Genomic DNA, 114,987 nt, shown 5'->3' on the forward strand with positions numbered 1-114,987 from the left:
TGGCTGGGAAGTCGCCCCCTGCAGGGGGGGCGTGGATTGAAACCTGGGGGCCGCGACCCAGTGGCGGTACATGCCCAGTCGCCCCCTGCACGGGGGCGTGGATTGAAACGTCCTGTCCATCTCTGCACTACCGCCTGAGCGCGCCGTCGCCCCCTGCACGGGGCGGAGGGCTCAGACATCTGAGGGTTCGATTACGACCAATGCCTACCGCGGTACCTGAGGTGATCAGAGTTCCGGAAAATGGAGACCGATCATGCGCGACATGACTCACGAGGAGAGCCGGCGGTTCTGGGCCGAGAGGTAGAGATGTGGCAGCCAAGCCGGGTGTCGCGTGGAGAGTTCAGCTGGCGTGGCGAGCATGTCGGGGGCGACGTTCATCCGGCGGGCTGAACGGCTCTCCGAAGTGAGTTAGCCGTGCCAGACGCCCTAGTGGTCCGGGCCTTTGTCCTGCAGATTGCCGAGCGGCCTCCGGCGGTCCACCTCTACTCTCGGACCCGCCGGGGCAAAGAGCCGCGCCAGCACCTGTGCGACTTCCACAGCCCCCTGCATTTCCCCGGCTTCAGCGGCGGCGACACCCTCTGCCACGATGCCGCATCCTGGAAGTTTCGGGGAGGGCACACGCAGTGGGCGAGGTATTCGGCGTCCACGAGGCGACGAAGGCGCCACGGCCCGCCGAAGCCCTGCAGCGGATCGCCGATCTTTACAGCGTCGAGCAGGAGCCCTCTGGCAGGCCGCCCGACGGGCGACACTCGGTCAGGCGGTGCCGCTTCTTTCCGAGCTCAAGGTTTGGTTTCGACGGACAGATCGGCCACCTGCCGCCGAGCTGGCGAAGGCCATGGCCTACGCCCGGAAGCGCTGCGACGGCCTGTCCCGCTATGTCTAGGACGGCTGCCTATCCGTCGACAGCAGTCCTCGTGAGCCCGTCTTGCGCACCCCGGTTCGGGCGCCGCAACTGGTTGTTCGCCGGCTCCGCGAAGCACGGCGAGCGCGCCACCATCATCTACAGCGTCGCGGAGATCTGCCGCCTGAACGGCATCGACCCGTTGCCCTGACTCCGGAACGTGCTGTGGGAGTGACCGAACATCCGAGTAGCGTCCCGCTGAGGATATGCAGATTTGCTATCTGTAGTTATAGCGTGGAACACGAGAGTTGCGGCGCGAACTGTCGGTTTGCCTGTCGTCCTGGCGAGATGCCAGTAAAACCTTGGTCACGCGGCATCCCTGGAATTGGAAGAATTGCATATTGCCCGGAGCAGGGGAATCAATCTATGAGGAAGGTTAGGCTGACAACGTTGTACGGGGCATGGGCATGGCGACGCGTGGGCAAACTGGAGTGCTAGGGCGGAGGTTCGAAAAGAGCGGAAGAGAGGGCGTCGACTTCTCCGACCTGTTTCCCGCCGCTCCTCACGGGTCGGTGTCGGGCTTACCGGCGGATGATTTACGGCAGCTGGTGCTGGAAAGCTCGTCGGGCCAGGCGATCAAGGACATCCGAATCAAGAAGGCTGTATTTAACGGCAATGTTCACCTGGAACATGTTTCATTCGGCGGCTATCTCCGGTTCGAAGATTGCCGCTTCAAGGGCAAGATTGACCTCAGGCACGCGCGTTTGCGCCGATTGAAATTTGTTAATTGTGTGTTTGAAGGCGTGGTGGAGGCTGACGTCGCTGTGATCGAAGGCGATGTCGATTTTGAGAGATGCGACGCTTTGAAAGGAATTGCCTTTCCTTCAGCGGCGGTGGAAGGGCGCTTTGTATTCTCAGACACAACAATCCGTACCATCGCCGACACCACGGGTGCAGCACCCGAGCAAACCGCATTTGATGGCGGAATGCTCAGCGTGAAAAAAGGTTTGTTTTTCAGAAAAAGCAATTCAAGCGAAAGCTCCTTGAATCTTGAGGGCACCGTTGATCTTCGTCTCTCTACCATAGGCGGTGATCTTGATTTTGATGGAGCTGTCGTCTCTTCACATCCGCGTCATCCTGCCATAGACGGATCCAATTGTTCTGTTAGCGGGCTATTCAGTATCAGGGGACAATGCCAGTTCTCTGGCCGCGTCGACCTATACGGAGCATGCTTGAACATCTTTCAAATTAAGAAAAGCACGGTCACGGTCGGGGAAGAAGAACAGGAATCTGCGATTTATGCCCATTGTTCGAGATTAACGGGTTCTTTCACCCTTGGTGACGACGCGATTCTTGATGGTGTTGACCTTACGCATTCCCGTGTCGGGGGAGCATTTCAGTTCGGCAGCACAGACGATGAGCCGTATTCGGAGGAGCAAGTCCCGCAGGGGGGCAAGGCCCGGAAGTCAGGCGCCAACTTGATCTGAGGCACTCGGTTATCGGCAAGATAATTTTAGTGACCGAGAAGTGGAAAGAAAAGAAATATTCCGGAATGGAGGTTTTCGTTGATGGGTGTGAGTATGGCGACATTTTAGGGCACAAGTGCAGAAATGGGGCCGATGAGGATCCGGATATCAATTATGTCGGACACTGGCTGCTGAGAATAAGCGATGCGGCATTGAAGTCGAAAGAACCAAGATTCTGGTCTGCCTTCAAGAAGGAGGGGCAATATTTAGTATCGGTAGACGATAAGAAAAAGTATTGCCCGCAAATATTTTCGCATCTTGAAAACGTATTGATCCAAAAAGGTAGGCATCGCGAGGCCAGGGAGGTAGGGTCAATCGGTGCGCGCATAAGAGTAGAAAAAAAATACGGGAATGACCCGTGCATTGTAGAAAAAATCCAGAGGTGCGGATTAAAGGCTTTTTCTCATCTCACCTCTCATTCTTATAGTATAAAGTGGGTGATTTTTGTATCTCTGTTAATAATTTATGGCGGATCTTTTTTTTACAAGTGGGCTTACCACAACGACATGATGGCATTTTCTAGCGATATCATTGGACTGGAGGAGAGTAGGGTACTGCCGCTTGGCGGCAATAGCGAGGTGCGGGATGACGAGTGGGGGTGCTTTGTTTTTTCTGTATTCGGGTTTCATGACTACAAGACATGTCGCAGTTGCATCAACGCTTATTCTGAAGGCGTCAACAAAAAATACGGAAGCTGGCCACCATACAATTATGTTGAATTCAATCCGTTTCTATATTCACTGGACGTCTTCCTGCCCATAGTCGATATTGGGCAGGAACGGTTTTGGGGGCCCACTACGTCTGGACCGTGGACTACTATCTGGTTTTTGCGGGTCTTTCAGATTTTGACCGGGTGGGTCTTCTCCGGCTTGGTCGTCGCCTATTTCTCAGGCGTGATGCGAAAGAGCTACTAGTTCCTAGAAGCCCCGCATCGGCAACCCACTCCCCCGTCGCAGCCAGTTGTCGGCGGGGTAGTGGCAGCGGGCGTCGATCGCATGGAGGACGTAGGACTGGCGCGTGCGGGACGACACGTTGGTGTCGCTGACGTGCGGCAGCAGGCCGTGCATCACCACCAGGCTGTTGCGCCGCACCCGCACCGGCACGAAGTCCTCGCGCGTCCAGTTCGTTTCGATGAGGGTTTCCACGCCATGATTGCCGCCGATGTCGTCGCGGCGAAAGCGCGCGGCCAATGGCCCCTTGTGGGCGCCGGGCAGGACGTGGAGACAGGCGTTGGTTTCGTTGGCATCCTCGAGGGCGAACCACAGTGCGATCACGCTCGGCGGCTCGGTCACCATGAAGGTGGCGTCCTGGTGCATGGGGAAGGCCAGCCCGATGCCCGGCTGCTTGAAGATGTACTGCGACTGCAGCAGCAGGGGCTCCGCCACGCCCAGGGCGTTCACCAGCGCGGCCAGTTCCGGCGTGCGGGAGAAGGCGTCGAACACCGGGTCCAGGTCGTGCAACGCCCGCCCGATCTTGCCGATCGCCTGGTGCTTCGGGCGCGTCAGGCGGCCATCGTCGCTGACCGCCTGCGGCTCGAGAAAGAAGCGGATGTCGTCGCCGGCGTCGAGCATGTAGGCCTCGTATTCCGGGCTCTGGAGCTGCACGGCCGTGCCCACCGGCTCGAACGCCTCGACGAGTTCCCATGCCCGCCGGCGCAAGCTTTCCGCGGCGTCTTCCGTGATGAAGTCCGGGAAGACCAGGTACCCGTCGCGGTCCCAGCGGTCCAGGTCCACGCCGGTCATGCCGGCGCCTCCGCCAGCACCCAGGGGCTGACCGACCTGCCGAGCGGGTCCCGTGCGCAGGAGCCGAAGACGCGCGTGTTCACGAGCCCCACTTCGCCGCACAATCGCGCCAGAAGACCCGCATCGGCAACCGCCAGGGGGTGTTCCTCCCACGCCAGTTCGCCGAGCGCCTTGCCCGCGTAGACATAGCGGGCGAGGGCAGTGTCGGCGCCGGTCGCGGTGAACTGGAACAGGAACACGATGTCGTCGGCCGCCCCGTCGGGTCCGTCCTCGCGATCCTCGAGCACCCGCCCATCCATGTTGGGCGCGTGCGCGGTCTGGATCAGCAGGCGTCCGCCGGGCTTCAAGGCACGGCGGAAGCGGCGCAGGATGTCGCGCGCGGCGGCTGCGTCGGCAGCGTAGTTGATGACCCACGACAGGGCGCAGATCCCGTCGTACGCGTCTTCCGCCGCCAAGCTTTCCATGGCTTCCTGTCGCACGCGCTGGTCGCCGACCTTGGCGGCCGCCTCGCGCACCATTCCGGTGGCGACGTCGGTCCCGTAGGCGTCGAAGCCCTGCGCCAGGGCCTTCTCGAGAAAGACGCCGGTGCCACACCCCACGTCCAGGATCCGGGGGCCGGCCCGACCTAACTCCTCAAGGACGAAGCGGTGGTCGGTTCCGTAGTGGTGCGCGGGGGTGTGCAGGTCGTACCGGTGCGCAAGGTCGTCGAAGAGGCGGAACCGTCGCGGCGTCATCGGGCGAAGCTCGCATGTAAGAAGGCATGGCGAACGACTTCTCCCAAGGCGTGCGCTGCACCGCCGGCAACCTCGCACGGGGCTCCTAGCGGCGTATTCGGCTTGGCGGCCTGAAGGCAGGCGACCACGCGGCTGCGGGTCATCGCCTGCCGGTTGCGATGGGTCTGCATGCCGTCGATTGCCTTCAACAGGTCACCCACGGTCCCCGTCCTCACCCACTCCACGAGAGGCTTGTCGTTCAGCGTCATCAGGCGGAAGGCTATACCGTGTCCGGTCCCGTCGCAGCTGGGGCAGGGAACGGGCTGACGTTCCTTACGCACCTTCTCTGCCCAGTCCTTCCGTTTGCTGCGCGGAAGCTCGCCCCACAAGTGCGAGAACAGGCCGTTCCACCTTAGCCACGAGGCGACCTCCTCGGGTTTTTCTTTGGCGCTCTTGAGGAACGCTCCATGCCCGGGGCGGCGCCAGAAACCGAACAGCAGATCCTGGGGGAGACGCTCGTGGTCGGCCAGCCCTTCTTCCTCCAGCCGCCGGAAGAAGGGCCGGGCCTCGCTGCGCCAAAGCCCCTTGAAAAGCTCGGCGGCTTCAGGAGTCAGGACGTCTTCGATCTCCTTGGCCGATTGGCCGAGCGGCCTGAGCAGCAGGGACTCGCGGGTTCCGTCGACGGCGCCCGATCCGCCGCAGGCATCGCAACGACCCTCGGCACGCAGCCGGGAAAAATGAGGCAGCGATAGGCTTTGTGGTCCCACCAGACCGCGTTGGAGGTCGAGCGGTGTGACGGCGAGCCGTGCCACGACCTTGTCGTCGGCGGTCCGCAGCTCTGCCATGCCGCCGCCGATGGCCAAAGCGTGGTTCAGCATGGCTGCCCGCTCTTCCGCCTCCCTGCCGACCGGCGGCAGCACGATCCGCAGGGAAGCCGGGCGGAGACACACGTCCTGCACGGCATCAGTGCGGAGGCCCGAAAGGCCCATGTGCGGAAGGCGCTCGATGAGGGCTTTGGCTGCGCTGCGCGGCAAGGTCGGACCCCAGATCCGCATGTCCGGAATGGCCGGATTTATGGCGAGCATGAGGTCCGGCTTCTCGATCCAGCTCTTCAGGAAGACGCCGCGTTCCTCGTCGACGCGGCGGGCGTGCTCGTCCAGCAGCAACTTGCCTACTTCCAGGTTGAGGTCGCCGATTTCCCAGATGCGCCTGCCTTTGAGCATCCGCCGGACAGGATCCTGGTTCGCTTCCTTCGACGCGTCCTCGCGATCCAGGTCTCCTTCAATGATCGCGGTGATGTTCAGCGGAGCATCCGGGCTCGCTGTGTCCAATCGCAGAACCTCGGCATTTGCGGGGTTCCCATCGCGGGAGAGGGCGGAGCCCGTGGGCGTTTCACGCTCGGCAACCTGTGCGGGCGTACCTTCGGCGATGACACGGCCACCGGCGGGGCCGGCGCCGGGACCGAATTCCACCAGCCAATCGACCGCGCGCACCACATGCATGTTATGCTCGATGACGACGACGGTGTTGCGGCCGCCATCGACCATCCGTCGCAGCACGTCCATCAGGCGGTGCGCATCGTCGCGATGCAACCCGGCTGCGGGTTCATCCAGGATGAAGAGCTGGCCGCCACGGTCGTCGCGCCCTGCCAGCGACCGTGCGACCCGCAGGCGCTGCATCTCGCCGCCGCTCAGGCTGTCGACGCGCCGCCCCAGCGCGATATGTCCGAGGCCGAGCTCCTCCATGGTCTCGAACAAAGGCGCAAGGTCTGAAGCCAGGGCCGCGGCGCCGTGAAACAGCCACGTCTCCCGCAGGGCGCGGACCGGGCGGGCCAGGGTTTCCGCGATCGAGAGGCCGGCGACCCGCGGCGCCAACGCTGCTTCCCTGTACCGGCGCCCGCCGCAGGCGGGGCAGGGCGTGTCCGCCTCGTCGTTCGCAGTGCCCGTTCCTTTGCAAGTTGGGCAGCGGGCGGACCCGGCATTTATACTGAAATCCTTGGTGCCGAAACCCGCCTTGCGCGCCTCGTCAGTGTCGGCAAAGCGTTCGGCGATGGTCTCGAAAACGCCCGTCGCCGTCGCAACGAGGCTGCGCCGGTTTCTCTGGGGCATCCTCTGATGCAGCACATGCACCTTGCGCACCGCATCCAGACCCTCGGCGTTGCGCCAATGCCCCTTCAGGAGGTCGTCGGAACTGGGCGCGTCGCCTTCGATGGCGCACTCGTTCAGGAGCGCGGGAATCAGGACGCCGCGAACGAAGCTGGACTTGCCCGACCCTGACACGCCGACGATGGCGGTCACCCCGCCCAGCGGCAGGCGGACATCCTGGTTTCGGACCGTGTGCACCGACGCGCCATAGATGCCGAGCCACCCGTCCCGGCCAACGCCCTCCGGCTTGTTCGGCGCGTTGTGCCGCCGGATCGAGGCTGTCTCGAACGGGACGATCGCCCCTCCCTCGGGGCCGGCGCCCGGCCCCAGGGCCACAACGTGGTCGGCGGCAGCAATCACCGGTGCGCGGTGCTCGTTCAACAGCACGCAATGCCGCTCCGCCAACTTGCGGAGCACGCCGATCATGGGATGGAGGTCAGTTTCGTGGAGCCCGCGCGCAGGTTCGTCCAGCAAGAGCAGGAGGTCTTGGCCCCTGGCGGCCAACGTGGCGCCGATCTGCAGGCGCCGCGACTCCCCGTCGCTCACGGTGTCCATTCCGCGCGCAGCGGACAGGTGGCCGAGCCCCAGTCGGTTCAACATCTCGGCGCGATCCGCGATCCGCTGCAGCGCCTCCCTGCCGCCTTGCTTCCGTGCTCTGGACGCGGCGTGACGTGCTTCCACTGTGAGCACCGTCATGGGCATGTCCAGCCATTCCGCCAGCCGGACTCCAGCGGCCGTCAGGGCGCGGGCCTGCCAGGACCACCGGCTGCCGCCGCACGCCGGGCACGGGCCTTCGTGGATGAAGTCCTCCAAGGCAGCGGGCGGTGTCTTGCTTCCCAGTTTCGCGAGGATGGCGTGGCGAAAGCCCGGAAACGGGCGGGGCGAGCCCTGTTTCTTGCCGCTTTTGGGATCAATCCCCTGGATCTTTTCATTTTCCAGGCCGGACAAGATGAGGGCTTGCGCCTGTTGCGGAAGATCTTGCCATGGCCGATCCGGATCAAAGCCCTCACGGCCGCGCAGCCCCTCGATGATCTCATGCTGGATGTTGACGTGCTTGTAGTTCTTCGGCGTCCAAAGGGCGAACGCACCCCCGTGCATGCTTTTTTGGGGGGCGGTGACCAATGCCTCCAGAACCACGTCGACCGCGCGTCCCAGTCCCTTGCACGTGGGGCAGGCCCCGGTGTCTTCATGCTCCGGAGCATTGAACGACAACAGGTGTCTGTCCGGCGCCCGGAACACCGCGCGGGTTGCTGGATCGACATAGTGGCGGGCGCCGTCGAGCATCTGTCCGCGCGGCGTCGGGCTCAGGTCGTCTGGCGCATCGTGGAGTTCGACGATGACGTCGGCACCGCTTAGGTCCCATGCCTCGTTCAGCACGTCCAGCAACTGCTCCCGCACCGCCGGTCCCGTCACATCAAGTGACCCGACCTCAGCCTCCAGGTTGTAGGCTCGGTCCGGAGTCAGCGGCGTCCATTTCCGCGGATCGACCAGACGCCCGGCTTCGTGCAGCTTCGCGTCATCCGTCGTGCTGCGAAGTATCGCGCTGGTGAAGCCGGCGCGCGCCAGCTTCTGCGCAGCAGTCACACCATCCGTCTTCAACCAGCGAAGGGGAATGGTCCAGATGGTGGCGGCGCCCCTGTAGTGGTTGATCAGCCAGTCGGCATAGGTGTCCGGTGAGGGCCTAGGGACGATGCGCCCCGCATCGCTTTCGGGGTCCCCTTCTGCTAGAAATAGGGACCGCAGATCTCCCAGAAGGCCGGTCGCAGTTCCGACGGTCGTGCGGGAGGAGGCGCGGAATGCCCTCTGGCCGACGAAGAGCGCGAGAGGTGACGCTCCGACGTAGGCGCCAACCGTGTTATCGCCACTGACCTGCTTGTGCAGCCCGTGAAACAGCGTGTTGCGCCTGAGAACTTCCGCCGCAATGGTGTCCTGAAGCAGAGAACTCTTGCCCGAGCCGCTGACACCCACAACGGCGGACAGTCCGCGACGTGGAAATGCGCAGTCGATGTCCCGCAGGTTGTTCGCGTCCGCACCTACGACATCCAGTTCTTCGGCTTTACGCATGCGGTCTCTCGTCGGTGACGTGCAGGACGTTGATCTGTCGCGCTTCGAATACCAGCGGGTATCGGACGAAGCGGACGGAACATTCGCTTCGGTAATGCAAGGTCCTGTGGTTGGAGAACAGCAGGACGTCCCCTGTGCCGAGGCTGATCGGGCAGGAGGCGGCGACGCAAGCGTCCCCTATCGTGTACAGGATGTCGTCCGGAGGCTTTGTGCCGCGTCGACGGCAGGCGGCTCGGATAGTCTCCGGGTGAAAGCGAACGATGCCGCCGTCCACGATCTTGCTCTTCCAGATCGTCGGCGAGCGTTCATTGGCCATCTCGACTTCAGCGTCCGTCAAGAAGCGTACGGCCTCCGAGGCACCCCGCCTGGTCAGTTCGGCCAAAAGGTCAGGTAGGCGCACGACCCGGTTGTAGCCGAACCGAGGGGCGCCGGGGTCAGGGTGAACGCACTGGATGCCGGTCAATGCCGGCGGTGACGGGCTGGCGTTCAGGTCGGTGTGGAAGAAACCCTCGGCTCCAGCGTGGGCAAGGTCGCGCGACCATGGGCTCATTGAAAAGACCTTAACGACCTTGCCGTCGCCGTAGGTCATGAACCTTCGGCCGAGTGTATGAGCCAGCGCCATGAGGACGCGTCCTCCGGGAAGGTGCGTAACGCCACGGACGCGAACATGGTCGTGCCGTGCAAAGACCGATCGCATCTCCTCGACAAGGTCGGTCCACACGCTTAGGCCGTCGAGCGGTAGAGAAAGGCCGTTCGGAGCGTCGGCCTCCATCTGATCGGCCGGAATGGGCGAAAGCGTCTCCGCGATGATCTTGGCGAGCGCCGGTGGGACAGTGACGGTGATGGCGCTTTCCGATGACATCACGAGGCCTCGAAGCGGAACAGAAGCTTATGTCTGTAGTGGTGGTCGCACAGGGCGGCGACGTTTGGCACCGGAAAGCGGGCCTGCAATGGCGCGTGGATGATCCAGCCGTCGCGGCGTAGCGGCCTCACGGCGGGCCTTAGTCCAGCTGCCTCACCCATCCGCATGATTTCCAGCGGCGCTCGGTCGTGAGCCACCACGCCCATCCCCCTGAGAATGGCACTCCACTCCGGCCACAGGGGATTGTCCGTGTGTGACCCGAGGGTGAAGTAGGCACGGCGCCGCGGCCGCAGGACGCGTGCGACATGGGCAAAAAAGGCCTCCAGATCTTCGATCAGGTAGAGAACCTCCTGGCCGACGACGAGATCCGCCGCATTCCGCGGGATGAGATTCCAAGACTCCGGCGGGAGCAGCATGGCCCCGATCCCCGCCATTTCAAGGCGGCGCTCCGCTATGGTGCGGGCGGCTTCAAGTGGCTCAATTCCGAAGACGTGGTCGCACTGCCAGTGCGCGGCGGCTCTGTACAGAAAGCCGCCGCGATGACAGCCGACGTCGACCATCGTGCCGATCGGCGTTCCGGCGTAGTCGCTATCGATGTGGTCGACGAGTGCCTGCCAGAAGACGGTGTTGATGTCTTCCAGGGCCGCATCCTCGGCCTCCGACGGGAAGAAGGTGCGACGGCCGGACATCCGGCGGCCCGTCAGGGGCAGTTCTGGGAGCGGCAGGATCGCGCCATGGTGTCCCCGCGCGTCGGGTCGATGCCGAAGTGGCTGACGAACAGGGCGACCGACTCCTCGAACGTGCGCTCCAGGTCCTGCTTGTCCTGCTCCCCCCGCATGCCGAAGTACGGGAAGTGGTGCAGCAGGCGCCCGAACAGCGCCATGCAGTCACGCTCGTAGGCCCGCGTGTCCAGGATGTGGTAGTGCCACATCACGTCGATCGGCCCCGTCGGGCAGATCTTGCGGTCCGGATAGCGCATGTTCAGCGCGAGGAACTTGCGGTACAGATCGTCGATCTCGTCGCATTCCTCGGCAGTCATGTTTTCGTCGCGGCAGACCTTGGTCTTGAGCATGGTGAAGTCGAGCTCGGCAACCTTCGCCAGCGCCGCCTTCAGCGCATCGTCCTGCTCGACCAGAGCCATCGCCTGCGACATCGGGATCACGCGATCCGCAACATTTTCTCCAACAGCGCCCATCGGAACCCTCTAGGATATCGGTTGTAATTTCCGGCCGCAGCATCGCACCGCGAGACCGAACCGTCAACATTCACAGGGCTGCATTTTCGTGATCACTGTGTCGTCGTTGGAGGCCTAGGGGGAAGGTCACTCTGGCTCGCACCGGTGGGAGGACTTCTCGGCCGCTTCCTTCGGGATCTCTGTCCATGGCGTCGTCGGGCGCCGGCGCACGATCGACACCGACATGGACTTCGATCCCCACGAACAGCAGGAGTTCGACGCGCTGATCGCCGCCTGGCTGCCGAAGCCCGATTTCTACCCCTTCGTCCTGTCGCCGACCGTCCTCGGCAAGCTCCGGTTCGTTCACGGGCTGATTCACCCCGAAGGAAACGTCAGGTGACGGAGGCCGGTGGCTGCGGATGTCGCCGCGATCCCTGAGCATCCCACATGGCAGGGCCGAGCACGACCCTCAGACAGTGGGCGCTGCCATCGAGGGGGACGCTCAGGCCGGCCGTCACGTCCACCTCGTCGCCATCCAGCACGGCGGCGGCGATGCCGCTGCCGATGCCGCTGCCGGCGCGGTCTGGGTTCTCCACCGTGATCTCGTAGCGGGTCGTCCCCTGGCGCAGGGTGGCCTTGAAGCCCGGCCACGCGGCGGGAATGCAGGGGGCGACATGCAGGACCGCCCCCTGCTGCCGCAGCCCGAGAATGCTCTCGATGCCGGCACGGTACATCCACCCCGCGGAGCCCGTGTACCACGTCCAGCCGCCGCGCCCGGTCAGCGGCGCGACGGAATAGACGTCGGCCGCCACCACGTATGGCTCCACCTTGTAGCGGGCCGCCCGCTCGGGCGACCGGGCATGGTTGATGGGGTTGAGCAGCGAGAACACGCGCGCCGCCGTGTCGCCCCTGCCGAGCCTGGCGAAGGCCATGATCGCCCACATGGCGGCATGGCTGTACTGGCCGCCGTTCTCGCGGCCGCCCGGCGGATAGCCCTTGATGTAGCCGGGGTCGTGCGAGGTCTTGTCGAAGGGCGGCGCGAACAGCAGCAGCAGGCCGGGATCGGGCACCAGCAGGTGCTCTTCCACCGCCGCCATGGCACGGGCCGCGCGGTCTGGATCGGCGGCGCCCGACAGCACCGCCCACGATTGAGCGATGGAGTCGATGCGGCATTCCTCGCTTTCGGTCGAGCCGAGCGGCGTGCCGTCGTCGAAGGTGCCGCGGCGGTACCAGTCGCCGTCCCAGCCTTCCGCCTCGATGGCCGCGCGCACCGCCTCGGCGTGCGCCTCCCAGCGGCGGGCGCGGGCGGGGTCGCGGTCGGCGGCGAAGGGTGCGAAGAGGGCGATGGTGCGTATCAGCAGCCAGCCGAGCCAGACGCTGGTGCCGCGGCCGTCCTCGCCAACCCGGTTCATGCCGTCGTTCCAGTCGCCGGTGCCGATCAGCGGCATGCCGTTGGTCCCGGTCAGCTCGATGCACTGGTCGATGCCGCGGGCGCAATGCTCGAACAGGGTGGCGGACTCGTCGGAGACCTCGGGCAGGAAGAAGGCGTCATGGGCGCCCGGCGGCACCTCGGGCCCGTCGAGGAAGGGCACGATCTCGTCGAGGATGGCGGCATCGCCGCTCGTGTCGATGTAGGTCGCGACCCCGAAGGCGAGCCACACCCGGTCGTCGGAGATGCGGGTCCGCACGCCGCGCCCGGTGGCCGGCAGCCACCAGTGCTGTACGTCGCCTTCCGGGAACTGGCGGCCGGCGGCGCGCAGCAGGTGGCCGCGCGTCGTGGCGGGGTCGATGAACGTCAGCGCCATGCCGTCCTGCAACTGGTCGCGGAAGCCGAAGGCGCCGCTCGCCTGGTAGAAGGCCGAGCGCGCCCACAGGCGGCAGGCGATGGTCTGGTAGAGCAGCCAGCCGTTCAGCATGATGTCCATGGCCCGGTCGGGCGTCTCGACCTGTACGGCGCCCAGCGTCTCCTCCCAGTGGTCCGTCACCTCGGCGAGCACGGCATCCAGGTCGGCGGCGCGGTAGTGGGCGATCAGGGCCTGCGCCTGTTCAGTGGAGGCAGCCTGGCCGATCAGGACGACGATCTCCACGGACTCGCCGGGTTTCAGCGCCACCGGGGCCGACAGGGCGGAACAGGGATCGATGCCGGCGCCCGTGCGGCCGGAGAGCGCAGCCGTGCCCGTCAACGCGGCGGGCCTTGCGAGGCTGCCGTTGCGGCCGATGAACTCGCCACGGTCGCCGGTCCATGCCGTCTGCCGGCCGCCGAGGTCGGCGAAGGCGACGCGGCCGGGGAACTCGCCGTTCCACGGGTTGCGGGCGAGCATGGCGCCGCTCGCCTCGTCCATCTCGGTCACCACGAAGGGCGCCGACGCCGCCCGCCGCGTGCCCAGCACCCACTCCACATAGGCCGTGATCGACAGCCGCCGGGGGCGGGCGGAGAGGTTGCGGATGGTCAGGCGGGAGATCTTCACCGGGTCCGCCAGCGGCGCGTACTGCAGAAGGTCGAGCGCGATGCCGTCGGCCGTGTGCTCGAACCGGCAATAGCCGAAGCCGTGGCGGGCGACGTAGGTGCCGTCGTCCCGGCATGGCTGGGCGGTCGGGCTCCACAGGGCGCCGGTCGCATCGTCGCGGACGTAGAAGGCCTCGCCGGGCGGGTCGCTCACCGCGTCGTTGCTCCACGGCGTCAGCTGGTTCTCGCGGCTGTTCTCGGCCCAGGTATAGCCGCTGCCGGTGGCCGAGGCCTGGAAGCCGAAGTCCGGATTGGCGACGACGTTGATCCACGGTGCCGGGGTCTGCCGGCCGGGTGCGAGGACGGTGACGTACTCGCGGCCGTTGCGGGCGAAGCCGCCGAGCCCGTTGAAGACGTCCAGGTCGAGCGATGCGACATCGACGGCGGGGCCGCTGGGCGTCGCCGGCCGTGCCGGGCTTTCCGGCCGCAACCTTAGGGCGGCGGCCGCCGACGCGCCGGCGATCTGCGACCCGATGCTGCCCCGGCCGGCGACGAGGACGATCCGCGCCACGGACCGCAAGAGGGCGACGTCCTCGGCCGTCATCAGGTCGGTGCGCAGGGTGAAGATGTCGCCGGACGCCGGCGTTCTGCTCCCGGCGCGTGACCGGGCGCTGCGCACCATGGTGTCGATGCCGTTCTGCAGATCCTGCACGTAGGACGACTGGCGCTCGTTGACGATCACCAGGTCGGCGGCCAGCCGCTTCATCTGCCAGTACTGGTGTGCGGCCACGATCTCCCGCACCACCGTCATGTCCTCCGCGTCCTTCACCAGGACGAGGACGATGGGCCGGTCGCCCGAGATGCCGTGCCGCCAAAGCCGCGACTGGCTGCCGGCGCCGCGCGCGATGGCGCCGGACGACGAGCGCAGGCCGCGGTCGGCGTGCACGACGTAGCCGGCCAGCCGCTGGAATTCCGCCGCATCGCGCGTCGTCGCGCCGATGTGGCGCAACTCGACCTGGGCCTGGGTCCATGCCAGGGTCCGGGCGCGGTCGAAGGCGTGCAGGTCGCGGTGCTTGTCGATGAGGTCCAGCAGTTCGTCGCGCGACGCGGCGACGATGGTCCAGAACGCGATCCGCGCCACCTCGCCGGCGGGAACGGAGAGCCGCCGGCGCATGGCGAACACCGGATCGAGAACCGTCCCGACGGAGCCGGAAAGCGGCCCCGGGGCGGTCACTGCGAGCGCGTTGCCGATGCGGCGGTCGCGGCCGATGAAGCGGGCGCGATCGGTTTCGACCTCGATGTCGCCCACTGTCACCCCTTCGACGACCCCGACATGCGCGGCCCAGACCTCCGCCCCGCCGCGCGACCGTCGGCGGCGCGTCGCCACCAGGGCGCCCAGGTCCGGCAGGTACTCCGTCTCGACGAACATCTTCGAGAAGGCGGGGTGGGCGTCGTCGTCGGCCGGCGGGGCGAGGACCACCTCGCCGTAGGACGTCACCTCGACCACGCTGTCGGCGCGGCCGACGTTGGCGATGGTGACCCGGCGGACCTCGGCGTCGTCCTCGGGCGAGACGAGCACGTCCATGGTGGTGACGAGGCTGCCGTCGCGGCGGCTGAACTCGGCGTGATTCTCGCCGAAGGTCACGTCGTAGCTGTCGGGCTCGGCCAGGGTGGGTTGCAGCCCGGCCGACCAGGTCCGGCCGGTGTCGGCGTTGCGGAGAATGACGTAGGAGCCGCAGTCGTCGCGCGCCGCATCCTCCCGCCAGCGCGTCACGGCGAGGTCGTGCCAGCGGCTGTAGCCGGAACCGGCCGCCGTCAGCATGACGCTGTAGTCACCGTTGGACAGCAGATGCACCGCGGGCGGCGACTGGCTGCCGTCGCGCAGGCGGCGGACCACCTGGTCGTCAGGGGCCGGCGTCATGGCCCCGGCCGGGTTTTCGTCGGTTCGCGGACGGGCGACGGCGGCATCGCGCGGCATGCGTTCCTGCAGCAGCAGATCGGTCGCCTGGATCATCGGCTCGGCATGGAACCGGCGGCGCATGCAGCCGTCGTGCAGGGTGTTGGCGATGGCGACGATGGTCATGCCCTGGTGGTGCGCCATGAAGGCGCGGACGACGGCGACGCGCTCGCCCTCGGCCAGGCGGCGCGCCGTGAAGTCCAGCGCCTCGTAGAAGCCGTAGTCGCCGCGGCCGCCGAGCTTCGCCAGGGCGGCGAAGTTGCGCAAGGCACCGCGCGGGTCGACCATGGTGGCGAGGGCGGTGGCGTAAGGGGCGACCACGGCATCGTTGCCGAGGCCGCGCTTCAGGCCGAGGCCGGGCACGCCGAAGTTGGAATACTGGTAGGTGAACTCCAGGTCGCGGGCGTTGTAGGCCGACTCCGACACCCCCCACGGCACGCCGAGCGACCGGCCATGGGCCTTCTGGCGGCCGACGATGAGGCGGTTGGTCTGTTCGAGGATGCTGCCGACCGGCGCCCGCAGCACCAGCGACGGCATCAGGTACTCGAACATCGATCCCGACCAGGAGTTCAGGGCGGAACCGCGCCCGACCGGCGTAGCGAGGCGACCGAGGCGGAACCAGTGCCGCGTCCCGACGTCGCCCTTGGCGATGGCGAACAGGCTGGCGAGACGGGCCTCCGAGGCGAGAAGGTCGTAGCAGCTCGCGTCGCGCTGGTTGTCGCTCAGCGAGTAGCCGATCGACAGCAGGTTCTTCTCGGGGTCGAGCAGGAACCCGAACTCCATGGCGAGGGCCATCTCGCGCGCGGTGGCGGCGATCGCCAGCAGGCGGGGCGTCAAGGTATGCGGCATGTCGACGATGTTGTGCAGGTCGCGCTGCCGCTCGGTGATGATCGACCGCAGCGCCCGCGTCCAGTAGACCACGTCGGCGGCGGCGGGATCGCCGCGGGCGATGGTCTCGGCGATCTCCACCGCGTGGCCGGTGATCGGCTTCAGTGTCCGCAGCCGCCCTTCCGCCGACTGCTCGTCGGAGGCGCCAGGCGACAGATGCTCCGCGATGTCGTCTAGCGCGCGGCTCAAGCGGCTGCGGAGGCGGCCGGCACCTTCCGGCACCCGCTCCAGGGCCTCGCGGGCCAGGTGCATGGTGACTTGCAGCCCGCCCAGGCGCTCGATGTCGCTGATGCGGGTGGCCGTCCATTCGGTGCAGGCGTTGGCGAGGGCGATGAGGTGCCCGGCGAGATTGCCGCTGTCCACCGACGAGACATAGGCCGGTTCCAGCACCCGCAGGTCGCGCGTGTCGTACCAGTTGAAGAAGTGGCCGCGGTGCCGCTCGAGCTTCGCCATGGTGGCGAGCGTCGCCTCCAGCCGCTCGACGGTCTCGGTCGTCCCGGCCCAGCCGAAGTCGCGCGCCGCCACGGCCGACAGCAGGTAGAGCCCGATGTTGGTCGGCGACGTCCGGTGGGCGATCACCGGTTCCGGGTCTTCCTGGAAGTTGTCGGGCGGCAGCATGGAGTCGAGCGGCGTGACGAAGGTCTCGAAGTAGCGCCACGTCCGGCGCCCGATCAGCCGCAACTCCCGCGCGTCGGCGTCCGAGACGACGAGCCGTCCGGCCCCCGCCGACGATCGGCTGAGCCACAGCGCGATGGCCGGAGCCGCCAGCCACGGCACCACGAAGGCCAGCACCACCGGCCAGGACGCCGGCGACACCGCCACGGCGACGGCCGCGGCCGCCGTACCCAGCAGCACGCCGCCGCTCATCCGGCGGTAGAAGCCGAACAGACTGAGGCGCGGGCTGATCTTCGCCTGCGCCGCCGTGACCCACTCCAGGAGGTGACGGTGCGACACCCCGAGGCGGAACAGGGTTCTGGCGATGGCGTCGATCATCAGCCAGGCCTGGTCGGCCAGAAAAACGATCCGCAGGGCGACTTGGCTGGCGGCGATGCGCACGTCACCGCCGAGCGCGCCGAGGTGGCTGCGCAGCGTGATGCCGGCGCGCCGCGGCAGCAGCGCGAAGGGCAGGGGCACGAGCGAGGGGACGGCGATCATCGCCAGGATGAAGGCCGTCCAGGCGAGCACGGCCGGCAGCGGCAGGAGCCATCCGGCCGCAAGGGCGAGCAGCGCCATCGGTGCCTGCAGCGACCGCCGCAGGTTGTCGAGCATCTTCACGAGGCCGATGGGCGGCACCCGGTCCTTGTCTTTCCCGGTGCGTCCCGTGATCCACGGCAGCAACTGCCAGTCGCCCCGCACCCAGCGATGCTGGCGCTTGGCGGCGACGTCGTAGCGCGCCGGCGCGTCCTCGAACACCTCGATGTCGGAGACCAGGCCCGACCGGGTGAAGACACCCTCGAACAGGTCGTGGCTGAGCAGCGTGTCCGGCGGGACGCGCCCCTCCATCGCCCACTCGAAGGCGTCGATGTCGTAGATGCCCTTGCCGGTGTAGGAGCCCTCGCCGAACAGGTCCTGGTAGACGTCGGACACGGCGGCGGCATAGGGGTCCATGCCGCCCGGCGCCGACAGGAGAGCCTGGTAGAGCGAGCCCTCGCGGCCCATGGGCAGGCTGGTCGTCACGCGGGGCTGCAGGACGCCGTAGCCTTCGACGATCCGCTGCTCCCGCGCATGACGGCGGGGCCGGTTGAGCGGATGGGCCATCTTGCCCACCAGCCGCCGGGCCGCATCGCGCGGCAGCCTGGTGTCGGCGTCGAGCGTGATGACGTAGCGGACATCGGCGGGAACGGTGGGCGGTGCGCCGTCGCGACCCACGAAGCTGGTGTCGGTGGCGCCGCGCAGCAGGCGGTTCAGTTCGTGCAGCTTGCCGCGCTTGCGCTCCCAGCCCATCCAGCGGCCTTCGCTGGCGTTGAACAGGCGGCGGCGGTGCAGGAGGAAGAACCGCTGGCGGCCGTCGGCGAAGGCGTGCAGGCGGTTCAGCCGCGCCACCTCGTCCGCCGCGGCGGCGAGCATCGCGGCATCGCCTTCGCGGTCTTCCTGGTCGGCGTCCACCCCGTCGGTCAGCAGCGCGTACGACAGCTCGCCGCCAGAGTTGGACAGGTGATGGACTTCCAGCCGCTCGATCTGCTCCCGCAGATCGTCGGCGGTCGTCAGCATGGTCGGCACGGCGACCACCGTCCGCAGCGAAGCCGGAACGCCGCCTTTCAGCTCCAGCCCGGCGAGCGGCTTGGCACCGCTCGCCCGGGTCGCCACCCGCTCGACCAGGGCGGTCGCCGCGTCCATGGCGGGAAACAGCCCTGCGACGGCCAGCACGGCCAGCACCCAGAGCGGCGCGGCCGGCAGGATCAGCAGGCCGATGGCGAGAAGGACCGCCGTCGCGGCCAGGATGGCGGCGACGTAGCCGCCGACGCCCAGGCGTCCGACGATGCGGCCGCAGCGGCGCAAGGCAGGGGGCCGGAAGCCGATGTCGCGTTCGAGGACGGGGCGGCCGGCGGCGATGAGGTAGTAGCCGGGGTCGCCGTGACGGGCGTCGGTCCAGGCGTCGCCGCCGCCGGGCGGGTCTTGCCGCGCCAGGGCGATGGCGACGTCGGCGACGTCCGTTTCCGCGCGCCCGGACCCGCGGGCGAGTTCCTCGATGGCTTTGCGGTAGAGATCGCGCGTCGGGAAGTCCAGCGCCGCGAAGTCGCAGGCGGCGCGCAGGCGCTCGTCGACCAGGCTGACGCTCTCCACCACATCCGGCCATTCGGTGTTCGAGATCAGCCGCATGCTGGTGATGATGTTGCGGACCGTGACGTTGCACGCCCCCTGCCGCCGCTGCGCGTCGTGAACGACGGTGTCGATGGTGCTGTCCTGCCACCCGAGCCGCTCGTCCAGCCAGGCGCGGGCGGGCGTCACCTCGGGATCCTGGTCGCGCAGGCGCTTGGCGAGCTGACCGGCGAACACCGCCGGCAGCGGGCCGCCATGATAGCGGCCGAGCACGTCCTCGGCCGCTTCGCGCGGACGCCCGGGCCGGCCGATGAGGCGGTCGGCGACCGCGTCGGCCTCGGCCCGTTCAGCGGTCGCCTCGCCGATCTGGTCGGCGAGCCGGCGCAGGTTCTCCACCAGGATGATGCGCAGCGTGATCGCCAGCGCCCACAGTTCGCCGATGCTCAGCGGCTGCACGCGCTGATAGGCGTGTACGAAGCGGCGCAGCGTCTCGGCGTCGAACCGGCTGTCCGTGTGGGCGACGAAGGCCCAGGCGAGGCCGAACACCCGCGGATACCCGGCGAACGGGCCGTCGGCGAGCTTGGGCAGCTGGCGGTAATAGCCGGGGGGAAGGTCGTCGCGGATCTCCCGGATCTGCTCCTCGACCAGGTGATAGTTGTCGAGCAGCCACTCCGCCGCCGGTTCCACGGGCCGCCCATCGGGGCGGACGGCGCTGGCGCGGTAGGCGGCGAGGAGGGCGGCGGCATTGTCCGTCAGCCGGGTCGCCAGCGGCAGGACCGCGGCCGGCCGCGCCGTGACCGTCTGCACGGCGGCGAGCGTCTCGGCATGGCGCTCGAGCCGCTCGACGCTGAAGAGTTCCTCGCGGACGGGATCGCCGCTCGTCCAGATGGAAGACGGGGTGGTCCGGCGAAGGATACGGTCGACTGTCGACATTGGTTGAGCCTCTTCTACGGGCCGGTTGGAAGCGCAGAGCGCTTGGCTGACCCGGAGGCTCGCTGGCCCAGGGGTAGGTATCCGCGCGCAAGGCGGCGGGCATGTGGCTCACGGAGAGCGACACCCGCCGCCGGCGGATCAGGGGGCCGGGGTGGGGCGGTCGTCCGGCACGGCGCCGACGATGGACATACCCTCGTTCTCCGCCCGGTCGATCGCGCCGCCTTCCGCGCCGGCGCTCTCTTCCGGCTCGGCGGGAGCGGCCGGTCGCGGCGCCGGCGATGCCGCGGCGTCCAGCGCCAGGGCGATGTCGAGGTCTTCCGGTCGGACGGTCAGGCTGCGCCGGATGCCGGGCTGTGCGGCATCGGCCGGCAGGTGGACGATGGTGAGGACGCGCCGGTAGGCATGGAAAGACAGCCCTTCCAGCAACTCCTCCTCCGTCTCCACGTCGTAGGTCCCCGCCGGCAGCCTCTCTTCCGCATCGCCGAGGACGAAGGGATGCGCGAATGTGACGGTCGTACGTGTCGTGCGAGTCAGCATGGCTGTGCCTCCCAAGGAGCCTCTCGCGCCATGGTATGCGAGAAGAATACGCACAAAACTACCGTTTCCGACCCTCGTTTTGGGTCGGTACAGAAAGTATCGTAGCAAAACGCGAAAATGAACTGGAGGGATAATTGGGATATTTTTTGCGGCATTTTATTGTAGTACTACGTCTTGCGTTTCTCTGCATGCCGAGGGGCCGTCTTCGGTAACCGCCATGGCCGCCCGCTCGACGACGCGCAGATCCAGCGGGCGACCGGACCCGGGTCAGGAGGTCGGCTGCGGTGGCGGCGACGGCGCTGCGGGCCACGTGCGGCGTGGTCGCCAGGATGGCCTTCAATGCCCCGCGCACCGTGAGGCAGACCTCGACGTTGGAAGCGCCGGCTCCTGCGCCGGCTTGCGGGTCATCCAGGTGTCCAGGGTGCACACATTCGGCGTGGATGACGTTGATCGCGGTGCCCGGATCATCGACCCTGGGCGACAGCGCCCGCGACGCGATCTCGGTCAGGACGATCAAGCGGGCAATGGCAATCGTCGGGGCGGGATAGTCCCTGTCCATCCCGATGCCGTGACTACCGAACGGAGCGGTCGGAGCGCCGCGAGACCAGGCGATCGAGCAGGAAACTGGTCATGCCGTGGATGACCGCGGATGCGAAGACCGCGTATGCGACGAGGGCCCACAGCTGGTTTTCGTTGATGAACTCCATGTGTCCGGCAGCATAGGCGATGTAGTAGATGGAGCCGATGCCCCGCACTCCGAAGAAGCCGACGATCCAGCGATCGCGCGAGGTGAGGTCGGTGCCGACCATCGACAGCCAGCCGGCCACCGGGCGGATCAGCAGCAGCAGGCTGAAGCCGATCACCGAGTGACGCCAGTCCAGCGCCGGCCAGAGCGCCGGCAGGGTGCTGCCGACGAGCACCAGCAGGATTGCCGTCAGGGCATGCTCGATCGCTTCGCTGAACAGGTGCAGTTGGCGATGGAACTGGTGTCGCTCCTGAACCCGGCGGCACACCAGACCGGCCATGAACACCCCGATGAAGCCGTAGCCCTCGGCCATCTCGACGAGGCCGTAGCAGAAAAGTACCGCCGCCAAGGCGATCACGCCGGGGCCGCTTTTCTCGATGGCGCGGGCACCCCAGGGCGAGAACAGGCTCCTGCCGAGCAGCCATCCCACGCCGGCGCCCAGCGCCACGCCGACGGAGATGCGATAGAGGAGGTCGCGCAGGACCCAGTCCGAGAGCCATCCCGACGGATCCCCGCCGAGCGCCGCGACGAGAATGCCCAGGTGCACGAAGGGGAAGGCGAGCCCGTCGTTCAGGCCGGCCTCCGCCGTCAGGGTGAAGCGCACGGGGTGCTCGTTGCCTTCCAGCGGAGGGCCCACCTGCACGTCGCCGGCGAGCACCGGGTCGGTGGGGGCGAGAACGGCACCGAGAAGCAGCGCGCCGGCCACCGTCATGCCGGCGAGGCCCCACGCCACGGTGGCGACCGCCGCGATGGTGAGAGGCATGGCCACCAGAAGAAGGCGCACCGTCGGTCGCCAGAGGCGGTAGCTTCTGATGTTGTCGATGCGCAAACCGGTGGCGAACAGCACGATGATCACCACCAGCTCGCTGGTCAGTTCCCAGAGGTGCGGTGCCGCCGTCGGGTCGGCGGCCGCCGGCATGCCGGGGATGACCGCATAGGCCAGGCAGCCCATGATCATGAGGAGAGCGGCGTTGGGCGGGGACCTGTTGATCAACAGTCGCGGCACCCAGTAGGCCACGAAAATTGCAGTCCCTATGGCGGCCAGCAGGACATGGTACGGGGCGAAGTCGTAGGAGATGAATGTCTCTGGCGCCAAAGCGGCTCGCTCCTCAACGTATTGTCTCGGACCTGTTTTTTGCTCAGGCGGCCTTGGCATCTTGTACCCGTATGAGGCCGTGGGCCACGGGTCTTGTGGCTCGGCTTCTCGTCACCCTGCGTTAATCAGAACGAAGACGCGGTGGTGGTTCGGCCGTCGCATCGGCGTCGCTTCAGCCAAAGGCTTCGTTCGAAACCGGGCCGGCGGTGTCCTCCCTGGAGGGGACCGCCCCCACCGTCGGCGGAGCGCCGCTGCAGCGGCCATGAACCCCGTCGATCGCCTGTCGCGACCGGAAATGCCGGCCGTTCTCCCGCCTCCACCTGGTCAGCTGCCGGAACCTCCTGATCTGTCTGGGCCCGGCCGCCCACGGACTGTCCGAAGCCCTTCGCGGTCTTCGCATCATAGTTTCCGGCGATCTGCTCTTGGCGGGTGGTGATCTTGCGGAACGGCTTGAGTTTGTTGAAAAACCGTTCCACCAGGTTGCGCTGACGGTATAAGGCTCGATCGACGCCGCTTCAGCCTCCCGTCCTCATCGGCCGCCGGACACCGCCGTCCACGGGCGCCGCACGGTGTAGCGCCGCTCCGCCTGGTCGATCTCCGCCAGCCGGGCTTCCGTTTCGCCGATGTCGTCGAGGCCGCACAGCAGGCGTCGGCGGCTGCCGGCATCCAGGGCGACCGGAAGGCGCAGGGCGCCGGCCGTCAGGACGCCCTGTTCCAGGTCGACGGTGACCGCGGCATCGGGCTCCCGCGCGAGCACGTCGGTCAGGGCGGCGTGGTCGGCTGCGGACAGTTCCACCGGCACGAGGCCGTTGCGAACGGCATTGTTGCGGAAGATGTCGGCGATGCGGGTCGACACGACCACGCGGATGCCGGCGTCCACCAGGGCGTAGACCGCCCCCTCGCGCGACGAGCCGCAGCCGAAGTTGTCGCCGGCCACCAGCACCAGCGGCGCCGGGCCCGGCGCATTGAGCGGGAAGTCGGGCTTCGGGGCGCCGTCGGCGTCGCGGCGCAGGTCGTGCAGCAGGTAATCGCCGTAGCCGGCGTCGCCGCCGCGCGGTTTGCGCAGGAAGCGGGCGGGGATGATCTGGTCGGTGTCGACGTTGTCGACGGGCAGCACGACGGCGCGGCCGGTCTCGCGGACGAAGGGGGTCATGCGGACGCCTCCTGCGGCAGAAAGGTGCGGACGTCGGTGATGCGCCCGGTGACGGCAGCGGCGGCGGCCATGGCCGGGCTCATGAGGTGGGTGCGGGCGCCCTTGCCCTGGCGGCCGGGGAAGTTGCGGTTGCTGGTGGAGGCGCAGCGCTGACCCGGCCCCACCATGTCGCCGTTCATGGCGACGCACATGGAACAGCCGCTGTCGCGCCATTCGGCCCCGGCGGCCCGGAACACCTCGGCGAGCCCTTCCGCCTCGGCCGCGGCCTTCACGGCGGTGGAGCCGGGAACGATCAGGGTGCGCACGCTCACCCGCCGGCCGCGCAGCACGGCGGCCGCCTGGCGCAGGTCGTCGAGGCGGGAGTTGGTGCACGAGCCGATGAAGGCGACGTCGACCGGCGTCCCCGCCACGGCGGCGCCCGCCGTCAGCCCCATGTACCCAAGTGCGTCGGCGAAGCGGCCGTCGGCGTCGTAGGGCACGCGCCCGTCCACCGGCGCCACCTGCTCGGGGCTGGTGCCCCAGGTGACCATGGGCGCGAGGGTGGAGGCGTCGAGCGTCACCTCGCGGTCGAAGGCGGCGTCGGGGTCGGACGGCAGGGAGCGCCACCACGCCACGGCGGCCTCCCACTCGGCGCCGGCGGGGGCATAGGGGCGGCCCTGCAGCCACGCGAAGGTGGTTTCGTCCGGCGCCACCATGCCGGACCGGGCGCCGGCCTCGATGGTCATGTTGCAGAGCGTCATGCGGCCTTCCATGGACAGCGCCGCGACCGCCTTGCCGGCGTATTCCACGGCGTGGCCGGTGGCGCCGCCGGTGCCGATGGTGCCGATGACGTGCAGCGCCAGGTCCTTGGCGGTGACGCCGGCGGGCAGGCGGCCCTCGACGGTGACGCGCATGGTCTTCGGCCGGCGCTGCCACAGGGTCTGGGTCGCCAGCACGTGCGCCACCTCGGACGCGCCGATGCCGAAGGCGAAGGCCCCGAAGGCGCCGTGGGTGGCGGTATGGGAGTCGCCGCAGACGATGATGGTGCCGGGCAGGGTCAGGCCCTGCTCGGGTGCGGCGACGTGCACGATGCCCTGGCGCGGATCGCCCATGCCGAACAGCGCGAGGCCGTTCTCGGCGGCGTTGCGGTCGAGCAGGGTGATCATGGTGGCGACCTCGGGGTCGCGGGCGCCGGCGGCGTGGTCGGAGGGGACGTAGTGGTCGGCGATGGCGAAGGTCGCCTGCGGCCGCCGCACCCGGCCACCGCGCGCCTTCAGCTTGCCGAACGCGTGGAACGAGCCCTCGTGGACGAAGTGGCGGTCGACCAGCAGCAGGTCCTGGTCGCCGTCGGAGGCGACCACGTGGTCGTCCCAGATCTTGTCGAGCATGGTGCGCGGCATGGATGCGGCTCCGTCGTCAGGCGTCGGCGGGAGAGGATGAGGCGGCGCTCTTGCGGCGGCGGCGCAGCGTCTCGATCAGGCGGGGCAGGGTGGAGGCGACCAGCAGCGCGATGAGCACCAGCGTGATCGGCCGCCCGGTGACGAAGGAGATGTCGCCGCCGCTGATCTGGTAGCTGCGCACCAACTCGCCCTCGGCCATGCCGCCGACCAGCAGGCCGACCACGGTGGCGGCGACGGGGAAGCCGTAGCGCCGCATGAACCAGCCGACGATGCCGGACGCGACCACGGTGACCGGCCCCACCATGTTGCCGGTGATGGCGTAGGCGCCGACCACCGACAGCACCATCACCACCGGCGACAGCAGGCGCAGCGGCACCTTGACGATGGCGCCGGCGGCGAACACGAAGGCGGCGCCCACGAACAGCAGCCCGACCGCCTGGATCATGTTGCCGAAGATCAGGGCGTAGACGATGTCCTTGTTCTCGGTGATGAAGCGCGGGCCCCCGGTGACGTTGTGCATGGCGAAGGCGCCGAGCAGCACGGCGGTGCCGGCGCCGCCCGGTAGGCCGAGGGCGAGCAGGGTGACCATGGACCCGCCCTCGGAACTGCTGTTGGCCGATTCCGAGGCGACGACGCCGTCCGGATTGCCCTTGCCGAAGCTGTCGGGATCGGCGGCGCGGCGCTTGGCGACGGCATAGGAGGCGAGGTTGGCGACGCTCGCGCCCACGCCCGGCACGGTGCCGATGGCGGTGCCGAGCAGGGCGCCGCGCAGCAGGCCGACGGGCCGGCGCACCGTCGCCGCCATGCCGCCCAGGATGGCGCGCAGGCGCACCACGCGCAGGGCCTCGTCGCGCACGATGTAATCGCGGCCGACCAGGTTGAACAGCTCCGACGCCGCGAACAGGCCGATCAGCACGGCGATCTCGGGCACGCCGTCAAGCAGGTACATGCTGCCGAAGGTGCCGCGCATCTGGCCGGCGTCGCTGTAGCCGATGGTGCTGACCAGCAGGCCGAGGATGCCCGCCGCCACGCCCTTGGCGACACTCGCGGTGTTGAGCACGGCGATGAGCGTCAGCCCCCACAGCGCGACCACCAGCATTTCCGTCGGGCCGAGGCTCAGCACCAGGTCGGCCACCGTGTCGACGGCCAGGAACAGGGCGACGTAGCCGATCAGCGTGCCGACTACCGAGGCCATGAGCCCGAGGCCGAGCGCCTCGGAATGGCGGCCCTGCACGGACATGGGATAGCCGTCGAAGGCGGTCGACACCGCCGACGACGTGCCGGGAATGCCCATCAGGATGGCCGGGATGGCGCCGCCGAAGCCGCCGCCGGTGAAGATGGCGGTCAGGAACAGGATGGCCGGCAGGAAGTCCATGTACAGCGTCACCGGCAGGAAGACCGCCATGGCGATGGAGATGGACAGCCCCGGAATGGCGCCGAAGATCAGGCCGATCAGCAGGCCCGGCGGCACCACCAGCCAGGCCATGGGATCGTTGAGCAACTGCACGGCCGACAGGGTGGCGGCGAAATCGATCATGGGGAAGGACCCTCCGGTGCCCGCGTCACAGGATCAGGGTGGCGAGGCGCACCTGCAGCAGATGCACGAAGACGTAGACGACCGGCACGGTCACCAGGGCGGCGAACAGCAGGCAGCGCCACCACGACCGCTCGCCCTGGACCACCAGCGCAGCGGCCAGGAACAGGAAGGTGCCGACGTCGAAGCCGGTCCACGGGATGGCGGCGACATAGGCCGCCAGCAGCGCCATGAAGGCGATGGAGCGCAGCGGGTGGGTCTCGTCGCCGGCCGCCGGCACCTCGTCGTCGGGGGCGGGGACGGCACGATGGGCGCGCACGTCCTCGACGATGCAAACCAGCAGGGCGATGATGCCGATGGCCGCGGCCGGGACGATCATCATCCAGTCGGTCGGGCCGCGCGCCTTCAGCGACACGTCAACGGCATACCACGCGAAGGCGCCGGCGACGGCGAGGGTGAAGACGACGGCGCCGACCGGCCAGGCCGGGCGGCGGGTCGGGGTGGCGGTGCGGTCCATGGCGACCTCCGGGACGCTCGGCCGGCCGCCTGCCCGGACAGGGGCGGCGGCCGGCGGGTGCGGGGGAAACGGCGGCGGCTTACTTCAGCATCTCGGCGTAGCCGGTCTGCGTCTGGTAGGCTTCGTCGACCATGGCCTGGCTCTCCTCCGGGCCGACCCAGTCGGCGCCCATGGAGGCTTCGGCGGCCCACTTCTGGTATTCGGCGCTTTCCACGGTGGCGCGGTAGGCGTCGAGGAGCTTCTTGTAACGCTCGGGGTGTTCGGTCTTCAGGGCCGTGTGGGCGAGCAGGCCGGTGACGTTGCCGCCCATGAGCGGAACGGGGTCGGCGCCGAGCTTGGTCATCACCTCGTTGAGCGGCGGCGCCTTCCAGTCGCCCTTGTCCTCCTTGGCGACCACGGCCAGCACGCGGATGCGGTCGCGGATGGCGTTGGCGGCCTCGGCGGCGAGGATCTCGAAGTCGACCTGATTGCCGGCCAGCGCCGCCCGCAGGGGCGCGCCGCCGTTGTAGGTGACGAAGCGGACGTTGTCGGTGGGGATGCCGAGTTCGTCCATCACCACCAGCGTCTGGATGTGCCCGCCGTTGCCGACGATGATGCCGGAGCTGACCTTGCCCGGCTCCTTCATGGCCGCCACCAGGTCCTCGAAGGACTGGTAGGGGCTGTCGGTGTTGACGGCGACGATGCCGTAGTCGTTCCACTGGGCGTTCAGGAGGTGGAAATCCTCCCATTTCACCGGCGCGCCGCCCACCAGGATGGCGCTGGCGAGGTAGGGCGTCGCCTGCATCACCAGCAGGGTCTGGCCGTCGGCCGCCTGCTGCTGGAAGTAGGTGGCGCCCAGCGCGCCGGCGCCGCCCGGGCGGTTCTCCACCGTCACCGGCACACCGAGGCGCGGGCTCAGGTGCTCGGCGAGGCCGCGCGCCATGCGGTCGGCGCTGCCGCCGGCATTGAAGGGCACCACGATGGAGATGGGATCGGTCGGCCACTCGGTGGCGCCCGCGGGGGCGGCGGCGCCCAGGGCGGCGACGGTGGCGGCGGCGGCCACGGCGGCGCCGCGCAGGCGGTTCAGGAACCCGTACTTCGCGGTCATGTCGTTCCTCCCGGAGAATGAGACTTTGTCTTGCTTCATTGGCACCATTCACGCATAGTCATTTTGTCATGTCAATATGACAAATCCGGCGCGAGGGGCGCTGCCGATCCCGTCCGGATGAAGCCTCTGGCGGTGTGTGCCGGTGGACGGCGGTCGCCGAATTTGTTCTAAAGGTATGACGAATGCACTCATGGGGGCGAGACGTGCGCGACCACACCGGCCACTCCTCCGGCGACGACCGGAACCCGTTTCCGAAGCACCATCAGGTCTACCTGGTGCTGCGCCAGCAGATCCTGGAAGGCCTGTACGACGACACCACCGCCCTGCCCAACGAGATGCAGCTGTGCGACCAGTTCGACGTGTCGCGCATCACCATCCGCAAGGCCATGGAGCGGCTGGAGCGCGAGGGGCTGGTGGAGCGTCACCGCGGCCGCGGCACCTTCCCGCGGCCCGGCTTCCGCGACAGCCCGGTGCAGGCGAGCATCTCGGGCTCCATCGAGAACCTCATCGCCATGGGCCTGAAGACCGAGGTGCGGGTCGAGAGCCTGGTCTACGTTGCCGCCCCGCCCGACGTCGCCGCCGCCCTCGACCTCGCGCCCGGCACGCTGGTGCAGAAGGTGGTGCGCGTGCGCAGCCACCAGGGCCGGCCGTTCTCCCACCTCACCACCTGGGTGCCGGAGGATCTGGGCCGCACCTTCGACCGCCACGACCTGACCTCGCAACCGCTGCTGCGCCTGCTGGAGCGCGCCGGCGCCCGCATCGACCGCGCCGAGCAGGCGATCACCGCCAAGCTCGCCGCCCCCGACGTCGCCCGCCTGCTGGAGACCGACCCCGGCGAGGCGCTGCTGTGCATCCGCCGCGTGGTCTGGGACAAGACCGGCCGGCGGGTGGAGTACATCACCGGCCTCTACAGGCCCGACACCTACGAGCACCAGATGTCCTTCGAACGCCGCACCCGCGACGGCAAGGACGTCTGGTCGACCTGACGCCGGCGCCGCCCAAGGTGCGGCGCGTCATGACGAACAAGGAGGACCACCCGCCCATGCCGAGCCTCATGCCGCTTCTCGACGGCCGCCGCTCCGCCCTGGTCGCGCCCGGCGTCTACGACGCCTTCACCGCCGCCCTCGCCGCCGAGGCGGGCTTCGAATGCCTGTACCTGTCGGGCGCCAGCATCGCCTACACCCGCCTCGGGCGCCCCGACCTCGGCCTCGTGTCGGTGTCGGAGGTGGCCGATACGGTGGCGCTCATCCGCGACCGGGTGGAAACGCCGCTGATCGTCGACGCCGACACCGGCTTCGGCAACGCGCTCAACGTCCAGCGCACCATGCGCACCTTCGAGCGCGCCGGCGCCTCGGCGATCCAGCTGGAGGACCAGACCTTTCCCAAGCGCTGCGGCCACCTGACCGGCAAGAGCCTGATCTCCACGGCCGAGATGGTCGGCAAGATCAAGGCCGCCGCCGACGCCCGCCACTCCGCCGACACCCTGATCTGCGCCCGCACCGACGCCATTGCGGTGGACGGTTTCGACGCCGCCATGGAGCGCGCCGCGCGCTACGTGGAGGCCGGCGCCGACATCCTGTTCGTCGAGGCGCCGCGCGACCGCACCCAGCAGGAAACCATCGGCCGCACCTTCGGCGATCGGGTGCCGCTCATCGCCAACATGGTGGAAGGCGGCCACACGCCGGTGTCCGCCGCCGACGACCTCGCCGCCCTCGGCTTCCGCATCGTCATCTTCCCCGGCGGCCTCGCCCGCGCCATGCTGCGCCAGGCGCGCGCCTACTTCGCCAGCCTGAAGCAGCACGGCAGCAACGCCCCCTTCCGCGACCGCATGGCCGATTTCGACGAGCTGAACGACGCGATCGGCCTCGGCGAAATGCTCGGGACGTCGGAGCGCTACATGCAGTGACGGCAGCCAGGGCGGCCGGTTCCAAGGGCTGCGCCGGCCGCGGTGCCATCAGCACGCCCGGGATGGCCGTTCATGCGCGCCGCCGCCAGCGGCGTCGTCGCGACCCCGGCCGCCGTCACCGGCGCGGCGATCCATTGTCGCTGCCGCCGAGCGTCCGGCACCCGATGAGGACCGGCTGACACAGGGTCCCCCTGGCCGCACCACATAACGTCCACATAAAGAATTCGCGGAAACTTTACGCCGCCGCCGCCTGCGCCAGATCGCGCCTTTACGGCCTTCCGCAGCATCCTCCTTCGACACGAGCAACGAAGGAGGTTTCCATGCTCGACATTCTGTACCTGGCGCTCGCGCTCGGGGTCTTCGGTCTGTGCGCGGCCGCCGTGCCGGCGCTCGACCGCCTGTGACCGGAGCCGCGCCCCATGGACTTCACCCACATCCTCGGCCTGACGGTCGCGCTGGCGCTGGTGGCCTATCTCGGCTTCGCGCTGCTGCGGCCCGAGAAGTTCTGACGGAGCCGGTCCCATGCCCATGACCGACCTCGTCCAGCTCGCCCTCTTCGTCGTCCTGATCGCCGCCCTGGCGCCGCCGCTCGGGCGCTACATGGCACGTGTCTACCAGGGTGAGCGGACGCTGCTTTCGCCGCTGTTCGCCCCCGTCGAAACGGCGGTGTGCCGCCTGACCGGCACGCGGCCCGACGCCGACCAGCACTGGACGGCCTACGCCTTCGCGGTGCTGGCCTTCAACCTGACCGGCTTCCTGGTGCTGTTCGCCATCCTGCGCCTGCAGCACCTGCTGCCGTTCAACCCGCAGGGCCTCGCGCCCATGAACGCCGACCTCGCGTTCAACACGGCGGTCAGCTTCATGACCAACACCAACTGGCAGGCCTATTCCGGCGAGGCGGCGCTCAGCTACTTCAGCCAGATGGCCGGTCTGACGACGCAGAACTTCGTCTCCGCCGGCACCGGCATGGCCGTCGCCGTCGCTGTCATCCGCGGCTTCGTGCGCCGGTCGGGGCGCGGCGTCGGCAACTTCACCGTCGACCTGACGCGCAGCGTCCTCTACGTGCTGCTGCCGCTGGCGATCGTGGTCACGCTGATCCTGATCTGGCAGGGCGTGCCGCAGAACCTCATGGCCTACGTTCCGGCGACGACGCTGGAAGGCGGGCAGCAGCTCATCGCCCAGGGGCCGGCGGCCAGCCAGATCGCCATCAAGCAGCTCGGCACCAACGGCGGCGGCTTCTTCGGCGTCAACTCCGCCTATCCCTACGAGAACCCGACGCCGCTGTCGAACCTGGTGCAGGTGGTGTCCATCCTGATCATCCCTGCGGCCTTCTGCTTCCTCTACGGCCGCATGGCGAAGGACAACCGCCAGGGCCGCGCCATCTTCGCCGCCATGGGCGTGATGTTCCTCGTCGCCCTCGGCGTGACCTACGGGGCGGAGCGCGCCGGCAACGACCTGATCGCCGCCCTGCCGGTGGACCAGAGTGCCGGCAACATGGAAGGCAAGGAGGTCCGCTTCGGCGTCGTCAATTCGGCGCTCTGGGCGGTGACCACCACGGCCGCGTCCAACGGGTCGGTCAACGCCATGCACGACAGCTTCACGCCGGTCGGCGGCATGGTGCCCATGTTCCTCATGCAGTTGGGCGAGATCGTGTTCGGCGGTGTCGGCGCCGGCTTCTACGGCATGCTGCTCTACGTCGTGCTGGCGGTGTTCCTCGCCGGGCTCATGGTCGGCCGCACGCCGGAATACCTCGGCAAGAAGATCGAGGCCAAGGAGGTCAAGCTGGGCGTGCTGGCCCTGCTGTCGATCCCCCTCGGCGTCCTGGTGCTCGGCGCACTGTCGGCGGTGCTGCCGGCGGGCGTTGCGAGCGTGCAGGATGCCGGCCCGCACGGGCTGTCGGAGATCCTCTACGCCTACAGCTCGGCCACCGGCAACAACGGCTCGGCCTTCGCCGGCTTCGGGGCAGGGACGCTCTACCAGAACACCATGCTCGGCATCGCCATGCTGCTCGGCCGCTTCGCGATCATCGTGCCCATGCTGGCCGTCGCCGGCTCGCTGGTCGGCAAGAAGGTCCACGCCGAGACGGCCGGCACCTTCCCGACCCACGGTCCGCTGTTCGTCGGCCTGCTGATCGGCGTGATCGTCATCGTCGGCGGCCTGACGTTCTTCCCGGCGCTCGCCCTGGGTCCGCTCGCCGAGCACTTCGCCATGACCGGCGGCCTCGCCTACTGACGCCGCCCGAGCAAGAGAGACTACGATGTCCAAGCATCGCCCCAAGGATACGCGCCTTCTGGACCCGGCCCTGGTCGGTCCGGCGCTGCGCCAGTCGGTGGTCAAGCTCGACCCCCGGGCGCTGGTCCGCAACCCGGTCATCTGCGTGACCGCCGTCGTCGCCGTGGTGGCGACCGGCCTCGCCGTCGCCGCCCCCTTCACCGGGGCGGCCTACGGCGACCCCGCCACGGTGGCGCAGATCGCCGCCTGGCTGTGGTTCACCGTGCTGTTCGCCAATTTCGCCGAGGCCCTGGCCGAGGGCCGCGGCAAGGCGCGTGCCGACAGTCTGCGCGCCACCCGTACCGACACGCCAGCCAAGAAGCTGGCGACCCTCGCGGCCGAAGGCTGGGACGAGGTCTCCGGCGCCAGCCTCAAGCCGGGCGACATCGTCCTGTGCGAAACCGGCGACGTCATCCCGGCCGACGGCGAGGTGGTGGCCGGCATCGCCTCGGTGGACGAAAGCGCCATCACCGGCGAGTCCGCGCCCGTCATCCGCGAGAGCGGCGGCGACCGCTCGGCCGTCACCGGCGGCACCCGCGTGGTGTCCGACGTCATCAAGGTGAAGGTCACCCAGAAGCCGGGCGAGAGCTTCCTCGACCGCATGATCGGTCTGGTCGAAGGCGCCCAGCGCCAGAAGACCCCCAACGAGGTGGCGCTCACCATCCTGCTGGTCGGCATGAGCCTGATCTTCGTCATGGTGGTGGCGACGCTGGAGCCCTTCGCGCAATACGCCGGCGCCACCATCCCCGTCGCCTTCCTGCTGGCGCTGCTGGTGACGCTGATCCCGACCACCATCGGCGGGCTGTTGTCGGCCATCGGCATCGCCGGCATGGACCGCCTGGTGAAGTCCAACGTCATCGCCAAGTCGGGCCGCGCCGTCGAGGCGGCCGGCGACGTCGACGTGCTGCTGCTCGACAAGACCGGCACCATCACCTACGGCAACCGCATGGCCGACGAGCTGATCCCGCTGGCCGGCGTCGGCGAGCGCGAGCTGGCCGCCGCCGCCATGCTGGCCTCGCTCGCCGACGAGACGCCGGAAGGCAAGTCCATCGTCGACCTCGCCAAGCGCAAGTACCACATGAGCCCCGAACGGGCGCGGGTGGCGACGTTCGTGCCCTTCACCGCCCAGACCCGCATGAGCGGCTGCGACCTGACGGACGGCACCGTCATCCGCAAGGGCGCCGTCGACGCCATCCTGCAGCACGTCGTGGCGCAGCCCGAGCCGGTGGCCGCCGCCCTGCCCGGCCACGCGGTCATCGTCAGCGACGGCACCCGGCAGTCGCGCCTCGCCGAACAGTGCCGGCGCGAGGTGGAGCGCGTCGCCAAGGCCGGCGGCACGCCCCTGGTGGTGGCGGAGAACGGCCGCCTGCTCGGCGTGGTCTACCTGAAGGACATCGTCAAGCCGGGCATCCGCGAGCGCTTCGCCCAGTTGCGCGCCATGGGCATCCGCACCGTCATGGTCACCGGCGACAACCCGCTGACCGCCGCCGCCATCGCCGCCGAGGCCGGCGTCGACGACTTCCTCGCCGAGGCGACGCCCGAGAAGAAGCTGGAGCTGATCCGCAAGGAGCAGCAGGACGGCCGCCTGGTCGCCATGTGCGGCGACGGCTCCAACGACGCCCCCGCGCTCGCCCAGGCCGACATCGGCATCGCCATGAACGACGGCACGCCGGCGGCGCGCGAGGCGGGCAATCTGGTCGACCTCGACAGCGACCCGGCCAAGTTGATCGAGGTGGTGATGGTGGGCAAGCAGCTGCTCATCAGCCGCGGCGCGCTGACCACCTTCTCCATCGCCAACGACGTGGCGAAGTATTTCGCCATCATCCCGGCCCTGTTCGTGGCGGCCTACCCGCAGCTCCAGGCACTCAATGTCATGGGGCTGGCGAGCCCGGAGAGCGCCATCCTGTCGGCGGTGATCTTCAACGCGCTCATCATCGTCGCGCTGATCCCGCTGGCCCTGAAGGGCGTCGCCTATCGCCCCGCCTCGGCTGCGTCGCTGCTCCGCCGCAACCTGCTGGTCTACGGCCTCGGCGGCCTGATCGTGCCCTTTGTCGGCATCAAGGCCATCGACCTCGCCCTGTCCGGCCTCGGCCTCGTCTGAGGACCACGGAGACACCACCATGCTCGTCAAGACCCTGCGCTACGGCGCCCTCTACCTCGGTTTCACCGCCGTCCTCGGCATCGGCTACCCTTTGGCCATGACCGGCCTCGGCCAGACCCTGTTCCCCGAGCAGGCGACCGGCAGCCTGATCGAACGCGACGACGGGACGGTGCTGGGGTCGGCGCTGCTCGGACAGAGCTTCACCCGGCCCGAGTACTTCCATGGACGGCCGTCTTATGCCGGCGACGGCTATGACGCCGCTTCCTCCGGCGCCTCCAACCTGGGCGCCACCAGCCGCACCCTCGTCGCCGCCGTGACCGAGCGGACGGAGGCCGCCCGCGCCGCCGCCGGCTCCGGCGCCGCGGCGGTGCCGGTGGACCTCGTGACCGGCTCGGGCTCCGGCCTCGACCCGCACGTCTCGCCCGAAGCGGCCCGCTATCAGGTGAGCCGCGTCGCCGCCGCCCGCGGCCTGCCGGAAACCGCCGTCCACGCCCTGGTGGCGAAGCACGTCGAAGGCCGCACCCTCGGCCTCCTCGGCGAGCCGCGGGTCAACGTGCTGGCGCTGAACATGGCGCTCGACGCCCTGGCGGGAGGGGCGCCGCCGCGATGAGGACGCTGGACCATGGTCGAGAGCCTGTGGGATCGTCTGCGCGCCCTGTGGACGAGAGGCCATGACCGACGACACCGCCCGCCCGGAACCCGAGGCCCTGCTGACGGAAGTCCGCAAGGAAAACCGCGGGCGCCTGAAGATCTTCCTCGGTGCCGCGCCCGGGGTCGGCAAGACCTACGCCATGCTCCAGGCCGCCCACGAGCGGCGCAAGGAAGGGACCGACGTGCTGGCGGCCGTGGTGGAAACCCACGGCCGCCAGGAGACGGAGGCCCTGCTGCGCGGCCTCGTCATCCTGCCGCGCAAGCGCATCGGCTACCGCGGCCGGGTGTTCACCGAGATGGACCTCGACGCCCTGCTGCAGCGCCGCCCGACGCTCGCCCTGGTCGACGAGCTGGCGCACACCAACGTGCAGGGCTCGCGCCACATCAAGCGCTGGCAGGACGTGGAGGAGATCCTCGACGCCGGCATCGACGTCTACACCACCCTCAACATCCAGCACCTGGAGAGCCTGAACGACATCGTCGAGCGCATCGCCAAGGTGCGCGTGCGCGAGACGCTGCCCGACAAGGTGCTGGAGATGGCCGACGAGATCGAGCTGGTCGACCTGCCGCCCGACGCCCTCATCCAGCGCCTGTCGGAGGGCAAGGTCTACGTGCCCGAGCAGGCGCGGCGGGCGGTGCACCACTTCTTCTCGCGCGGCAACCTGACCGCCCTGCGCGAACTCGCCATGCGCACCGCCGCCGAGCGGGTCGACACCGAGATGCTCGCCTACATGCGGGCGCACGCGGTGCCGGGGCCCTGGCCGACGCGCGACCGGCTCATGGTCTGCCTCGACGACGGCGCGGGCGGCCCCGCCCTCGTCCGCACCGCCCGCCGCATGGCCGAGCGCGCCCGCATCCCGTGGATCGCCGTGCACGTGGAGACACAGGCCGACGACCGCCTGGACGAGGATGCCCGCACCCGCCTCGACGACACCCTGCGCCTCGCCCAGCGCCTGGGGGCGGAGGTGGTCACCCTGCAGGGCGGGCCGCTGGTCGCCCGCGACCTGATCGCCTATGCCCGCAGCCGCAACGTCACCCGCATCCTGGTCGGGCGGGAGCGGCGGGCGGCCTGGCAGCGGTGGTTCGTGCGCTCGGTGCCGCACGGGCTACTGCGTCTCGGCCGCGACTTCGAGGTCACCGTCGTCGGCACCGATGCCAAGGCGGCGCCCGTCCGCGCCCTGCGGACCCAGGAGGAGAGCGACCGCCGCCGCACCTTGCGCGGCTTCGCCTGGGCGACGGCGGCGGTGGCGGTCGCCGGCGGCGTCGCCCGGCTGGTGGAGCTGGTGCTGCCGCTGCCGAACCTGTCGCTCGTGTTCCTCACGGCGGTCCTGCTCATGGCCGTGCGCTTCGGCCTGTGGCCGGCGCTCTATGCCGTCGGCCTCAGCCTCGCCGTCTACAACTACTTCTTCACCGCGCCCTACCTGACCTTCAGCGTCTATCACCAGGCCGACATCCTGACCCTGCTGTTCTTCGTGCTGGTCGCCGTCATCACGGGAAACCTGGCCGGGCGCGTGCGGGCGCAGCTCGACTCCATCCGCCAGACCGCCCGGCGGAACGCCAACCTCTACGAGTTCAGCCGCAAGGTGGCGGCCGCCGCCGGCCTGGACGACGTGCTGTGGGCGGCGGTGCATCACGTGTCGTCGACGCTGACGGCGCGGTCCCTGGTGCTCATGCCGCGCGAGCCGAAGCACCCCGACCTCGCCATCGCCGCCGGCTACCCGCCGGAAGACCGTATGTCCGACACCGACTGGGCGGCGGCCGAATGGGCGTGGAAGAACGAGCGGCCGGCCGGCTGGGGCACCGACACCCTGCCGGCCGCCGGCTACCTGTTCATGCCCCTGCGCACCGGGCGCGGCGTCATCGGGCTGCTCGGCGTCGCCTTCGACAAGCCGGGCAAGGCCCTGTCGCCGGAACAGCAGCGGCTACTGGGCGCCGTCGCCGACCAGTCGGCCGTCGCCATCGAACGCGCCCAGCTCGCCGCCGACATCGAGGACGCGCGCCTGCTGTCGGAGACGGAGACCCTGCGGTCCGCCCTGCTGTCGTCCATTTCCCACGACCTGCGCACGCCGCTCGTCTCCATCATCGGTTCGGCGACGACGCTGTCGGAGGTCGGCGACCTGGTCTCGCCCGCGGACCGCAAGGACCTGGTCGGCACCGTGCTGGAGGAGGCCAACCGCCTCAACCGCTTCGTGCAGAACCTGCTCGACATGACGCGCCTCGGCTACGGCGCCATGCAGCCCCGGCGCGACTGGACCGACCTGCACGACGTGGTCGGCCGGGCGGTGCAGCGCCTGCGCGACGTGCTGGAGCCCTTCCGCGTCACCGTCGACGTCGCCGCCGAGACGCCGCTCCTGTGGGTCGATCCGGTGCTGATCGAGCAGGTGCTGGTCAACGTGCTCGACAACGCCGCCAAGTATTCGCCGGCCAACGGGCTCATCGTCGTCGAGGCCGCCCCGCGCGACGGCGTGCTGGAGCTGCGGGTGGAAGACGACGGCCCCGGCATCCCGCCCGACGAGCGGGACCTGGTGTTCGACATGTTCTACCGCGTCAAGGCGCGCGACAGCCGCACCGCCGGCACCGGGCTCGGCCTGTCCATCTGCCGCGGGCTGATCGAGGCGCACGGCGGCACCATCACGGCGGAGGAAGGCCGCGGCCAGCGCGGCGCCGCCATCGTCCTGCGCCTGCCGCTCGGCGCGCCGCCGGTCCTTGACGCGAGCGACGGCGAGCCCGAGGCTGTGGCGGCGCAGGACCCAGGAGAGAGCGGACGATGACGCGGGCGGAGACGGCGAAGATCCTCGTGGTGGACGACGAGGCGCAGATCCGCAAGTTCCTGCGCATCAGCCTGACCGCCCACGGCTACGAGGTCGTGGAGGCGCCGCGCGGCGAGGACGCCGTCCGCAAGGCGGCGACGGAACAGCCCGACCTCGTGGTGCTCGACCTCGGCCTGCCCGACATGGACGGCCAGAGCGTGATCCGCGCCGTGCGCGAATGGAGCGAGGTGCCGATCCTGGTCCTGTCGGTGCGGGCCGGCGAGATGGACAAGGTGGAAGCGCTGGAAAGCGGCGCCAACGACTACGTCACCAAGCCCTTCGGCGTCGCCGAACTGATCGCCCGGGTGCGCGTGCTGCTGCGGACGCGCCCGGCGGCGGCGGGCCCGGCCGACGCCACCGCCTTCGAGAGCGGCCCGCTGCGCATCGACTTCCCCGGCCGCCGCGTGTGGGCCGACGGGGTGGAGGTCAAGCTGACCCGCAAGGAGTTCGACCTCCTGCGCCTGCTCGCCCGCAACGCCGGCAAAGTGCTGACCCACGACCTGCTCCTGCGCGAGGTGTGGGGCCAGGCCTATGTGAAGGAGACCCAGTACCTCCGCGTCCACATCGGCCACCTGCGCCAGAAACTGGGCGACGACCCCAACGCCCCCCGCTTCGTGTGGACGGAGCCAGGGGTCGGATATCGGCTGATCGTCCAGGGCTGATCGCTCTCCCGGCCGCCAGGCAGGGCGCATGTGTCATCGACACCCAGTTTGAGGACGTGGCCCAGGACGGCGGTCACCCCCTGCACCGGGGCGATCGAAACGCCGGCACGTCGGACCGTGGAGGCCGGGGCTACGAAGGTCTTGCGGCGGGCTTGTCAGGCCTGGGGATCGCGCCGGCCGTCGGGCTGTGGCGCCCGGCCGTGGTCGAGGAAGAAGCGGAGCATTTCGCGGCTGGCGTCGGGGCCGCGCGGGTCGGTGTAGGTGCCTGACGGGCTGCCTCCGGCCCAGGCGTGGCCGGCGCCGTGGATGGTCCAATGCTCGCACACCGTGGCTCCCGACGGGGCGGTGTGAACGACGCGGCTGTAGGCGTGGCCGCCGCTCGTCTCGCCCCGGTGCTTCGTCGCCCGCGCGCCGGCGGTGGAGGCCGTGGATTGCGCCGCGACGGCATCGCCGTTGGACGCATTGACCGTCGAATCCGTGTCGCCGTGGAAGACGATGGTCGGGATGGCGAGGATCGTCTGCGCGTCCGAGCCACCACCCTGGCGCATGGCGGCGAAGGCGGAGGGAATGTCGCGGGCGGCTCCGACCGGCAGGCCCGAATGGACACCTGCGGCGGCGAACAGGTCGGGATAGGCCGCCGCCAGCACCGCCGCCGTCGCACCGCCCGCCGACAGGCCGGCGACGTAGACCCGGCTCGGGTCGGCCGGATGGTCGCGCAGGATCTGGCGCGTCAGGCCGGCGAGGATGGACGGCTCACCCTGCTCGCGCTGCTGGTCCTGCGGGTTGAACCAGTTCCAGCATCGGTTGGGGTTGGCCGAGGACGGTTGTTCCGGATAGGCGACGAGGCAGCCGTGCTCCTCCGCCAGGGCGTTCATCCGGGTGCCGGCGGCGAAATCTTCGGGCGACTGGGTACAGCCGTGCAGCATGACGACCAGGGGCAGGGGCGTCGCCGGCCGGTTGGCGGGGACGTAGAGCTTGTAGCTCCGTGTTCCGGCGGCGTTGGCGTAGGTGAAGGTCTCGAACGACGCGCCCTCGGGCAGCGGCTCCGTCACCCCATGCGCCGCCTCGCCGAGGCCGCTCAGGCCGCCGCCGCCGTGAGCGCGCACTTGCGTCGCCAGGCGGCGCAGCGTCTCGCCGAGACCGGTGCCGGGAGTGCGGCCGGGGCGTCCGGCGTTCGAGGGTGCCGGCTGCGGCTGCGGCTTCGGTGTCGGCGCGTCCACCGTGACGTACTCGGCGTCGATGACGGGTGGCGACTGTGCCGTCGGCGGCGATGACGCCGGCTCGCCAGTGAGCATCCGGCGGATGAGCGAGGTCGCGTCGGCCAGCTTGCCGGCGCGGGTCAGGCGCGCGGCTTCGGCCATGCCCGTGGGCAGGGGATTGGTCATCGGGGGGAGCCTTCCAGGGCTTGTGTCGGGGGCGAACGGCGCCTTCTGGGGGGCGGCGCCGGAGGAGGCTACGCGGTGCGGTCGGCGATCGCCGCCTTCACGGCGGGACTCGCGTGCAGTGCACCAAGTACGGAGACGGTGGCGATGGCGGCGCGGGCGAGCTCCGGCGTGACGTCGGCTGCGATGCTGCACAGGCCGAGAACCCGGATGTCCAGCATTTGCCCGGCGTCGCGCGCCGCCTCCAGGTCGAGACGGGTGTAGTGCCGCAGGCCGAGGTCGACGCTCTTGCGGGCGACGGCCTGCCGGACCACGTCGCCATGCCGGTCGATCTGGTTGCGGATGGCGGTGCGGATGAAGTCGGTGCGGTTGGAGTAGAAGCCTTCCTGCACCAGAAGATCGACGTGCCCCAGGTCCACGAACCCCAGATTGATCGTGATCTTCTCGCTTTCCGCCACCTTCGGCGGGGTCGTCCTGCCGTTCTTCGCCATCTTCTCGCCATCCATGAACCATCTGTCTGGATGGTGAGATGGGGCGGGTGACGGCTTCCGCAAGAGCCGGCCGGACGTCGGGAGGCGACTTGTCCCTCCCGCGGTCCATCGGCCGGCAGGGCCGGGAACGCGACGCGCCTTCCGGTGGTGATGTTCTGAGCGATCAGGGGAGAGGCGAGATCGTCACCCCGGGTTGCCCGCGGGCGGCGGATCTGCCGGTCCCTCCTGCTCGAGGAGCCGCGCGAGGTCTGCCAAGGCGCGGTCGACAAGTTCCTTCCGGCGGGGGTCCGCACCGTCCAGCGTCGCGCCGTAGAGGCGGATCAGATATTCTGCCTTCACCGCGACCTCGGCCCAGGTGGCGGACGGTTCCGTCAGCAACTGGGCCTCCAGGTCCTCCTGCCGCCGCCGCAGTGCGTCCTGATCGGCCTGGATTCTCTTCAGGGCGTGGCGGCGATGGTCGACCCCCATCTGCCCCGCGGCTGTTCGCCGGCCGTCCAGTTCGACGGGATCGTCATCCATGACAGTCTCCAGGTAGGAGGGGGCCGCATTTGCCGCTCGGGCCGCGTGCGGTGTCGACCCCGTCGGGTGCAGGGAGGAGCGTCGGCCTTCGGCGGTGCGGCCCGCGCCGCATCCCCGCCGGAAGATCTCTCGTGCGGAGGCCTTCGAGCGGTCATGATAACTGATAATCGCAGGCCGCAGAGGCGTGCGAAACCGCAAAAAGGGATGTGGACGGATGGCCGCCGAACAGAATCGCAGAAGTTCCGGCACCACACAGGAAAACGAGGCCGAAATGGAGAGATACGGGATCACGAAAACGTACGTCGCCATATACTCTTACGGCGAATACCGCTATTCGTCCCTGCAGGACGCGGTGGCGCAAGCGAAACGCGACGAGGCCAGACGCGGGGCCTGACACTTGATGGAACCGCACCGATGAAGCTTTTCGAGTGCCAGAGCTGCGGCCAGCTGCTCTACTTCCAGAACACCCACTGCGAGGGCTGCGGCCTGACGCTGGGTTACCTGCCGGACCGCACCCTTCTGACTGCCCTGAAGCCGCAGGGCGGTGACCGCTGGACGACGGTGGCGGCACCGCAATCCGCGGTGCGGTTCTGCGCCAACGCGCGCCACGGCGCCTGCAACTGGCTGGTGCCGGCCGACAGCGGCGATGCCTTCTGCCGGGCGTGTCGCCTCAACCGCACCATCCCGGATCTCGACGTCGCCGACAACCTGCTGCTCTGGCAGCGGGTCGAGGCGGCCAAGCACCGCCTGGTCTACAGCCTGCTGCGCCTCGGCCTGCCGCTGGTGAGCCGGTTCGAGGACCCGGAGCACGGGCTCGCCTTCGACTTCCTGCGCAGTCCCGAGTGGCCGCAGGCTGGTCCGACGGTGATGACCGGCCATGCCTCCGGCCTCGTCACCATCGACGTCGGCGAGGCCGATGCCGTCGAACGGGAGCGGCATCGCCGCGACATGGTGGAACCCTACCGCACGCTGCTCGGCCATTTCCGCCACGAAATTGGGCACTACTACTGGGACCGCCTGGTGCGCGGCGGCGTGTGGCACGACGCCTTCCGCGAGATGTTCGGCGACGAGCGCCAGGACTACCAGCAGGCCCTGGCGGCGCATTACGCGCAGGGGCCGCAGGCGGGATGGCAGGACACCCACGTCAGCAGCTACGCCGGCTCCCACCCGTGGGAGGACTTCGCGGAGACCTGGGCCCATTACCTTCACATCGTCGATACCCTGGAGACGGCCGCCTCCTTCGGGATCTCGGTCCATCCCGTCGTCGGGCGCCGGCGCACGATCGACACGGACATGGACTTCGATCCGCACGAACAGGAGGAGTTCGACGCGCTGATCGCCGCCTGGCTGCCGATCACCTACGCGGTCAACGGCCTCAACCAGAGCATGGGCCAGCCCGACCTCTACCCCTTCGTCCTGTCGCCGACCGTCCTCGGCAAGCTACGGTTCGTTCACGGGCTGATCCACCGCGAAGGAACCGTCGGCTGACGACTATTCGGCGCCGCGCCGGTCTTCGAAGTCCAGGGCGGGGTGGCGCGCCGGTGCATGACCCGCGGTGCCGTCGGCATGCACGAGCGCTGCGGCCGCCTGTTCCACGGCGCGAAGGTCGGGCGGATGCGACATGTCGGACCGCGCCCGCGCCAGCAGATCGACCGCGGTCTCGGCGACGGCCCGGCCGAACACATGCGGCGCCGCCGCGCGGATGGCCTGCAGGGCCTCGCATACCTCCAGGCAGACTTCGACGTTGCCGGCGCCGTCGCGGACGATCGGGCGGAAGGCGACCGTCATGACGTCCTGCGGCGTGATCCGGCGCATGGAGACGCGGCTGAACGCCGCCGCAGGCCTCTGGCCCGGTTTCTCGGTCATCCACGTGTCCAGGATGCGGATCTGGGCGTGGATGACGCCGATCGCCGTCCCCGGGTCGTTGACACCGGGCGACAGCGCCCGGGAGGCGATCTCGTTCAGGACCACCAGCCCATAGAGCGGGTCGTGGTCGAAGGTCCGGTTGCGGCCGACGACGAAGGCGTCCCGGATCCGCCGCCGCGCGCCTTCGGTCACCGGCCCGGCCACCATGGCCAGCGGCTGCGCCCGGGTGGCGTAGATCCCGGGGCGGGCGACGACGTGGATCCACAGGTCGTCCTCCTCCGCGATCTTCTGAAGCTCCGCCGGTTCCAGATGCTGGACGAAGCCGACGCGGTCGGCATGAACCGCCACCGCGCCGTGCTGCGCCGCCTCGCGTTCGCAGCAGCCGAACAGGGGCGTTCTCGCGATCTCGCAGAATGCGGCGGTGGTGGCGGCTTCGACCCGTTCGATCGTTTCGCCCACCTGGCCGATGGACGAGATCTTGTTGATCCAGCGGATGAGGGCGCCGACCACGAGGGCGACGACGACGATGGTCGCGGCGAACAGGATCAGGCGCCCCGAGGCCGTGAAGAAGCCGCCCGACAGGGCGATGATCCCGACCACCGAGAACAGGAACGCGCCGACGAAGGCGGAGATGGACGCCTGCGCCGTCCTGTCCTCGGCGATCAGGCGGACGGCGCGCGGCGATGTCCCCTGCGAGGCACCGGACAGCGCGTTCACCATGGTCGCCAGGGCGAAGGTCGCGACGGCCAGCATGCTCGACCCGATGATGGTCAGGATGTCCTCGATCGCCGATTCCGAGATGTCGATCGGCAACTCTTGCGGCAGGAGGGCGGCGGAATAGTGCGCCGTCGCGACGGTCGCGATGGCGCCCGCCGCGAACATCGTCGGCAGGAACCACATCTTGCGGATGATCTGGTTCAGCTTGAACGCCGACTTCATGTCTGGTCCATGACCGGAGGCACTCCGAAGGGGGGGGCGGACGCCGGCGCCGGGCGCCGGAGCAGGGGTCTTCACAGGAAGAACGCTCGACGGCGCCGGGCAGTCGGCCGTCACCGCCGACCGGTGGGGACGGGCGTCCGCCACCGGCCGAGGGGTGACCGTCACGGGCTGGTCAGTCGCGGTGTTCGGGCGGTGCGAACAGGATCAGCTCCACCCGCTCGTCGCCCTCCACATGGCCGTCGTGGCCGGGCGGGATGTCGAAGAAGTCGCCGGGGCCGAGGCGCGTCACGGCGCCCGTGTCGGCCATGCGGACCGCGAGCGTGCCGCTGATGCAGTAACCGGTGTGGTGCATCGGGCAGGCGTCCGGCGAGCCGAGCAGCGGCTTCTCGTCGGCCTCCCAGGTCCAGCCCGGCTCGAAGACGGCGCGCATGCCGGCGCTACCGTCCGCCATCGTCACGATGGAAATGCCGCCATGCTCCTTCATATCGAGGAGCTGGTCGGGGTCTTCGAAGCGCCGCGTTTCGATCACGTCGGTCATGGGGGGATGCTCCATCTTGCGGGACTGGGCTGCGGTGCGGTCAGGCCGTCTTCAGGGACGGGCGCGTCGCCGGCGGCACGTTCTGGTTCTGGCGGAACAGGTTGGTCGGGTCCCACGTGGCCTTGAGGGCCGCCAGCCGGTCGTAGTTGGCGCCGTAGGCGCCGGCCACCCGGTCTTCGTCGCCGGGTATGAAGTTGACGTAGACGCCGCCCGTGGCGAAGGGTGCGGTGGCGTCCGAGAAGGCGCGGGCCCAGGCGATGCAGCCAGCGTCGTCGGCGGGGTCCGTCCAGCGCGTGTGGACGTTCATCACGTAGGCCGCATCCCGGTGCGGATAGGCGGTGGCGTCGGGTGCGGGACGCGACGCCGCACCGCCCAGCTGGGCGATGAAGATCTCGCTCTGCGGCGACGGCAGCCGCATGGCGTTGTCCACCAGCAGGTCGATCAGACCGTCGTCGAGGGCGGTGAAGTTGTGCGACTTCCAGTAGTTGCGGGCGCCCGGCGTCAGCAGGGGATCGAAAGCCGCCTGCCACGCCGCGAAGGGCATGGCGCCGACATGGACGCCCACCGGCGCGCCCAGCGCCAGCAGCGGCGCGACATCCCGTTCGGCCTGCTCCACCGTGCCGCTGTGGCACAGGGCGAACACCAGCACCGGCGTGCCGTGCGCCTCCGGCGGCAGGAAGGGCAGGGGAGGCGCACTGCGCATGACCACCCACACCGTCAGCGCATCGGGCGCCGCCGCCGCCAGGTGGCGGTACCGGCGCAACAGATCGGCCGCCTGCGACAGGGGATGGACGATCAGCCCCGCGAAGACCTGCGGCCCCACCGGGTGGAGCGCGAAGTCGAAGGCGGTGACGACGCCCAGGTTGGCGCCGCCGCCGCGCAGGCCCCACAACAGCTCGGCGTGACGGTCGGCGTCGACCCGCAGCCGGCGGCCGTCGGCGGTGACCATTTCGGCCCCGGTCAGGGAGTCCACGGTCATGCCGAGCGACCGGCTGAGCCAGCCGAAGCCGCCGCCGAGGGTCAGCCCGGCGACGCCGGTGGTCGAGTTGATGCCGAGCGGCACGGCGAGGCCGTGGGCCTGGGCCTCGCGATCGAGGTCGGACAGCAGCGCGCCCGGCTCGACGCGGGCGGTGCGCGCCTCCGGATCGACCTGGACCGAACGCATGAGCGACAGGTCGATCACCAGGCCGCCGTCGCACATGGCCGAGCCGGCGATGTTGTGGCCGCCGCCGCGCACGGCGGTCAGCAGGCGGTGCGCGGCGGCGAAGCGCACGCAGGCCATGACGTCGGCAGTGCCGAGACAGCGGGCGATGACGGCGGGGCGGCGGTCGATCATGCCGTTCCAGATGCGCCGGGCCTCGTCGTAGCCGGCGCTCCGCGGCGTGAGCAACGGGCCGCGCATGGAGGCTTCCAGCGCCGCCAGCCCGGTATCGTCCAGGGCGAGGGTGGGGCCGTCGAGGGTCGCGATCCGGTTGGGTTCCATTGTGCATCTCCGCGGAACGGTTGACAGGTCGTCCGCATGCACATTGGACATGTCCGGCAAATGCGCTCAAGTTCTGGAACTGTACTGCCGGGAAATGTCTCGGGCAGCGTACTTAGGGAGGGCCGTGTCGTGACCACCCAGTCCTATGGGCAATTCTGCCCCGTCGCCATGGCGGCGGAGATCCTGTGCCGGCGCTGGACCATGGTGGTCCTGCGGGAACTGATCGCCGGCAGCACCCGCTTCAACGAACTGCGGCGCGGACTGGCGCGCATGTCGCCGGCGTTGCTGTCGACCCGGCTGAAGGAACTGGAAGAGGCCGGCCTGATCGTGCGCGTGGCGCTCGGCCAGCCCGAGGTGCACCACTACCGGCTGACGGAAGCCGGCCGCGACCTGCGCCCGGTGGTGGAAGCCATGGGCCTGTGGGGCCAGCGCTGGGTCCAGACCGAGCCGAGCCTGCGCAACATGGAGCCGGGGCTTCTGATGTGGGACATGCGGCGCAACCTCGACTGCTCGCCCATGCCTGACCGCCGCTGCGTGATCGAGTTTCTGTACCCCGAACTGCGGGAGGCGCGGCGGCACTGGTGGCTCATCGTCGATCGCGGCGAGGTGGACCTGTGTTCCATCGATCCGGGCCTCGACGTCGACCTCTACGTCGTCACCGACCTGCGCACCATGACCCGCATCTGGATGGGACTGAGCAGCGCCGGCGCGGCCACCGACGACGGGACCATGACGGTCTCCGGTGATCCGCGGCTGGCGGACTCGATGGGGGTCTGGCTCGGGCTCAGCCCGTTCGCACGCGAGCCGAAGCGGGTTGCGGAGGCCGTCGGTGCGGGATAGGCCCGGCCCGTTCCGGGTCCGTCGGGGCAGGCTCGATGGCCGGGTTGCGCGGGATGGGCAGTCGTCGTTTCGTTCGACCGGACGTCCGGTCACAATAGACGAGAGGCGGGAAGCAGGTCTCGCGCCGCCTGCCGGCCTTCGGCGACACTGCTTTTTTTGGCTCGGAGTAGATTTTCTGGCGTTTGCCGACGGCAAATCGCCGGAAAACATGGCGCTATCTTGAAATTATATTTATCATGCTTACTCATTCAGGCGGATGATGGCCACGGGTCGTGCCGCATCGGGTTCATCCACCAGGGGCCGCCCCCTGCCGTCGGCGGGGCGCCGCCGCAGCGGCCATGAACTCCGTCGACCGCCTGTCGAGACCGGAAATGGATGTCATGACAGATGCCCCCGAACGCGATGCCGATACCGTGTAATGGTTAATCCACCAAACAAGGCTGCGTCCGGGCGTCAGGTGCCTCCGGCTGATCAGGAAGCCGCAACTCCACGCTTGCCCCAGGACACCGCGATCGCCGGATCCGACGAGGGCGGGGACGCATCGACCGATGACGCCGAGGACGGCTTTCCCGTCGTCGGCATCGGCGCCTCGGCGGGCGGCATCCAGGCGCTGATCCGCCTGTTCGAGGCGACGCCGTGCGACACCGGCATGGCGTTCCTGGTCGTCGTGCACCTCGACCCCACCCGCGAGAGCGCCCTGGCGCACATTCTCGGCCAGCACACCGCGATGCCCGTGGTCGAGGCGGCGGACGGCATGGCGATCGAGCCCGACCGTGTCTACGTGATCGCGCCGGATGCCTCGTTGACGGTCGCCGGCGGCAAAATGAAGCTGACGCCACCGCCCGAGCGGCGCGGCCACCGCTACCCCATCGACCGGCTGTTCGCGTCGCTGGCGTTGCATCGCCGTGAACGCGCCATCTGCATCGTCCTGTCGGGGACCGGCAGCGATGGCACGGAAGGACTGAAGGAGGTCAAGGCGTACGGCGGCTGCATCCTCGTGCAGGACCCCGCGACCGCCGCCTTCGACGGCATGCCGCGCAGCGCCATCACGGCGAACCTCGCCGATCAGGTTCTCGCGCCGGAGCATATGGCGGACGCCCTGCTGCGCTACATCCGGCACGCCTACCTTGCCGGGCCGGAAGATGCCGACGACGCGCCGCCCGACGGACCGTCCATCGATCCGGTGCTGGCGCTGCTGCGCACCCGGGCCGGCCAGGACTTCCGCCATTACAAGCCCGGCACGCTCCTGCGCCGCATCCACCGGCGCATGGGCCTCAACGGCGTTCAGGCCGTCGGCGACTACGTCGACTTTCTCCGCGCCAATCCGGCCGAGGTCGACACCCTCGTCAAGGATCTGATGATCAGCGTCACGGGGTTCTTCCGCGATCCGAAGGCCTGGAAGGCCCTCGACGAAGCGGTGCTCGCGCCGCTGGTCGCAGCGCGCGAAGACGACACGCCGGTGCGCATCTGGGTTCCCGCCTGCGCCACCGGCGAGGAAGCCTATTCCGTCGCCATGCTGCTGGTCGAGCGCGCCGAGGCGTCGAACAAGCGGCTCGACATCAAGGTCTTCGCCACCGATGGCAGGGACGACAACCTGGACCGGGCCCGCGTCGGCCTCTATGCCGAAGGCGCGGTCGCGACGGTGCCGCCGGAGCGTCTGCTTCGCTTCTTCGACAAGCTCGACGGCCACTATCAGGTGAAGCGGGAGCTTCGCGAGCGCGTGGTGTTCGCGACCCATAGCCTGCTGCGCGACCCGCCGTTCTCCCGCCTCGACCTGGTCAGTTGCCGCAATCTGCTGATCTACCTGGGGCCGACCGCCCAGAAGCGGGCGCTGGCGCTGCTGCATTTCGCGCTGCGCGAGGGCGGGCATCTGTTTCTCGGCAATGCCGAGACCGTCGGGCAGCAGGACGACCTGTTCGAGGCGGTCTCGAAGAAGTGGCGCATCTATCGCCGGCTTGGTCCGACCCGCCGCGGCATCGTCGAGTTCCCGGCCCTGCCGACGCTCACGCGGACGCGGCAGGTCGACGAACCCGGCGCGCCGGAAGAGGCCCGCCCGCTGGCGCGCCCGGCCGAACTGGCACGACGGGCGCTGCTGGATCGCTTCGCCCCGGCCTCCGTGCTGGTCGACGGCAAGGGGCACGCCCTGTGGTTCCATGGCGACACGGGCGACTATCTCGCGCCGCCCCCGGGCGAACCGAGCCGCGACCTGCTCGCCATGGCGCGCGGCGGTCTGCGCGGCAAACTGAGCGACGGCCTGCGCCGTGCCGCCAGGGAAAGGCGGTCCGTCACGCTCCATGCCCGGGTCCGGCTGGGCGGCGGCACGCAGGCGGTCACCGTCATCGTCGCACCGGTGGCGGCCCCCGAGGGGCCGAGCAGTCTGCTTCTGGTCAGCTTCTGCAAGGCGGATGCACCGCATTCCCCCGCCACGGCCGCCGGCGGTCGCGGCGACGGCCACGAGGGCGCCGGCGCTCGCGCCAGCTTCGAAGACGAACTGGAAACGACCCGTGCCGAGTTGCAGGACACGATCGACCGGCTGGGGGGCGCCAACGAGGCGTTGAAGGCGGCCAACGAGGAAGTGACCTCGATGAACGAGGAGCTTCAATCGACCAACGAGGAGCTGGAAACCTCGCACGAGGAAATGCAGTCGTTCAACGAGGAACTGCAGACCCTCAACAGCCAGCTTCAGCACAAGGTCCAGGAGGTGGAGGACGCCGCCGACCGGCTCAGCAACCTGTTGGCCGGCAGCGACGTCGCGACGGTGTTCCTGGACGAGACCCTGTGCATCATGTGGTTCTCGCCGGCCAGCACGAAGCTGCTCGACCTTATGCCCTCGGATATCGGACGGCCGATCAAGAATTTCGCCTTGAAGGTCGCCGACGACGCGCTGCTGCGGGATGCCGAGGCCGTGCTCCGGGATCTGAGCGGCATCGACGCAGAGGTGCGCAGCGACGCCGGCCGCTGGTACATGCGGCGTCTGCTCCCCTACCGCACGCACGACAATCGTATCGCCGGGGTGGTCGTCAGCTTCTTCGACATCACGGACCGCAAGCTGGCGACCGATGCGGTCGACGAAGCCCGCATCTACGCCGAGGCGATCATCGATACGGTCCGCCACCCGATCCTGGTGCTCGACCAGGAGTTGCGCGTGCTGTCCATCAACCCGGCATTCTGCGAGTCGTTCGCCTGTCCCCAGGAAGCGTCGGCCGGACTTCTGTTGCAGGACCTCGATCACGGCGCATGGGACATTCCTGAGTTGCGGCACCTGCTGCAGGCCGTGCTGGCGGAGGACAAGCCGTTCCAGGGGTTCGCCGTCAAGCACCACTTCCCGCGCCTCGGGCTGCGCAACATGCTGCTCAATGCGCGCAAGCTGGTGCGGCGCGGCGGCGATCCGCGGGACCTCATTCTGCTCGCCATCGAGGACGTCACCGCCCGTGTCGATGCCGAAGACCGCGCGGCCATCCTGATCGACGAACTCAATCACCGCGTGAAGAACATGCTCGCGATGGTGCAGTCGCTCGCGTTTCAGACGGTGCGGCGCAGCCGGTCGCTCGACGAGTTCAAGGAGGCGTTCGAAGGGCGCCTGCACGCGCTCGGCCGCACCCACGACCTGCTGGTCCAGCAGGACTGGGGCAGCACGGAACTGGGTGAAATCGTGCGGCTGACATTCGACCCCCACGGAGCGGACGACCGGATCGCCGTCGACGGTCCGGTCTCGTCCCTCACGCCGGAAGCCGGCGTCGCCATGGCGATGGTCCTGCACGAGCTGATGACCAATGCGGTCAAGTACGGCGCCCTGTCCTCCAAAAGCGGCCACCTGCAGGTGAACTGGCGCGTGGAGGGGGCGGCCGGGGATGAGCAGATCCATTTGAGCTGGATCGAAAGCGGCGGGCCGCCGGTGACGCCGCCCGCCCGTCACGGTTTTGGGTCCAGCCTCATCGAGCGGACCATCGTCAACCAGCTCGGCGGCACGGCGACGCCGACGTTCCGGCCGGACGGGCTGCACTACGAGATCATCGTGCCGTCTCACGGAAACGTACCGAGCCTGCCTCCAACATAGGATTGAGCCATGGACGGACGGTCAGAAGCCCTTCGCGGTCTTCGCATTCTCGTCGCCGAAGACGAGATGCTCGTCCTGATGGAGATAGAGGACATGCTGGGAGAGCTGGGGTGCGTCGTCGTGGCGCGCGCATCCACCGTCGCCGCCGCACTGGCCATGGCCGACGACACCGCGCTGGACGGCGCGCTTCTCGACATGAATTTGCGCCGTGAATCTATTCTACCCGTTGCGGAGAAGCTCATGGCACGAAACGTGCCCTTCTTCTTCATCACCGGCTACGCCGGCCGTGCGGGGGAAACGCCAATTCTCGCCGATGCGCTGCGGCTGACCAAGCCCTTCACCAAGCGCGTTCTGAGCAACGCCATGGTCCAAGCCTTCGCCGGCCGGAACTAACGCAGGTTAAGGCACGGCCGGCGCCGCCGCGCCACAATGGTTGCCGTACCATGATCGGCAGCCACGGCACCCGCGTCATGCCGATCGGGGGCCACCGCTACCGCGTCGAGGCCGGCGGAGACGAGCAGCCGATCAACAGGATGGCGACCGAAACCATCGTCCGCGCCCGTGTGCTCGACCCGGCCGGCCGGCCAGGACGGCGGCATTCTGAGCAACCAGTGACTCCGGAGGGCGGCATGCTCACCATCGAGGACTGCATCGGCCTGAGTGAACTGACCGACGACGAAATCCGGGCCATCGCCCAGCATGAGCACATCCCCGAAATGGCCGCCGTGGAGTTGGGCAACTATCTGCTCCACCTTCCCGACGGCGGCAAGCGGATCCGCCAGGTGATCCTGGACGACATCGAGCACGCCTCGCGCACCAACGACGTGGCGCAGAGCGCCAAGCTCAAGCTCGTCCTCAAGGCCTTCATCGGGATGCACCCGGAGGCATCGGTGCGGTCGGTGGAACGGGAGTAGGCGGACCGGGCGGGCAGGGGCCCAGCCACGCGCCGGCCGCCTCGACGTCGAAGCACGCGGCGGCGGCGAGGCGGTCGGGGTCGAGGATGCGCAACATGCCGCCCTCGTAGGCGACGAGCCCGTCGGCGCGCAACGTCTTCAGGGTGCGGTTGACGTGTACCGCGGTCAGACCCAGCGCATCGGCGAGGACACCCTGCGTGAGCGGGATCTGCACGGCGTGATCGGGGATCGCCGCCCGCCGGCAACGGTAGTACAACTCGACCAGCAGCAACGCGACGCGCTCGCGGGCCGTGCGCCGGCCCACCGCCGTCAGGTGTTCGTAGGCCATCGCGGCATTGCGCGACATGGCTTTCATCAGGACATGCAGCCCGGCCGGATGCGCCGTCGGCGATGTGGTCGCAGCCGCCACCGGCATGGCACATACGGTGGCATCGGTGGCGGCCTGGATGCCGAAGCCCGCACTGCCGACGAGGAGGGGCACCACCACGTCGCCGGGCACCACGATGTGGAGAATCTGCCGCCGCCCGTCGCTCAGCAAGGCCGAAAGCAGCAGCCAGCCCTCGATGAGGGTCAGGATGTCCGCCGGCGGCTCGCCCTGCGCCGCGAGGTCCGCGCCTGCCGCATAGCGACGGATGCGGCCGTGTCCCTGTGGCAGCGCCCCAGGATCCCGCCAGCAGGAGCGGCAGGCGCGGTGGGTGCCGCAGGAGGCGGGGTCCGACCGCTCGGGAGGTCGGGGGCGCGGAAACACCATGACTCGTTTCCTCCCTGGCCGCAGCGTGACGCTGCGATGCTTTTTTATTGTGGACCTGGAAGTATGCGCGCCGCAGGCCGTCGGCCGCGAGCCGGGAGAAGAGGTATGCAGCGGGTCGCCGCACTCACCGACCGGCGGGGAGCTTCCGCTTTCGTATCGCCGTTCTTCGAAATGGCGCCGTGGATACTGGTCCACGACAGCAAGGGCGGGGACGCGCTGCGGTGGATCCGCAACGAGGACCGCGACCGTCGGCGGCTCCGCCGCAGGATCGTCGACCAGGACGTCGACGCCCTGGTGTGCGGATGGATCGACAGGGAGTCCCTGGTGTACCTCATGTGCCGCAGCGTATCCGTCTTCATCGCGCCGTGTGACGAGCCGGCCGCCGGCCTGGCGGCGGACGTCGCCGCCCGCCGTCCGACTGCCTTCGCGACCTTGGAAAATCTCCGGCATCCCTGACGGCGGGACCGCCGCCTCTGCATCGAAGGCCGGGCGGATGCGCCGGAACGACGCCGCCTCGTCGGCCGGTTCCGGCAGAGCGCAGGGCGCCGTCGCCTGCCGGTCTACCGGGCGACCTCGAGCCGCCGTCCCGCGCGCCGACCGCCGCCGACCAGCAGCACCGTCACGTTCAGCAGGTTGACGACGACCAGCGCGCCGGCGGTGGCGGCGGCGGCCCCGAGCGATCCGTGCGACGGCACCAGCGCCAGACTGCCGCCGAGGGCGCAGGCGAGGCCGACGACGGCATTCACCGCATAGGCGCGCTCGCGGCCGGTCATCATCAGGGCCGTGCCGCATGGCCCCGCCGCCGCCGAGGCCATGTAGCCCACGGCCAGCACCTGCAGGAGCGGCGCGGCGGCGGTGAAGCCGGGTCCGAACAGCGCCAGCGCGGCGTGCGGCGCCAGGCCGAACAGAAGCAGGAACGGCAACCCGCCGGCGGCGCTGGCGAGGCAGACGCGGCCATACTCCCGCCGCAGCCGCGCCGTTTCGCCGGCATGGTGCAGGGCGGCGATGCGCGGGCTGAAGGAGGCGGTGGCGGCCCGCAGCACGAAGACCGTCATCAGCACGAGCCGCGCCGCCGCCTGATACTGCCCGGCGCCCGCCTCGTCGCCGGCGGCGCCCAGCACCAGCACGGCGACCCGTGCCGTGGCTTCGTCGGAGACGGAGCCGATCAGGATGGCGCCGCTCATCCACAGCCAACTGCGCGGCGCCGGGGCGGCGGCGGCGGCGCGCCAGCCCTTGGGCAGCCGGTGCAGGATCACCGCCGCCGAAACCGCCAGCGCCACCCCCGCCGCGCCGGCGTAGAGGACCGCCGCCGTCGCCGCCTCCCGCACCGGCAGGAGCCACAGGCCGGCGATCACCAGCATGGGCAGCAGCAGCATGGGCAGGGCCTCGCCGGCCTCGCTGCGGTCGAGCCCGCGCAGGATGAAGCGGTGCAGCTCCAGAAGCGTCAGCGCCGCCGCCAGCGGCAACCCCACCGCCGGCAGCCACGCCGCCGCCAGCAGGGGCGTCCGGGCGAGTGCGGCCAGCAGCAGGCCGGCCGCGACGAGGCCGACGGCCGCGCTCAGATAGGCGCGGGCGAGGCCGGCCTTGAGCAGCGGCAGGTCGTCGTGCGCCCGGGCGGCGGCGACGAAGCGGGTGGCGGCGTTCTGCCAGCCGAGCGGAGCGAAGCGGGCCACCAGGGTCGCCGTCACCAGCAGGTAGGCGAAAACCCCGTAGCCGGCGACGCCCAGCCGGCGCGCCAGGGTGATCTCCAGGCCGTAGAGCGCCAGCACGCCGGCGCTGCGCACCGCCAGGACACGCAGGATGCGGCTGCGCCAGAGGCCGCGCAGGCGGTCGCGTGCGGTCATGCCGTCCTCCTCCGCAGCAGGGGGCGGCCGGGACGGGCCTGTGCCCGCGGCCCGGCACCGGCCAGGGTGCGGCCTGTGCCGTCGCCGATCAGCGCCATGCCGATGAACAGCAGCGCCGCGGCGGTGGCCGGCGCGTCCAGGTCCTCGAAGCCGAGCCATACCCAGGTCGCCACTTGCAAGGTGAGCAGGATGCGCAGCTCCGTCACCCCGCGGGCGTCGAGCCGGGCGGCGCCGGTGGCGGTCATCATCCACGCCAGCGTCCAGCGCGCCGCCGGCAGCAGCACCAGATAGGCCGTCGCCAGCAGCAGGCCGAGGATGCCGCCCTTGGTGAACACCGAGACATAGGTGGAGTGGGAGCCGAGGGCGATGTGGCTCTCCTCCCGCGGCTTGATGCCGAGGCCGAGGATGGGCGCGAGGTCGAGGGTGCGTTCCACCGCCTCGGCATAGTTCTCGAAGCGGCTTTCGGAACTGTACTGGCGGTAGCTGGCCGCCTCGCCGACGTCGAGGGAGCCGAGCAGCACCATGCCTCCGGCCATCACCGCCACGGCGGCGGCGGTCAGGCGGCGGTGGATGGTGCCGAACAGCAGGTTGGCGAGCACGAACCCCATCACCCAGCCGCCGAGGCTCGACCGGGTGAGGGTGAGGGCGAGGGTGAAGGGCACGACCGCCTCGAGGACCAGGAACCGCAAGCCGCGGCCGTGGCGCTCGGCGACGTAGAGCAGCGACAGGGTACCCAATGCGGCGACGGTGGCCGCCGTGGCGGCGGGATAGGGGCCGAACACCCGCATGCGCGGCATCGGCACGCCCGGCAGGCCCCAGTCGGCCAGGGTGAACACCAGCCAGGCGTGGCGCTGGATGTGCGGCGCCGAGTCCGGGATGCGGTCGCCGACCAGCAGCCCGAAGACGCTTGGCGTGATGAGCGACAGGTCACCCACGGCATAGGCTAGGGCGACGGCGCCCCAACCGCAGGCCACCAGCATCAGGAAGGCGACGTGTCCGGCCCACAGGAGGCGCATGCGGCCGTCGGGATCGTGCACGAGGATGTGGCGTACCTGCTGCACCAGGATCAGGCCGCACACCCAGAACGACAGGTTGTAGAGGGCGGCGACGAAGCGCGAGTGCTCGCTGCCCTGCAGGAAGCCGCCGAGGTAGGCCGACAGGCAAAGCGACAGAATGGTCGCCGCCAGCAGGTGGTCCGACAGGCTGAAGCGCCGGTGCGCCGTCAGGCAGACCACGACCAGCAGCGCCGCCAGTCCCTGCACCACGATGAAGTCGATGCCGAGCACCCACCACAGCGGAATGCCGAGGATGTAGCCCTGCAGCAGCAGGCGGGTGCGGGCGGCGGCGACGGCGGGGGAGTGGGTCATGCGGGCGCCTCAGCTCTCGATCCGACCGCTGCCCTTCCAGGTTCCCGGCTTGCCGGCGGCGACGTTCACCCAGCCGCCCCAGCCGCCGGCGGCGGGGTGGGCGTTGTCGATGCGCAGCCCCTTGGGGTGCCAGCCGGCGGTCGGCGGGGCGTCGGCGGTCTGGAAGTTGTTGCCGGAGAACGAGACGGCGACCCCACCTTCGTCCCACGGGTCGAGGAACAGGTCGATGCCGCCGGCCACCGCGTTGCCGACCACCACCGCCTCCAGCCCGTTGTCGCGGCTGCCGCCGCCGGCGCGGCTGAAGTCGAAGGCGCCGAAGGGGTGCGCGGCGTCGCGCCGGCGCGACATCGTGTTGCCGAACACCACGCAGCGCGGCGTGCCGCTCACCCCCGCCCGCAGCGACAGGGCAGCGAAGCGGTTGCCGGTGGTGGCGCCGACCTTGCGGGCGCGAATGCGGTTGGCGCCGACGATCATGGTGCCCTCGGCGTCACCCGCCAGCGAGATCATGGCGGGGCAGGACACCGCCGCCAGCAGCCCTTCGTTCCGGTCGACGGCGACCGCCCAGCCGTCGAGGTAGTTGCCGGTGACCTCGGTATGATAGGCCTTGCGCAGCAGCAGGGCGTTGCGGCCGGCGCCGTTGACGTGGCAGCCGATGACGCGCCAGCCGGCGGCCTGGGTGATGTGGATGGCGTCGCCGCGACACCCCAGATCGTCCTCCGGCCCGGTGGCGACGGTGCAGCCGTCGAGCGTGCCGTCCGTCGCCAGCGCCGGTTCGGCCTCGCCGTCCGGGTCGCGGGCGCCGGCCAGGGCGCCGATCTGGAAGCCGCCGAACCGGAAGGTGCCGTGGTCGGTGGTATAGGTGGCGTCGCCGATGCCCGCCCCGCGCACCCACACCCGCCGCAGCACGGAATCGACGATGGGCTTCACGAAGGTGCCGTCGGGCAACTGGGCGTTGATCCACAGGCCGAAGCCGGTGGCGTGGCGGATCCACACGTTGTCGGCGTCGACCTTCTGGTTGGTCAGCATCATGCCGTGGATCGGCGCCCCGCGGCCGTCCACCTGGCCGTCGACGTCGAGGAACAGGTCGCGGATGTGCAGCCGGCCGGCGAAGTCCTTGCCGGCGACCCACTCGCGGCTGACCAGCAGGGCGGCCACGGGCAGCGACTGCTCGGCCTCGCGCGTGCGGTACCGTTGCACCAGGTCGGAGGCGAAGCCCGGCAGGGCGCGGAAGCCGCACATGGGGCTGTTGCCGGACCCCGGCATCAGGCCGACGATCTCGATCTTGTCGGGCACCAGCAGCGGGCCGCCGAGGCCGAACAGGCCGTCGGGCACGCGGATGGAGCTGCCGGGCCGTTCGCCGGCCCAGTCGAGGGCGGCCTGAACGGCGGTGCGGTCGTCGGTGCGCCCGTCGCCGACGGCGCCGAAGTCGGCGAGCGACGGCCAGCCGCCGGGCGGGGGCGCGTCGGCCACCGGTGTGGCAGCAGTCGCCGCCGCCGGCAGAACGGCGCCGCCGGCGGTCAGGGTGGCGGCGGCGAGCAGGGCGCGGCGGGTCGGTCCGGGCGGGATCGGCGGCGGGGTCATGGGCGGCCCTCCAGGAGAACGATGCCGAGAACGCGACCGCCGGCGGCGGCCAGGGCGGCGGCCGCGGCCGCGGTGCGGTCCACCGGGGCGCCGGCCGGCCGTTCGGCGAAGACGACGGCGTCGACGTTGCGCGCCACCAGGCAGGCGTCGGCGGTCTCGCTGGCCGCGGGGGCCGCCACCAGCACGCGGTCGTAGCGCTGCCGCAAGTCGGCCATCAGCGCCCGCAAGCCGGCGTCGGTGAGCGGCGCCGGGTGCGCCGTCGGCACGCACAGGACATCGACACCCGGCATGGCGTCGCGCTGCACGGTCGCGGCGTCTCCCTCGGCGGCGGTCTTCAGGTCGAGCAGGGCGGCCAGTCGCGGCGTCGCGAGGTCGAGGTCGACCAGCACGGTGCGTCCGCCGTCGGGCACGCAGGCGAGCGCGGCGGCGAGGGCGGCGGCGCCCGGGTCGGCGGCGGTGGTGGTGACGGCGACGGCGACGGGCGGCGGGTCGGCGGCCAGCAGCCGCACCGCCACCGAGCGAACCGCCTGCGCGGTCGGCGCCTGCGGCGACTGGCGCACCAGCCGGTGCAGCGGCACCTCGCGCACCGCCGGCACCACCGCGAGGCAGGGCAGGCCGAGCAGCGCCTCCGCCCGGTCCGCCGTGCGCAGGCGGCGGTCCAGGGCCTCGCGCATGAGCCCGGCCAGCACGCCGAGCACGCCCGAGGCGGTGAAGCCGACGGCGGCGAACAGGAAGGGCGAGGGCGAACTGGGCTTGGTGGGGCTTTCGGCCCGCGAGATGATGCGGGCGTCGGCCGCCACCGTGTCGAGGCGCGTCTCGGCCTCGTAAAGGCGGGTGAGCAGGCTGTCGTAGGAACTGCGCTTGACCGCCGCCGCCCGGTCCAGGTCCTGCAGCAGCACGCCGCCTTCCGAGCGTGCCACCGCCTTGTCGACGACGAACAGGTGCTTGGCGCGCAGTTCGGCCAGTTCGCGCTCGGTCGCCAGCACGTCCTCGCGCTGGGCCGCCAGCTGGCCGCTCAGCCATTCGACGCTGCGGCGGGCGGCCTCGCGCTTCTCGGTCACCTGGCGGTCGAGGTAGGCGGTCGCCAGGGCGTTGGCCACGGCGGCTGCGAGGTCGGGGTCGCGGGCCCTGAAGCTGACGGTCAGCACGTAGCTGTCGCCGGCGTTGGACACCTTCAGGTCCTCCGCCAGTTTCTCGGCCGCGAAGTCGTGGGTGCGCTCCTCCGCCGCCTGGGCCGCCTGTTCCGGCGATTCCTCGGGCGCCGCCGGATCGGCGGGCGGCGTGCTGGTCAGCCAGGCGAAGCGCGGCGCCATGTCGCCCGGCTCGACGCGGTAGTCGGGGTGGTCGTAGAGCGCCAGCTCCTGCATGGTCCGCCGCACCAGGGTGCGCGACTTCAGGATGTCGGCCTGCGTGTCGATGATGGCCGGCAGCGGCGAGGTGGCGCCGCCGGCCGGCAGGTTGGGCTCGATCAGCACCGAGGCGGTCGCCGTGTACTGCGGCCCGCGCAGGACGCCGACCGCGAAGGACGGCAGCGTCACCACCGCCACCACCAGGGCGATGGTCGGCGCGCGGCGGCGCAGGATGTGCAGCAGGTCGTGCAGCGACAGCAGCGGCTCCGACGCGGTGGCGGCCGGCCGCTCGCCGGCGGGAGCGCCCCTCATGACAGGTCTCCGCGCCGGCCGAACGGCGGCTCGCTCGCCCCGGCCAGCGTGGCGGCCGGCACCCGGCGGCGCACCTCGGCGGCCAGCAGGCCGGCGTACTTGGGGTATTCCACCAGGTAGCGCCGCCACAGCCGGCGCGGCTCGCGCAGCAAGCGGTAGAGCCAGCGCAGGTTCAGCGCGTCGACGGCGCGCGGGTAGTAGTGCAGGCCGCCGGCCAGCTGATCGAAGTAGCCGCCGCAGGTGAAGGCCGGGCAGCGCAGGGCGCCGGCGGCGCGCAGGGCCAGCAGCAGGCGTTCCTGCCACGGCGCCCCCATGCCGACGATCACGAGGCCCGGCGCGGACCGCTCGACCGCCTCGGCATAGGCCTCTGGCGTGCGGAACCCGTCGAGGGTGCCGCAGATGTCCAGGCCGGGAACGTGGGCCTGCACCTGCTCCGCCGCCCGCGGGGCGACGCCGGCGGCGCCGCCGATCAGCAGCACCGGGCGGCGGTCGGCGGCGGCGCGGCGCAGCACCGGCAGGGCGAGGGAGGTGGTGTCGAAGCTCAGCCGCGGCAGATCGCCGCCGCGCACCAGCCGCCACCCCCACGACACGCCGATGCCGTCGGGCAGCACCAGGTCGAAGTCGTCGAACAGGGCGGCGTAGCCGGGGTCGCGGGCGAGCACCAGGGAATAGGGGTTCACGAAGGTGGTCAGCGTCGGGCCGCCGGCGTCGAAGGCGGCGTGCACGGCCTCATCGGCGGTGACGCCGACGCTGAGGGAGACGCCGCAGAAGGCGGCGCGGCGGGACGGGGCGGAGACGGTCGTCGTCATGGCGCCACCCTCTCAGTAGGCGTTGCGGCAGGAGACGAGCACCCCGAACGTCCGCACGAGGATTTCGAGGTCCAGCGCAAGCGACCAGTTTTCGATGTAGTAGAGGTCGTGCTGCACGCGCAGCTCCATCTTCTCGCGCGTGTCGGTCTCGCCCCGGTGGCCGTTCACCTGCGCCCAGCCGGTGATGCCCGGCTTCACACGGTGGCGGCCGAGGTAGGCGTTGATGACCCGCTCGAACTGCGCGTTGTGGGCGACGGCGTGGGGGCGCGGGCCGATCAGGCTCATGCTGCCGCCGAGCACGTTGAACAGCTGCGGCAGCTCGTCCAGGCTGGTGCGGCGCAGGAAGCGGCCGACGCGGGTGATGCGCGGGTCGTCGCGGCGGGCCTGGTCGAAGGCGCCGTCGCCGGCCTGGCAGGTGGCGGCCGCCATGGTGCGGAACTTCAGCACCTCGATGACCTTGTTGTTGAAGCCGTTGCGCTTCTGGCGGAACAGCACCGGCCCCGGGCTGTCGAGCCGCACGGCGACGGCGATCAGCAGCATGAGCGGCGCCAGCGCCGTCACCAGGACGGCGGCGAGCAGCCGGTCCTCGGCCAGCTTGATGACGTAGCTCCAGCCGTCCAGCGGGCGCGCGGCGATGCGCAGGAGCGGCCGGCCGGCCAGCACGGCGACGCCGGCCGCCGGGTCGGGGGCGCGGATGGCGCCGACAGGGGGGCACACCAGCACCTCGGCGGGCACGTTGCGCAGCACGCCGAGCCAGTCGGACAGCCGCTCGTCGGCGTGCCAGGGCAGGGCGACCACCACTTCGTCCACCGCCGCGCTGCGCACGAAGGCCAGGAAGTCCTCGCGCGTGCCGCCGGTGGGGAAGGGCGACGTCCCGCCGTCCGCCGGCTCGTGGTCGGGCCGGCCGTCGTGGAAGACGCCGAGCAGGCGTACGGTGGGGTCGCCGGCGGCGACCATCTTCTCCGCCAGGCCGCGCGCCACGCCGTAGTCGCCGACGATGACCGTGTTGCGCACCATGCGCCCGCTGCGCGACCACCAGCGCAGCGCGGCGGCCATGGAGGCGCGGCCCGCGAAGACGAAGCCGGCGCCGAGCAGCAGCCACAGGCCGAGCCACAGGCGGGACACCGGGTATTCCAGCGACACCAGCAGGGCGAGCCCGACCACCCCGGCCGCGGTCAGGCCGTAGGCGACCAGGAACCGGCGGCGCGGCCGGTGCTGCACGCGGGCGGGGGCGTAAAGCTCCGCCGCCGTGAACAGCAGCATGAGAAGGAGCTGGCCGAGCAGGACGAGGAACAGTTCCGGCCAGTAGAACTCGGTCCAGAACGAGACCTCCGCCCGGTCGTAGAGCGACGGATGGGCGAGGACCGCGGCGGCGGCGAGAAGGCCGCCGTCGCCGACCCGCAGCAGGCCACCGAGCACCGGTTCGCCGAGCCATTGCGGTCGGGCGGACAGAAGGGAGACGAGCGCGACCATGAGGCACCTCTGGGCTTCGGCCGGTCCCGGAGCAGGGAAACCGGTGCGAGCGTCACGGAAGTTTCATGGAAGATTAGGCGGCGCCGTAACTCTGTATCTGTCGAAAACCCGACGGTATGGTCGCTCTAAAGTGAAGTAAACCGATAGATCATATTGGACATATATTATAGTGTTATTGAAGGTCACCGGCGGGCGCAACGGCCGGATCGCACACCAGGACCGGCCCGTGGTGGTCCGCCCCGACGCGGCAGGCGACGGCCTGGGCGCCGCCACCACCACCACCGGCGGCGGAGGGCGGCAGGGCGGCGGGGGCGGCGGCCACTTCCAGCACGTCGCCCGGCAGCAGGGGCGTTTCCGGCCCTGCCTCCAGGATCGTCAGGCGGCCGTCGATCACCCGGCTGACCGTGAAGGTCAGCGGCTCGGCCCCGCCCCCCACCGCCGCGCCAGCGCCGATCATGCCGAGGGCGAGGGCCTGGTCGCGTGCGGCCGCCAGCTTGGCACGGGCGATTTCCAGGTCGCGCACCACGTCGGCGGTTTCGCGCAGGTAGGTGTTGCGCCGGTCTTCTTCGAGCGTGCGGAGCTTTTCCTCGACGCGGATCTTCTCCTGCCGGGCCCGCGACAGATAGGCCGCCTGGCGGTAGCGGTCTGCTTCCAGGTCGCTGCGCATCTGCTGCAGGCTCAGCAGCCGGCTGCTGGTGGTCAGGCCTTCGTTGCGCAGCGACTGGGTCTTCTGCAGTTCCTTCACCACCAGGCTGCGCTGGGTGTCGAGGGCGGTTTCCTCGCCCGCCAGGGCGGCGATCTCCTGGTCGAGCTGCTCGATCTGGCGCTGCGTGAGGCTGCGGGCGTTGGTCATCACCACGTCCTCGGAGGCGAGAAAGGCGACCTGGTTGAGCAGCAGGTCCTGCACCGCCGGCGTCGCGGCCTCGGATGCCAGTTCCGGCGGCAGGAGGATGTCGCTGCGCCCGGCCAGGGCGGCCTCGAGGGTGGCGCGACGGATCAGCAGGTCGCGCACTTCGGCCTCGAACTGGCGCACCTTGTGGCGCGCGGCGAGGATCTCGATCATCTGGTCGCCGCCCGAGGCGCCGCTCAGCCCCGCCGCCGAGGCATAGGCCTGCAGGGCCTGCAGGCCCGGCTGGTAGGCCTGCTGGCCCGGCCGGGTGACGGCACCGACCACGAAGACCGGGCGGTAGGCCGCCATGTCGATGGTGACCGGCGCGGCGTACTCCAGCACCGCCGCGACCCGCTCCCGGATGGCCGCCTCGGCCGCCGCCAGGTCGAGCCCGGCGACGGCGATGCCGCCCGCCAGCGGCAGCCGGATGCGCCCGTCGAGCCCCACCTGATAGGTGCCGGACAGGTCGTTCTGGCCGTAGACGGCGATCTTCACGGCCTCGCCCGCCGCCAGCCGATGCTCCGCCTGCGGCGGGGCGTCGGCGGCGCGCGCGGGTGGGGCGGCGGCGGCGGCCGCGACGGCCGCGACGACCGCGGTGGCGGCGAGACTCGGCAGGCGCAGGGACGGGCGGCGAGCCATGGCGGCGGTCTCCTCACCCGTGCTGCAGGATGCGACTGGGCGCGGCGTGGTAGCACTCGCAGGCCATGGCTTCGAGGCCCGGACGGTCGAGAATGCCGATCTGGCCACGGCGATAGGTGATGAGGCCCCGCTCCATGAGGCCGTGCGCCGCAGCCGTCACCGTGGTGCGCTGCACCCCGAGCATGGCCGCCGTTTCGTCCTGGGTGAGCAGCAGGGTCTCCTTGCCGGTGCGGTCCTGGAACTCCAGCAGGAAGCGCGCCAGCCGCGCCCGCGCCGGGTGCAGGGCATGGCAGGCCGCCGACCGCACCACGGCTGCGTGCAGCAGAGCCTCGGCCCCGAGCAGGCTGGCGTGCAGGGTACGGCTGGCGTCGCACAGGCGGCGGACTGTCGCCACCGGCACGCGCAGGGCATCGCCGCCGACCAGAACCGTGGCCCGTACGGCGGACGCCGGCACGCCGAGCAGCGCCATGCCGCCCACCATGCCCTCGCAGCCGACGAAGGCGACCTCGGCCGAAGTGCCGTCGCGCATGGGCACCACCAGGGCCAGCACCGCCGTTTCCGGGAAGCACAGGCGAACCACCGGATCGCCGATGTCGGTCAGGGTCTCGCCGCGGTGCAGGCGCACCCGTTCCGCGCAAGCCATGATCAGGGCGGCATCCGACGGCATGGACCGGTTGAGGACGGCGTTGCGGGACCGGCGCTTGTCGTGCGGTGAAGCCGCGGCACGCGGGCCCTGCGCCCCCGTGGAGGACGCCGACAGAGAGGTGGCGCGGACGGCGGCGTCCTCGTCCTTCGCAATGAATTCCATTCCGGAAACTCCGTCGATGGTGAGTGCGCGACACACGGTCGCAGCGACCGGGGACACGCGCTCGGCGGGAGTCTGCGGCACTAGCTTGCCGCTCATCTCGAAAAATGCTCCGGCGCAAGTTTGTCTGCAACAAAACTGAAGTCGCAGTGTAACAATGGAATCTCCACCTGATGTGTGGGCGGGGATCTATAAGTTGGCGCGGAGGATTGCCTTGGAGGCGTGCAGTAACGCCCCGTTGTATCAGTTGCCACCTTTTGAAGGTGTTGCACTGCGACAAAGGTCTCGAATTCCCTCTACCGGCGAGCCCGCGGCTTCTATGCCACCGTGTCGACGGCATGACGGAGGAGCGCCAGGTAGCCCGCATCCTCCGTCTGCGCTCTGTCTGCCTCCCTCGCTTCGGCGAACCACAGCACCGTTTCGATCAGGCTGAGGATCGCCAGCAGTGGCGCATGCGCCGGTTCCAGGCCCTGCGCCGCCAGGGTGGCGGCGGCTTCCGCCTGCAGGCGACGGGTGCCGCGGGGGCCGGGGCGGGCGTCGCGTCGGTGCTGGTCGAACTGGAGGAACTGGAGCAGGTCGCGGCCGAGCGGTGCGTCGCCCGCTGCCCGCTCCCAGTCCCATACCACCAGGCGGCCGCCGCGCTGCACCCGCATGTTGGGCGGGATCCAGTCGCCGTGGCCGAGGCCGAACACCAGCGGTTCGTCGCCCCAGCGCTCCTCCACCACTCGTGCCGCGTCGGTCAGCGTCGCCGCGCCGGCGGCCGACAGGTGATCGGCGAGGGTGCCGATGCGCCGGCGCTCGCGGTGCCAGAACGGGCTCTGGCCGAGGCGCAATTGCCGTGGCGGCAGGGCGCAGACCAGTGCCGACAGGGCCTCGGGCGGAATGTCGGCCAGCCGCGCCGGCGCCCGGCCGCCCGCGGGCAGGGGGGCGACCACCAGGGCCTGCAGCCCGTTCCACGGCCCGGCGGCGAGCACCGCGGGCACCGTCACCGGGCTGCCGGCGACCGCCGGGGCGAGGGTGGCGAGCATCGCCGCCTCGGCCGCGATGAGGCGGCGGGTCAGCGGCTCCCAGCCGAACTTGGCGTAGGCGAGGGGGCGTCCCTGCGGGTCGCTCACCTGCACCACGGGCTTGCCGTTGGGCCGGTCGGGCGCCAGCCGCAGGGCGGTGACGAACCGCCGGGTGCCGAGCACGTCGGCGAGGTAGTCGTGCAGCGGCAACGCGCTCCCGGGCAGCGCCGGCCCGACCGTCAGGCGGTGGCGCAGCAGGGGCGCCGCCAGGCCCAGGCGGCTGAGTGCCTGCAGCATGCGCGCCGCCACCCGCATGGCCGGCGCGGCGGCACCCTCGGCATAGGGGGCGAGTGCCGTCCGCAGGCAGGCGGCCGAGGCGTCGAGCGGCAGCAGGGCGCGCGGGTTGCGGGCGCTCGGCACCAGGGCATAGCGCCAGGGAGCCGACGTTCCGCCGCCGCGGCAGACCAGCGCCGGATCGCCGCCGCCCAGCACCACGAGGGCCTGCGCCAGCGGATCGGGGGGAGGGAGCGGCAGCGGCGGCATCACAACGCCTCCCACACGGCGGCGACGGCCCGCGCCGCGGTTTCGTCGAGGCTGCCGGAGGTGTCGATGGCGATGACGCGGGAGTCGGGAAAGTCGGCCATGCGCTCCAGGTCCCACCGGCGGCGGACGGCCGCGGGATCGGGGCCGCCGGCCTTGTTGCGGGTGGCGTCGCGACCGAGGGCGACGGCCAGCGGCGCCTCCAGCCGCAGGACGATGTCGGGTACCGGCATGGCGGCATAGGCGCGGCGTTCCGCCTGCATCAGCCACCGCTTCGGGCCGCCGCCGGCGGCCTCCACCGCGGCGGCGTCGAACCGCGAGCTGTCGATGGCCCCGTCGGTGCGCGAGGGGTAGCGGTCGCACACCACGACGCGGCCGCGCGATGCGTGGCGGAAGGCGCGCCGCAGCAGGCTGCGGCGGTCGTGCGCCAGCAGCGTCATGCGCACCACATGGAACAGCGAGAAGGTGTTGCGCCGCCGCCGCTCCGGCGTCTCGTACTCCGACAGGCGCTCGTGCGGCAACAGCCGGCGGGCGAGCGGCACGAACAGCCGCGGCAGCGCCGACAGCACGGTCGCCGGCGGCTTGCCGACGTGCATGGCGCGCACGTCCAGGTGCCGCCCGAGGCGCTCGGCGACGGCGGCGGAGAGGGTCGACTTGCCAGTGCCCTTGGGGCCGACGACGGCGACGACGGCGCCGCCGGTCAGGGGCGACAGGTCGCCGTGGCCGCCGGCTTTATCGGCGATCCAGGCCAGCACCCGCCGCAGGCGCGACAGACTGTCCGCCACCGGATCGAGGCGGCGGAAGCGGCGCAGCCGCCACGCCGTGACCAGGCCGAGCCGGACCCGCGCCGCCACGGCCGCCGCGCCGCGCCGCTCGGCCGCGGCCAGCAGCGCCGTCCACAGGGCGTCGTCGATCTCCGGCAGGTGGCGGACGCGCAGGCGGTCGGTCTCCGCCGGGTCGGCCGCCGCCCGCAGCCAAGCCAGTTCGGCGACGGTCTTGCCGTAGCGGCGGTTGATCTTGGCGACCTCGATCAGGCTGGTGTGCTTGAGCGCCACCCGCACGACGAAGGACAGCAGTTCCGCCTCCGCCGACGGCACCGGCACGCCGGCCATGGGCCGCCGCCCGCCGAGCAGCAGGGCGGCGAGGGGGAAGCGGGTGTTCTTGACCAGGCTGTCGCCGCCGACCACGGCGAAGTGGACGTGCAGGTCGATCAGCCGGCCGCGCTCGCGGTCGAGGCCGATGGCGTGGAAGACGCCGGGATGGCCGACGCCGCGCTGCGACAGGCAGGGCTTGAACCCGGCCGCCGCCACCGCCTGCAGGAGCCCGGCCTGGTCGCGTCGGTCGACCAGCAGGTCGATGTCCTGCAAGCCGGCCAGGGTCTCGCCCAGGCGGATGTTGCTCTTGAAGTGGCAATGCCGGACGCCGCGGGCCGCCAGTTCGGCGAACAGCCGCAGGATCTCGGGCCGGGCACCCTCCCGCCACTCGGGCGGGGCCGGACGGTCGAGCAGCGGCGGCACGGCCGCGATGGGGCTGCCGGTGGGGTCGTGAGCCTCGGCGTCGGGCATGCGCAGCTCCTGCGGCGGGGACGGCTGGGAGCTGCGATCCTGCGGCGGCCGACGCCGCCGGTCCGTCGGAACCCCGACACTTTCCAGCTTCCGGCGAGGCAGCCTCATCCGTCTGGTATCCCGGCTTTCCGGATGGGCAGGTGGGTCGGGAAGCCGACGGACCGCGGCCCTCGCGCCCGGTTAGATGCCGGAAAAGGCGCCTTGCCCGATGCCGGTCTGCCAAGGGAGCGACAGGAATGGTCTACGCCGTCACAGTCTACAGCACCACCGCCATGGGCAGCGTCGATCCCGCCGGGCTGACCTACGACCCCATCGCCCGCAAGCTGCTGATGGTGGACTCGGAAGTGGACGAGAAGCCCTTCTACGCCACCGACAACATGTTCGCGGTGAGCCTCGACGGCACGCTGGAAAAGCGCAGTCCGCTGACCAAGGTCACCAAGGAACCGACGGGCATCGCCTACAATCCGGCGACCGGCACCCTGTTCGTCACCGACGACGACGCCCGCAAGATCTACGAGGTCAGCCGCAGCGACCCGACGGTGGTGCTGAGCTCGTTCTCCTCCACCGCCGTCGGCGTGACCGACCTGGAGGACATCTGCGCGGCGCCCGACGGCAACCTGTTCCTCATCGATGAATACGACCGCTCCATCGTCGAGGTGACGCGCACCGGCGAGCTGGTGGCGACCACCTTCATGCCGTCCATCATCAAGCGGCCGGAAGCCATCGCCTACGACGCCGAGAACGACGTGTTCTACGTCGCCGGCGGCTGGTACGCCGACATCTACAAGGTCGGCCGCGACGGTTCCATCCTCGGCACCATCAAGGTGCTGCGCGACTACCGCAACGTCGACGGCGGCAACGTCGCCCCCAAGGGCCTTGCCCTGGTCCACAACGACGACGGTTCGACGACCCTGTGGGTGGCCGACTACGGCAAGGACCAGGTGGCCGACGGCCGCCTGTTCAGCATCGAGATCGAACCCGCCCCGCCGCCCCTGGCCGTCGCCGTATCGGACGGCACGCCGCTGCCGCAGGTGGAGCAGGCGGGCGTGCAGGTGGCCTTCACCCTGTCGCTCAATACCGTGGCGACGGAAGCGGTGCGCGTCACCTGGTCGACGGTCGACGGTACCGCCAAGGCCGGCAGCGACTTCGTGGGGGTCAGCCAGGGCACCGTCGAGATCGCGGCGGGTGCCAAGACGGCCACCGTCTTCGTCACGCTGCTCGACGATGCGACGGTGGAGCAGACCGAGGGCTTCTCGGTGGCGGTGCAATCGGCCGTCGGCGTAGACACGGGCAAGGCCGTGCTGCTGGCCGACGCCTCGGGCAGCGCCACCATCGCCGACGACGACGCGGCGCCGCCGCAGGTCATGGTCTACGACGCTGGCGCCTTCGGCAGCACCGATCCGTCGTCCATCACCTATGTCGCTTCGCGCGGGCTGGTGGTGACCGGCGATTCCGAGGTCGACGAAAACCCCTTCTACGCCAAGGACAATGTGTTCGTGCACGGCATCGACGGCACCTTCCGCGGCGGCATCGAGATGACGCGCGTGAGCCAGGAGGTGACCGGCGTCGCCTGGTGGCGCGACCCCGCCGACGGGGAGGACTACCTGTTCATCACCGACGACGACCAGCAGAGCGTGTTCAAGGTCGCGCTCGACGCGCCGACGGTGAAGCTGGCGCAGTTCTCCGCCCCCGCCGCCGGCTGCCAGGACCCGGAGGACATCGCCGTCGACCCGGTGACCGGCAACCTGTTCCTGGTCGACGAGGCGGGGCGCGCCATCCACGAGACGACGCAGACCGGCCAGTGGATCGCCACCATCGCCATGCCGGCGGAGGTGGGCGCGCCCGAGGCGCTGGCCTACGATGCCGATGCGGGGCTGTTCTACGTCTCGGGTTACAAGAGTTCCGACATCTTCGTGGTCGACCGCGCCGGCGCCCTGGTGGACCGCCTCACCGACATCGACGACTGGGCCGGTCGCGATCCGGTGCCGAAGGGCCTCGAACTGGTGCCCGACAGCGACGGCAGCGGCATGACCCTGTGGGTCGCCGACTACGGTGCCGACCAGGTGGCCGACGGGCGGATCTTCGTGATCGAGCTGCCCGACCACGATCCTCTGGTCGCCGGCCTGTTCGGCACGGAACTGATCCAGGTCTGACCTCGGCCGATCCGGCGCACCCTGCGGGGGAGATGTCCATGGTTCCCGTTCTCGTCACCGGGGGCGCCGGCTTCGTCGGCAGCCACACGTGCAAGGCCCTGGCCGCGGCGGGCTTCCTGCCCGTGGTCTACGACGACCTGTCCAACGGTTCGGCCGCCGCCGTGCGATGGGGGCCGCTGGTGGTCGGCGACATCCTGGACGGCGCCCGCCTGCGGGCGGCGCTGGCAAGCTGGCGGCCGGCCGCCGTCATGCACTTCGCCGCCTTCATCGAGGCCGGGGAGTCGGTGCGCCGGCCGCTCGACTTCTACCGCAACAACGTGGCGGGCGCCGTCGCCGTGGCCGAGGCCATGGTGGCGAGCGGCGTCGGCCATCTCGTGTTCTCCTCCACCGCCGCCGTCTACGGCGAGCCCCGGCAGGTGCCGATCCCCGAGCGGCACCTGCTGCGGCCCACCTCCCCCTACGGTCGCAGCAAGCTGATGGTGGAGGAGATCCTGCGCGACGCCGTCGCCGCTCACGGCCTGCAGCTCGCCGTGCTGCGCTACTTCAACGCCGCCGGCGCCGACCCCGAGGGCGAGCTGGGCGAAGGCCACGACCCGGAGACCCACCTGGTGCCCCTGGCGGTGCGGACGGCGCTCGGCCTGCGCGGGCCGCTTGTCCTCTACGGCACCGACTACCCGACGCCCGACGGAACCTGCGTGCGCGATTACGTCCACGTCTCGGACCTGGCGGCCGCCCATGTCCTGATCCTGCGGCGGTTGCTCCTGGAGGACGGGCGGGACCCCGGCGCGGTGCCGACCTACAACGTCGGCACCGGGCGCGGCCATTCGGTGCGCGAGGTGGTGGCGACCGTCGCCGCCGTCACCGGCCGCCGGGTGGCGGTGCGCGAGGCGCCGCGCCGGCCGGGCGATCCCGCCGTGCTGGTGGCGGCGGCCGACCGCCTGCGCGACGATCTCGGCTGGCGCCCGCAGTGGCCGGCGCTGGTCGATCAGGTGCGCCATTGTCTGCAGTGGACCGCGGGCCGCGCCGCCGTCGCCCTGCCGGCGGCCGTGTCCGACGGCAGGGCGCCATGACGGGCTCCGCGCCGGGGCCGCAGGCGCGTCTGCCGGGATGGCTCGTGCCGCCCGTGCCACCCTCGGCTTCGGAGGAGAGGTCCGTCGTGTCGATGACCGGAGATCCTCAGACCCAGGTCATGGCCGACCGGCTGGCCGCACTCGGCCATCCGACGCGCATCACCATTGTCGAGCATCTGGCGCACTGCCCCGAGGGCCTGGCGGTGACCGCCCTGCAGGAGGCGCTCGGCATCCCGCTCAGCACCCTGTCGCATCATCTGGTGAAGCTGGTCCACTGCGGCATCGTGTCGCAGCACCGCAACGGCCGGACCCTGCTGTGCCGGGTGGAAGCGGGCGTCCTCGCCGACGTCTCCAGCCGCCTGTCGCCGGCGGCGCGGCCTCCCGACGGCGAGGCCTGAGACGCACGGGTGCGCTCAGGTGGGGCCGCTGGTCGCCAGGTCTTCCGCCGGCAGCGTGGTGCGGAAGTCGCTCATGGTGAAGGTATCGAAGCCGAAGGCCTGCAGGATGATCCAGTCGTGCTGCAGTCCCGTCATTCCCACCGACACCATGGGCACCACGTCCGGCCCCGGGCGGCCGGCGAAGCCCTGGCCGACGTGGGCGTATTCGACATACACCCGGTCCGCCGGCACCGGGAAGCTGCCGCCCAGCTGCGCGGCGGCGGCGATGGCGGCGAAGGCGTCGCCGTCGTAGCCGGTTCCGACCGCGCAGGTGCCTACGGTGCAGGTGCAGCCGGCCGTCGTGCAGCGCAGGGTGAAGGCCGGCAGGCGCGCCGTCGTCAGGTCCGTCCCCGGCGCGAGCCCGAGGGCGCCGACGGCGCTGTAGGCGGTGAAGCCCGACGCGGCGGGGTCCGACTGCACCGCGAGACGCGCCGCCCGCTCGGCCCCCTTGGCGGCCAGGGTGTGGATCCAGGCCATGCGCGCGAAGTCGACGATGGCGAAGGTGACACCGAGCAGCAGGACGACGACCAGCGTGAACTCGATCATCACCGCGCCGTCGGTATCGCGCAGCAGGCTGCGGGGGCGGGCTCGCGACCGGGAAAGGGACAGGGACAGATACGCCATGACGGGAAGCCTCCTCGCGGTCAGCCGTTGCTGCCGATGTAGGGCTGGCGGTGCACCGCGCTCAGCGTCGGCGCCCGGCTGCTCACCAGGGGCAGCAGGCCGAGGCCCTCGTAGGGCAGGGTGATGGTGACCGCCACCACGGCGGCGCCGGTGGCGTCGGTGGTGCGCTCGATGCAGATGGTGTCGAGGCCTTCGTCCGGCCAGTGGCGGATGACCGGCGCCGCCGTCGCGTCCGGGCGGCCGTAGACGGCGAGCAGCCGCGCCGTGTGGCTGGCCGCCTGGGCCGCCGTGCCGCCGCTGGCGACGTCGGTGCAGCCGGGCTCGACGGCGCGGGCGCGGGCGAGGAAGCGGGCGGCGTCGCGCGCTGCCGCCTCGATGCGCTGGTGGTCGAGCAGCATCCGGCCGTACTCCAGGAAGCCGCCCATGAGGAGGAACAGCACCGGCAGCACCAGCGCCATCTCCAGAACCGCGACGCCGTCGTCGCCGCGCCGCAGACGGTCGAGCAGGACCATGGCTCACCTCCGGTAGATCTGGACGACGTCCTTGAACATGTCGTCCAGCACGCCGTCGGCCATGGGGCCGAGGTCCTCCAGCACGATGGTCGCGCCGGCCGGCGTATACATGGGCTGGACGATGAACATGAAGCGGATGTCGTCGGGGCTGAATGCGCGCGGGTCGAAGCTCGGATCGGAACAATCGGCCACCACGACCGGCAGCACCCGGCGGTCGCGCAGCAGGCGCAGGTCGTTGGCCGGCGCGCCGTCGAACCAGGTGTAGTCGGGCGTCGCCAGGGCCGTGCCGTCCTGGAAGCATTGCGGGGCGCCGTCCTCGCTGGTGGTGCCGCCGCCGCCTATGCTCTGGCCCGGCTGGACGATGCGGCCGGCTTCGATCTCCGCCCGGTAGACCTCGAAGCGGATGGCCGCGCCCGTGCCGCCGGGGATCTGGCCGGAAAAGCCGGCGAGCACGCCGTCGCTGCCGCCGTGGTTGACGTCGAAGTACCGGGTACGGTCCCTCACCCCGTCGCCGAACCGGCCGTTGGGGCAGGTGCCGGAGACGAGGCAGGTGTCCGACGGCAGGGCGGCGGCGGTGGCGGCGGAAAGGTCGCTGCGCTCGCACCGGGTGGTGCCGGCCAGCGGGCTGCCTTGCGGCTCGGTCGCCTGCGTGACGTTGCGGGCGGGCACGTAGCGCGCCTGCCGCCGCCAGTCGCCCAGCGCGTCCTTGGCCTGCGGCGACCACCAGTCGAGCCGGGCATTGATGCCGGTGCGCACCTGCTGCAGCGACACGCCCGGCTTCATGGACATGGTCCGCGAGGCGACGCAAGTGCCGTCGACCGAGGCGATGTTCTCGCCCACCGAGCTCGCGCCGCAATTGACGCTGTCGTCGGCCGGGCACAGCAGGCCGAACTGGCCGGGGATGTAGCTGGCGCCGCCGCCCGCACCGGCCGGCTGCATGAAGACCTCCACCGCCTTGCCGCGACCGAGGGCGTCGGGGTCCATGGGGCGGCACATCACCAGGGGCGGGACGCCGCAGATGAGCGGGTCGTTGCCGGCGACGGCGGAGGCGCCCGGCGCGGCGGTGCCGCCGGCATCGCCCGGCGCCGCCGGCCCGGTGCGCGGCAGGACGTCGAAGAAGATGGCCTCCACCTCGGTGCGCGGCACCACCACCTGGATGAAGCGGGCCTCGGCGTCCAGGGTGGTGTCGCCGCCGGTGATGGGGGTGCCGTCGTCGGCCGGCAGGCTGCGCAGGATGCGGGCACAGCCGGCGGCCACGTCGCCGCCGCACAACGGCAGGATGGTCGTCCCGGCCGGCCACACCGCCCCCGGCGTCTTGCCGAAGTCCTGCCGGTTGAGCACGGCGGCGGCGGCGCGGCGGGCGCGGTCGATGGCGCCGCTCTGACCGTCGAGTTCGCGCGCCCCGGCCAGGGCGGCGGCGTCGGCGGCGTACTGCAACTGGTCGTGTGTCACGGTGACGCGGCCGACGTCGATGGCGAGCAGGCCGGCGCCGACCAGCAGGGGCGACAGGAAGGCGACATAGGGGCCGACGGTGCCGGCCTGGTCGCGCAGCAGGGATCGGAGGGTGCGGCGCATGGCGGCGGCTCCGGCTCAGGTCAGGAACAGGGGCAGGCGCGGCGCCACATAGAGCCCGGCGCCGGCGATGGCGATGCCGAAGGGGACGCCCTCGCCGGGGATGAGCACACGCGGCAGGGCGACGCGCTCGGGGTGCGGCAGCGCCGCCAGCAGCACCCCCGCCAGCACCCGCCGCACCACCAGCAGCGCCAGCGCCAGACCGCCGCCCACCAGCGCCATGCCGAGCAGCAGCTCGGGCATCATGGGGCCGGCCCACAGGGCCACGGCGGCCCCCAGCTTGACGTCGCCGGCGCCCATCCAGCCGAGGGCGAAGGAGAAGGCGCCGATCACGAACACGCCCGCTCCCGCCACCAGATGCAGGCTCCAGTCCACCGGCCCCGGCGCCAGCAGGGCGGCCGGCACGAAGCCGAGCGCCAGCAGGGCGCTGAGCAGGTTGGGGATGCGGTAGGTGCGCAGGTCCCACAAGGCCGCCACCACCAGGGGGGCGCCGTAGGCGGCGGTGAGGAACGGCACGGTGATCTGCGGATCGAGGGCCATGGCGGTGGTCTCCCGGCTCAGGTGGCGGCGCTGCGCAGGGCGTGCAGGTGCTCGAGGTTGCGGCGGGCCGGCGCGAAGTACGACGCGCTCGCCTCGACGGCGCGGCTGAGCAGGCTTTCCGCCTCGGCCAGGTCGCCGCGCAGCAGGGCGATGTAGCCGACGTTGTTCAGCACCTCGGCCTGCTCGGCCCCGGCGGCACCGGCGACGGCGGCGTCGTAGCGACCCTGCCAGGCGAGCGCGAGGCGCAGGTTGGTGCGCGGCAGCGGATGGTCGTGCGCTGCCCGCGCCGCCTGCACCAGAAGCGCGCCGGCTTCGTCGTGGCGCCCCTGCAGCAGCAGCGAGAAACCGCGGTTGTTGAGCACGGCCGGTTCCTCGGGCGCCAGCGCCAGGGCTTGTTCATAGGCGGTGTCGGCGGCGGCGAAGGCGCCGGCCCGGTCGTGGGCGGTGCCGAGGCCGTTCCAGGCGCGCCACAGGGTCGGGTCGGCGGCGACCGCCTGCTCCAGCTCCTGCACCGCCGTGTGGCCGTCGCCGCTGCGCAGGGCGCACAGGCCGAGGCCCTGGCGGGCACGGGCGGCCGTCTCCGGTACCTGCGTCAGGCGCTCGAAGCTCTCTCTCGCGCGCGCCGTCTCACCGGCCGCCAGGGCGACTTCAGCGAGGCCGAGGTGGGCGAGGGGGTGTCCGGCGTCCTGGCGCAGGACCATTTCGTAATGGGCCGTGGCGTCGGCCGTGCCACCGGCGGCGAGGGCACGGTCGCCGCGCTCCACCAGCCGGGCGAGGGCGTCCGGATCGGCGGGCCGGGCGGCGGCGGCCTCGGCGGCGGTGCGGCCGGGTTCGCCGGTGCCGGCGCAGGCGGTGAGGGCGAACACGGCGGCGGCGGCGACGGCGAGACGCAGGCCGGCGGTCATGGATACGGTCATGGCGTTTTCCCCTTCATGAGCCTGTCGTCGAGGACGAGCAGGTCTCTCCCCAGTACCAGCCGCACGTCGGCGGCCATGTCGGGCGCCGGCTGCGCCCGCGGCGCGGTCGGCAGCAACGCCGCCAGGGCCTCGGCGGCCGGGCGGGCGGCCTCGTCGCGGTAGAACACGGCGGCGGCAGCGTGGTCCCACGAGGCGGCGTTGGTCAGGCGGGTGACCGGCACGCCGGCCTCGCCCAACCAGGCGGCGGCGCGGGCGGCCATGCGGGTGCGGCCGACGCCGTTGGAGACTTCCACCGACAGGCCGGTGAAGGCGGTCGTCGCCGCCGTGGGCATGGGCCGCGACACCGGCCCGGCCGGCGTCTCCGGCACCGCCATGGCGAGCTGCGCGGCCTCGGGCAGGGCGGCGACGGCGGGGACGTCGCTCTCCACCACCGGCGCGGCCGGTCCGTCGGCGGTCACCAGCAGCAGGCGGTCGGCGGCGCGGCGCTCCAGGTAAGGGCCGGTCGGACGCTCCAGCACCGGGATGGGCTCCTCCGGCGGCGTGCCGTCGGAGCGGGCGGCGAGCACCCGGCGGTTGCCGGCGATGGTCGCGTCGTCGGGGCGCAACGCCGCCGCCTGGTGCAGATACACCGCCGCCAGTTGCGGCTGCCCGCGCAGCAGGCGCGACCAGCCCATGTTGTTGAGCGTCACCGGGTCGTCAGGCGCCAGCGTCAAGGCCCGCAGGTAGGCGTCGTCGGCGAGGTCGGACCGGCCGAGGCGGTCGTAGGCGGCGCCGAGGCCGTTCAGCGCCTCCACCGACCCCGGATCGAGGTGGGAGGCGCGACGGAACGCCTGCACCGCGGAACCCAACCGTCCGGCGGCGAAATGCTCCTTGCCGGCGGCGTAGAGGCCGGCGGCGCCGTCGGCGAGGGCGGTATCGAAACCGGCGGAGGCGGCCCGCAATTCGATGTCGGCAGCGCAGGAGGCCAGCAGCAGCACCGCGACCGAGGCGGCGAGGGGACGGAGGGGGCGGTGGCGCGTCATGTCACAACCCCACCTGCGGCACGACGCGGATCATGCGGATGATGGCCGGCAGCAGGATGACGATCACCAGCGCCGGCAGCAGCAGCCCGGCCATGGGCATGATCATCTTGGCCGGCAGCTTCTGCGCCTTTTCCTCGGCGGCCATCATGCGGCGGTAGCGCATGTCGTCGGCGTAGACCCGCAGGGTGTCGCCGACCGACGTGCCCAACTCGTGGCTCTGGATGAGCAGGGTGGCGAAGGAATTCACCTCGTCCACCCCGGTGCGGTTGGCGAGGCCGCGCAGCGCATCCTCGCGGGCGCCGCCGGCGCGCAGCTCCAGGCTGGTGATGCGCAGGTTCTGGGCGAGCACCGGATGGGCCAGGCTGATCTCCTCGGCGGTGCGGGCGATGGCGGCGTCGAGGCCCATGCCCGCCTCGACGCAGACCAGCATGAGGTCGAGGGCGTCGGGGAAGCCGGACCGCACCGCCCAGCCGCGCTCCCGCGCCCGCCACCACACGGCGACCGCCGGGCCGTAGAAGCCGAGCGCCAGCATCAGCGCCCCCACCAGCAGCTGCGTGCTCATGGTCATGTCGCGGCTGATGAGCGGCAGCAGCAGCAGGTATGCGGCCACCATGGCGAGCGCGGCGCCGAGGCGGATGCCGTAGTAGAGGGTCACCGCGGTGGGCGACAGGAAACCGGCGCGCACGAGCCCGGTGCGCACCCGCGACAGTTCCTTGCCGCGGGCCGGCGTCAGGTGCGGCGCCAGCGGTCTGAGGACCTTCTCGAGTGCTTCGAGGCCGCTGGCGTGGCGCAGGCTGTGCCGGGCCTCCGCCCCACCCCCGGCGGCCGCGCGGCCGCCGGCCGCCATGCGGCGGGCGGTGCGGGCGGAGGGCAGCAGCGCCCCGACGCCGGCCACCGCCAGCACGACGGCGAGGAACAGGCCGCCGAGGACGACGATCTCCGCCGACGGCGCGGCGAGCAGGGCCTGGAAGTCCATGGCGGCATCTCCCTCAGTAGCGGAAGCGGACGAGCTTGAAGATGATGGCGACGCCGAGCATGAGGCCGACCAGGGCGCCGCCCAGCATGGGGTCGAACAGCGGGTCTTCCGCCACGCCGTCGAAGTAGTTGGGCCGCGCCAGCTTCAGCGCCCCGAACACGAAGAAGGGCGCGGCCGTGATGCCCCAGGCGGAAAACCGCGCCTGTGCCGACAGCGCCTTGACCCGCAGGCCGAACCGGCCGCGCTCGCGGATCACTCGCGCCAGGCTGCCGAGCACTTCCGTCAGGTTGCCGCCCGAGGTGCTCTGCAGCCGGATGGCGGAGATCATGAAGTGCAGGTCGTGGCTGGGCAGGCGGCGGCTCATGCTTTCCAGCGCCTCGCGCAGGTCCATGCCGTAGGTCATCTCGTCGACCACCAGGCCGAACTCGCTGCCGATGGGGTCGGGCATCTGCTCGGCCACCAGCTTGAGGGCCGCCGTGGTCGGGTGGCCGGCGCGCAGCGAGCGCACCACCATGTCCAGCGCGTCGGGCAGCTGGGCGTTGAAGCGCCGGATGCGGCGGGCGGCGGCGACCTTCAGGGCGATCAGCGGCAGCACGCAGCCGAGCCCGCCGCCGAAGGCGAGGGCGGACAGCGGGTCCAGGCGCTGCACCGCGATCAGCAGCAGGGTGATACCGGCGCCCGCCGCCGCCATGAGCAGCGCCAGCCGCACCGGCGACAGGGGCACACCGGCCGCCGACAGCATGGCGCCGAGGCGGCGGACCGGCGCGAGGCCGGCCAGCAGGCTGCCGTCGCCGTCCGGCCCCTGGCGGCGCAGGGTGGTCAGGATGTCCTCGCTGCCGCGGCCGTCGGCGCGCATCTGCAGGCGGCGGTTGACCGCGCGCCGCTGCCGCCGGCCGCCGATGGCGCCGAGCAGGGCGTCCAGCGCCAGCAGCATGGCGAGGCTGAGGGCGATGCCGGCGATGGTCAGGCTGTCGAACACCATGGCGCGGCTCCCTCACCCCAGCGGCTGGTCGGGGGAGAAGGTGCGCGGATCGAGCGTGATGCCGCGCGCCTCCAGGTCGGGCAGGAAGGTCGGCCGGATGCCGGTGGCCCAGAAATGGCCGCGGATTGTGCCGTCCTCGTCGGTGGACTCGCGGCGGAAGCGGAAGATCTCCTGCATGGTCACGACGTCGCTTTCCATGCCGACGATCTCATGCACGCTGACGCAGCGGCGGCGGCCGTCGCTCAGGCGGGCGACCTGCACGATGACGTCCACCGCCGAGGCGATCTGCGAGCGGATGGTCTTCAGCGGCAGGTCGAAGCCGGCCATGCCCACCATCTGCTCGATGCGCGAGACGGCGTCGCGGCAGGAGTTGGCGTGGACGGTGGTCATGGAACCGTCGTGGCCCGTGTTCATGGCCTGCAGCATGTCGAAGGACTCACCGCCGCGGCACTCGCCGACGATGATGCGATCGGGGCGCATGCGCAGCGCATTCTTCAGCAGCTCGCGCTGGGCGATCTCGCCCTTGCCCTCGATGTTGGGCGGCCGGGTCTCCATGCGGGCGACATGGGGCTGCTGCAACTGCAGCTCGGCCGCGTCCTCGATGGTGACGATGCGCTCGGCCTGGTCGATGAAGCGGCTCATGGCGTTGAGCATGGTGGTCTTGCCCGAGCCGGTACCGCCCGAGATGACCACGTTGAGGCGCCCGAACACCACTGCCCGCAGCACTTCGGCCATCTGCGGCGTCAGGCTGCCGATCTCCACCATGCGCTCCATGTGGATGGGCGTGCGGGAGAACTTGCGGATGGACAGAAGCGGCCCGTCGACGGCGATGGGGGCGCAGACGGCGTTGACGCGCGAGCCGTCGGCCAGGCGGGCGTCCACCAGCGGCGAGCTTTCGTCGATGCGCCGCCCCACCGCCGAGACGATCTTGTTGATGATGCGCAACAGGTGGCGGTCGTCCTTGAAGGTCACCGCCGTGCGCTCCAGCCGCCCGCGCCGCTCCACGTAGACGGTGGAGTAGGTGTTGACCAGGATGTCGGAGACGGTGGCGTCCTTCAGCAGCGGTTCCAGCGGCCCGAGGCCGAGGATCTCGTCCAACACGTCGTCGACCAGCTGCATGCGTTCCTGCTGGTTGAGCGCCACCTTCTCCTCGCCCAGCATGGCGGCCACCAGGTCGCCGATCTCGCGGCGGAACTGGGCCGGCTCCATCTTGTCGATGACGGCGAGATTGATGGCCTCCAGCAGCTTCTGATGCAGGCGCACCTTGAGGGCGATCATGGCCGCCTCGCCGGCGGTGATCTCGCCATGGCCGGCGGCGGGGGGCTTGGGGGCCGCCTCGGCGCGGGTGGAGACGGCGGCGGGCGCCGGCATCACCGGCGGCCTGGGCGGCGGGGCGAAGCGGCCGGGCGCGGGCGGCGGCGCGGCGGCGTGGGGCTGGGCGGTGTCGGCGGCGGCCGAGCGGCTGGCGAAGCGGAACATGGTGGCGGTCTCCCCTGCGGCGGTGTCGTCAGGCGGCGGTGCCGGTGCCGGCGCGGGCGCGCGCGGCGGCGGCGACGGCGGCGGCCAGGGCCTCCACCGCCTTGCGCACGGGCTTGGCGGAGCGGTCCTCCACCAGCGTCGCGCCGGTGTCGACGGCCGCCGACACCGCCTTCCAGTCGCTCGGCACGAAATGGGCGAGCGGCACGCCGAGGGTCTTCTCCGCCCGCTTCACGAGGTCGGGCTTGCCGAACAGCCGCGGCGGCGCCATGCGGTTGACCACCGTCACCAGCGGCGTCTCGGCCAGGCCCTCGGCGGCCAGGGTCTCGATCTGCCGCGCCGCCTGGTGGATGTTGGGCACCGTCATCTGGGTGACCAGGACGATCACGTCGCAGGCCCCCAGAACGCTGCGGGTCCACGGCGTCCAGGCCTGCGGCAGGTCGATGACGACGCCGTCCCACTGGCGGCGGGCGACCTCGATCAGCCGCGCCGCCTGGTCGGGGTCGACGGCGTCGAGCGGCATGGGGGCGGGCGGCGCGGCGAGGACGGCGACGCCGCTGCGGTGACGGGCGGCGGCGCTGGCCAGCAGTTCGGCGTCGAGGCGATGGCCGGCCTGCATGACCTCCAGGCTGCCGAGGCGCGGTTCCAGGTCCATGTAGAGGGCGCAGGCGCCGAACTGCAGGTCGAGGTCGAGCAGCCCGACCGCCTCGGGCCGCGTCGCCCGCGCCGCCAGCACGCCGGCCAGGTTGACGGCCAGGGTGGTGGCACCGCTGCCGCCGCCGCCCTTGAGCAGGGCGGTCACCAGCCCCTTCGGCCGGCGCGTATCGGGGCCGCGGGGTGGGGCGGGGCGGCGGCTGTGGGCGAGGCGGATGGCCGCCAGCAGTTCCTGCCGCTGGATCGGCTGCGGCACCACGTCGGCGATGCCGAGCCGCATGAGCCGCCGCATGCCCGCCACCGAGGCGCCGCGCGTCGTGACCACCATGGGCGTGCGCGCCAGCGGCCCGGCCATGAGGGCGGTGAGCGCGTCGATGTCGCCGTCGTCGTCCAGGTCGGCGTCGACCACCACCACGTCGGTGAGGTAGCCGCCGGTCTCCTGCCTGGCGAGGCGGGCGAGGGGGCCGACCCGGACCTCGCTCAACAGGCCATTGTCGAGACCGGCGGCGTCCCGCAGCGCGTCCGCCACGTCGGAGGAGCGGACCAGCGCGATGACAGTGGGTGTCTTGGTGATGCCGTGGTGGGTCATGGTGTCCAGCCTTCTGCCTCGGGAACTCACTTTTCCTCGGTGGTCGCTTCCGGGGCGAGCGGCAGCGTCGCGCCCGTCTGGTAGCGCTCCACCGCCAGCCCCGTGCGCCGCCCGGAGGACACGGGCAGGGCGCCGGGCGGATAGGCGGGATCGGGGTTGATGATGTGCACCGCCATGTTCTGGCGGACGGCGTTGCCGAAGTCGCGCGACAGGGGCGCATCGGCCGGCTGGCAGGCGGTCAGGGCGGCGAGGGCGGCGACGGCGCCGAGGACGGCCAGGGGACGCAGGACGGGGATCATCGCGTGGCTCCTCACTTCAGGATGTGGCCGTAGGGGCCGCTGATGCCGCCGCCGGGGCGGGCGGACAGGACCTGACGCTCCACTTCCAGGGCGGCCGGGTCGCTTCCCTCCACCTGGCCGAACAGGAAGAGCTCGGCGTCGGACGGCGGCACGAAGCTGTCGGTCGGGGCGGCGAGCAGGCCCGGCGGGGCCGGCTGCACCAGGTGCGGGGTGACGATGATCACCAGTTCCGTCTCGCTGCGCTGGAACTCGCTGGAGCGGGCCAGCGCGCCGAGGATCGGGATGTCGCCGAGGCCGGGCACCTGGCGCACCTGATCGGTGAAGTCGCTCTGCAGCAGGCCGGCGATGGCGAAACTCTGGCCGTCGCGCAGCTCCACCGTGGTGCGGGCGCGGCGGGTGGACAGGCCGGGGATGGTGAAGCCCGAGATGCGCACCGACGTGGTCGGGTCGATCTGGCTCACTTCCGGCGCCACCGACAGGTTGATGAGGTCGCCGTCGAGCACCGTCGGCGTGAAGGCCAGGCTGACGCCGAACTGCTTGAAGACGACGGTGATGGTGGAGCCGTCCTCGTCGTCCTCCTGCGCCACCGGAATGGGAAACTCGCCGCCGGCCAGGAAGGTCGCCGTGTCACCGGAGAGGGCGATGAGGTTGGGCTCGGCCAGCACGCGGACGGCGCCCTTTTCCTCCAGCGCGTCGATCAGCAGATCGATGGCGAATTCCGACGCCGTCAGCATGATGTCGGCGCCGAGGAAGCGGGTGATGTCCAGCGGGTCGAGCACGTCGACGAAGAAGTCCTCGCCGAACACCGTCGGCTTGATGCCGATGCCGCGGGCGAGGGAACGGCGCACCTCGGCCACCTTAACCGACAGCATCACCTGCTGGCTGCCGGCCACCGACAGGAGGTTGGTGACGGCACCGGGAGCGTAGCGCTCGGCCATGGCGACGGCGCGTTCCAGCGCCCGGGCGGTGCCGACCGTGCCCGACAGCACGAGGCCGCCGGCGACGCCGCGCACCTCCACGTCCTCGCCGGGCAGCACGTCGAACAGGCGCTGCTTCAGGCCCTCGGCGTCGTGGGTGATCACCAGGTCGATGACGGCGAGCAGGTCGCGGCCGGGGCCGTAGATGGTCAGGTTGGTGGACCCGAGCCCCTTGCCCAGCACGTAGACCGAGCGGTCGCTGAGCGGCACGACGTCGGCGATTTCGGGGTTGCCCACCAGGATGTCGGTGAACGGGCGGTCGACGGTGAGCACCTGGCTCTTGTCGACCGGCACGGTCATCTCGCCGGCGCTGCCGCCGCTGGCGACCACGAAGCGGGGTTCGGCGGGGGCGGCCGTTTGGGCCGCGGCGGGACCGGCGGCGGCGACGGCGACGGCCAGCGCCAGGGCGGCCGAGGCCGCCAGGCGGAGAAAGGCGTGCATGACGGGGCTCCTGTTGCGGAGGACGGCGGCGGCGGTCAGGAGGCCGGGCCGGCGAGAACGGGCGCGGGCGTCGGGGCGGGCTCCGGCGTGGGCGACGACGACGCGGCGGCAGGCTCCGGAGCGAGGGCGGCCGCCGGTGTGCGGCCGCGGCCGACCGCTTCCTCGGTCGCCGTGGTGCCGCGCACGACGCGCACCGTGGTCACCACCGGGCGCGGCGGCGCGACGACCACCGGCGCCGGGGCCGCGACGGGCGCGGCGGCGGCCGGCTCGGGCGCGGTGCGGGCCGGCTCGCCGCGGCCCAGGTCGGCCAGCGTCACGGTGCGCTGTTCGGTGGCATCGGCGGCGAGCTGGTTGCGCAGCGACAGGCTGAGGCTGCCGACCGTCTGGCCGAGGGTCAGCTTCTGGGCCTGCACCGGCGTCACCTCCAGCGTCACGGCGCGGGCGACCACCGGCTTATCCTTCTGGTCGCTGGCTTCCTGGTCGACGCCGAGCACCTTGACGCTCTGCAGCAGGATGTCGGTGATGGGCTTCTCGCGCTCCACCTCGCGGGTGATCATGATGTCGACGCGGTCGCCGGGCAGGACGAAGCCGGCGACGCCGTTGACGTCGTCGACCCGGATGGTCACGGCGCGCATGCTCTCGTCGATGATGGTCGACAGGGTGGCCCGGCCGCCGAAGCCGGACACCTTGGTGGCGAGCACCGGCTCGCCCGGCTCCATGGAGCGCAGCACGACCCGTTCCTCGCTGGCCGAGATCAGCTCGTCGAGGGTGGTGAAGCTGCCCTCTGGCCGTGCGCCGGCCGGCCAGTCGACCGCCTTGAGGTTTTCGGGCGCCAGCTTGTCGCCGAAGCTGAGCGGCACCCGGGCCACGACGACGGTGGACATTTCGATGGCCGGGCCGCTCGGCTGCGCGCTGCGCACCGCCTCGGTCAGCCACTGGCGCGCCAGGAACACCGAGGCGCCGCCCAGCGCGACCGCTGCGACCAGAAGAACGACGGGACGTTTTGCCATGGTACGAGCACCCCCTGCTTTACCCTGCGATGGTGCTCGTGGGGTCGGCGCCTGAACGCTCCGGCCCCACGAGTTCACCGGCTTCAGCCGCCCGCGGGGGCGGTGAAGTTGGTGCCGGTCAGCTTGCCGTTCAGGTTGGTCCAGGCATTGGCGACCTTGTCGCCGACGAGGCCGATGGTGACGATCGTCGCGATGGCGATGAGCGCCAGCAGGATGGTGTACTCGACCATGGCGAGGCCCTCGTCGTTGCGGAGGAGGTCACGGCCGAAGGCAACCAGCTTGTTCATGTGCATTCTCCCGAGTTGATTACTTCGCGATGTCTTTCCGCGGCGCGGCGTCGGAGGGCCTTCGGACCGGGCCGCATCACGCCGACGGGTCCTATGCTGGGGCTGCGGAAGATCTTCGCTCAACCTATCGATCGGGCGGCGGGAAGGGTCTTTCGGGCGCCGGATGATCAAGATGAGTGGACCCTTCACCACCGAGGTGGTGCTGTTTGCGGCGGATGATCCGGCACGCGCACGAGGCCGGCGACGTCCGGAGAACGCGAGGGAAAGGTCGTCGCAGAGCCACCGGCGCCGCTGCGGGAAAGCCGCACGTTTCCGCCGTTCTGGAGGTGTGGCTCGCGGAGCGGCTACCACCATGGTCGCGGAGGTTCCACCGGATGATCGTCGCATGCGGGATCATCATGGGGTCCTAAGACACGGCTACCTCACTCGACCTGTCTTCAAGTCGCGGGCAGGCCCGGGGAGCACAGTGTCGGCGCGGTCAGTGCGCGTGGCGAAAACTCGGATAAAATTTTAACTAATGGGATGGAGCGCAACTGCCGATTTACGGGCTGACGTTTAAATCTTTCCTGGTGCGGAACGGCGGCCCGCGACCGTCGCGCCGAGGGGGGAACCGGCCGGAGTCGGCATCGCCTCGGCCTGCCCCCTTCAGGGGGAGGGGGCGGCGCCACGCCTCCTCGCGCAGGCACCGAAAGCCGGCCCGCGGCGACCGTGCCGCCACCAGAACGGCGGCGGGGATGCAGAATTTTGATGCGAATGCGAGTGACTCACATTAACAACTGGGGGCGGTGCCGCGCGCGCCGGTTTTCCAGGGGCCTTCAGAAGGATGCACGTGATGCTTACGAGACGCCTTTTCACCGGTCTGGCCATGGCGGTGGCGACCCTCGCCGCGGCGGGCAGCGCCGTCGCGCAGGATGCGCCGACCGTCACCATCGAGCACGCCCAGGGGAAGACCGAGGTCCGGCAGAACCCGAAGCGCGTGGTGGTGCTCGACCTGGCGACGCTCGACACCCTCGATGCGCTCGGCGTCGAGGTGATCGGCGTGCCCGGGGGCGTCAAGCCGGAGCGTCTGCTGAAGTACGACGCCGACCGCTACACCAAGGTCGGCACGCTGTTCGAGCCCGATTACGAGGCGATCAACGCCCTCGATCCCGACCTCGTCATCGTCGGCAACCGCTCGGCGGCCAAGTACAAGGACGTGTCGGTCATCGCGCCCACCATCGACCTGACGGTGGACCAGAAGGATTTCACGGGCAGCGCCATCGCCACCGCGCGCATGCTCGGCTCCCTGTTCGGCAAGACGGCCGAGGTCGAGCAGATGGTCGGCCGCCTGAACGCCGCCATGGCGCAGAGCCGCACCATCGCCGCCGACGCCGGCAGGGGCATGCTGGTGCTCACCACCGGCGGCAAGATGAGCGCCTTCGGCCCCGGCTCGCGCTTCGGTGTCCTTTACGACGCCTTCGGCGTGCAGGCGGCCGATCCCGACCTGGAGGTCGGCCTGCACGGCCAGGCCATCTCCTTCGAGTTCATCCTGGACAAGAACCCCGACTGGCTGTTCGTGCTCGACCGCGACGCCGCCATCGGCCGCGAGGGCACCCCGGCGCAGCAGTTCCTCGACAACGAGATCGTCCGCCGCACCACGGCCTGGAAGCAAGGGCAGGTGGTCTACCTGAAGGCCTCCAACTGGTATCTGCTCGGCGGCAGCCTGCCGGCGCTGCTGGAGAACGTGGAGCAGGTGCAGGCGGCGCTCGCCAAGAGCTGATGCCCGACCGCGCCGTCCGATGAACCTTCTCCTCTCCTGCCTGGGGCTCGCCGTCGTGTCGGCGGTGAGCCTCTTCGTCGGGGCCAGCGACATCGCCTTGGCTTCCCTGGTCACCGGCGACGGCGGCGGGGAGGCCTTGCTCGTTCTGCTCGCCAGCCGCCTGCCGCGCACGCTCGCCCTCGTCCTGGCCGGTGCCGGCATGGCGGTGGCCGGGCTCATCATGCAGATGATCGCCCGCAACCGCTTCGTCGAGCCGTCGACGGCCGGCACGGCGGAGGCTGCCGCCTTCGGCATGCTGGCGGTGACCCTGCTGGCGCCGGAGATGCCGGTGTTCGGCCGCATGCTGGTGGCCGCCTGCTTCGCCATGGGCGGCACGCTGCTGTTTCTGGCGATCCTGCGCAAGGTGCCGCTGCGCTCGCCGCTGGTGGTGCCGCTGGTCGGGCTGATGCTGGGAGGCGTCATCACGGCGGTGACGGTGTTCTTCGCCTACCGCTTGGACCTCATGCAATCCTTCTACGCCTGGACCAACGGCGACTTCTCGGGCGTGCTGCGCGGGCGCTACGAACTGCTGTGGACGTCCTTCGCGCTCACCGTCGTCGCCTACCTGGCGGCCGACCGCTTCACCGTGGCGGGGCTCGGCGAGGACTTCTCCACCAGCCTCGGTCTCGGCTATCGCCGGGTGGTGGCCGTGGGGCTGACCATCGTCGCACTGGTGACCGCCGCCGTGGTGGTGACCTGCGGCATGATCCCCTTCCTCGGCCTCATCGTGCCCAACGTGGTCAGCCTGCTCATGGGCGACAACGTGCGCCGCTCGCTGCCCTTCGTGGCGCTTCTGGGCGCCGCGCTTGTGGTGGTGTGCGACATCGTCGGGCGGATCGTCGTCCACCCCTACGAGATCCCCATCGGGACCATCATGGGCGTGGTCGGCAGCGCCGTCTTCCTCTACCTGCTGCTGCGGAGGGACGGCCGTGCTGCATAGTACCTCGGTGAAACGCCCCGCGGTCGTGCTGGCCGGCCTCGCGGCCCTGGCGGCGGTGGCGGTGGCCCTCTACATGACCGTCGGGGTGCGCGGCGACTGGGGCTTCGTGCTCGCCTTCCGCGGCATGAAGCTCGCCACCATGATCGTGGTCGGCTACGCCGTCGCCGTCTCCACCGTGCTGTTCCAGACGGTGGTCGGCAACCGCATCCTGACGCCCGCCATCATGGGCTTCGACGCCCTCTATGGCCTGCTGCAGTCCATGCTGGTGTTCTTCCTCGGCGCCGCCTTCGTCGCCGCCTGGGACCCGCGCCTGCGGTTCGCCGTCGAGGTGGCGGTGATGGTCATCTTCTCCGTCACGCTGTACCGCTGGCTGTTCTCGGGCGGCCTGCGCAGCCTGCATCTGCTCATGCTGGTCGGCATCGTGTTCGGCGTGCTGTTCCGCAGCCTGATGCATTTCCTCAACCGCATCATCGACCCGACCGACTTCCTGGTGGTGCAGGACCGGCTGTTCGCCAGCTTCAACCGCCCCGACCCGGGGCTGCTGGCGGCCTCGGCGCTGACGGTGCTGGCGGTGTCGGTGGTCGGCCTGCGCTGGCTGCGGGCCTTCGACGTGCTGGCGCTCGGCCGTGACGCCGCCGTCAACCTGGGCGTCGACCACCGCCGCATGGTGACGGGCTTGCTGCTCATGGTGGCCGTGCTGGTGTCGGTGTCGACCGCGCTGGTCGGGCCGATCACCTTCCTCGGCCTGCTGGTGGCGAACCTCGCCTACATGCTGGTGCCGTCGCACCGCCACGCCCTGGTGCTGCCGGGGGCGGTGCTCGTCGCCGTCACGACCCTGGTCGGCGGCCAGGTCGTCCTCGAGCGGGTCTTCGCCTTCGACACGGCGCTCAGCGTCGTCATCGAGTTCGTCGGCGGCCTGTTCTTCCTGTTCCTCCTGGTGCGTGGGTTCGCCCGATGATCGACGTCAAGAACGTGAGCAAGTCCTACGGCCCGAGCGTGGTGGTCGACGACATCACGCTTCGCCTGCCCGCCGGCGGCATGATCTCCATCGTCGGGGCCAACGGCGCCGGCAAGTCGACGCTGCTGTCCATGATCAGCCGCCTGCTGCCCATGAGCGCCGGCACCGTGACCGTGCACGGCCTCGACGTCACCAAGGCGCCGAGCGACGAGTTGGCGCGGCGCCTGTCCATCCTGCGGCAGGACAACCACGTGGTGTCGCGCCTGACGGTGCGCGACCTGGTCGCCTTTGGGCGATACCCGCACTCCAAGGGCCGCCTGACCGAGGCCGACCGCGGTCACATCGACCGGGTCATCGGCTATTTCGAGCTGGAGCCCTTCGCCGACCGGTTCCTCGACGAGCTGTCGGGCGGCCAGCGCCAGCGCGCCTTCATCGCCATGGTGCTGTGCCAGGATACCGACTACATCCTGCTCGACGAGCCGCTCAACAACCTCGACATCAAGCACGCCGTCGCCATGATGAAGCTGTTCCGCCGCACGGCGGACACCTTCGGCAAGACCTTCGTCATGGTCCTGCACGACATCAACTTCGCCTCCTGCTACTCCGACCACACCGTCGCCATGCGCGACGGCCGGGTGGTGCATGCCGGCACGCCGGCCGACGTCATCACGCCGGCCGCCATCCGCGACGTCTACGGCCTCGATACCACCGTGCAGGAGACGCCGGAGGGGCGGCGGATCGTCCACTACTACGTCTGAAAAGACATCGGGGCACGCCCGCATCGGGACCGGTGCGGCCCGCCGGCGGCGCCATCCTTAGCCACCCCGGGCGCCTGAGCCGTCGCGGCCGCTCGCGCGTCGCGCGCAGGATGACGCTGGTTAAATTCAGCCGTTTCCGCCCGGAACGTCACTGCTTCCGACCCGTTCAGCATCCAGTACCACCGCTGGCCGGAGAGGGGATATGGCAGATCGGCTGACGAAGGCCGCCGCCCGGAACATATTCTACGGCGGCTCCGCCTTCTTCTTCGTGACCTTCGTCGCACTGACGGCGCACAGCCACTTCTACATGGTGACCACCAGCACCGACGAGTCGACGCTGACCGAGAGCGTCGCCCGCGGCAAGCACGTGTGGGAGGAAAACTCCTGCATCAACTGCCACACGCTGCTCGGCGAAGGCGCCTATTTCGCGCCGGAGCTGGGCAACGTGTGGCTGCGCTACGGCGGCGCCGACGATGCCGAAGGCGCCCGCATGGCGCTGATCGCCTGGATGCAGTCGCAGCCGAGCGGCATCGAGGGACGGCGGCAGATGCCGCAGTTCAACCTGACGGACCAGGAACTCAACGACCTCGTCGACTTCCTGGCCTGGACCTCGACCATCGACACGCAGGGCTGGCCGCCGAACGAGGCGGGCTGAGCCGGGAGGGGGCGCCTGATGAGATATCCGACCCAGAAAATCGCCTACTGGTACTTCACCGCGGCCATGCTGCTGTTCGCGCTGCAGGTGGTCTTCGGCCTGCTGGCCGGCACGGTCTATGCCGTGCCCAACTTCCTGGCCGAGATCCTGCCCTTCAACATCCTGCGCATGATCCACACGAACGCGCTCATCGTGTGGCTGCTGCTCGGGTTCTTCGGTTCGGCCTACTACCTGATCCCCGAGGAGGCGGAGCGCGACATCGAAAGCCCGCTGCTCGCCTATGTGCAACTCGCGATCCTCATGGTCGGCGCGGTGGCGGCGGTGGTGGGCTATGCCTTCGGCATCCACGGTGGGCGCGAATTCCTGGAACAACCGACCTGGGTGAAGGTGGGCATCGTCGTGGCGGCGCTGATCTTCCTCTACAACGTCAGCATGACCGTGCTGCGTGGCCGCCGCACGGCGGTGACCAACGTGCTGCTGCTGGGCCTGTGGGGCGTGGCGCTGTTCTTCCTGTTCGCCTTCTACAACCCGACCAACCTGGCGCTGGACAAGATGTACTGGTGGTACGTCGTCCACATCTGGGTGGAAGGGGTGTGGGAGCTGGTGATGGCCGCCATCCTCGCCTTCGTCGTCATCAAGCTGAGCGGCGTCGACCGCGAGGTGGTGGAGAAGTGGCTCTACGCCATCGTCGGGCTGGCGCTGTTCTCGGGCCTGCTCGGGACCGGGCACCACTACTACTGGATCGGCGCGCCGGGCTACTGGCAGTGGGTCGGCTCCATCTTCTCGGCGCTGGAGGTCTTCCCCTTCTTCGCCATGATCATCTTCGCCTTCACCATGGTGTGGAAGGGCCGCCGCGACCACCCCAACAAGGCCGCCCTGCTGTGGACGCTGGGGACGCCGGTGATGGCCTTCTTCGGGGCCGGCGTCTGGGGCTTCATGCACACGCTGGCGCCGGTGAACTTCTACTCGCACGGCACGCAGATCACCGCCGCCCACGGGCATCTCGCCTTCTTCGGCGCCTACGTCATGCTGATCCTGGCTATCATCACCTACGCCATGCCGCATCTGCGGCGGTCGCAGCCCTACAACCAGGTGCTCAACATGTGGAGCTTCTGGATCATGACCTCGGCCATGGCCTTCATGACCTTCACCCTGACCTTCGCCGGCGTCGTCCAGACGCACCTCCAGCGGGTGCTCGGCATGTTCTACATGGAGGTGCAGGAACAGCTGGTGATCTTCTACTGGATGCGCCTCGGCTCGGGAGCCTTCGTGGTGCTGTCGGCGCTGCTGTTCCTCTATTCCATCTACGGGCCGGCGCGCCAGCAGGTGCCGCGCCACATGCGCTCCGCCGCCGACACCACACCCGCTCAGTGAGGCGCGCCATGAAGCCCATCGCACTCGCCGCCCCGGTGATCGCCGCCGCTCTGCTGGCGCCGTCCACCGTCCTCGCCCAGGCCGACCTGAAGCCCGACGAGACGCCCCGCCTCGGCGTGCCGGGCGAGCAGGGTCTGCCGCAGGAGGATCGGCAGTTCCTGGCCGGCGCCGCCGCCCTCCACCGCCTGGAGCGAGACCTGGCGGCGCTGGCCGAAGAGCGTGCAGGCGGGGAGGCGGTGCGCCGCCTCGCCGCGACGCTGGCCGCCGATCATGCGGACCTGGACCAGCGCCTGCGCGCGGTGGCGGAGGGGCTCGGCGTCGGCGTCGATCCCGGCGCCCGGGTGCCGGAGGACGGCTCCGCGCCGGAGGTGCTCGCCCGCCTGCGGGAGCAGTCGACGGGGCAGGGCTTCGACCGGGCCTGGGTGGCGGAACAGATCGCCGTGCACGACCGCCTGATCGCGCTCTACCAGACCACCGCCTCGCAGACCCAGCCCGACACCCTGGCGAAGGCGGCCATCACCGGCATGGTCGTCCTGGTCGAGCACCGCGAAGCCCTGCGCGCGGCGGCCCGCGGCATGGGGATGGCGACCGATCCCGAGGGCCAGCCGCCGCAGTACGGGGAGCGGTGAGGGCAGCCGCCGGTCACGCACGGCCGGGCGGGCAGGGCAGTGCAGGGGGCATAAAGAAGGTTTGCGCCGGCCGAACCATTTATGCTGAAACTACTGTCACAGACACTCTCTTTCCCTGCATCGGACCACCATGCCCCGTCGCCGACCCTGCTCCGCCTCTGCCCGCCGACCGCTCGCAGGGTCCGGAGCATGAGGCGGCATCTCGGGTCGCTGGCGGCCGGCGTCACCGCCGGGATGGACAACCTGGGTGCCGGCGTCGCCTTCGCGGCGCTGCTGTTCCCGGGTGCCCTGGCGGCGGGGCTCGGCATGGGCGTCGGCGTCATGCTGCTGAGCGCGGCGCTGCTGTCCATCGTCATCGCCTGGCGCAGTTCCCACGCCGGCACCGTCGCCCTGGTGCAGGAAACGGGCATCGCCGTTCTCGTCGCCTCCATGGCGGGGCTGCTCGCCGGGCTCGAGGGGCGGCCGGTGGAGGACCGCATCGCCACGGTCTTCGCCATCCTCGGCGCCAGCACCGTGGTCACCGGCGCGTTGTTCGTGCTGTTCGGCCGCCTGCGGCTCGGCACCCTGGTGCGTTTCCTGCCCTATCCGGTGGTGGCGGGCTTCCTGGCCGGGTCCGGGTGGCTGCTCATCGAGGGCGCGCTCATCATGGTGGCCGGCGAGCACCAGCTGTCGGCCATGGCGGCGGCGCTGGACCGGCCGCTGGTCCTCGGCGCCCTGGCGCCGGCGGTGCTGGTGGCCGTGGTGATGGCGGTCAGCCTGCACCGGTCGTCGCACCCGCTCACCATGTCGACGGTGCTGCTGGGGTCTGGCGCGGCCTTTTATCTGGTGCTCGCGGCGGCGGGGATCGCGGTCGAGGACGCCCGCCTGTGGCACTGGCTGCCCGACGTGCCGGCCGAGGCGGCGGTCGCCCTGCCGTCGCCGCTGTGGATCGCGGCGCATGCCGACTGGGGGACCGTGCTCCAGGCGGCGCCCGCCATGGCGGCGGTGGCCGTGCTCAACATCATCGGCCTGCTCCTCAGCACCAGCGGCCTGGAGGCGGCGTCGGGGCGGGAGATCGACGCCAATGCCGAGCTGCGCGCCAGCGGCCTCGCCAACCTGCTGGTCGGCGGGCTCGGCGGCCCGGCCGGCTATACCGGGCTCGGCATGACCCTGCTGGCCGCGAAGATGGGCGCCACCGGGCGTGGCGCCGGCATGGCCGCCGGCCTGATCCTGCTGGTCGGCCTCGGCTTCGCCGGTGTGCTGGCCTCGGCCATGCCCACCTTTCTGGCGGCCGGCCTCATGGTGTTTCTCGGCGGCGAGCTGCTCTACCAGTGGGCGATGGCGACCCGTCGCCAGTTGCCGCGCGCCGAGTGGCTCATCGTCCTGGCGATCCTGGCGGCCATCGCCGCGCTCGGCTTCCTGAGCGGGCTGGTGCTGGGCCTCGCCTTCTCGGTGGTGATGTTCGTCTACAACTACGCGCGCCTCCCCGTCGTGCGCCTCGTTGCCGACGGTCGGCAGCTACGCAGCGGCGTCGACCGCTCGCCCGACGCGGTGCACGCCCTCGACCGCCAGGGCGAGCAGGTGCATGTCCTGCGCCTGCAGGGCTACCTGTTCTTCGGCACCATGGAGCAGGTGGTGGCCCGTGTGCGCGAGCGCATCGCGCAGCCCGACGCGCCGCCGCTGCGCTTCCTGATCCTCGACCTCGCCGCGGTCAGCGGCATGGATTCCGCGGCGACCTCCGGCTTCCTGAAGATCCGCGGCATGGTGGCCCACGCCGGGGCGCCGCTGGTGTTCTGCGCCCTGCCGCCCGGCATGGCGGAGGCGCTGGCGCGGTCCGGCCTGACGGTGGACGCCGATGCCACGGCCGTCTCCGCCGCCGACCTCGACCATGCCCTGGAGCGCTGCGAGGAAGAGCTGCTGGCGACGGAAAACCTGTTGTCGGGCAGCGACGACGTCACCCATCACCTGGAGGCCATCCTCGGTCCCCACCCGCGCCTGGTCGACCTCGCCGCGGCCATGCGGCGCCTGCGCCTGAGCGCCGGGACGACGCTGATCCGCTCCGGCGATCCGGCCGACGACGTCTTTTTGGTGAGCAACGGCCGGGTCCGGGTGCAGGTCACCCTGGCCGACGGCCGCGTCCTGCGCCTGCGCACCATGACGGCCGGCGCCGTCGTCGGCGAGGTCGGCCTCTGCCTCACCGGCACCCGCACCGCCGACGTGGTGGTGGAGGGCGCCGCCACCGTCTTCCGCCTGTACCGCAGCGACCTGGAGCGGCTGGAGCAGGAGGACGGCGAACTGGCGGTGCTGTTCCACCGCCTGCTGACCGTCACGCTGGCCGAGAAGCTGGTGCTCGCCAACCGTCTGGTGCAACTGGCCCACGGCTGAGGCCGCCGCGGGCCGCCGACGGTGGCCGTGCTCGGGAGAGCGGGGGCCACCGCCGACGGGGCGGGTCAGGGCGCGGTGCCGGCCTCGGCCGCGCCGTCCGTGGCGGGTGCGGGCTTGCCCTTGCGCCGCTCGCGCCAGCTTTCGACCATGCGGAAGAACATGGGCACGAAGAGCGTGGCGAGGAAGGTCGCCGCCAGCATGCCGCCGATGACACCGGTGCCGATGGAGTGGCGGCTCGCCGAGCCGGCGCCGGTGGAGATGGCCAGCGGCACACAGCCCAGGATGAAGGCGAGCGACGTCATGATGATCGGGCGGAAGCGCAGGCGCGCGGCTTCCAGCGCCGCCTCCAGGATCGGCAGGCCCTCGCGCCGTTTCATGGCGGCGAACTCGACGATCAGGATGGCGTTCTTCGACGCCAGGCCGATGAGCGTCATCAGGCCGATCTGGAAGTAGACGTCGTTCTGCGTCCCCCGCAGCCAGATGGCGAGCAGGGCGCCGAACACCGCGAAGGGCACCGCCGTCACCACCGCCAGCGGCAGGCTCCACCGCTCGTACTGGGCGGCGAGGATGAGGAACACCATGACGAGGCCGGCGACGAAGGCGAGCGCCGAGGTGCCGGACGTCGTCACCTCCTGGTACGACGTGCCGACCCAGCCGAGGGTGTAGGTCTCGGGCAGCACCTCCGCCGCCACCTGCTGGAAGGCCTCCAACGCCTGGCCGGAACTGACGCCCGGCGCCGGGTTGCCCATGATCTTGGCGGCCGGGAAGACGTTGTAGCGCTCGATCATGTCCGGGCCGGTGACCCGGTCGACCGTCACCAGGGTGTCGAGCGGGATCATCTCGCCGGTCGCCGACTGCACGAAGACGTGGCGCAGATCCTCCGGCTTGGCGCGGAAGTCGGATTCCGACTGCAGGCTGACCTTGAAGGTGCGGCCATAGAGCGTGAAGTCGTTGACGTAGAGCGAGCCGAAGGTGCTCTGCATGGTCTCGAACACGGCGTTGATGGGCACGCCGAGCGCCTTGGCCTTGGCGCGGTCGAGATCGATGAAGTACTGCGGCACGGAGGTGTTGAAGGTGGTGCGCACGCCCGCCAGCTCCGGCCGCTTGTTGGCGGCGGCCACCAGCTCGTTGGCCATGCGGGCCATCTCTTCGGGCGAGTCACCGGCGCGGTTCTGCAGGTAGGCCTCGAAGCCGCCGGTGGTGCTCATGCCCATGATGGGCGGCGGGTTGATCATGAAGGCCAGCGCCTCGCGGGAGGTGCCGGCCGCCTGGCCGGACAGGGTGCCGGCCAGCACGCGGGCGTCCTGGCCCGGCTCGGTGCGCTCCGACCAGTCCGTCAGCGACACGAAGCTGACGCCGGCGCTGGTCTTCTGGGCGCCGGAGAGCAGGTCGAAGCCGGCGAAGGTGACCACCGATTCCACCTCGTCCTGCGCCAGCAGCATGTCGGTCAGCTTGGCGGTCTCGGCGTCGGTGCGGCTGAGGGCGGCGGCCGGCGGCATCATGACGATGGAGAACAGCACGCCCTGGTCCTCGTCGGGCACCAGGCTGCCGGGCACGCGCTCGAACAGCTGCCAGGTGGCGACCAGCATGACGCCGACCACGGCCAGCCCCAGCACGACGCGCTTGAGGAACAGGTTCACCGCCCGCAGGTAGCCACCCGTCACGCGGTCGAAGGCGGCGTTGAACCAGCGGAAGGGGGCGGCCGGCTCGTGGTGGCCGGGCTTGAGCATGAGGGCGCAGAGCGCCGGCGTCAGGGTCAGGGCGACGATGCCCGAGATGGTGACCGAGACGGCGATGGTGATGGCGAACTGCTTGTACATCACGCCCGTCAGTCCGCCCAGGAAGGCGACCGGGATGAACACGGCGCACAGCACCAGCACGATGGCGATGACGGGGCCGGTCACCTCCTGCATGGCCTTGATGGCGGCCTCGCGCGGGGTCTTCTTCTCCTGGTTCATGACGCGCTCGACGTTCTCGAGCACCACGATGGCGTCGTCGACCACGATGCCGATGGCCAGCACCATGGCGAACAGCGTCAGCAGGTTGATGGAGAAGCCCACGATGTAGAGCCCGGCGAAGGTGCCGATGATGGACACCGGCACCGCCAGCAGCGGGATGATGGTCGCCCGCAGGCTCTGCAGGAAGACGTAGACCACCAGCACCACCAGCACCAGCGCCTCGATGAAGGTCTTCACCACCTCGTCGATGGACACCTGCACGAACTTGGTGGTGTCGAAGGGCACGGCGTACTCCAGCCCCTCGGGGAAGCGCTCGGCGACGCGCTCCATGGTCTCCTTCACCGCCGCGGCGGTATCGAGCGCATTGGCGCCGGGCTGCAGGTAGATGCCCATGGCAATGGCCGGGCCGCCGTTGTAGGTGGCCGAGAAGGCGTAGTCCTGGGCGCCCAGCTCGATGCGCGCCACGTCGCCGAGGCGAAGCGCGGCGCCCGAGGCGTCGGAGCGCAGGATGATGTCGGCGAATTCGTCGGCGTCGGCGAGGCGGCCCTGGGTGCGCACGCTGTAGGTGAAGGCCTGCGGGTCGGCCATGGGCTCCTGGCCGAACTTGCCGGCGGCGAACTGGGCGTTCTGCTCGCGCACCGCCGCCGCCACGTCGGCCGGCGTCAGGTCGTACTGCGCCAGCTTGTCGGGGCGCAGCCAGATGCGCATGGAATAGTCCTTGGCCCCGAACAGCGAGGCATCACCCACGCCCGGCGTGCGCTTCAACTCGTCGAGCACGTTCAGCAGGGCGTAGTTGGACACGAACACCGGGTCGTAGCGGCCGTCCGGCGACTGCATGGTGACGACCTGCAGGATCGAGCTCGACTTCTTCTTCACCTGCACGCCCTGGCGGCGCACTTCCTCGGGCAGGGTGGCGAGCGCCGCCTGCACGCGGTTGTTGACGTCGATGGTCGCCTGGTCGGGGTCGGTGCCGACCTCGAAGGACACCGACAGGCTCATGGTGCCGGCGTCGGAGTTGGTCGACCGCATGTAGATCATGTTGTCGACGCCGTTGATCTGCTGCTCCAGCGGCGCCGCCACGGTCTCGGCGATGACCTGGGCGCTGGCGCCGGGGTAGGTGGCGGTGACGCTCACCTCGGGCGGGACCAGTTCCGGGTATTGCTCGATCGGCAGGCCGCGCATGGCGGCGAGGCCGGCGATGACGATGATGATGGACAGGACGGTCGAGAAGACCGGCCGGTCGATGAAGAACCGCGCGATCATCCCTGCGCCTCCTCGCTGGCGGGGGTCTCGGCGGCCTCGGCGGGCGGCGCGGCCTGCACCGGCGCGCCCGGGCGGACCTTGATGACGCCCTCGGTGATGACGGTGTCGCCCTCGGCGAGGCCGCCTTCGACGATACGGCCGTCCTCCACCAGGGCGCCGGTCTGCACCGGGCGCGCCTGGGCCTTGCCCTCGGCGTCCACCACGTAGACGAAGGGACCCTGCGGCCCCTGCATCAGGGCCTTGTCGGGGATGACGGCGACGTCGTTGCGCACCAGGCCCTTCACCCGCACGCGGACGAACTGGCCGGGCAGCAGGCGGTGGTCGGGGTTCGGCACCACGGCGCGGGCGCGGATGGTGCCGGTGGCCGGATCGACGCCGCTGGCCGTGAAGTCCACCCAGCCTTCCTGGGCGTGCACCGAGCCGTCGCCGAAGACGACATCCACCGGCACCCGGCCCTGTTCCTCGATGCGGCTCGCCTTGCCGGATTCGAGCAGCACGCGCTCGCGCATCTGCTCGGCCTCGGGCAGGGAGAAGACGACGTGGATGGGGTCGAGCTGGGTGATGGTGGCCAGCAGGCTGTCGCCGGCGCCGGTGCCGACCAGGCTGCCCTCCGGCAGGTCTTCCAGGCTGGTGACGCCGGACAGCGGCGCCTCGACGCTGGTGTAGCCGAGGTCGATGCGGGCCGATTCCACCTCCGCCTCGGCGGCGGCGACGGACGCGCGGGCGAGGTCGAGGGCGGCGCGGGCGTCGTCGTGGGTGCTGGCGCTGATGGTGCGCGACTTCCACAGCTCGTCGATGCGGTTCCAGTTGCGCTGCGCCTGCTGAAGCGTGGCGCGCGCCTGCTGCAGGCCGGCCTCGGCGGCGTCGAGGCGGACCCGGAAGGGTTGCGGGTCGATGCGGAACAGCAGGTCGCCCTGCTGCACCGTCTGGCCTTCCTGATAGGTGCGTTCGAGCAGGATGCCGGTGACGCGGGCGCGCACCTGCACCTCGCGGGCGCCCTGGGTGCGGCCGGCGTATTCCTGGGCCACGGGCACGTCGGCCATGGCGACCGGCTGCACCGTCACCTGCGGTGGCGGGGGCGCGGCGGGGGCGGCCGCCGAGGTCGTCGTGTCGCCGCCGTCGCAGGCGGCCAGTACAGCCACGACCGCCGCCGCCACCATGAGGCGGGGAAGCCGCCGAGTTTCGTACTGCATCGTCGTCGTCCTTTGCGAGGGAATCGATTGGGCGCCATTTATATACATGCATGCATGTTTGTAAATAGCCTCGACAGCATGGCAGGGACGCGATATATCCAGCCTCACGGCATGGCTTTCAGAGACGGACATGGCCCGCAAGACCAAGGCAGAAGCCGAACAGACCCGGGAAGCGATCCTCGACGCGGCGGAAGCGATCTTCTTCGAGAAGGGCGTGGCGCGCACGACGCTGGACGAGATTTCCCGTGCCGCCGGGGTGACCCGCGGCGCGCTCTACTGGCATTTCCGCAACAAGGCCGACGTGCTGACGGCGCTGGTGGAGCGGGTGGAACTGCCCATCGACCGGCTGCTGGCCGAGATCGCCGAGGCCGACGCCGGCGAACGCGGCCTGCTCGGCCGCACCCGCGACCTGTTCCGCCGCGTGTTCCGCGAACTGGCGGAGGACGCGCAGCGCCAGCGCGTTTTCACCATCCTCATCCAGGGCACCGAACTGGTCGGCGAGATGCAGCCGGTGCAGGACCATTTCGAGGCCAAGGGCAATGCGCTGGTCGCCGCGCTCTGCCGGGTGATGGAGCGCTGCCGCGAGACCGGCGAGGTGCCGCCCGGCCTCGATCCGGCCCTGGCCGCTTCGGCCGTGCACGCCTTCCTCATCGGCATCCACATGCTGGCCCTGCGCTGCGGCGGCCCCATCGACCTGCGGCGCGACGCGCCGGCCATGATCGACATGTTCTTCGACGGGCTCGTCGGGCGCCCGGCCGGCTGACGACGGCGTGCCGCCTCAGGCGGCTTCGGCGAGGACCCGGCGCAGGGTGTCGAGGATGCGCGGGTCGCTGCTCTGCGCCACGTTGAAGCGCACGAACGACCCGGCCGTCTGCGACACGCTGAACACGTTGCCGGGGGCGAGGACGACCTGGCTTTCCAGCGCCCGGCGGGCGAGGGCGGCGGAGTCGTGGCCCGGCGGCAGTTCGCACCACAGATAGAAGCCGCCCCGCGGCATGAGCCACGGCCGGATGCCGAGCGGCGCGAGGCGCGCGGCCGTGTCGCGCCGGGCACGGGCGAGGCGGCGGCGCAGCTCCTCCAGATGCTTGCGGTAGCCGCCGGCCGCCAGCACGCCGGCGATCAGCTCCGCCGCCATGGGGCTCGGGCCGCCGAAGTTGGTGGCCACCTGCAGGTCGACCAGCGCCTCGATCCAGTCCGGCCGGGCGGCGATGTAGCCGCAGCGCACCGAGGCCGACAGGGTCTTCGAGAAACTGCCGATGCGCACCACCCGCTGCAGACCGTCCAGCGACGCGAGGCGCGGGGAGAGGTCGGGCTCGAAGTCGCAGAAGATGTCGTCTTCGACGATGGTCAGGTCGTGGGCGGCGGCGGTCACCAGCAGGCGGTGGGCGGTCTGCGGCGACAGGGTGGCGCCGGTCGGGTTGTGCAGGGCGGCGTTGGTGATGTAGAGGCGCGGCCGTTCCGCCGCCACCACCGCCTCGAAGGCCGCCGGATCGGGACCGGTGGGGCCGTAGGGCACGCCGACCACGCGCGCCCCGTGCGCCCGCAAAAGCGCCTGGAAGTTGAAGTAGCAGGGATCGTCGATCAGCACCGTCTCGCCGGGCCGCAGCAGGAACCGGCAGACGAGGTCGATGGCCTGGGTGCCCGAGCCGGTGAGGAGCATCTGTTCCGGCCCCACCTCCAGCCCTTCCGCCGCCAACCGGCCCAGCAGCACGCGGCGCAGCGTCATGGAGCCGCCGGTGGTGCCGTAGTCGGCCAGAACGGCATCGTCGTGGCGGGCGAGGCGGCGCAGGGCGCTGCGGATCGCCGCCGTCGGCATCCAGTCGGCGGGCAGCCAGCCGCAGCCGGGCTTGAGGGTGGCGGCGTCGGCATCCAGCGACTGGCGCGACACCCACAGCGGATCCACCGCCCGGTCGCGCCGCGGCGCCGTCTCGGCCAACGGCAGCGGCGGCACGGCACCGCCGGCGACGAAGAAGCCGGCGCCGCGGCGGGCGCGGATCAACCCTTCCGCCGCCAGCCGGTCGTAGGCCTCCACCACCGTCGACGGCGACACGCCCATGGTCGCCGCGAACTGCCGGATGGAGGGCAGGCGGTCGCCGGCGGCGAGGCTGCGGCTCGCGATCTTGCGCCGGATGGTCGCCATGACGGCGCCGGTGCGGGTGTCGTCGCCGCCGGCCATGGCGGTCTCCCTGCGTGAGTGTATGGTCTGCTGATGCAGTACAGTTCGGCGGAATTGTACTGCACTGTCCCTGGCCGGACCAGGGCCGTCTTCCTACCATCGCCGCTCCTGAACGAGAGGCGAGACATGAACCGGACTTTGGAAGGGTGGGGCTTCGGGCTCCTCGGCATCCTGATCTTCAGCGGCTCCCTGCCGGCGACGCGGGTCGCGGTGGCCGGCTTCGCGCCGCTGTTCCTGACGGCGGCGCGCGCCGCCATCGCCGCGGTGCTGGCGGCGCTGCTGCTCGCCGCCCTGCGACAGGCGCGGCCGGCACGGGCGGACCTGCTGCCGCTGGCGGTGGTGGCGCTCGGCGTGGTGGTCGGCTTCCCGCTGCTGACGGCGCTGGCGTTGCAGCACGTGACGGCGGCCCATTCCATCGTCTTCATCGGCCTGCTGCCGCTCGCCACCGCCCTTTTCGCCGTGGTGCGCGGCGGTGAGCGGCCGAAGCCGGCGTTCTGGCTGTTCTCCGGCCTCGGCAGCGCCGTCGTCGCCGGCTTCGCCCTCCTCGGCAGCGGCGGCGGCACGCTGACCGGCGACCTGTTGATGGTGGGCGCCGTGGTGCTGTGCGGGCTCGGCTATGCGGAAGGGGCGACGCTGGCGCGGCGGCTGGGCGGCTGGCAGGTGATCTCGTGGGCGCTGCTGCTGGCGGCGCCGGTGATGGCGGCGGTGGCGCTCGCCACCCTGCCGACGTCGTGGAGCGGCATCACCGCACCCGCCTGGGCGGGGCTCGGCTACGTCTCGGTGTTCAGCATGCTGGTGGGCTTCGTGTTCTGGTACCGCGGGTTGGCGGCCGGCGGCATCGCGGCGGTCGGCCAGCTGCAGCTGCTGCAGCCCTTCTTCGGCCTCGCCCTGGCGGCGCTCGTGCTGGGCGAGCCGGTGGCCTGGACCATGATCGTCGCGGCGTCCCTGGTGGTGCTCTGCGTCGCCGGCGCCCGCCGCTTCGCCTGACGCGGCTTCACCTGCGGCCTTGACGAGCGGGGCCGCAGTCGATTTCCTCTCCTGCCCAGTCATCACCAACGGACAGGACAGGATGCCCCAGCCCCATACGCCGCCGCCGGTCGTGGCGACCGACCACCGCATCGCCCTTCCCGGCGGGGCGATCTTCGTCCGCTCGTGGGATCCGGCGGGCGGCGATGCGGCGGCGGCGCCGGTGATGCTGATGCACGATTCCCTCGGCTGCGTCGACCTGTGGCGGAGCTTCCCCGAGCGCCTCGCCGCGGCCACCGGGCGTCGCGTGATCGCCTACGATCGCCTGGGCTTCGGCCGATCGGACCCGCATCCCGGCCGGCTGACCGTCGGGTTCGTCGCCGACGAGGCTGAGACGGTGGTGCCGCGCCTGTGCGGCGCGCTCGGCATCGAGTCCTTCGCCGCCTGCGGCCACAGCGTCGGCGGCGGCATGGCCATCGAGACGGCGGCCCGCCACCCGGACCGCTGTTGCGCGCTGGTGACCATCGCAGCGCAGGCCTTCGTGGAGGATCGCACGCTGGAAGGCATCCGGGCGGCCCGGCAGGACTTCCAGGACCCGGCCAACCTGGCGCGGCTCGCGCGCTACCACGGCGACAAGGCGCGGTGGGTGGTGGATGCCTGGACGGAAACCTGGCTGTCGCCGGAGTTCGCTGACTGGACCGTCGACGCGGCCCTGGCGGCGCTGCGCTGCCCGGTGCTCGCAATCCACGGCGCCGAGGACGAATACGGCACGGCGGAACACCCGCGCCGCATCGCCGAGGGGCGCGGCACGGCCCGCCTGCTGCCCGGCGTCGGCCACGTGCCGCACCGCGAGCAGGAGGCGCTGGTGGTTGATCTGGTGGCCGGCTTCCTGGCGGAGTAGGGGGGCGGCCTCAGGCCTGGAGCAGGCGCTCCATCAGGCCGTCGAGCCGCGTCTCCGCGCCGCCGCGGTACTGGATGACGAAGTTCTGGTTCTTCTCGAGCTGGATGCCGGTGACGGTGATCTTGTCGCGCAGCGAGTTGGCGAAGGTCAGCTCCAGCTTCATCTGCCGGCCGTCGAAGGTCAGCTTGTGGGTGACGTCGCTCTCGCGATAGTCCTTGAGGATCAGCGTGCTGCCGCCGAGGTCGCCGCCCAGCGTGTCGGTGCCGTCGCCGCGGCGATAGGTGATGTCGGCCACCACGCGGTCGAGCTGGATGGAGTCGTCGCCCGTCCCGCCATCGACCTGGGCGATTTCTTCCGCGGCGATGAAGTCGCGCCCGCGCGTCAGGGTGATGCGGTCGTCGCCGGCGCCGCCCTGGATCTGGCTGCCGTGGTCGGCGGTGATGGTGTCGCGTCCGTCGCCACCGTCGACGATGGAATTGGCACCGACGGTGATGCCGTCGTCGCCTTCGTCGCCGGCCACGACGGAGCCGTGGTCGACCATCACCACGTCGTTGCCTTCGCCGGCGCGCACCATGGCGTTGTCGCCGCCGAGAATCACGTCCTTGCCGCGACCGCCGACGGCGGCGCTCTTGTCGCCGACGGTGATGCTGTTGCCGCCGTCGCCGCCGGTGACGAAGGCGTTGTTGCCCGCCACCACGTCGCCGTAGCCGTGGGCTTCCACCACCGAGCCGTCGCCGACCCGCACCCGCTGGCTGGAGCGGGCGATGGCGTGCATGTTGTCCTCGCCCTTCAGCATGCCGCCGAACTGCTGCAGCTTGGTCAGGGCCGCACCCGCGCCGGCCCCGACGGCACCGGCCTGGGAATAGGCGCCGAGCTGGGTGAGGAACTCGGCATCCAGGTTCGCCCGCTTCATGTAATCGGGCGAGCGGTTGACGAGGTTGACCATGACGGCCTGCGCCACGTTCTTGGCGCCCAGCGTCTGGCTGGCCTTGTTGCCGGTGAGCTTGGACAGCATCACTTCCCGCGGCGTGGGGAAGAGGGTCGTGAGCAGGCGGATCGGTTCCATGGCGGCGCTCCGGGCGCCGGCGGTTGGGCGCCTCACGTTGCTTGCACTAAGGAAACTGTTATAGCCCGCTAGCGATCGCGCGGATACTTATCTACACGTATATATGCCTATGGGAAGGGAGGCGTAGAGCCGGCGTCAGAGGCGCGCGCGCCGCGGGAATCAGGAGCGCAGCCGCGGTTCCACGAAGTCGACCGCCATCTCGATCTGGGCCGCGAAGTCGTCGTTCCACGGCTGCGGCGGCATCCCGAGCATGAGCCGCAGCAGCGTCGGACCCTGCACCATCTGCAGGAACATGCCGGCGAGGCGCCGGACCTCCACATCCGACAGGTGCGGCGCGTGGGCGTGGAAGCGGCCCGCCACATGATCCACCACCAGCATGACCGCGCCTTCGTAGAACAGGCGGGCGAAGGCGGGAAACCGTTCCGCCTCGCCGATGGCGGCGCGGTAGGTGGCGAGCCGGTTCGGATCGGTCACCAGTTCGACGAAAGCGGTGCCGAGGGCGTGCAATTCGTCGTGCAGGGTCGCCGACTCGGGCAGCGGCGCGTGCGGAAAGCGGCCGGCACAGACCTCGTGCAGCATGGCCTCGAACAGCGCGTCCTTGCTGCCGAAGTGGCGGTAGACGGTCATCTTGCCGACGCCCGCCTCGGCGGCGACGTGATCCATGGTCGCGCCGGCGAACCCCTGGGACAGAAACACCTTCTGCGCCGCCTCCAGGATGGCGAGGCGCTTCTGCGGGTCGAGCGGGCGGGTCGACGATGATCTGTTTTCGGCCATGCCCCTTACATAGCAGGTGACTCCGCACTTGACGAGACGCATCGGTATCGCATCTAGTGAAACGAGACGATACCGTATCGTCTCGTTTTCCGTTCCGTAGGGAGAGTTCGATGGTGCACATGGCCCGGGCGCTGAAGGGGAGGGGCGGCATCGCCGCGGCGGTGGCCGTGGTGGTGCTGGCGGTGGGAGGCGCGGGCCTGGTGGCCGCCTCCGTCGGACCGGCGCCGGACGCACCCGCCGCGACCGCCGCACGGCTGCCGGTGGCGGCGCTGCAGGTGGAGCCGCAGGCCGGCCACACCGTCACCGACCGCTTCCTGGGCCGCCTGGAGCCGGCGCGCCGCAGCACGCTCGCCTTCGAGCAGCCGGGCCTGGTGACGGAGATCCTGGTGGAGGAAGGGGCGGCGGTCGCGGCCGGTGCGGTGGTGGCGCGGCTCGACGATGCAGCCCTGCTGGCCCGGCGCGACCAGTTGGCGGCCCAGCGCGACCAGGTGGCGGCCGACCTCGACCTCGCCCGCCGCACGCTGGATCGCCAGCGCACCCTGCGCGACCAGGGCCACACCCCGGCGCAGCGCTACGACGAAGCCCGCCTCGCGGCCCAGGCGCTGACGGCGCGCCTGGCGGAGACGGACGCGGCCTTGCGGGCGGTGCGCATTGACCTGGACAAGGCCGTGCTGCGGGCGCCCTTCGCCGGCACCGTCGGGCCACGCCTGCTGGACGAAGGAACGGTGGTCGGCGCCGGGGCCGCGGTGGTGGACCTGCTGGAAACCGGCCGTCCGCGCGCCCGCGTCGGCGTCTCGCCCGAGGTGGCGGCGCAACTCTTGCCGGGTGCGCCCGTGCGCCTGCTGGTCGGCGGTCGGCCCGTACCGGCCGAGGTGCTCGCCGTGCGGCCCGACCTGAGCGGGGCGACGCGGACCGTGCCCGTGCTGGTGACGGTCGACGCGGCGCTGGACGGCGGCTTCGGCGACACTGTGGAACTCCACGTCGACCGCACGATCCCGGCGCCCGGCGCCTGGGTGCCGCTGACGGCGCTGGTGGAGGCGCGCCGCGGGCTGTGGAGCGTCTTCGTCCTGCGCCCCGATGGCGCGACCGCGGAGGCCGGTCTGTCGGTCGTGCGTGAAAGCGTCGAAGTCCTGCATGTGGAGGGCGACCGCGCCTACGTCGCCGGGCCCCTCTCGTCCGGCGACCGCCTCGTCGCCGCCGGCGCCCATCGGGTCGTGCCGGGGCAGAGCGTTGTCGTGGCGCAGGCGGAGTGACGGCCATGGAAACCCTGTTCCTGCGCCGGCCGCGCATCTTCGCGCTGACCGTGCTGATGATCGTGGCGCTCGGCGCCTCGGCGCTGCTGACCATCGGCCGGCAGGAGGACCCGACCATCACCAACCTCTTCGCCACCATCGCGACACCCTTCCCCGGCGCCGCCCCGAGCCGGGTGGAGGCGCTGGTGACCGAGAAGATCGAGGACGAACTGCGCGGCATCTCCGAGATCAAGGAGATCCAGTCCACCTCGTCCACCGGCATCTCGCTGGTGCAGGTGGAACTGGCCGACACGCTGCCCGACGCGCGCCTTGACCAGGTGTGGTCGGAAATCCGCGACGCCCTCGGCGATGCCGCCCGCCAGTTCCCGCCCGGCGTGCCGGAGCCCGCCTTCGACGACGAGCGTACCGGCGCCTTCACCCTCATCGTCGCCCTGACGCCCCGCGAGGGCCGCACGGTGCCGCCCTCGGTGCTGCGCCGCCATGCCGAGGACCTGCAGGACCGCCTGCGCGGCCTGCCGGCGACGGAGGACGTGCGCGTCTACGGCGTGCCGGAGGAGGAAGTGCTGGTCACCCTCGACCCGCAGGCGCTGGCCGGGCTCGGCCTGACGGCGCCGCGGGTGGCGGCCGCCATCGCCGCCGCCGACGCCAAGGTGCGGGCGGGGCAGGTAAGGGGACGCGCGGCCGACCTGCTCATCGAGGTGGCCGGCGAGATCACCGACCTCGACCGGATCCGCGCCGTCACCGTGGCGACCGCCGCCGACGGGGCGGCGGTACGTGTGGGCGACGTGGCGACGGTGGAACGGTCCGTGCGCACGCCGGCGGCCTCCATCGCCCGCAGCGGCGAGAGCACCGGCGCCCTGGTGGCGGCCCGCATGCAGAGCGACCGCCAGGTGGACGCCTGGACCGCCCGCGCCCGCGCCGCCGTCGACGCCATGCGGGGGGCATTGCCCGGCAGCCTGGCGGTCGAGGTGGTGTTCGACCAGGGGCCCTACACGACGGAGCGGCTCGGCGACCTGACCGCCAACATGGCGGTCGGTCTTGCGCTGGTGATCGCCGTGCTGATGCTCACCATGGGGTGGCGGGCGGCGCTCATCGTCGCCGCCGTCATACCCCTGACGGCGCTGGTGGCGCTGGCGGTCATGCAGCGGGTGGGCATTCCCGTCCACCAGATGTCGGTCACCGGCCTCATCGTCGCCCTCGGCCTGCTGGTGGACGCCGCCATCGTCATGATCGACGAGATCCGCCGCCGCCTCGCCGCCGGTATGGCGACGGAGGCGGCGGTGGGCGAGGCGGTACGCCGGCTGGCGGTGCCGCTGCTGGCCTCCACCGTCACCACGGTGCTCGCCTTCCTGCCCATGGCGCTGCTGCCGGGGCCGGCGGGGGATTTCGTCGGCTCCATCGCGCTGGCCGTCATCATCATGCTGGTGGCGTCGCTGGTGCTGGCGCTGACCGTCACCCCGGCCCTCGGCGGCTGGCTGCTGCCGAAGGGTGCGCCGGCGGAGGCGCCGCGGCCGACCGCATGGGACGGGCTCGGCCGCCTGTTCGCGGCGAGCATCCGGTGGTCCTTGCGCCGGCCGCTGGCCGCCGTGGCGCTGTCGCTGGTGCCGCCGGTGGCCGGGTTCCTGCTGTTTCCGACGCTGACGGCGCAGTTCTTCCCCGGCGTCGACCGCGACCAGTTCTACGTGCAGGTCCAGCTGCCGCCCGGGGCGGCCATCGGCGAGACGCAGCGGGTGGCCGAGGCGGCGGGGGCGGTGCTGCTGGCGGCGCCCGGCGTGCGGCAGGTGCAGTGGGTGGTGGGCGAGAGCGCGCCGGCCTTCTATTACAACATGCAGGCCGACCGCGACGGCAACGCCGGCTTCGCCGAAGCCCTGGTCACCACCGACTCGCCGGCGGCCACCGACCGCCTGGTCCCGGACCTGCAGCTGCGCCTCGACGCCGCGCTGCCGCTGGCGCAGATCCTGGTGCGCGGCCTGGTGCAGGGCCCGCCCGTGGCGGCGCCGCTGGAGGTGCGTCTGGTCGGTCCCGACCTCGACCGGCTGCGCGACGCCGGCGAGGAGATCCGCCGCCTGCTGGCCGAGGTGCCCGACGTCATCCACACCCGCGCCACCCTGGTCGGCGGCGCACCCAAGCTGGTCTTCCGCCTGGACGAGGACAAGGTGCGGCAGGCCGGCCTCGACCTCGTGGCCGTGGCGGGTCAGCTCGACGGCCTGCTGGAAGGATCGGTCGGCGGCTCGCTGCTGGAGGCGACGGAGGAACTGCCGGTGCGGGTGCGCGTCGGGCCCGCCGACCGCGGCACGCTCGACGCCGTGCTGGCGATGACTGTCACCGCGCCGCACGGCGCGGCGGAGACCGGCTTCCCCGGCATCCCCCTGACGGCCCTGGGCGCATGGCGGGTGGAGCCGTCCGACAGCCCCATCGCCCGCCGCAACGGCGAGCGCATCAACACCGTGCAGGCCTACCTCGACCACGGCGTGCTGCCGGAGGAAGCCTTGCGCGACTTCCAGGCCCGGCTGGCCGCCAGCGGCTTCGCCTTGCCGCCGGGCCTGCGCATCGAATACGGCGGCGACAGCGACGCGCGGGCCGAGACGGTGACCAACCTGATCTCCACGCTCGGCCTCGTGGTGACGCTGACCGTCGCCACCATCGTGCTCACCTTCATGTCGTTCCGCCTGAGCCTGGTGGCGCTGGCGGTCTGCGGCCTGTCCATGGGGTTGAGCTTCCTCGCCCTGGCGGCCTTCGGGCACCCCTTCGGCATCCAGGCCCTGATCGGCGCCATCGGCTCCATCGGCGTGTCCATCAACGCCGCCATCATCATCATGACGGCGCTGCAGGACGACCCGCAGGCGGCCAGCGGCGACCGAGAGGCCATGGCGGCGGTGGTGGTGCGCTCCGCCCGCCACATCGTCTCGACCACGGTCACGACGGTCTGCGGCTTCGTGCCGCTGATCGTCGCCGGCGGCGGTTTCTGGCCGCCCTTCGCCGTCGCCATCGCCGGCGGCGTGCTGCTGTCGGCCGTGGTGTCGTTCTACTTCACGCCGCCCATGGTGGCCCTGGTCAGCCGCCGCCGGATCCCCGGCGCGGCGGCCGCGGCGGCGGCGTGAGGAGGCGGGCCGGGCACATTCAACCAAACGGTTGACAATTGGGCGGGAGGCGTCTACGTTCAACCACATGGTTGAGCAAACAGACGCCCCCCGCCTCGACGCGCTGTTCCACACCCTCGGCGACGCCACCCGGCGCCGCATGCTCCGCGAGCTTGCGGGCGGGGCGCGGTCGGTGAGTGAACTGGCGGAACCCTTCACGATCTCGCTGGCCGCCGCCTCCAAGCACATCAAGGTGCTGGAGGCGGCGGGACTGATCCGACGCGAGGTGCGCGGCCGCACCCACCTGTGCCGCCTCGACCCCGGGCCGCTCGCGACCGCGCACGAGTGGCTCGCCTTCTACGAGCGCTTCTGGACCGGGCGTCTGGACACCCTCGACCGGCTGCTCCGCGCGGAAGACGCGGCATCCCCCGAAGCCCCCACAGGAGACGACCCATGACCGAGACCCTCACCCGCGACGCGCACGGCGTGCTCGTCGAACCCGCCACCTTGAAGATCGAACGCCTGCTGCCCGGCCCCGTCGACCGCGTCTGGTCCTACCTCACCGACGGCGAGTTGCGCCGCCGGTGGCTCGCCGCCGGGGCCATGGACCTGCGCGTCGGCGCCGGTTTTGAACTGGTATGGCGCAACGACGGCCTGTCGGAGGCCGACGACGTGCGGCCGGAGAGCTTCCGGGAAGAGGAGCGGATGACGAGCCGCATCACCGAGGTCGACCCGCCGCACCGCCTGTCGTTCACGTGGATGGACGACGGCGAGGTGACCTTCGAGCTGACGCCGCAGGGCCGGGACGTGCTGCTGACGGTGGTGCACCGCCGCCTGCCGGACCGGGCCATGTCGCTCTGCGTCGCCGCGGGCTGGCACACCCACCTCGACATCCTCGTCGCCCGGCTCACCGACACCGCGGCGCCGTCGTTCTGGAGCACCTGGACGCGCCTGCAGGCCGAGTACGACAGCCGCCTGCCGAAGTGACCGGCACCCTCGCTGGCGGTCAGCGCTCGCTGGCCGCCAGTCGCAGGCCGAGGGCCAGGAACAGGGCGCCGAGCGAGCGGTCGAGCCACAGGCCGAAGCGGCGGCTGCGGCGCAGCGCCTCGGTCAGGCGGCCGCCGAGCAGCACCAGCGGCGGCTCCACCACGGCGGCGACCACGATCACCAGCGTGCCGTGGACCAGCAACTGCAGCCACACCGGTCCGGCGCCCGGTTCCACGAACTGCGGCAGGAAGGCGAGGAAGAAGATCGCCACCTTGGGGTTCAGCAGGTCGATGAGCACCCCCTGCCGGAACACCCGCCAAGGCGCCACCGCCGGCCCGGCGGCGGTGGGCGCGGCGAGGCTGCCGCCCTTGGACAGCAGCGCCTTGATGCCGAGCCAGACAAGGTAGGCGACACCCACCCACTTCACCACGGCGAAGGCGGTGGCGGAGGCGGCGACGATGGCCGACAGGCCGAGGGCCGCCAGCACCACGTGCCCGAAGGCACCGGTCCAGATCCCCAGCATGGCGGCGGTGCCGGCGCGCACGCCGCCGCGCACCGTATGCCCCAGGATGAAGGCGATGTCCGGTCCCGGCGACAGGTTGAGCACCAGCGCCGTCAGCAGGAAGGTCCCCCAATGGGCGAGGTCGTAGGACAGCATGGCGTGATCTTCCAGCGGCGGCGGAGGCCGGCAGCATAGCAGAGCCGCCGGCCGGTCGTCAGCCGGGCACCGGCGCCTCGGGGTAGCGGGGCGGACGGGCGCTTTCGAAGGCGTGGCAGACCGCCAGCACCGTCGCATCGTCGAACCGCGCCCCCACCACGTGCAGGCCCACCGGCAGCCCGTCGTCGCCGAAGCCGCACTGCACCGAGGCAGCCGGCTGCTGTGTCAGGTTGAAGGGGTAGGAGAACGGCGTCCACTCCATCCAGTGTCGCAGGCCCGAGCCCGGCGGCACGTTGTCGCCGAGCGGGAAGGCGGTGATGGGCACGCTCGGCGTGACCAGCACGTCCCACTCGCGGTGGAAGGCGGCCATGCGTTCGCCGAGTGCCGTGCGGGCGTCAACGGCGCGCAGGTAGTCGACGGCGGAGATGCGCGCCCCTTCCTCGGCGATGACATGCAGGCCGGGGTCGACCAGCTCGCGCTTTTCCGGCGGCAGGTTGGCGAGGATCTTGGCGGCGCCGGAGAACCACAGGGTGTTGAAGGTGTCGATGGGATCGGTGAAGCCGGGATCCACTTCCTCGACGATGGCGCCCAGGTCGGCGAGCACCTCCACCGCCTCGGCGACGGCGCGGGCGACGTCAGATCGTACGTTTACGTATCCGAGTGTCGGGCTGTAGGCGATGCGCAAGCCCCGCACGCCACGGCTAAGGCCGACGGTCCAGTCGCGGGTGAAGGGCGCGCCGGTCATCCAGTCGCGGTCATCGGGCTGACCGACGGCGGTCAGCATGAGCGCCACGTCCTCGGTGGTGCGGGCCATGGGGCCGAGGTGAGACATGGTACCCATTGCGCTCGCCGGCCACTGCGGCACATAGCCGAAGGTCGGCTTGATGCCGGCGGTGCCGGTGAAGGCGCAGGGGATGCGGATGGACCCGCCGGCGTCGGAGCCCTGGTGCAGCACGCCCATGTTGAGCGCCGCCGCCGCCCCGGCGCCGCCGCTCGACCCGCCGGCGGTGGTGCCGAGGTTCCACGGGTTGCGGGTGGCGCCGTAGAGGGTGTTGTCGGTGACGCCCTTCCAGCCGAATTCCGGCGTCGTGGTCTTGCCGAGCAGCACAGCCCCCGCCGCCCGCATGTGGGCGGTGAAGGGCGCGTCGACGTCCCACGGGCCGGCGGCATCGGTGGTGCGCGAGCCCTTGCGGGTCGGCATGCCGCGGGTCGGCGTCAGGTCTTTGATGGACGACGGCACGCCGTCCAGCGGCCCCATGGGCCGGCCGGCCTGCCAGCGCGCTTCCGACTCCCGCGCCGCCGCCAGGGCGCCGTCTTCATCGACGTGGCAGTAGGCGTTGACGGCCGGGTTGAAGCGGGCGATGCGGTCGAGCGCCGCGCGCGTCGCCTCCACCGGCGAGGCCTGGCGCCGGCGGTAGAGGCGCAGCAACTCGGCGGCGGTGAGGGTGCCGAGGTCGGTCTTGGGGGTGGTGCTCATGGGGCTCCCTTCAGGCGCTCAGGGCCAGGTAGCGGTCGCGCACCGCTGGGTCGGCCGCGAAGTCGTCGCGGCTGCCGGCATAGACGATGCGGCCCTGTTCCAGGATGTAATGGCGGTCGGCCAGCTTCTCGCAGACGGCGATGTTCTGCTCGACCAGCAGCACGGGCATGCCGCTTTCGCGGATGCCGCGCAGGATGCGCACGATCTCGTCGACGATGACGGGGGCGAGGCCCTCCGTCGGTTCGTCGAGCAGCAGGATCTTCGGGTCGTTCACCAGGGCGCGGGCGATGGCGAGCATCTGCTGCTCGCCGCCCGACAGTGCCCGCCCGCCGTTGCGGCGGCGTTCGCGCAGGCGGGGGAACATCTGGTAGACGTCCTCGATGGACCACCGGCCGCCCTTGCGCTCGGCGACCCGCAGGTTCTCCTCCACCGTCAGCAGGCCGAAGATGCCGCGGCTCTCCTGCACGAAGGCGACGCCGGAGCGCGCGATCTGGAAGCTTTCACGCCCCACCGTCTCGCGGCCCTCGAAGGTGATGCTGCCGGCGCGCGGCCGCACCATGCCGGCGATGCTGCGCAGCGTGGTGGTCTTGCCGGCGCCGTTGCGGCCGAGCAGGGTGACCAGCTCGCCCGCCTTCACCTCCAGCGACACGCCCTCGAGCACATGGCTCTTGCCGTAGTAGGAATGGATGCCATCGACCACGAGCATCAGGCGGCCTCCCCCAGATAGGCGCTGCGCACGCGCGCATCGGCCCGCACGACCTCGGGCGGGCCCTCCACCAGCACCTTGCCCTGGTGCATGACGGTGATGGTGTCGCTGATGGACATGACGATGCTCATGTTGTGCTCGATCAGCATGACCGTGTACTCGCGCCCCAGTTCGCCGATCAGCCGGGTCATGACGGGAATGTCGTCGACCCCCATGCCCGACGTCGGTTCGTCGAGCAGCAGCAGGCGGGGGCGGGCGGCCAGCGCCATGCCGACCTCCAGCACCCGCTGCTGGCCATGCGACAGGTCGCCGGCGGCAGTGTCGGCGCGGGCCGTCAGCGCCAGCCGCTCGAGGATCTCGTCGGCCACGGCCAGATGCTCGCGCCGGCTTTCCGCCGGGCGCCAGAAGGTGAGCGCGCGGGCGCCGTCGCGCCCCTGTGCCGCCACCCGCAGGTTCTCGCGCACCGACAGGTTCTGGAACAGGCTGGTGAGCTGGAACGACCGCGCCATGCCGAGGCCGACGCGGGCGTTGGCCGGCTTGCGGGTGACCTCGCGGCCCTCGAACAGCACCCGGCCGCCGGTCGGCCGTCGCTCGCCGGTCAGGCAGTGGAAGGTGCTGGTCTTGCCGGCGCCGTTGGGGCCGATGACGGCGTGGATGGTGCCGCGGCGGATGCGCAGCGACACGCCGTCGACGGCCATGAAGGCGCCGTAGGCCAGTTGCAGGCCTTCGGTTTCCAGGATGACGTCGTCGCTCATGGCGCGGTCCTCCGATGGGCGCGGCGGGCGCGGATGGTGTCGTACAAGCTCTCGACGCCGCCCCACAGGCCGCCGCGCATGAAGATGACGACGCCGATGAGCACGATGCCGAGCAGCATCATCCAGCGCGGCCACACCGCCGACAGCAGGTCGCCGAGCAGCACGATGCCGGCGGCGCCGAGGATGGAGCCGAACAGCGATCCGGTGCCGCCGATGATGGTCATGATGAGGATGTGCTCCGACATCACCAGTTCGATGTTCGACAGCGGCGCGAAGTTGAGCAGCATGGCGTAGAGCGCGCCGGCGAGGCCGGTGATGGCGCCCGACAGGCTGAAGGCGAGGATCTTGAACTGGCGCGTGTCGTAGCCGAGGGCGGCGGCGCGGCCCTCGTTCTCGCGGATTGCCACCAGCGTCGAGCCGAAGGGCGAATGGATGATCCGCCGCGCCGCCACGAAGACGGCGACGAACAGCACCGCGACGAAGGCGTAGTAGACCGCCGGATCGGACAGGTCGACCAGGGTCGCACCGGCGATGGCGACGGGCGGGCGCGGCACGTCGAGCAGGCCGTTGTCGCCGCCGGTCCAGTCGCTCAGGGTATAGGCGACGAAGTAGGCCATCTGCGAGAAAGCGAGCGTCAGCATGACGAAGTAGATGCCGGTGCGGCGGATGGCGAGCGCCCCCACCACGGCGGCGACGGCGGCGCCGAACACCATGGCGCCGACCAGCGCCGTGAACAGGCCGGCGCCCAGGTGGATCATCAGCAGCGAGGCGACATAGGCGCCGCCGCCGAAGAAGATCCCCTGCCCGAAGGACAGGAGGCCGGTGTAGCCGAGCAGCAGGTTGCAGGCCAGCGCCGCCATGGCGAAGATCAGGATCTCGGCGGCGAGCGTCGTGGACGGCAGCACCAGCGGCAGCACGATCACCGCGGCGACCGTCAGCAGCGTGATGCCGCGCAGGAGGGAGGGGCCGGCGGCCGGCGCAGTGGCCGCAGCGGCGGGGGCGGGGGTCATGGAGCGGGCGTCTGCCATGTCAGGCCCTCCCGAACAGGCCGTAGGGCCGCAGCAGGATCACCGCCGCCATGGCGCCGTAGATCATCAGGCTGGCACCCTGCGGCCAGATGCTGGTCATCAGGCTCTGCACCAGGCCGACCAGCAGGCCGCCCACCAGGGCGCCGCTGAACGACCCCATGCCGCCGATCACCACCACCACGAAGGCGAGGCCGAGCACTTCCGTGCCGATGAAAGGGTGCGCGCCGCGCAACGGCGCCGACAGCACGCCTGCGACGCCTGCGAGCGCCACCCCGAGTGCGAAGGTCAGGGAGAACAGGCGGAAGATGTTGGTGCCGAGCAGCGCCACCTGTTCCGGGTTCTCGCTGCCGGCGCGGACCAGGGCACCGAACTTGGTGCGCTCCAGCAGCAGCCACAGCAGCAGGCCGATGACGGCGCTGAAGACGATGAGGAACAGCCGGTACTGCGGATAGGCGAAGTTGCCGAACCGCACCACGCCCTGCAACAGCTCGGGCACCGGCACGCTCTTGCCGACCGGCCCCCAGATCATGATGGCCGATTCCTGGATGATGAGCGCGATGCCGAGCGTGATGAGGATGTGGAAGGTATGCGGCAGGTGATAGACGCGCACGATCAGCACGCGCTCCGCCACCCACGCCAGCGCGCCCACCACCAGCGGCCCGGCGATGAGCGACAGCCAGAAGTTCCCCGTCCACGCGACGGTGGTGTAGCAGAGGTAGGACCCGAGCAGGAAGAACGCCCCGTGGGCGAAGTTCACGAAGTTGAGCAGCCCGAAGATGATCGTCAGCCCCACCGAAATGAGGAAATAGATCATCCCGAGCCCCAGGCCGTTGAGGACCTGGAACACATAGACGTTGGCCATGGCGGGCTCCGCAGGCGAGGGCAGGGCGGCGGCGAGGGGGACGGGGAGCCCCGCCGCCGCCGCGCATCGGGCGCCGGCGGCGGGGCTTCCGCGTCGCGGGCCTGGCCTCAGGCCATCTTGCAGACGATCTGGTCGCCCTCGGGGAAGGAGCGGCCGGAGCTGACGATGCCCGCCAGGTCGTCCTCGTCCTTCATGGCCGAGGCCGCCTTGCCCTTCAGCAGGTAGTAGTCCTTGATGACCTGATGATCGGCGGCGCGCACCGTCTCGGTGCCCGTCGGGCCCTCGTAGGTCATGCCGGCCAGCGCCTTGCGCACGGCGGCGCCGTCGGTGGTGCCGGCCGCCTTGATGGCGTCGAGGATGATCTTCGTGCCGATGTAGTCGGCGGCCAGCGGGTAGCTCGGGTTCATGCCGTGGGCGGCGCGCACCTTCTCCACCAGTTCCCGGTTCATGGGCGTGTCGACCTGGTGCCAATATTGGGCGCCCAGGTAGACGCCCTCGATGACGTCGGGGCCGAGTTCCTTGAACTGATCGAGGCCGGCGGACCACGCCAGCAGAATGGTCATCTGGTTCTTCAGGCCGAAGTTGACCGCCTGGCGCAGCGCGTTGGACGACTGGCCGCCGAAGTTGAGCAGCAGCAGAACGTCGGGGCTCTGGGCCATGGCGTTGGTCAGGTAGCCGGAGAACTCCTGCTCCTGCAGGGAGTGGTAGCTGTTGCCGACGTGCTCGATGCCCTTTTCGGCGAAGATGGCCTTGGCGTTCTCCAGCAGCGCCTCGCCGAACACGTATTGCGGCGTGATGGTGTACCAGCGCTTGGCGTTGGGCATCTCGGCGATGAGCGGGCGCACGGTTTCGTTGATGGCGCCGTAGGTGGGCACCGACCAGCGGAAGGTGCCGCCGTTGCACTCGCTGCCGGTCAGTTCGTCGGCGCCGGCCGGGGTGACGAAGACGCCGCCGGCCTGGTTCACTTCCTTGCCGACCGCGAGGGCGGACGACGACAGGGTGCAGCCGTTGAAGAATTTGGCGCCGTTCTGCTGGATGGCTTCCTGCACCTTGCGCACGGCCTTGCCGGCGTTCCCCTCGGTGTCGATGGTGGTGTAGGAGACCGGCGCGCCGAGCAGGTCGCCGTAGTCCTTCACGGCCATCTGCGAGCCCATCTCGGCGAACTTGCCATAGCTGGCGAAGCCGCCGGACATGGACTTGACGCCGTAGAGGGTGATGCCGTCGGCGGCGCGGGCGCGGCCGACGAGGGCGGGGGCGGCGAGCAGCGCGCCGGCGGCGATGCCGCTCTTGAGGAAGGTCCGTCGTAGCATGTGAAGCCTCCGTGTCCCTGATGTCAGAGTTGTTCTGATCGTGCGTGAAGCGGTGGAGTCCCCTGCCTTGTGCTTTGTTCTTCGTTGTTGGCCGGTCCGGG

At 70.7% G+C, this 114,987-nt stretch carries 93 protein-coding genes and 1 pseudogene; 35 read left to right on the forward strand and 59 right to left on the reverse strand.

Annotated elements, in window-relative coordinates; translation table 11 throughout:
• The first annotated feature begins 1,308 nt into the window (after positions 1-1,308).
• Positions 1,309-2,328: a pentapeptide repeat-containing protein gene (locus CRP50_RS25015; protein WP_141415087.1), complete on the forward strand. Its 1,020-nt coding sequence runs from the start codon at positions 1,309-1,311 to the stop codon at positions 2,326-2,328.
• 29 nt (positions 2,329-2,357) lie between these two features.
• Positions 2,358-3,281, forward strand: a complete 924-nt coding sequence (locus CRP50_RS25020; protein WP_141415088.1) for a hypothetical protein — start codon at positions 2,358-2,360, stop codon at positions 3,279-3,281.
• A gap of 3 nt (positions 3,282-3,284) precedes the next feature.
• Here the strand turns inward: CRP50_RS25020 and CRP50_RS07535 are convergent, their stop codons facing one another.
• Genes CRP50_RS07535 through CRP50_RS07560 form a run of 6 tightly spaced genes read right to left on the reverse strand, consistent with a single transcriptional unit; the run spans position 3,285 to position 11,045 of the window.
• Positions 3,285-4,109 (reverse strand): phytanoyl-CoA dioxygenase family protein, encoded by an 825-nt coding sequence (locus CRP50_RS07535; protein ID WP_097278405.1) that lies wholly within the window; start codon positions 4,107-4,109, stop codon positions 3,285-3,287.
• Entirely contained in the window at positions 4,106-4,843 is a 738-nt protein-coding gene (locus CRP50_RS07540) for a class I SAM-dependent methyltransferase (RefSeq protein WP_097278406.1), read from the reverse strand. Before CRP50_RS07540 ends, CRP50_RS07535 begins: the two co-directional genes overlap by 4 nt.
• Positions 4,840-9,030: an ATP-binding cassette domain-containing protein gene (locus tag CRP50_RS07545; RefSeq protein ID WP_097278407.1), complete on the reverse strand. Its 4,191-nt coding sequence runs from the start codon at positions 9,028-9,030 to the stop codon at positions 4,840-4,842. Before CRP50_RS07545 ends, CRP50_RS07540 begins: the two co-directional genes overlap by 4 nt.
• Complete coding sequence (locus CRP50_RS07550; protein WP_097278408.1) at positions 9,023-9,892, reverse strand: TauD/TfdA family dioxygenase; 870 nt, start codon at positions 9,890-9,892, stop codon at positions 9,023-9,025. Before CRP50_RS07550 ends, CRP50_RS07545 begins: the two co-directional genes overlap by 8 nt.
• Entirely contained in the window at positions 9,892-10,581 is a 690-nt protein-coding gene (locus CRP50_RS07555; protein ID WP_097278409.1) for a class I SAM-dependent methyltransferase, read from the reverse strand. Before CRP50_RS07555 ends, CRP50_RS07550 begins: the two co-directional genes overlap by 1 nt.
• 11 nt (positions 10,582-10,592) lie before the next feature.
• Positions 10,593-11,045, reverse strand: a complete 453-nt coding sequence (locus tag CRP50_RS07560; protein ID WP_097278410.1) for a glycine-rich domain-containing protein — start codon at positions 11,043-11,045, stop codon at positions 10,593-10,595.
• Positions 11,046-11,310: 265 nt separating this feature from the next.
• On the opposite strand from CRP50_RS07560, the gene CRP50_RS25025 reads away from it, so the two are divergent.
• Positions 11,311-11,466, forward strand: a complete 156-nt coding sequence (locus tag CRP50_RS25025) for a hypothetical protein (protein WP_416045204.1) — start codon at positions 11,311-11,313, stop codon at positions 11,464-11,466.
• Here the strand turns inward: CRP50_RS25025 and CRP50_RS07565 are convergent.
• The 10 genes and pseudogenes from CRP50_RS07565 to CRP50_RS07600 all read right to left on the reverse strand — a co-directional run bounded on the left by CRP50_RS07565 (position 11,459) and on the right by CRP50_RS07600 (position 28,098).
• Positions 11,459-20,050, reverse strand: coding sequence for a GH36-type glycosyl hydrolase domain-containing protein (locus tag CRP50_RS07565; RefSeq protein ID WP_097278411.1), 8,592 nt, complete (start codon positions 20,048-20,050; stop codon positions 11,459-11,461). The two genes, CRP50_RS25025 and CRP50_RS07565, sit on opposite strands and share 8 nt — an antisense overlap.
• 138 nt (positions 20,051-20,188) lie before the next feature.
• Positions 20,189-20,587 (reverse strand): hypothetical protein, encoded by a 399-nt coding sequence (locus CRP50_RS25505; protein WP_176525074.1) that lies wholly within the window; start codon positions 20,585-20,587, stop codon positions 20,189-20,191.
• 58 nt (positions 20,588-20,645) lie between these two features.
• The gene (locus tag CRP50_RS26475) at positions 20,646-21,146 is read right to left on the reverse strand and encodes a DUF2254 family protein (protein ID WP_101613972.1); all 501 of its coding nucleotides are present in this window, start codon (positions 21,144-21,146) and stop codon (positions 20,646-20,648) included.
• A gap of 13 nt (positions 21,147-21,159) precedes the next feature.
• A complete protein-coding gene (locus tag CRP50_RS07575; RefSeq protein ID WP_217992013.1) occupies positions 21,160-22,350 on the reverse strand; it encodes a cation:proton antiporter in 1,191 nt (396 codons plus the stop codon).
• A 479-nt stretch (positions 22,351-22,829) separates the two neighbouring features.
• A pseudogene (locus tag CRP50_RS24815) lies at positions 22,830-22,934 on the reverse strand (IS5/IS1182 family transposase); the annotation flags it as partial.
• 23 nt (positions 22,935-22,957) lie between these two features.
• On the reverse strand, positions 22,958-23,581 hold the full coding sequence (gene leuD, locus CRP50_RS07580) for a 3-isopropylmalate dehydratase small subunit (protein ID WP_097278413.1): 624 nt from the start codon (positions 23,579-23,581) through the stop codon (positions 22,958-22,960).
• A complete protein-coding gene (gene leuC, locus CRP50_RS07585; protein ID WP_097278414.1) occupies positions 23,578-24,960 on the reverse strand; it encodes a 3-isopropylmalate dehydratase large subunit in 1,383 nt (460 codons plus the stop codon). Before leuC ends, leuD begins: the two co-directional genes overlap by 4 nt.
• Before the next feature lie 16 nt (positions 24,961-24,976).
• A complete protein-coding gene (locus CRP50_RS07590) occupies positions 24,977-26,497 on the reverse strand; it encodes a tripartite tricarboxylate transporter permease (protein ID WP_097278415.1) in 1,521 nt (506 codons plus the stop codon).
• 25 nt (positions 26,498-26,522) lie between these two features.
• Entirely contained in the window at positions 26,523-27,011 is a 489-nt protein-coding gene (locus tag CRP50_RS07595; RefSeq protein WP_097278416.1) for a tripartite tricarboxylate transporter TctB family protein, read from the reverse strand.
• A 79-nt stretch (positions 27,012-27,090) separates the two neighbouring features.
• Positions 27,091-28,098 carry a tripartite tricarboxylate transporter substrate binding protein gene (locus CRP50_RS07600; protein ID WP_097278417.1) on the reverse strand — a complete coding sequence of 336 codons (1,008 nt, stop codon included), beginning with the start codon at positions 28,096-28,098 and terminating at the stop codon, positions 27,091-27,093.
• Between the two features lie 203 nt (positions 28,099-28,301).
• On the opposite strand from CRP50_RS07600, the gene CRP50_RS07605 reads away from it, so the two are divergent.
• The 8 genes from CRP50_RS07605 (at position 28,302) to CRP50_RS07640 (ending at position 38,499) form a co-directional block, all read left to right on the forward strand.
• Positions 28,302-29,084, forward strand: a complete 783-nt coding sequence (locus tag CRP50_RS07605) for a GntR family transcriptional regulator (RefSeq protein WP_176525075.1) — start codon at positions 28,302-28,304, stop codon at positions 29,082-29,084.
• A 29-nt stretch (positions 29,085-29,113) separates the two neighbouring features.
• Positions 29,114-30,004: an isocitrate lyase/PEP mutase family protein gene (locus CRP50_RS07610; protein WP_245913402.1), complete on the forward strand. Its 891-nt coding sequence runs from the start codon at positions 29,114-29,116 to the stop codon at positions 30,002-30,004.
• A 419-nt stretch (positions 30,005-30,423) separates the two neighbouring features.
• On the forward strand, positions 30,424-30,513 hold the full coding sequence (kdpF, locus tag CRP50_RS07615) for a K(+)-transporting ATPase subunit F (protein ID WP_097278419.1): 90 nt from the start codon (positions 30,424-30,426) through the stop codon (positions 30,511-30,513).
• A gap of 13 nt (positions 30,514-30,526) precedes the next feature.
• Entirely contained in the window at positions 30,527-32,236 is a 1,710-nt protein-coding gene (gene kdpA, locus CRP50_RS07620) for a potassium-transporting ATPase subunit KdpA (RefSeq protein ID WP_097278420.1), read from the forward strand.
• Positions 32,237-32,261: 25 nt separating this feature from the next.
• Positions 32,262-34,376 carry a potassium-transporting ATPase subunit KdpB gene (kdpB, locus tag CRP50_RS07625; RefSeq protein WP_097278421.1) on the forward strand — a complete coding sequence of 705 codons (2,115 nt, stop codon included), beginning with the start codon at positions 32,262-32,264 and terminating at the stop codon, positions 34,374-34,376.
• Between the two features lie 19 nt (positions 34,377-34,395).
• Positions 34,396-34,986 (forward strand): potassium-transporting ATPase subunit KdpC, encoded by a 591-nt coding sequence (gene kdpC / locus CRP50_RS07630; protein ID WP_097278422.1) that lies wholly within the window; start codon positions 34,396-34,398, stop codon positions 34,984-34,986.
• Between the two features lie 61 nt (positions 34,987-35,047).
• Positions 35,048-37,798, forward strand: a complete 2,751-nt coding sequence (locus tag CRP50_RS07635; protein ID WP_097278423.1) for a sensor histidine kinase — start codon at positions 35,048-35,050, stop codon at positions 37,796-37,798.
• On the forward strand, positions 37,795-38,499 hold the full coding sequence (locus CRP50_RS07640; protein ID WP_097278424.1) for a response regulator transcription factor: 705 nt from the start codon (positions 37,795-37,797) through the stop codon (positions 38,497-38,499). The genes CRP50_RS07635 and CRP50_RS07640 overlap by 4 nt, the downstream gene beginning before the upstream one ends.
• Positions 38,500-38,654: 155 nt before the next feature.
• Here CRP50_RS07640 and CRP50_RS07645 read toward each other — a convergent pair whose 3' ends face one another.
• From CRP50_RS07645 to CRP50_RS07655, 3 genes are all read right to left on the reverse strand, one after another.
• The gene (locus tag CRP50_RS07645; protein ID WP_097278425.1) at positions 38,655-39,884 is read right to left on the reverse strand and encodes an alpha/beta hydrolase family esterase; all 1,230 of its coding nucleotides are present in this window, start codon (positions 39,882-39,884) and stop codon (positions 38,655-38,657) included.
• 68 nt (positions 39,885-39,952) lie between these two features.
• Positions 39,953-40,372, reverse strand: coding sequence for a CopG family transcriptional regulator (locus tag CRP50_RS07650; RefSeq protein WP_097278948.1), 420 nt, complete (start codon positions 40,370-40,372; stop codon positions 39,953-39,955).
• A 183-nt stretch (positions 40,373-40,555) separates the two neighbouring features.
• Positions 40,556-40,891, reverse strand: coding sequence for a hypothetical protein (locus CRP50_RS07655; protein WP_097278426.1), 336 nt, complete (start codon positions 40,889-40,891; stop codon positions 40,556-40,558).
• 414 nt (positions 40,892-41,305) lie between these two features.
• On the opposite strand from CRP50_RS07655, the gene CRP50_RS07660 reads away from it, so the two are divergent.
• Complete coding sequence (locus CRP50_RS07660; protein WP_097278427.1) at positions 41,306-42,379, forward strand: putative zinc-binding metallopeptidase; 1,074 nt, start codon at positions 41,306-41,308, stop codon at positions 42,377-42,379.
• A gap of 3 nt (positions 42,380-42,382) precedes the next feature.
• Here the strand turns inward: CRP50_RS07660 and CRP50_RS07665 are convergent, their stop codons facing one another.
• From CRP50_RS07665 to CRP50_RS07675, 3 genes are all read right to left on the reverse strand, one after another.
• Positions 42,383-43,696 (reverse strand): DUF2254 domain-containing protein, encoded by a 1,314-nt coding sequence (locus tag CRP50_RS07665; protein ID WP_097278428.1) that lies wholly within the window; start codon positions 43,694-43,696, stop codon positions 42,383-42,385.
• Positions 43,697-43,868: 172 nt separating this feature from the next.
• Positions 43,869-44,234: a hypothetical protein gene (locus tag CRP50_RS07670; RefSeq protein WP_097278429.1), complete on the reverse strand. Its 366-nt coding sequence runs from the start codon at positions 44,232-44,234 to the stop codon at positions 43,869-43,871.
• Positions 44,235-44,274: 40 nt separating this feature from the next.
• The gene (locus CRP50_RS07675) at positions 44,275-45,717 is read right to left on the reverse strand and encodes an FAD-binding oxidoreductase (protein WP_097278430.1); all 1,443 of its coding nucleotides are present in this window, start codon (positions 45,715-45,717) and stop codon (positions 44,275-44,277) included.
• A 129-nt stretch (positions 45,718-45,846) separates the two neighbouring features.
• Between CRP50_RS07675 and CRP50_RS07680 the strand changes: the two genes are divergently transcribed.
• From CRP50_RS07680 to CRP50_RS26010, 4 genes are all read left to right on the forward strand, one after another.
• Complete coding sequence (locus tag CRP50_RS07680; protein ID WP_217992014.1) at positions 45,847-46,557, forward strand: winged helix-turn-helix transcriptional regulator; 711 nt, start codon at positions 45,847-45,849, stop codon at positions 46,555-46,557.
• 493 nt (positions 46,558-47,050) lie between these two features.
• On the forward strand, positions 47,051-50,614 hold the full coding sequence (locus CRP50_RS07685; RefSeq protein WP_176525076.1) for a chemotaxis protein CheB: 3,564 nt from the start codon (positions 47,051-47,053) through the stop codon (positions 50,612-50,614).
• Between the two features lie 9 nt (positions 50,615-50,623).
• Entirely contained in the window at positions 50,624-51,007 is a 384-nt protein-coding gene (locus tag CRP50_RS07690; RefSeq protein WP_097278433.1) for a response regulator, read from the forward strand.
• Between the two features lie 50 nt (positions 51,008-51,057).
• On the forward strand, positions 51,058-51,528 hold the full coding sequence (locus tag CRP50_RS26010) for a hypothetical protein (RefSeq protein ID WP_245913403.1): 471 nt from the start codon (positions 51,058-51,060) through the stop codon (positions 51,526-51,528).
• Here the strand turns inward: CRP50_RS26010 and CRP50_RS25510 are convergent.
• Positions 51,479-52,279 carry a Crp/Fnr family transcriptional regulator gene (locus CRP50_RS25510; RefSeq protein WP_176525077.1) on the reverse strand — a complete coding sequence of 267 codons (801 nt, stop codon included), beginning with the start codon at positions 52,277-52,279 and terminating at the stop codon, positions 51,479-51,481. The genes CRP50_RS26010 and CRP50_RS25510 overlap by 50 nt on opposite strands.
• A gap of 105 nt (positions 52,280-52,384) precedes the next feature.
• Between CRP50_RS25510 and CRP50_RS25515 the strand changes: the two genes are divergently transcribed.
• The gene (locus tag CRP50_RS25515) at positions 52,385-52,735 is read left to right on the forward strand and encodes a hypothetical protein (RefSeq protein WP_176525078.1); all 351 of its coding nucleotides are present in this window, start codon (positions 52,385-52,387) and stop codon (positions 52,733-52,735) included.
• A 104-nt stretch (positions 52,736-52,839) separates the two neighbouring features.
• On the opposite strand, the gene CRP50_RS07705 is transcribed toward CRP50_RS25515, so the two are convergent.
• The 10 genes from CRP50_RS07705 to CRP50_RS07745 form a co-directional block, all read right to left on the reverse strand.
• Positions 52,840-54,123, reverse strand: coding sequence for a lipopolysaccharide biosynthesis protein (locus CRP50_RS07705; protein WP_101613974.1), 1,284 nt, complete (start codon positions 54,121-54,123; stop codon positions 52,840-52,842).
• Positions 54,120-55,490: a hypothetical protein gene (locus CRP50_RS25520; RefSeq protein ID WP_101613976.1), complete on the reverse strand. Its 1,371-nt coding sequence runs from the start codon at positions 55,488-55,490 to the stop codon at positions 54,120-54,122. Before CRP50_RS25520 ends, CRP50_RS07705 begins: the two co-directional genes overlap by 4 nt.
• A gap of 9 nt (positions 55,491-55,499) precedes the next feature.
• Positions 55,500-57,071: a glycosyl hydrolase family 28-related protein gene (locus CRP50_RS07710; protein WP_097278437.1), complete on the reverse strand. Its 1,572-nt coding sequence runs from the start codon at positions 57,069-57,071 to the stop codon at positions 55,500-55,502.
• Positions 57,068-58,732, reverse strand: coding sequence for a GumC family protein (locus CRP50_RS07715; RefSeq protein ID WP_097278438.1), 1,665 nt, complete (start codon positions 58,730-58,732; stop codon positions 57,068-57,070). Before CRP50_RS07715 ends, CRP50_RS07710 begins: the two co-directional genes overlap by 4 nt.
• Positions 58,729-59,541, reverse strand: coding sequence for a WecB/TagA/CpsF family glycosyltransferase (locus CRP50_RS07720; RefSeq protein WP_097278439.1), 813 nt, complete (start codon positions 59,539-59,541; stop codon positions 58,729-58,731). The genes CRP50_RS07715 and CRP50_RS07720 overlap by 4 nt, the downstream gene beginning before the upstream one ends.
• Positions 59,542-59,553: 12 nt before the next feature.
• A complete protein-coding gene (locus CRP50_RS07725; RefSeq protein WP_097278440.1) occupies positions 59,554-61,014 on the reverse strand; it encodes an undecaprenyl-phosphate glucose phosphotransferase in 1,461 nt (486 codons plus the stop codon).
• Positions 61,015-61,186: 172 nt separating this feature from the next.
• Positions 61,187-62,542 carry a polysaccharide biosynthesis/export family protein gene (locus CRP50_RS07730; protein ID WP_097278441.1) on the reverse strand — a complete coding sequence of 452 codons (1,356 nt, stop codon included), beginning with the start codon at positions 62,540-62,542 and terminating at the stop codon, positions 61,187-61,189.
• Between the two features lie 13 nt (positions 62,543-62,555).
• Positions 62,556-63,350 (reverse strand): Crp/Fnr family transcriptional regulator, encoded by a 795-nt coding sequence (locus CRP50_RS07735; protein WP_097278442.1) that lies wholly within the window; start codon positions 63,348-63,350, stop codon positions 62,556-62,558.
• Between the two features lie 314 nt (positions 63,351-63,664).
• Positions 63,665-64,897 carry a hypothetical protein gene (locus tag CRP50_RS07740; protein ID WP_097278443.1) on the reverse strand — a complete coding sequence of 411 codons (1,233 nt, stop codon included), beginning with the start codon at positions 64,895-64,897 and terminating at the stop codon, positions 63,665-63,667.
• Complete coding sequence (locus CRP50_RS07745; protein WP_097278444.1) at positions 64,897-66,459, reverse strand: hypothetical protein; 1,563 nt, start codon at positions 66,457-66,459, stop codon at positions 64,897-64,899. The genes CRP50_RS07740 and CRP50_RS07745 overlap by 1 nt, the downstream gene beginning before the upstream one ends.
• Positions 66,460-66,695: 236 nt before the next feature.
• Between CRP50_RS07745 and CRP50_RS07750 the strand changes: the two genes are divergently transcribed.
• The 3 genes from CRP50_RS07750 (at position 66,696) to CRP50_RS07760 (ending at position 70,080) form a co-directional block, all read left to right on the forward strand.
• Entirely contained in the window at positions 66,696-68,612 is a 1,917-nt protein-coding gene (locus tag CRP50_RS07750; protein WP_097278445.1) for a Calx-beta domain-containing protein, read from the forward strand.
• 38 nt (positions 68,613-68,650) lie between these two features.
• Complete coding sequence (gene galE / locus CRP50_RS07755) at positions 68,651-69,682, forward strand: UDP-glucose 4-epimerase GalE (RefSeq protein ID WP_097278446.1); 1,032 nt, start codon at positions 68,651-68,653, stop codon at positions 69,680-69,682.
• A 92-nt stretch (positions 69,683-69,774) separates the two neighbouring features.
• Complete coding sequence (locus tag CRP50_RS07760) at positions 69,775-70,080, forward strand: ArsR/SmtB family transcription factor (protein WP_176525079.1); 306 nt, start codon at positions 69,775-69,777, stop codon at positions 70,078-70,080.
• 15 nt (positions 70,081-70,095) lie between these two features.
• Here the strand turns inward: CRP50_RS07760 and CRP50_RS07765 are convergent, their stop codons facing one another.
• From CRP50_RS07765 to CRP50_RS07830, 14 genes are all read right to left on the reverse strand, one after another.
• The gene (locus tag CRP50_RS07765) at positions 70,096-70,743 is read right to left on the reverse strand and encodes a TadE/TadG family type IV pilus assembly protein (protein ID WP_097278448.1); all 648 of its coding nucleotides are present in this window, start codon (positions 70,741-70,743) and stop codon (positions 70,096-70,098) included.
• 20 nt (positions 70,744-70,763) lie between these two features.
• On the reverse strand, positions 70,764-71,255 hold the full coding sequence (locus tag CRP50_RS07770; protein WP_097278449.1) for a TadE/TadG family type IV pilus assembly protein: 492 nt from the start codon (positions 71,253-71,255) through the stop codon (positions 70,764-70,766).
• A 3-nt stretch (positions 71,256-71,258) separates the two neighbouring features.
• Positions 71,259-72,830, reverse strand: a complete 1,572-nt coding sequence (locus CRP50_RS07775) for a pilus assembly protein TadG-related protein (RefSeq protein WP_097278450.1) — start codon at positions 72,828-72,830, stop codon at positions 71,259-71,261.
• A 15-nt stretch (positions 72,831-72,845) separates the two neighbouring features.
• The gene (locus CRP50_RS07780; protein ID WP_097278451.1) at positions 72,846-73,367 is read right to left on the reverse strand and encodes a prepilin peptidase; all 522 of its coding nucleotides are present in this window, start codon (positions 73,365-73,367) and stop codon (positions 72,846-72,848) included.
• A gap of 17 nt (positions 73,368-73,384) precedes the next feature.
• On the reverse strand, positions 73,385-74,284 hold the full coding sequence (locus CRP50_RS07785; RefSeq protein WP_097278452.1) for a tetratricopeptide repeat protein: 900 nt from the start codon (positions 74,282-74,284) through the stop codon (positions 73,385-73,387).
• The gene (locus CRP50_RS07790; protein WP_097278453.1) at positions 74,281-75,306 is read right to left on the reverse strand and encodes a tetratricopeptide repeat protein; all 1,026 of its coding nucleotides are present in this window, start codon (positions 75,304-75,306) and stop codon (positions 74,281-74,283) included. Before CRP50_RS07790 ends, CRP50_RS07785 begins: the two co-directional genes overlap by 4 nt.
• A gap of 1 nt (position 75,307) precedes the next feature.
• The gene (locus tag CRP50_RS07795; RefSeq protein WP_097278454.1) at positions 75,308-76,282 is read right to left on the reverse strand and encodes a type II secretion system F family protein; all 975 of its coding nucleotides are present in this window, start codon (positions 76,280-76,282) and stop codon (positions 75,308-75,310) included.
• A gap of 13 nt (positions 76,283-76,295) precedes the next feature.
• The gene (locus CRP50_RS07800) at positions 76,296-77,264 is read right to left on the reverse strand and encodes a type II secretion system F family protein (protein WP_097278455.1); all 969 of its coding nucleotides are present in this window, start codon (positions 77,262-77,264) and stop codon (positions 76,296-76,298) included.
• 12 nt (positions 77,265-77,276) lie between these two features.
• Positions 77,277-78,743, reverse strand: a complete 1,467-nt coding sequence (locus CRP50_RS07805) for a CpaF family protein (RefSeq protein ID WP_097278456.1) — start codon at positions 78,741-78,743, stop codon at positions 77,277-77,279.
• A gap of 28 nt (positions 78,744-78,771) precedes the next feature.
• Positions 78,772-79,983 (reverse strand): AAA family ATPase, encoded by a 1,212-nt coding sequence (locus tag CRP50_RS07810; protein ID WP_097278457.1) that lies wholly within the window; start codon positions 79,981-79,983, stop codon positions 78,772-78,774.
• Positions 79,984-80,009: 26 nt separating this feature from the next.
• Entirely contained in the window at positions 80,010-80,282 is a 273-nt protein-coding gene (locus tag CRP50_RS07815; protein WP_097278458.1) for a hypothetical protein, read from the reverse strand.
• Between the two features lie 11 nt (positions 80,283-80,293).
• Positions 80,294-81,700, reverse strand: a complete 1,407-nt coding sequence (locus tag CRP50_RS07820; RefSeq protein WP_097278459.1) for a type II and III secretion system protein family protein — start codon at positions 81,698-81,700, stop codon at positions 80,294-80,296.
• Between the two features lie 35 nt (positions 81,701-81,735).
• Positions 81,736-82,710 carry a Flp pilus assembly protein CpaB gene (cpaB, locus tag CRP50_RS07825; RefSeq protein WP_097278460.1) on the reverse strand — a complete coding sequence of 325 codons (975 nt, stop codon included), beginning with the start codon at positions 82,708-82,710 and terminating at the stop codon, positions 81,736-81,738.
• An 83-nt stretch (positions 82,711-82,793) separates the two neighbouring features.
• Positions 82,794-82,997: a Flp family type IVb pilin gene (locus tag CRP50_RS07830; RefSeq protein ID WP_097278461.1), complete on the reverse strand. Its 204-nt coding sequence runs from the start codon at positions 82,995-82,997 to the stop codon at positions 82,794-82,796.
• A gap of 832 nt (positions 82,998-83,829) precedes the next feature.
• On the opposite strand from CRP50_RS07830, the gene CRP50_RS07835 reads away from it, so the two are divergent.
• From CRP50_RS07835 to CRP50_RS07870, 8 genes are all read left to right on the forward strand, one after another.
• Positions 83,830-84,756, forward strand: coding sequence for a siderophore ABC transporter substrate-binding protein (locus CRP50_RS07835; RefSeq protein ID WP_245913404.1), 927 nt, complete (start codon positions 83,830-83,832; stop codon positions 84,754-84,756).
• Positions 84,757-84,775: 19 nt separating this feature from the next.
• Entirely contained in the window at positions 84,776-85,735 is a 960-nt protein-coding gene (locus tag CRP50_RS07840) for an ABC transporter permease (RefSeq protein WP_097278463.1), read from the forward strand.
• Positions 85,725-86,693: an iron chelate uptake ABC transporter family permease subunit gene (locus tag CRP50_RS07845; protein WP_245913405.1), complete on the forward strand. Its 969-nt coding sequence runs from the start codon at positions 85,725-85,727 to the stop codon at positions 86,691-86,693. The genes CRP50_RS07840 and CRP50_RS07845 overlap by 11 nt, the downstream gene beginning before the upstream one ends.
• Positions 86,690-87,451: an ABC transporter ATP-binding protein gene (locus CRP50_RS07850; RefSeq protein ID WP_097278464.1), complete on the forward strand. Its 762-nt coding sequence runs from the start codon at positions 86,690-86,692 to the stop codon at positions 87,449-87,451. The genes CRP50_RS07845 and CRP50_RS07850 overlap by 4 nt, the downstream gene beginning before the upstream one ends.
• Positions 87,452-87,653: 202 nt before the next feature.
• Positions 87,654-88,106: a c-type cytochrome gene (locus CRP50_RS07855; RefSeq protein ID WP_097278465.1), complete on the forward strand. Its 453-nt coding sequence runs from the start codon at positions 87,654-87,656 to the stop codon at positions 88,104-88,106.
• 18 nt (positions 88,107-88,124) lie between these two features.
• The gene (locus CRP50_RS07860; protein ID WP_097278466.1) at positions 88,125-89,480 is read left to right on the forward strand and encodes a cbb3-type cytochrome c oxidase subunit I; all 1,356 of its coding nucleotides are present in this window, start codon (positions 88,125-88,127) and stop codon (positions 89,478-89,480) included.
• A gap of 8 nt (positions 89,481-89,488) precedes the next feature.
• A complete protein-coding gene (locus CRP50_RS07865) occupies positions 89,489-90,109 on the forward strand; it encodes a DUF4142 domain-containing protein (RefSeq protein WP_097278467.1) in 621 nt (206 codons plus the stop codon).
• Positions 90,110-90,298: 189 nt separating this feature from the next.
• Positions 90,299-92,473 (forward strand): SLC26A/SulP transporter family protein, encoded by a 2,175-nt coding sequence (locus CRP50_RS07870; RefSeq protein WP_097278468.1) that lies wholly within the window; start codon positions 90,299-90,301, stop codon positions 92,471-92,473.
• Between the two features lie 65 nt (positions 92,474-92,538).
• On the opposite strand, the gene CRP50_RS07875 is transcribed toward CRP50_RS07870, so the two are convergent.
• A complete protein-coding gene (locus CRP50_RS07875; RefSeq protein WP_097278469.1) occupies positions 92,539-95,694 on the reverse strand; it encodes an efflux RND transporter permease subunit in 3,156 nt (1,051 codons plus the stop codon).
• Positions 95,691-96,887: an efflux RND transporter periplasmic adaptor subunit gene (locus CRP50_RS07880; protein WP_245913406.1), complete on the reverse strand. Its 1,197-nt coding sequence runs from the start codon at positions 96,885-96,887 to the stop codon at positions 95,691-95,693. The genes CRP50_RS07875 and CRP50_RS07880 overlap by 4 nt, the downstream gene beginning before the upstream one ends.
• A 130-nt stretch (positions 96,888-97,017) precedes the next feature.
• Between CRP50_RS07880 and CRP50_RS07885 the strand changes: the two genes are divergently transcribed.
• Entirely contained in the window at positions 97,018-97,650 is a 633-nt protein-coding gene (locus CRP50_RS07885; protein WP_097278470.1) for a TetR family transcriptional regulator, read from the forward strand.
• Between the two features lie 15 nt (positions 97,651-97,665).
• Here the strand turns inward: CRP50_RS07885 and CRP50_RS07890 are convergent, their stop codons facing one another.
• On the reverse strand, positions 97,666-99,063 hold the full coding sequence (locus tag CRP50_RS07890) for a PLP-dependent aminotransferase family protein (RefSeq protein ID WP_176525080.1): 1,398 nt from the start codon (positions 99,061-99,063) through the stop codon (positions 97,666-97,668).
• A 126-nt stretch (positions 99,064-99,189) separates the two neighbouring features.
• On the opposite strand from CRP50_RS07890, the gene CRP50_RS07895 reads away from it, so the two are divergent.
• Positions 99,190-100,050, forward strand: a complete 861-nt coding sequence (locus tag CRP50_RS07895; protein WP_097278471.1) for a DMT family transporter — start codon at positions 99,190-99,192, stop codon at positions 100,048-100,050.
• Between the two features lie 82 nt (positions 100,051-100,132).
• Positions 100,133-100,930: an alpha/beta fold hydrolase gene (locus CRP50_RS07900; RefSeq protein ID WP_097278472.1), complete on the forward strand. Its 798-nt coding sequence runs from the start codon at positions 100,133-100,135 to the stop codon at positions 100,928-100,930.
• A gap of 10 nt (positions 100,931-100,940) precedes the next feature.
• Here the strand turns inward: CRP50_RS07900 and CRP50_RS07905 are convergent, their stop codons facing one another.
• Together CRP50_RS07905 and CRP50_RS07910 are read right to left on the reverse strand one after the other, a co-directional pair.
• Positions 100,941-101,996 carry a hypothetical protein gene (locus CRP50_RS07905; protein ID WP_097278473.1) on the reverse strand — a complete coding sequence of 352 codons (1,056 nt, stop codon included), beginning with the start codon at positions 101,994-101,996 and terminating at the stop codon, positions 100,941-100,943.
• Between the two features lie 159 nt (positions 101,997-102,155).
• Positions 102,156-102,770, reverse strand: coding sequence for a TetR/AcrR family transcriptional regulator (locus tag CRP50_RS07910; RefSeq protein WP_176525081.1), 615 nt, complete (start codon positions 102,768-102,770; stop codon positions 102,156-102,158).
• A gap of 110 nt (positions 102,771-102,880) precedes the next feature.
• Between CRP50_RS07910 and CRP50_RS07915 the strand changes: the two genes are divergently transcribed.
• The 4 genes from CRP50_RS07915 (at position 102,881) to CRP50_RS07930 (ending at position 108,090) form a co-directional block, all read left to right on the forward strand.
• On the forward strand, positions 102,881-104,023 hold the full coding sequence (locus tag CRP50_RS07915) for an efflux RND transporter periplasmic adaptor subunit (protein ID WP_097278475.1): 1,143 nt from the start codon (positions 102,881-102,883) through the stop codon (positions 104,021-104,023).
• Positions 104,024-104,028: 5 nt separating this feature from the next.
• Positions 104,029-107,124, forward strand: a complete 3,096-nt coding sequence (locus tag CRP50_RS07920) for an efflux RND transporter permease subunit (RefSeq protein WP_097278476.1) — start codon at positions 104,029-104,031, stop codon at positions 107,122-107,124.
• Positions 107,125-107,191: 67 nt separating this feature from the next.
• Complete coding sequence (locus tag CRP50_RS07925; protein WP_097278477.1) at positions 107,192-107,560, forward strand: ArsR/SmtB family transcription factor; 369 nt, start codon at positions 107,192-107,194, stop codon at positions 107,558-107,560.
• The gene (locus CRP50_RS07930; protein ID WP_097278478.1) at positions 107,557-108,090 is read left to right on the forward strand and encodes an SRPBCC family protein; all 534 of its coding nucleotides are present in this window, start codon (positions 107,557-107,559) and stop codon (positions 108,088-108,090) included. The genes CRP50_RS07925 and CRP50_RS07930 overlap by 4 nt, the downstream gene beginning before the upstream one ends.
• Positions 108,091-108,109: 19 nt before the next feature.
• On the opposite strand, the gene CRP50_RS07935 is transcribed toward CRP50_RS07930, so the two are convergent.
• The 7 genes from CRP50_RS07935 to CRP50_RS07965 form a co-directional block, all read right to left on the reverse strand.
• Entirely contained in the window at positions 108,110-108,748 is a 639-nt protein-coding gene (locus CRP50_RS07935) for a LysE family translocator (RefSeq protein WP_097278479.1), read from the reverse strand.
• Positions 108,749-108,806: 58 nt separating this feature from the next.
• Positions 108,807-110,225, reverse strand: a complete 1,419-nt coding sequence (locus CRP50_RS07940) for an amidase (protein WP_097278480.1) — start codon at positions 110,223-110,225, stop codon at positions 108,807-108,809.
• A gap of 10 nt (positions 110,226-110,235) precedes the next feature.
• Positions 110,236-110,931 carry an ABC transporter ATP-binding protein gene (locus CRP50_RS07945; protein ID WP_097278481.1) on the reverse strand — a complete coding sequence of 232 codons (696 nt, stop codon included), beginning with the start codon at positions 110,929-110,931 and terminating at the stop codon, positions 110,236-110,238.
• Positions 110,931-111,686, reverse strand: coding sequence for an ABC transporter ATP-binding protein (locus CRP50_RS07950; protein WP_097278482.1), 756 nt, complete (start codon positions 111,684-111,686; stop codon positions 110,931-110,933). Before CRP50_RS07950 ends, CRP50_RS07945 begins: the two co-directional genes overlap by 1 nt.
• Positions 111,683-112,714, reverse strand: a complete 1,032-nt coding sequence (locus tag CRP50_RS07955; RefSeq protein WP_097278483.1) for a branched-chain amino acid ABC transporter permease — start codon at positions 112,712-112,714, stop codon at positions 111,683-111,685. Before CRP50_RS07955 ends, CRP50_RS07950 begins: the two co-directional genes overlap by 4 nt.
• Position 112,715: 1 nt before the next feature.
• Positions 112,716-113,576: a branched-chain amino acid ABC transporter permease gene (locus CRP50_RS07960; RefSeq protein WP_097278484.1), complete on the reverse strand. Its 861-nt coding sequence runs from the start codon at positions 113,574-113,576 to the stop codon at positions 112,716-112,718.
• A gap of 107 nt (positions 113,577-113,683) precedes the next feature.
• Positions 113,684-114,886: an ABC transporter substrate-binding protein gene (locus CRP50_RS07965; protein WP_097278485.1), complete on the reverse strand. Its 1,203-nt coding sequence runs from the start codon at positions 114,884-114,886 to the stop codon at positions 113,684-113,686.
• Positions 114,887-114,987: the final 101 nt, after the last annotated feature.

This window comes from Caenispirillum bisanense, assembly GCF_900230255.1.
GTDB lineage: Bacteria > Pseudomonadota > Alphaproteobacteria > Rhodospirillales > Rhodospirillaceae > Caenispirillum > Caenispirillum bisanense_A.

Bases quoted from the DNA above. Each gene is read 5' to 3' on its own strand.
- CRP50_RS07955 (WP_097278483.1), bottom strand. From the start codon at position 112,714: ATGGCAGACGCCCGCTCCATGACCCCCGCCCCCGCCGCTGCGGCCACT.
- kdpF (WP_097278419.1), top strand. From the start codon at position 30,424: ATGGACTTCACCCACATCCTCGGCCTGACGGTCGCGCTGGCGCTGGTG.
- CRP50_RS07820 (WP_097278459.1), bottom strand. From the start codon at position 81,700: ATGCACGCCTTTCTCCGCCTGGCGGCCTCGGCCGCCCTGGCGCTGGCC.
- CRP50_RS25505 (WP_176525074.1), bottom strand. From the start codon at position 20,587: ATGCTGACTCGCACGACACGTACGACCGTCACATTCGCGCATCCCTTC.
- CRP50_RS07690 (WP_097278433.1), top strand. From the start codon at position 50,624: ATGGACGGACGGTCAGAAGCCCTTCGCGGTCTTCGCATTCTCGTCGCC.
- CRP50_RS07545 (WP_097278407.1), bottom strand. From the start codon at position 9,030: ATGCGTAAAGCCGAAGAACTGGATGTCGTAGGTGCGGACGCGAACAAC.
- CRP50_RS07740 (WP_097278443.1), bottom strand. From the start codon at position 64,897: ATGCCGCCGCTGCCGCTCCCTCCCCCCGATCCGCTGGCGCAGGCCCTC.
- CRP50_RS07795 (WP_097278454.1), bottom strand. From the start codon at position 76,282: ATGGACTTCCAGGCCCTGCTCGCCGCGCCGTCGGCGGAGATCGTCGTC.
- CRP50_RS07940 (WP_097278480.1), bottom strand. From the start codon at position 110,225: ATGAGCACCACCCCCAAGACCGACCTCGGCACCCTCACCGCCGCCGAG.
- CRP50_RS07555 (WP_097278409.1), bottom strand. From the start codon at position 10,581: ATGTCCGGCCGTCGCACCTTCTTCCCGTCGGAGGCCGAGGATGCGGCC.
- CRP50_RS07660 (WP_097278427.1), top strand. From the start codon at position 41,306: ATGAAGCTTTTCGAGTGCCAGAGCTGCGGCCAGCTGCTCTACTTCCAG.
- CRP50_RS07910 (WP_176525081.1), bottom strand. From the start codon at position 102,770: ATGGCCGAAAACAGATCATCGTCGACCCGCCCGCTCGACCCGCAGAAG.
- CRP50_RS07950 (WP_097278482.1), bottom strand. From the start codon at position 111,686: ATGAGCGACGACGTCATCCTGGAAACCGAAGGCCTGCAACTGGCCTAC.
- CRP50_RS07805 (WP_097278456.1), bottom strand. From the start codon at position 78,743: ATGTTCCGCTTCGCCAGCCGCTCGGCCGCCGCCGACACCGCCCAGCCC.
- CRP50_RS07675 (WP_097278430.1), bottom strand. From the start codon at position 45,717: ATGGAACCCAACCGGATCGCGACCCTCGACGGCCCCACCCTCGCCCTG.
- CRP50_RS07780 (WP_097278451.1), bottom strand. From the start codon at position 73,367: ATGGCCCTCGATCCGCAGATCACCGTGCCGTTCCTCACCGCCGCCTAC.
- CRP50_RS07670 (WP_097278429.1), bottom strand. From the start codon at position 44,234: ATGACCGACGTGATCGAAACGCGGCGCTTCGAAGACCCCGACCAGCTC.
- CRP50_RS07935 (WP_097278479.1), bottom strand. From the start codon at position 108,748: ATGCTGTCCTACGACCTCGCCCATTGGGGGACCTTCCTGCTGACGGCG.
- CRP50_RS07595 (WP_097278416.1), bottom strand. From the start codon at position 27,011: ATGGACCGCACCGCCACCCCGACCCGCCGCCCGGCCTGGCCGGTCGGC.
- CRP50_RS07560 (WP_097278410.1), bottom strand. From the start codon at position 11,045: ATGTCGCAGGCGATGGCTCTGGTCGAGCAGGACGATGCGCTGAAGGCG.
- CRP50_RS07540 (WP_097278406.1), bottom strand. From the start codon at position 4,843: ATGACGCCGCGACGGTTCCGCCTCTTCGACGACCTTGCGCACCGGTAC.
- CRP50_RS07960 (WP_097278484.1), bottom strand. From the start codon at position 113,576: ATGGCCAACGTCTATGTGTTCCAGGTCCTCAACGGCCTGGGGCTCGGG.
- CRP50_RS07665 (WP_097278428.1), bottom strand. From the start codon at position 43,696: ATGAAGTCGGCGTTCAAGCTGAACCAGATCATCCGCAAGATGTGGTTC.
- CRP50_RS07815 (WP_097278458.1), bottom strand. From the start codon at position 80,282: ATGATCCCCGTCCTGCGTCCCCTGGCCGTCCTCGGCGCCGTCGCCGCC.
- CRP50_RS07890 (WP_176525080.1), bottom strand. From the start codon at position 99,063: ATGGCCGGCGGCGACGACACCCGCACCGGCGCCGTCATGGCGACCATC.
- CRP50_RS07965 (WP_097278485.1), bottom strand. From the start codon at position 114,886: ATGCTACGACGGACCTTCCTCAAGAGCGGCATCGCCGCCGGCGCGCTG.
- CRP50_RS07640 (WP_097278424.1), top strand. From the start codon at position 37,795: ATGACGCGGGCGGAGACGGCGAAGATCCTCGTGGTGGACGACGAGGCG.
- CRP50_RS25515 (WP_176525078.1), top strand. From the start codon at position 52,385: ATGCAGCGGGTCGCCGCACTCACCGACCGGCGGGGAGCTTCCGCTTTC.
- cpaB (WP_097278460.1), bottom strand. From the start codon at position 82,710: ATGGCAAAACGTCCCGTCGTTCTTCTGGTCGCAGCGGTCGCGCTGGGC.
- CRP50_RS07785 (WP_097278452.1), bottom strand. From the start codon at position 74,284: ATGACCGTATCCATGACCGCCGGCCTGCGTCTCGCCGTCGCCGCCGCC.
- CRP50_RS07760 (WP_176525079.1), top strand. From the start codon at position 69,775: ATGACCGGAGATCCTCAGACCCAGGTCATGGCCGACCGGCTGGCCGCA.
- CRP50_RS26475 (WP_101613972.1), bottom strand. From the start codon at position 21,146: ATGGACAGGGACTATCCCGCCCCGACGATTGCCATTGCCCGCTTGATC.
- CRP50_RS07590 (WP_097278415.1), bottom strand. From the start codon at position 26,497: ATGATCGATTTCGCCGCCACCCTGTCGGCCGTGCAGTTGCTCAACGAT.
- CRP50_RS07905 (WP_097278473.1), bottom strand. From the start codon at position 101,996: ATGGAACCGATCCGCCTGCTCACGACCCTCTTCCCCACGCCGCGGGAA.
- CRP50_RS07855 (WP_097278465.1), top strand. From the start codon at position 87,654: ATGGCAGATCGGCTGACGAAGGCCGCCGCCCGGAACATATTCTACGGC.
- CRP50_RS07775 (WP_097278450.1), bottom strand. From the start codon at position 72,830: ATGCGCCGCACCCTCCGATCCCTGCTGCGCGACCAGGCCGGCACCGTC.
- CRP50_RS07565 (WP_097278411.1), bottom strand. From the start codon at position 20,050: ATGTCGACAGTCGACCGTATCCTTCGCCGGACCACCCCGTCTTCCATC.
- CRP50_RS07600 (WP_097278417.1), bottom strand. From the start codon at position 28,098: ATGACCGCGAAGTACGGGTTCCTGAACCGCCTGCGCGGCGCCGCCGTG.
- CRP50_RS07875 (WP_097278469.1), bottom strand. From the start codon at position 95,694: ATGATCGCGCGGTTCTTCATCGACCGGCCGGTCTTCTCGACCGTCCTG.
- CRP50_RS07880 (WP_245913406.1), bottom strand. From the start codon at position 96,887: ATGCAGTACGAAACTCGGCGGCTTCCCCGCCTCATGGTGGCGGCGGCG.
- CRP50_RS07745 (WP_097278444.1), bottom strand. From the start codon at position 66,459: ATGCCCGACGCCGAGGCTCACGACCCCACCGGCAGCCCCATCGCGGCC.
- CRP50_RS07645 (WP_097278425.1), bottom strand. From the start codon at position 39,884: ATGACCAATCCCCTGCCCACGGGCATGGCCGAAGCCGCGCGCCTGACC.
- CRP50_RS07705 (WP_101613974.1), bottom strand. From the start codon at position 54,123: ATGACCGCACGCGACCGCCTGCGCGGCCTCTGGCGCAGCCGCATCCTG.
- CRP50_RS07725 (WP_097278440.1), bottom strand. From the start codon at position 61,014: ATGGTCGCGCTCGTCTCCCTTCTGTCCGCCCGACCGCAATGGCTCGGC.
- CRP50_RS07790 (WP_097278453.1), bottom strand. From the start codon at position 75,306: ATGACGCGCCACCGCCCCCTCCGTCCCCTCGCCGCCTCGGTCGCGGTG.
- CRP50_RS07610 (WP_245913402.1), top strand. From the start codon at position 29,114: ATGACGAACAAGGAGGACCACCCGCCCATGCCGAGCCTCATGCCGCTT.
- CRP50_RS07535 (WP_097278405.1), bottom strand. From the start codon at position 4,109: ATGACCGGCGTGGACCTGGACCGCTGGGACCGCGACGGGTACCTGGTC.
- leuC (WP_097278414.1), bottom strand. From the start codon at position 24,960: ATGCCGCGCACCATGCTCGACAAGATCTGGGACGACCACGTGGTCGCC.
- CRP50_RS07895 (WP_097278471.1), top strand. From the start codon at position 99,190: ATGAACCGGACTTTGGAAGGGTGGGGCTTCGGGCTCCTCGGCATCCTG.
- CRP50_RS07765 (WP_097278448.1), bottom strand. From the start codon at position 70,743: ATGGCGTATCTGTCCCTGTCCCTTTCCCGGTCGCGAGCCCGCCCCCGC.
- CRP50_RS07925 (WP_097278477.1), top strand. From the start codon at position 107,192: ATGGTTGAGCAAACAGACGCCCCCCGCCTCGACGCGCTGTTCCACACC.
- CRP50_RS07720 (WP_097278439.1), bottom strand. From the start codon at position 59,541: ATGACGACGACCGTCTCCGCCCCGTCCCGCCGCGCCGCCTTCTGCGGC.
- CRP50_RS07750 (WP_097278445.1), top strand. From the start codon at position 66,696: ATGGTCTACGCCGTCACAGTCTACAGCACCACCGCCATGGGCAGCGTC.
- CRP50_RS07550 (WP_097278408.1), bottom strand. From the start codon at position 9,892: ATGTCATCGGAAAGCGCCATCACCGTCACTGTCCCACCGGCGCTCGCC.
- CRP50_RS07715 (WP_097278438.1), bottom strand. From the start codon at position 58,732: ATGAGGGGCGCTCCCGCCGGCGAGCGGCCGGCCGCCACCGCGTCGGAG.
- CRP50_RS07885 (WP_097278470.1), top strand. From the start codon at position 97,018: ATGGCCCGCAAGACCAAGGCAGAAGCCGAACAGACCCGGGAAGCGATC.
- CRP50_RS25025 (WP_416045204.1), top strand. From the start codon at position 11,311: ATGGACTTCGATCCCCACGAACAGCAGGAGTTCGACGCGCTGATCGCC.
- CRP50_RS07840 (WP_097278463.1), top strand. From the start codon at position 84,776: ATGAACCTTCTCCTCTCCTGCCTGGGGCTCGCCGTCGTGTCGGCGGTG.
- CRP50_RS07710 (WP_097278437.1), bottom strand. From the start codon at position 57,071: ATGACCCCGCCGCCGATCCCGCCCGGACCGACCCGCCGCGCCCTGCTC.
- CRP50_RS07770 (WP_097278449.1), bottom strand. From the start codon at position 71,255: ATGGTCCTGCTCGACCGTCTGCGGCGCGGCGACGACGGCGTCGCGGTT.
- CRP50_RS07930 (WP_097278478.1), top strand. From the start codon at position 107,557: ATGACCGAGACCCTCACCCGCGACGCGCACGGCGTGCTCGTCGAACCC.
- CRP50_RS07870 (WP_097278468.1), top strand. From the start codon at position 90,299: ATGAGGCGGCATCTCGGGTCGCTGGCGGCCGGCGTCACCGCCGGGATG.
- kdpC (WP_097278422.1), top strand. From the start codon at position 34,396: ATGCTCGTCAAGACCCTGCGCTACGGCGCCCTCTACCTCGGTTTCACC.
- CRP50_RS07945 (WP_097278481.1), bottom strand. From the start codon at position 110,931: ATGCTCGTGGTCGATGGCATCCATTCCTACTACGGCAAGAGCCATGTG.
- CRP50_RS07735 (WP_097278442.1), bottom strand. From the start codon at position 63,350: ATGGAATTCATTGCGAAGGACGAGGACGCCGCCGTCCGCGCCACCTCT.
- CRP50_RS25510 (WP_176525077.1), bottom strand. From the start codon at position 52,279: ATGGTGTTTCCGCGCCCCCGACCTCCCGAGCGGTCGGACCCCGCCTCC.
- CRP50_RS25015 (WP_141415087.1), top strand. From the start codon at position 1,309: ATGGCGACGCGTGGGCAAACTGGAGTGCTAGGGCGGAGGTTCGAAAAG.
- CRP50_RS07860 (WP_097278466.1), top strand. From the start codon at position 88,125: ATGAGATATCCGACCCAGAAAATCGCCTACTGGTACTTCACCGCGGCC.
- CRP50_RS07900 (WP_097278472.1), top strand. From the start codon at position 100,133: ATGCCCCAGCCCCATACGCCGCCGCCGGTCGTGGCGACCGACCACCGC.
- leuD (WP_097278413.1), bottom strand. From the start codon at position 23,581: ATGACCCCCTTCGTCCGCGAGACCGGCCGCGCCGTCGTGCTGCCCGTC.
- CRP50_RS07920 (WP_097278476.1), top strand. From the start codon at position 104,029: ATGGAAACCCTGTTCCTGCGCCGGCCGCGCATCTTCGCGCTGACCGTG.
- CRP50_RS07835 (WP_245913404.1), top strand. From the start codon at position 83,830: ATGCTTACGAGACGCCTTTTCACCGGTCTGGCCATGGCGGTGGCGACC.
- CRP50_RS07915 (WP_097278475.1), top strand. From the start codon at position 102,881: ATGGTGCACATGGCCCGGGCGCTGAAGGGGAGGGGCGGCATCGCCGCG.
- kdpA (WP_097278420.1), top strand. From the start codon at position 30,527: ATGCCCATGACCGACCTCGTCCAGCTCGCCCTCTTCGTCGTCCTGATC.
- CRP50_RS26010 (WP_245913403.1), top strand. From the start codon at position 51,058: ATGATCGGCAGCCACGGCACCCGCGTCATGCCGATCGGGGGCCACCGC.
- galE (WP_097278446.1), top strand. From the start codon at position 68,651: ATGGTTCCCGTTCTCGTCACCGGGGGCGCCGGCTTCGTCGGCAGCCAC.
- CRP50_RS07655 (WP_097278426.1), bottom strand. From the start codon at position 40,891: ATGGATGACGATCCCGTCGAACTGGACGGCCGGCGAACAGCCGCGGGG.
- CRP50_RS07850 (WP_097278464.1), top strand. From the start codon at position 86,690: ATGATCGACGTCAAGAACGTGAGCAAGTCCTACGGCCCGAGCGTGGTG.
- CRP50_RS07830 (WP_097278461.1), bottom strand. From the start codon at position 82,997: ATGAACAAGCTGGTTGCCTTCGGCCGTGACCTCCTCCGCAACGACGAG.
- kdpB (WP_097278421.1), top strand. From the start codon at position 32,262: ATGTCCAAGCATCGCCCCAAGGATACGCGCCTTCTGGACCCGGCCCTG.
- CRP50_RS25520 (WP_101613976.1), bottom strand. From the start codon at position 55,490: ATGACCCACTCCCCCGCCGTCGCCGCCGCCCGCACCCGCCTGCTGCTG.
- CRP50_RS07650 (WP_097278948.1), bottom strand. From the start codon at position 40,372: ATGGCGAAGAACGGCAGGACGACCCCGCCGAAGGTGGCGGAAAGCGAG.
- CRP50_RS07635 (WP_097278423.1), top strand. From the start codon at position 35,048: ATGACCGACGACACCGCCCGCCCGGAACCCGAGGCCCTGCTGACGGAA.
- CRP50_RS07800 (WP_097278455.1), bottom strand. From the start codon at position 77,264: ATGGTGTTCGACAGCCTGACCATCGCCGGCATCGCCCTCAGCCTCGCC.
- CRP50_RS07730 (WP_097278441.1), bottom strand. From the start codon at position 62,542: ATGGCTCGCCGCCCGTCCCTGCGCCTGCCGAGTCTCGCCGCCACCGCG.
- CRP50_RS07865 (WP_097278467.1), top strand. From the start codon at position 89,489: ATGAAGCCCATCGCACTCGCCGCCCCGGTGATCGCCGCCGCTCTGCTG.
- CRP50_RS07810 (WP_097278457.1), bottom strand. From the start codon at position 79,983: ATGACCCACCACGGCATCACCAAGACACCCACTGTCATCGCGCTGGTC.